This window comes from Rhodobacter flavimaris (genome assembly GCF_021378075.1).
Classification (GTDB): domain Bacteria; phylum Pseudomonadota; class Alphaproteobacteria; order Rhodobacterales; family Rhodobacteraceae; genus Rhodobacter; species Rhodobacter flavimaris.
Genome location: NZ_JAJUOS010000002.1, coordinates 1 through 114,957, shown reverse-complemented (window position 1 = coordinate 114,957; position 114,957 = coordinate 1). Strand labels below are relative to the sequence as shown.

Here is a 114,957-nt window from a genome sequence, read left to right as displayed (position 1 = left end):
GGCGGGGCTGGCATAGATGCAGCCGTCGATATGCACGCGGCTGACATCGGTCAGGCGAGTGGCGCCCTGCGCCGTGGCCATCGTGGCGATGATCTCCATTGCCAGTTGCGCGGCCTCGCCATGCGCGCCGTCAAGGAAGGCGCGGTCGCTTTCGGTCAACTCCAGCGGCACCGATCCGGCGGGGACGAGTGGCCAGACATGGGCGCCAGCCTTCAGGTGATTTTCGGTGATCTCTGCCGAGGTTTCGCGTGCCAGCGCCTCATATTCGGTCGCGTTCAGCCGCAGCACCGCGATTTCGTGCCCAAAGAGCCGCCCGGCGATCAGCGCGCCAAGGGTCAGGATGTCCTCGCCCTCGCGGAAGATCAGTGCGCGTGGGGCTGCGCCCGCGAAGGCGAGACCCAAAAGGACGCCGCTGCCGGTGCACGATCCGCGGCTCGTGGGCATCATCACGATATGCCCCGCAAGGGTGCGGCCGTGCTGCGGGTGGTGCGCGTCAATGATCTGGCTGGTGGACGGGTTCACGCCACCCCAGACGCTCAGCCCCTCTTCGCAGACAAGGAGCGGCCCCTGAACGGATGCGGAAACGATCGTGGTTGCCATGAGTCACCTCGTTGCGGGCAAGAAATCCGGCATTTCGGCCATTTTTCCGGGTTCGGAAGCATAAGGCCGCGTTTTTGGATTCCCTTTGCTTTTGGCTACTTGCTAATCTTGCGCTGACTACAAAAATATGCTTAAACGATCACAACTGGTAAGAAAAGAAAAATATGTCGCAAACGGAAAAATCTTCGCATGGTGATGTGACGCCCGAGGCGGAGGACGCTTGGGAAGCCGAACGCATGCAGCTGCGCTCGGATCTGGGCGCGCGCATGAAGGCGGTTCGTCAGGCTTGCGGCTTCACGCTTGAGGTTGCGGCGCAGAAAACGGGCCTAGCGCTTTCGACGATCCACAAGATCGAGAACGGGCGGGTGTCGCCGAGCTACGAGAACCTGGTTCGAATCGCACGGGCCTATGACATCGGCATGGAGCGGCTGTTCTCGGCCGATCACGAGGCACATCAGACCACGCGCATGACGGTGACCAAGGCAGGGCAGGGGCGCAAGGTGCGCTCGAAGAACTTCGAATACGAAGTGCTCTGCAATGCGCTGGCGGAAAAGAAGATCATCCCGCTGGTGACGCTGGTGGACAAGCGCGCGCCGCTGCGCCCCGAGGATCTGGAGTCCCACGACGGGGAAGAGACGCTCTATGTCCTCTCGGGCCGGATCGAACTGGTGGTCGAGCATTACCAGCCCGTCATCCTGGAACCCGGCGATTGCGCCTATTTCGACAGCACGCTCAAGCACGGGCTGCGCGCGCTGGACGATGAAGAGGCCAAGATCTTCTGGGCCTGCACCTATATCGACGTGGACAAGTAGGGCGCCGCCCGCGCTTGGCCACATTCCAAGTCCGCAAAGGAGACTGCCGAATATGGCTGAGCAGACTACCGTTTCCTTCGATGCGCTTCTGGCGCGTGTCGAGGCCATCTTTGCCCGCGCCGGGGTGCGCCCGGAAAGCGCGCGCGATGTTGCGCGCGTGATCGTCGCGGGCGAGCGCGACAACTGCAAGTCGCACGGGATCTATCGCATCGAGGGCTGCCTGCGTGTGCTGGCCGCTGGCAAGGTCGAGCCCCTCGCCGTTCCCAAAATTCGCGATGCGGGCAAATCGGTGATCGAGGTCGATGCGAAGGGCGGGTTCTCGAACCCGGCGTTCTATGCGGCGAAAGATCTGCTGGTGGCGCGGGCGCGCGAAACCGGCCTTGCCGCGTTGGTAATCCGCGATTGCCTGCATTTCTCGGCGCTCTGGCATGATGTCGAGGCACTGGCCGAAGAGGGGCTGGCCTCGCTGTCGATGTGCCCGAGCTATTCCTTCGTGGCGCCGGCGGGCGGCAAGGAGCCGCTGCTTGGCACAAACCCGATTGCTTTCGGCTGGCCGCGCCGGGGTAAGGTCCCCTATGTTTTCGACTTCGCAACCAGCGTTGCCGCGCGCGGCGAGATCGAGCTGCACCGCCGCGCGGGCACGCCGATCCCCGAAGGCTGGGCGGTTGACCGCGACGGCAACCCCACCACCGACCCGGAAGCGGCGCTGGATGGCGCAATGCTGACCTTCGGATCGCACAAGGGCTCGGCGATCTCGACGATGGTCGAGTTGCTGTCCGGCGCGATGTTGGGCGAGTTCATGAGCAAGGAGGCGCTTGATTTCATGGGCGGCACCGATCTGCTGCCGCGTCACGGTGCGCTGGTGTTGGCGCTCGATCCGCAGGTCTTCGCGGCGCGCAGCGGGCGCGATCCGATTGCCGAGGGCGAGCGGCTGCTGACCGCCATCAGCGGGCAGGGCGCACGCCTGCCCTCGCAGCGCCGCTTTCAGGCGCGCGCAAAGGCGTTGCGCGACGGCATTGCCCTGAGCGACGCCGAGATGGCGCAGCTGGACCGTTTCGAGACGCTTGGATTGGCCGCCGTTACGGGCTGATCAGGTCATACCAAACAGAAAAGGCGCGGGTTGCGATCCGCGCCTTTTCCTTTCCTTTGTGATGTCTCAGCGCACGCTGGCCAAGAACTTCTTGGTTTCCGGGTGCTGCGGGTCGCCGAAGATCTGCTCGGGCGCGCCGATTTCCGCCATGATGCCCTTGTGGAAGTAGGCCACGCGGTTCGACACGTCGCGGGCGAAGGCCATTTCATGCGTCACGCAGATCATGGTCATGCCTTCCTCGGCCAGCATCTTCAGCGTCTCGAGCACCTCGCCTACAAGCTGCGGATCGAGGGCCGAGGTCACCTCGTCGAACAGCATGTAGTCGGGCGACATCGCCAGCGCGCGGGCGATCGCCATACGCTGCTGCTGGCCGCCCGACAGGCGCGAGGGGTAGGTGGACAGCTTGTCGCCAAGCCCAACGTGCTTGAGCTGCTTTTCCGCGATCGCCTCGGCCTCGGCCTTGCCCATGCCAAGCACCTTGCGCGGTGCCAGCGTGACGTTCTCCAGCACGTTCAAGTGCGGGAAGGCATTCCACTGCTGGAACACGATGCCGATCTTCTGACGCAGCTTGTTGAGGTTGGTCGATTTGGCATGCACCTCGACGCCATCGACGAGGATCTTGCCGGAGTCGATCGGCTCAAGCCCGTTGATGCAGGTCAGCAGCGTGGATTTGCCCGACCCCGAGCCACCGATCACGGTGACCACTTCGCCTTTTTCGACGGTCAGGTCGATGCCCTTGAGAACCTCGAGCTGACCAAAGGATTTGTGGACGTTCTGGATCTCAATCATTGGACCACCTTTTTTCGAGATATCCGCCGAAACGGGCAAGCGGGAAGCTGATGAGGAAGTAGAAGGCGCCGCCGATCATGAGCAGGAAAAGCGGCTCTTGCAGGCGCGTGATAAGGATCTGGGTGGATTTCAGCAGTTCGGTGACCTGAACCACATAGACCAGCGCCGAGTCCTTCATGACGCCAAGCGCAAGCCCGATCCAGGACGGCAGGGCCACGCGCGTGGCCAGCGGCAGCACGATGTAGCGCATGTCCTGGCCCCAGCTCACCCCCAGCGAGCGCGCCGCGCGCCGGGTCGTGGCGGGCACCGCGTCGATGCCGCCGCGCACGATCTCGGCGCAATAGGCCGAGGTGTAGAGCGAAAGCACCATGCAGGCGACGAAGAAGCCCGACAGTTGCAGCTTCAGCACCATGCCAAGAAAGGCATTGGCCAGCACCAGCTGGATCAGCAGCGGCACCGAGCGGAAGATGTCGAGCACGAAGGTCAGCGGAGCCGTCAGGGCTGCGCCGAATTGCACACGGATCACCCCGAAGGCGATGCCAAGCGCCGTTCCGATCGCGACCGAGATCGCGGTGACCAGGATCGTCATGCCCGCGCCCTTGGCGAGGAAGATCAGATCGGCGGTCGTGAGGGCGGTATCAAACATGGTCGGTCCTCCCTCAATACCGGAACAGGCGGGCTGCGATCAGCCGCGCGCTCAGGGTGATGGCCTTGGTGATGATGTAGAAAATCACCCCTGCAATCGCGAACAGCTCGAACGTGCGGAAGGTCAGCGCGTTCAGATCCTGCGTCACGCCGTAAAGGTCCGAGTTCATCCCGACGGTGACGCCAAGCGAGGTCATTAGCACGGCCCAGACCATCTGGTTGGTCATCGGCAGGAACGAGATGCGCAGCATCTGCGGCAGGATGATGTAGCGAAACGCCTGCAACTGGGACATGCCCAGTGACCGGCCCGCGCGGGTCTGCGTGTCAGGGATGGCCTTGAGCGCACCGCGGAAGTTCTCGGCCAGGTAGCCAGCGTTGTTGAAGGTGATCCCGATCAGCAGCGATATGAACGGGCTGAAATGGATGCCGAAACTCGCCACCCCGAAATGCGCCATGTAGATCTGGAACAGGGCCGGGGTATTGCGGGCGATCTCGACCCAGCCGGTCGCGATGGCCCGCAGCGGGCGAGAGCCGGAAAGGCGCAGAAGCGTCAGAAGAATGGCGAAGGCGATGCCGATCAGCATCGACAGCACCGCCACTTCCATCGTCACCACTGCACCGTCCAGCATCTTGGGAAGCCGGGCAAGCGCCTGGTTCCATTGGAAGGTGTAACCGAACATTGCTGTTTCCTGCCTTGTCGGATGCGGAAGGAAAAACGGCGCGGGGGCTCCGCGCCGTCATTGGCTCCGGGTTCCGATCAACGGTAGGCGTTGGGAACCGTCAGGTCGGGAAGATCGCCGCCGACCCACTTTTCATACAGCTCGGCATAGCGGCCGGTGCGGATCTGCTGGTTCACGAACAGGTTGAGGTAGTTGATCAGGCCGTATTCGTTGCGGCTGGTGAACAGCGCCACGTAGTCGGTGTCGAAGGGGGCCTTGCCGACCACCGAGATGCCCGGGAAGTTGCCGGTCTTGACGTTGGCCATCGCGACGGTCGAGGTCGAGACGGTCGCGTCAAGCTGACCCTGGCTGAGTGCCAGGAACACGTCGGCCTGGGTCTGGTAGGGGCGGAACTCGCCCTCGCCCCATTCCTGCACCTGCTTTTCAAGCGCGATGGCCTCGTAGGTGCCGGCGACGGCGCCGACGGTGTGGCCCTTCATGCCTTCATACGAGGCGATGCCCGCGCCGTCATTGGCGGTCACGGCCATCTCAAAGGCGAAGTAGGGGATCGTGAAGCCCACGGTCTTGGCGCGCTCAAGCGTGTCCGAGGTCGAGGCGACGCCGACATCGACGCGGCCCGACATCAGCGCGGGGATGCGCTCGGGGAAGGGGGTCTCGACGATCTCGGCGGTCACGCCAAGCGCCGCGGCGAGGTCGTTGCAATAGTCGACGTCGAAGCCGACCGGCTCGTTATTCGCATCGCGCATCCCCATCGGCGGGAAGTCGAGAACGACCGCGCAGCGCAGCGTGCCCGAGGCGATGATGTCGTCCAGCTTGTCGGCCTGAGCAGCACCGGCGAAGCCGGTGGCGGCGATCAGCGCGGTGGCCATGATGGTTTTTTTCATTGGTTAAACCCCTCTGTTGATTCCTGAGCGAACATGAAATGTTTTGTTCTTTGTTGCAAGAAATTTTCATATAAGAAAAATACTGGCGCGTCGAGAAAATTTTGAGTATCGACGCAAGTGAGCGCAATTGCTTGAATTTTCGTTCGAGAAAAAACGGTCGAGTTCGGTGCCAATCGCCGAAACGGCAGGGCTCGCGGGCGCGAAAATGCCCGCGCGGCGGCAAATGAAAGGGAATCCCCCATGACTTTTACTCCCCACGGCAAGCATCTGATCGCCGGAGAATGGCGCGCGACCGAACAGACCTTCCTGTCAGAGCCCGCGCATGGTGCGGCCCATGCGTTCTCGGTCGGGACGCCCGAACTGGTGGATCAGGCGGTGCGCGCCGCCGAGGACGCCTTCTGGAGCTACGGCTATTCGACGCGCGCGGAACGGGCCGCGTTTCTGGAGACCATCGCAGATGAGATCGAGGCCCGCGCCGAGGCCCTCACCGAGATCGGCACGCAGGAAACCGGCCTGCCCGAAGCCCGCCTGAACGGCGAACGTGGCCGCACGACTGGCCAGTTGCGGCTTTTCGCGCGGCATATCCTCAAGGGTGACTACCTCGATCGCCGCCACGATGCGGCCATGCCTGACCGTCAGCCCTTGCCACGCCCTGAACTGCGCATGATGCAACGCCCGATCGGCCCGGTTGCGGTGTTCGGCGCGTCGAACTTCCCGCTGGCCTTCTCGACCGCAGGCGGAGACACCGCCGCCGCGCTGGCCGCCGGTTGCCCTGTTGTGGTCAAGGGGCACGGCGCACATCCCGGCACGGGCGAGATCATCGCCGAGGCGATCCTCGCGGCCATCGCCAAATGCGACATGCCCAAGGGGGTGTTCTCTCTGGTGCAGGGTGGCAAGCGCGATGTCGGGCAGGCGCTGGTCCAGCATCCGCTGATCAAGGCGGTGGGCTTTACCGGCTCGCTCGCCGGGGGGCGCGCCCTGTTCGACCTTTGCGCACAGCGCCCCGAGCCGATCCCGTTCTTCGGCGAGCTGGGCTCGGTCAACCCGATGTTTATGCTGCCCGAGGCGGTCGCGCGGCGCGGTGAGACGCTTGGGCAGGGATGGGCGGCGTCGCTTTCCATGGGGGCGGGCCAGTTCTGCACCAATCCCGGCATCGCCGTGGTCCTGGAAGGCCCGCAGGCCGATGCTTTCGTCGAGGCCGCGCGCGCCGCGCTATCGAAGACGGGCGCGCAAGTCATGCTGACCGACGGGATCGCCAACGCCTATGTCTCGGGTGCCGCGCAGATGGGCGCGCAATCCGGCGTTCAGGAATTGCTCACGTCGATGTGCGACCGGCGCGAGGCTAAACCCTTCCTGTTCCGCGTCTCGGCGCAGGACTGGATGGGTAATCATGCCTTGGCCGAGGAAGTGTTCGGCCCGCTCGGGTTGGTTGTCGTGGCGCGCGACGCGGATGAAATGCTGGACGTGGCAGGCAGCTTTGGCGGGCAACTGACCGCGACGCTGCATATGGATGAGGCCGACGCGGACCTCGCGCGGCGGCTGATGCCGATCCTAGAGCGCAAGGCCGGGCGGGTGCTGGCGAACGGCTTCCCGACGGGTGTCGAGGTGTGCGACAGCATGGTGCATGGCGGGCCCTATCCGGCCTCGACGAACTTCGGGGCGACCTCGGTCGGCACGCTCTCGATCCGCCGCTTCCTGCGCCCGGTCTGCTATCAGAACATCCCGGTCAGCGTGCTGCCCGACGATCTCGCCTGAACTCGCCGCCGCCGGGGCATGCGCTCCGGCGGCTCCGCAAAAGGCTTGCAAATTTAACCTGCCCTCCGCACCCTTTAGTGACAGGGGGGCTGAGCATATGACCGACGGACCCAGAGTTTTATCGCTAACCCCCGAGCATGTCGCGCGGGTGCATCGCGATATCAAAGACGCGGGTCAGCCTGCGGGCCTGTTCCCCCAAACCGATCAGGACTATGCCGAATGGGTGGACCGGATACTGGCAACCCATCCGGCGCCCGATCGCCCGACGCAGCTTTTCGCATATGGCTCGCTGATCTGGCGCCCCGAGATCGACCATCGGGGCGAGCAATGCGCGCGCCTTCCGGGGTGGCGGCGGTCTTTCTGCCTGCGGCAATGGCGGTTTCGCGGCTCGCCCGAATATCCCGGCCTGATGATGTCGCTCGACCGGGGCGGGGAATGTCAGGGCGTTCTGTTCGAACTGCCCGAGGCCGACCTTGCCGCCCAGTTTCACCGGCTGTTCCGCCGCGAATTCACGGTGAAGCCGATTACCAACATTCCCACATGGCTAACGGTTGAGACAGACAGTGGGGCCGTCAATGCATTGGTTTTCGTGATGAACCGTGAGTCACCGCAATATGCTGGCGACCTGACACCGGGCGAGGTAGCCGATGTCCTGTCGCAAAGCTGCGGCCACTTGGGGACAGGGGCCGAATACCTGCTGAACACGGTCACGCAGCTTGAGGCGCGCGGGATGCATGACGAGGGGCTTTGGCTTTTGCAGGAACTGGTGGCGCATCGGATTGACGCGCTCTGAGCCCACCCGCTACGGCGATTTTGCTGTAGGAAAACCCCCGCATGATGGAATGGCCGCAGGCAGTTAGCGCAGACCCGACGATCCAATTTCTGGGGTGCTGCCTTGCGGAGATCCCGCGACCGCGCAACGTCGGGCACTCCCATGTCGCAGTCCTCGCTAACGCTTTGCACGATGCCCGAGCGTGTCGAGGGCGATCGGTGCTTGATGCTCTGCGTCTTGTGCTTGAGCCGGGTGGGGTGTCTGGGGCGCCGTTTGGTGCTGAGAAAGTTGTCCTTTTGCCTTGCCTCATCCATTGCGGGTGCTTCTTGGCGGCTGGTCGCGAAGGCGTTGGCTGAAAAGCTCGGACATGCTCGTGCGCGCGGCGCCGGTAGGCATAAAGGCGTGGCGGGCGGTGCTCCTTCTGCGATGGTCATGGACAGGCGGCGCTAGGTTATGGGTGAAAAGCGCCTTCCGGCCTGTGCTCATTCAATAGCCAGTCCCGGAATATCCGCGCCTTCTCGGATGCCTCGTCGCGCAACGCGAGATAGAAGGCGTCCGGGGCGGTGATCCGAAGATCGAGCGCGCGCACGAGACGGCCCGAATCCAGCTCGCTGCGCAAAAGGGTTTCCCAGCCCAGGAACAGGCCCACCCCGTCCTTGGCGACCTGCGTCGCGATGGCATAGTTGTTGACCTGGTGGCGCGGCCCGAAGCCGCCCGCGTAGCCGGCAAGCTGCCCCCACTGGCGCCAGCCGATCCAGCGCGGGTCCTCGGCATTCATGTGGATGACGGGGAGCCGGGGCAGGCCGTCGAGGCTGACCGGCCCGTGATGGGCGATGAACTCGGGGCTGGCCAGAACCGAGATCGTGTCGTTGAACAGCAGCCGCACCTCGCCGGGTTCGTCATTTGGGCCGCCATAGTAGAGCTTGAGGTCGCAGGCATGGCCCGCCTGCCGCAGATCGGTCACCGTCTGCGCGACCGAGATATCCCCATGCTCGCGCCAGAAGCGCGTCAGGCGGGGCGTCAGCCAGAAGGACGAGACCGCGGTGGTCAGCTGGATGCTGACATCCTCGATCTGTGAGCTTTCGCGCAGGTGCTCGATGGTCTGGGCGATCCCGTCAAAGCCCTTGCGGACCGCGCCGAACAGATGCACCCCGCTTTCGGTCAGCGTCACGCCGCGCGGCTGGCGATGAAACAGCAAGATGCCCAGTTCCTGCTCCAGCGCCTTCACCTGCTGGCTGACGGCGGCGGGGGTCACGTTCAGATCCGCGGCGGCCAGCTTGAAGCTCTCGCGTCGGGCGGCGGCCTCGAAAGCCACGAGCGCGGTCATCGAGGGTAAGCCCATGGCGCGCTGCGGGCGCGTGGGGGCGGGCTGGGATGGCATCGAAAATCACCAATGAATTAGTTGTTCTAATGCTCAAGTTAAACTTTGTGCCGTTGTCGTGCAAAAGTTTTCGGTACTCAATTAGCGCTGCACATCCCACCCGAGGCCCCTCCCACATGAGCAACTCCGCCGATCTTTCCGCCCTACTTGATGCCCGCCGTCCGTGGCATTCGCTGCCCCAGCCGTTCTACAATGACCCGGCCGTTTATCAGGCCGATCTAGACTTGATCTGGTCGCGCGGCTGGATCTTCGTGGCTTCCTCGGCTGAGCTGCCCAAGCCCGAAACGCTGCTTACGGTGCAAATCGGCGCGGCCTCGGTTCTGCTGGCCCGGGCCAAGGACGGTAAGGTCCGCGCCTTCCACAACTCCTGCCGTCACCGTGGCAGCCGGCTGTGCGCCTCGCACAAGGCCAGTGCGCCGAAGATCGTCTGCCCCTATCACCAGTGGACCTACGATCTGGACGGAAAGCTGCTTTGGGCGCGCGAGATGGGCGAGGATTTCTCCGCTCAAGATCATGGTCTGCGTCCGGTCCACTGCTGCGAGATCCAGGGCATGATCTATGTCTGCCTGGCCGAGACGGCCGCCGATATGGCGCCGCTTGAGGCGCAGGCCGCGCGCTATCTTGCGCCGCATGACCCCGCCAATCTCAAGGTTGCGTTCCAGTCGCGCATCGTCGAGAAGGCGAACTGGAAGCTGGTGCTTGAAAACAACCGCGAGTGCTACCACTGCTCGGGCAACCACCCCGCGCTGTGCGTGACCTTCCCCGACGATCCGAACCTTGTGGGCGCGGATGATTCGTCGTCGTCGAACATGGGCCTTGCGCATGTGTCGCGTTGCGAAGACGCGGGGCTGCCGTCGAAATACGTCATCTCGCCGGACGAACGCTGGCGCTTCGTACGCATTCCGTTCATCGGCAAGGGTGTCAGCTACACGCTTGATGGAAAGGCGGCTTCGGCCAAGCGGCTTGGGTCGGTTCCGTTCGACGACGCGGGGTCGTGCCTGTTCTTCCACTATCCCAACAGCTGGAACCACTACCTGTCGGACCAGGTGCTGAACTTCCGCGTCCTGCCTATCGGCCCCGAGGAAACCGAGGTCCAGACCACTTGGCTGGTGCGCAAGGACGCCGTCGAGGGGGTCGATTACGACCTCAAGCGCCTCACCGAGGTCTGGATCGCCACCAATGACGAAGACCGCCAGATCGTCGAGGAGAACCAGCAGGGCATCAACAGCCCCGGCTATGTTCCCGGCCCTTACAGCCAGATCCAGGAGGGTGGGGTGAACCAGTTCATCGACTGGTATTGCCGCACTCTGCGTGAAAACCTTCCGGCGCCCGCGCGCCTTGCGGCGGAGTAAGCGATGATCCCGATGTCCCGCCGCGATGGTCCGGTCTGGTCCGACGATGAGCCCCTGGTTTGCGCCATGGTCATCCCCGAGGCGCCCGAGGTCAGAACCTTCGTCTTCCGGCCCGCGTCGGGGGCATCTTTCGACTACGAGGCGGGGCAGTTCATCACGCTTGAGCTGCCCCTGCCCGAGGGGCCGGTCTGGCGGACCTATACGATCTCGTCCTCGCCGGTCACCGCGTCCTACATCACCGTGACGGTGAAGGCGCAGCCCGACTCGGTCGGGACGCGCTGGATGCTGGACAAGCTGCAACCGGGCATGACGCTGCGGGCGCGCGGGCCGGGCGGGGATTTCCACCTGCCGCGGCAGCCCGACGGGAAATACCTGTTCATCTCGGCCGGGTCGGGCGTGACCCCGATGATGTCGATGACGGCAACCCTGTTCGAACGGGGCGAGCAGCCCGATATCTGCTTTATCCAATGCGCCAGCCGCCCGGCCAACCTGATCTTCCGCAAGCGGCTGGAATACATGGCCAGCCGCGTCGCCGAGTTGCAGTTGCATTTCGTCGTGACGCGGAGCGATCCTTACGAGGTCTGGACGGGCTACCGCGGCAAGCTCAACCAGCTGATGCTGGGCCTGATGTGCGGCGATTACCTTGAACGCGAGGTCTATTGCTGCGGTCCCGAAAGCTTCATGGCCAGTGTCCGCGATATCCTCAATTCGCTGAACTTCGACATGTCGCGCTACCATCAGGAATCCTTCGGAACGGTCCCTGTGTCGCAGCCCGAGGTATTCGAGGATGTCGTCCCTGACGAAGAGGCCCAAGCCAGCATCACCTTCGCGCTCAGCGGTGTCACGCGCGGCTGCGCCGAGACCGATACCGTCTTGCATGTGGCAAAGGGCGCAGCGATCCGGATGCCCTCGGGGTGCAATTTCGGGCTGTGCGGCACCTGTAAGGTCAAGAAGACCTCGGGACAGGTGCATATGGTGCATAACGGCGGGATCAGCGAGGAGGATATCGCCGAGGGCTACATCCTCGCCTGTTGCTCGCACCCGATCGGCGCGGTCACCGTTGAGGCCTGAGACCTGATACGGAACAGCGGGTCGAGTGCTCATTGCTGCTTCGGTGCCGCGCGGCGGAACGACAGGTTTGGCCAGCGTGCCAGCCGCCCATCGTCGCAAGCTGACCTACATCTGGCTCTGTGCTACGACATAGGTCGAGCCTGCGACGGTTTGGTTACACAGGCTGAGGTCGACAGTCTCAGGAAATAGTCGCATGCCTGCTGAATTGACTGGTTCGTAGCCAACCTTGATCTTTCGGGTGCCCAACTGCCTGTGTGCCAGCAAGAAGCACCGCCGCTCCCACTGAGAGCAAACGGTGCGATGCGTCAAGGCGATGTTCTGCGCCCCGGTCGTTTAGTAAATCACGACAGCGCGGATCGATTTGCCTGCGTGCATGAGGTCGAACCCCTCGTTGATCTGGTCGAGCGACAGGGTGTGGGTGATCATCGGATCGATCTCGATCTTGCCGTCCATGTACCAGTCCACGAATTTCGGCACATCGGCGCGCCCCTTGGCGCCGCCGAAGGCCGTGCCTTTCCACACCCGGCCGGTGACCAACTGGAATGGGCGGGTCGAGATCTCGGCCCCGGCCGGCGCCACGCCGATGATGACCGACACGCCCCAGCCACGGTGCGAGCATTCCAGCGCATCGCGCATCACCTTGACGTTTCCGGTCGCGTCGAAGCTGTAATCCACGCCGCCGATCTGGTCGGCACCGCGCTTGGTCAGATTGACGATTTCCTGCACGACCGAGCCGTCGATTTTTGAGGGATTGACGAAATGGGTCATGCCGAATTTGCGCGCCATCTCGGCCTTGTCGTCGTTCAGATCGACGCCGATGATCATGTCGGCCCCGGCCATGCGCAGGCCCTGAATGACGTTGAGGCCGATCCCGCCAAGACCGAAGACCGCCGCGGTCGCGCCGATCTCGACGCCCGCCGTATTGATCACCGCACCGATGCCGGTGGTGACGCCGCAGCCGATGTAGCAGATCTTGTCGAAGGGCGCGTCGTCGCGCACCTTGGCCAGCGCAATCTCGGGCATCACCGTGTGATTGGCGAAGGTCGAGCAGCCCATATAGTGATAGATCGGCGTGCCATCGAGCATGGAAAACCGCGTCGTGCCATCGGGCATCAGGCCCTGACCCTGAGTGTTGCGGATCGCCGTGCACAGGTTCGTCTTGCCCGACAGGCACGAAGGGCACTGGCGGCACTCGGGCGTGTAAAGCGGGATGACGTGATCGCCGGGCTTGAGCGTGGTGACGCCTTCGCCCAACTCGATCACGACGCCCGCGCCCTCATGGCCCAGGATGCAGGGGAAGATGCCCTCGGGGTCGGCGCCCGAGCGGGTGAATTCGTCGGTGTGGCAAAGGCCGGTGGCCTTGATCTCGACGAGAACCTCGCCCTTCTTAGGGCGTTCGAGGTTCACGTCCATGATCTCAAGCGGTTGCCCAGCGGCGAGGGCAACGGCGGCGCGGGTGCGGATGGTGGTCGTCATCGGGAAACCTTTCGATGGGCATAAGTGCGGTCGGCGCCCGGTGCGACCCTTGGGGCACCGGGCGCCGTGACGGCCGTTTGGCCTTACAGATCCTTGACCAGCCGCAGCGCGTCGTAGATCGCCGCATGGGTGTTGCGCGCGGCCACCGCGTCGCCGATGCGGAACAGGCGGAATTGCCCTTCCGGGTTCGGGGCAAGCGATTGCGCGCGGCCGTTGGTCAGCGCCTTGTAGTCCACTTCGCCGAGGTTCGACGAGGCGGGCTTGAGGTCGAAGTACAGCTCATCCAGCGGGCGGGTGCCGTGGTTGACCACGACCTGATCGACCAGCCTTTCGCGGGTCACATCGCCGTAATCGGAGCCAAGCGTCGCGCGCAGCCGGTTGCCCTCGCGCGCGACCGACATCAGTCGCCAGGTGACGGTAAAGGTCGTGTCGCGCTTTTGCAGGTTGCGCATATAGGGCACGAGGTTCATCGCCATGATCTCGGGGGCAAAGCTGCGGTCGGGGGTGACGATCTCGACCTTCGCGCCGGTGGCCGAGATCAGGTCTGCCGCCTGAAGCGCCGCATGATCGCCCGCGTCGTCGAAGATCAGCACGTCGCGGCCGGGCTTCACATCGCCCGACAGGATATCCCAGGCCGAGACCACCAGTTCGTTGCCTTCCGAGAGCACCTCGGTATGCGGCAGGCCGCCGGTGGCGATGATCACCTCGTTGGGGTTGGTGGCCAGCACGTCCTCGGCATCGGCAAAGGTGTTGAAGCGGAACTCGACGCCGTGTTTTTCGCACTGGGCCTGACGCCAGGCGATGATCGATATCATCTCGCGGCGGCGTTCGTCTTGGGCGGTGAGGCGGATCTGGCCGCCGGGCTGGTCGGCGGCCTCAAAGACGGTGACGGCATGGCCGCGCTCAGCTGCGACGCGGGCGGCCTCCATGCCCCCGGGTCCGGCGCCGACGATAGTGATGCGCTTCTTGGTGGGCGCCGCGGGGATGGTCTGCGGCATCGTCTCTTCGCGGCCCGTCGCGGCGTTGTGCAGGCAGAACGCCATGCCGCCCTGATAGATGCGGTCGAGGCAGTAATTCGCGCCGACGCAGGGGCGGATGTCATCCTCGCGCCCCTCGACGATCTTGCGCACGATATGCGGGTCGGCCATGTGGGCGCGGGTCAGACCCACCATGTCCAGCTTGCCCGACGCAATCGCGTAGCGCGCGGTGGCGACATCGGGGATCTTGGCGGCGTGGAAGGTGGGGAAGCCGGTCGCGGCACGGATCTCGCCCGCGAAATCCAGATGCGGGGCGTTGCGCATGCCCTGGATTGGGATCAGGTCGGTCAGGCCGGGGTCGGTATCGATATGGCCCTTCACCACGTTCAGGAAATCGACAAGGCCGCTGTCTTTCAGCTTCTCGCTGACGGTCATGCCCTCGGCCTTGGTCATGCCGCCGGGTAGATCCTGATCGCCGGTGTAGCGCAGGCCGACGATGAAATCCTCGCCGCAGCGCTCGCGGATCGCACCAAGCACGTCGAAGGTGAAGCGCAGGCGGTTATCGAGGCTGCCGCCATAAGGGGCGTCAAGGTCGTTGGTCAGCGGCGACCAGAACTGTTCGAGCAGGTGGCCATAGGCCTCAAGCTCGATCCCGTCCACGCCCGCGGCTTTCATCCGCTCGGCCGCATCGGCGAAATCGCCGATGATGCGCGTCATGTCCCAGTCTTCCATGCGCTTGGGGAAGGCGCGGTGAGAGGCTTCGCGCTCGTGGCTGGGGGCGACGACGGGCAACCAGTCGGCCTTGTCCCAACGGGTGCGACGACCGAGATGGGTCAGCTGGATCATCACCGCAGCGCCGTGATCGTGACACTCGTCCACCAGCTGCTTCATATGGCCCACGACCTCGTCTTTCCAGGCGAGGATGTTGTTGAAGACCGGCGGGCTGTCCTGCGCGACCGAGGCAGACCCCGCCGTCATGGTCAGGGCAACGCCTGCCTTCGCGCGTTCCACATGATAGGCGCGGTAGCGCGCCTTGGGCATCCCGTCCTCGGGATAGGCAGGCTCATGGCTGGTGATCATGATCCGATTCCGAAGCGTCAGGTGCTTCAGTTTGTAAGGCTGCAAAAGGGGATCGTTCGACATTGCGCGCACCTCGCGTGGCAGGGTTTCGCCAAGGCGTAATTTAAAATGTTCATATGCGTCAAGTAGTCGTTCATTAATGATCGCAAAAAGGTACATTTATGAACATTTTTCTTGCCAGGTTGAAATCGGCGGGCTACCGAATTGGCCATGGGAGCAATACTTGGCAAAGAATCGAATGGGCGCGGATCGCGCGACGGGTGGCTCCAGGCCGCCTATGCGGCCTTCGTCGAAGGAGGGCTCGATGCGGTACGCATCCAGCCCATGGCGGAGCGCCTCAAGCTTTCGCGCACCAGTTTCTATTGGCATTTCCGGGACCGCGAAGATGTGGTTCTCGCCCTGACCGAGCTGTGGGAGGCGCACACCACGGTGCCCCTTATCGCCGCCGCGCGCGCCTATGCCGCGAGCGAGGCAGAGGCGATGCTGAACGTGATCGGCTGCTTCCTGCGCGACGCGACATTCGATGTGCGCTTCGAACTTGCCATCCGCAGCGGCGCCTTGCAGGACGCGCTGATCATGGAGCGGCTGCTGAGCGCCGACCGCAGGCGTCTTGCCGCGCTGTCAGAACTGCTCCAGCACTGGGGGCATGAGCCTCAGGATGCGGATGTGCGGGCGCGCACGATCTACCTTGTGCAGATCGGCTATATCTCGATGCAGGTGAAGGAAGATATCGAAACGCGCCTGCTGCGCGTGCCCAATTACGTGCAGATCTACACCGGCGGCACCCCGACCCTGGCCGAGATCGAACGGTTCCACGGTCAGCATGACCTCAATCGCGGAGGGGCGGCATGAGAGTGGGTTTGATCGGCGCGATGGGCTGGATCGGCGCCTCGCTTGGCGCGGGGATGCTGGACAGCGGCGTTGTGGCGGCTGCGGATCTGACCGTGCTGACCCGCCGCGACCCGCCCGGCGCTTATCTGGGGAATGAGGCGGTTCACTGGGCCCGCTCAGTCGAGGAACTGGTCGAGCGTTCCGATGTGGTCATCGTCTCGGTGCGTCCGCAGGACTGGCCCGCGCTGCACTTGCGCGCGCCGGGGAGATTAGTGATCTCGGTCATGGCGATGGTGCCGATGCGGGAACTGGCCGCGAGCGGCGGGCGCGTCGTGCGTGCCATGCCCAATGCGCTGGCCGAGCAACGGCGGTCTTACTCGCCCTGGTTTGCGGCGCCGGATGTGATTGCCACGGATAAGGCGGCGGTCACGCGCATCCTCGACAGCATCGGGCGTAGCGATGAGTTGCAGGACGAAGATCATCTTGACGTCATGACCGTGCTTCCCGGCTCGGGGCCTGCCTATCCGGCGCTGGTCGCAGCGGCGATGCTTGATTTCGCGCGCGCCCGGGGTCTGCCCGAACCCATCGCGCGCCGCGCGGTTGAGGCGGTGATCTGCGATGGCGCCGCGCTATTGCAGGGCCGGATCGAGACCGCACCCGAAGTGATCGCGGCCTTCCGCGATTACGCGGGGGTGACTGCCGCGGGCCTTAACGGCGCCGATGACGCGGGGCTTTCAACGGCCTTGCGCGCAGGCCTCGACGCGGCCCTGAGGGCCTGCCGCCCCACCGACTGACATCAGCCATACTTTGACCGGCGAAGCGACCGCCGGGCGAAGACCCCAACACGTCGCAACAGGGAAACCAGCAATGAAAAAACTTCTCGCCACCGCCGCAACCCTTCCCGCGCTTTGCCTTGCCGGCGCCGCCTACGCGGAATGCGGCTCGCTCACCATCGCCAGCATGAACTGGCAGAGCGCCGAGGTTCTCGCCAATCTCGACAAGATCATCCTGTCCGAAGGCTATGGCTGCCAGGCCGAGATCATCGCGGGCGACACCGTGCCCTCGATCACCTCGATGACCGAGAAGGGCCAGCCGACCATCGTGCCCGAAGGCTGGATCTCGCTGATGCCCGAAGTCATCGCCGAGGGCACCAAGGCTGGCAAGATCGTCGAGCTGGGCAACTCGCTCGTGGACGGCGGTCAGCTCGGCTGGTTCATCCCGAAATATTTGCACGACGCTCACCCCGAGATCACGACCTACGCCGACGTGCTCGCACATCCCGAGCTCTTCCCGGCCCCCGAAGACGCGGGCAAGGGCGCGATCCTCAACGGCCCGGCGGGCTGGGGCGGCACGGTGGTGACCACCAACCTCTTCAAGGCGCTCGATGGCGAGGCGAAGAACTTCGTTCTGGTCGACACCGGCTCGGCCGCGGGTCTCGATGGTTCGATCGCGAATGCCTACGAAAAGCAGGAAGGCTTCGTCGCCTTCTACTGGGCGCCGACTTCGCTGCTGGGCAAGTACGAGATGTTCCAGCTCGACGCGGGCGTGTCGCATGATCCGGTCGAATGGAAACGCTGCACTTCGATCGCGGACTGCGCCGATCCCAAGCTGAACGCCTTCCCGGTCGACGTGGTCTACACCCTCGCCGCGAAGCCCTTCATCGACAGCACCGAACCAGCCGTCGTCGACTACCTGAACAAGCGCAGCTGGAGCAACGCGACCGTCAGTGCGCTGATGGCCTGGATGACGGACAATCAGGCGACGGGCGAAGAGGGCGCCGAGGAATTCCTCAAGAAGCGCGAAGACCTCTGGATGCAGTGGGTCACCCCGGACGCCGCCGAGAAGATCAAGGCCGCGCTCTGATCTGATACTGCGCAGGTGGCCGGACGCCGCGCCGCCTGCGCCTTACATCCATTCCAAGGGGGCTCTGATGGCCTGGTTCGACAGCTTTCCGCAGCTCGCCGATGACAATCTGCGCGCATTGAAGAAAACCATTGATGAAGCGTTCCGCACGTTCTCGCGAAGCTACGGCGCCTCGCTCGAAACGCTGTTCGAGCCGCTCAAGCAGTTCCTGATCTGGTCCGAGAGGGTCCTGGTCGGCACGCCCTGGCCGATCATCTTGCTGCTTGCCGCGGGCCTCGCCTGGGCCGCCAGTCGCAGCTGGAAGATCGTGATCGCCGCAGTCGTGACGCTTTGCCTTGTCGGGTATTTCGGCATGTGGGAAGACACGATGAAGACGATCTCGATGATCTTGACCTCGACGCTGATGTCGATCGCTATCGGCCTGCCGATCGGGATCTTGATGTCGCGCTCGAACCGGGTGCGGGCGGTGATCAATCCGATCCTCGACGTGATGCAGACCATGCCCTCTTTCGTCTATCTGATCCCGGTCGTGATGCTGCTGGGGATCGGCAAGGTGCCGGGGCTGATCGCGGTCGTGGTCTATGCGCTGCCGCCGATGATCCGCCTGACCAACCTTGGCATTCGCGAGGTCGATCCCGATGTGCTCGAGGCTGCCGACGCATTCGGCGCATCGCGCTGGCAAAAGCTGATCAAGACCGAGTTGCCGCTTGCGCTGCCGACAATCATGGCGGGGGTCAACCAAACGATCATGATGGCGCTGGCCATGGTGGTGATCGCGGCGATGATCGGCGTTCAGGGGCTTGGTCAGCCGGTGCTCAAGGCAATCTCCAACCAGTATTTCACGCTTGGGCTGTTCAATGGCCTCGCCATCGTCGGCATCGCCATCCTGCTTGACCGTATCAGCCAGGCTTGGGGTGCCCGCCTACAAAAGCACCGTGGGGTGAAACATGTCTGAGCCGCTTGAGATCGAGATCCGCAACCTTTTCAAGATTTTCGGCGCCAATCCCGCAGCCCATGTCGAGGCGGTCCGCGCCGGGATGACCAAGGCCGAGTTGAACGAGCGACACCGCCATGTCCTTGGCCTGCGCGAAATCAACATCTCGATCCCCGCAGGGGCGATCCAGGTGGTGATGGGGCTTTCGGGGTCGGGCAAATCGACCCTGATCCGCCACATCAATCGGCTGATCGAGCCCACGGCGGGCGAGATCATCATCGACGGGCAGGACGTGGTGAAGATGGCTCCCGAAGCGCTGCGCGAATTCCGGCGCCACCAGACGGCCATGGTGTTCCAGAAATTCGCGCTGCTGCCGCATCGCTCTGTGCTCGACAACGCGGCCTTCGGCCTTGAGGTGCAGGGCATCGACGAGGCCGAGCGCCTCCGCATCGCGCGCCACTGGATCGAGCGCGTGGGCCTTGCCGGGTTCGAGAAAAGCTACCCCAGCCAGCTATCCGGCGGGATGCAGCAGCGCGTGGGACTTGCACGCGCGCTGGCCAACGATGCGCCGATCCTGCTGATGGACGAAGCTTACTCGGCGCTCGATCCGCTGATCCGCTACGACATGCAGACAGTGCTTCTCGATCTGCAAAAAGAGGTGCGCAAGACGATCGTGTTCATCACCCATGATCTCGACGAGGCGCTGCGCATCGGTGACCGCATCGCGCTTTTGCGCGACGGCAGCGTGATCCAGCAGGGCACCGGGCAGGATATCGTGCTGAACCCCGCCGATGACTACGTCGCGAATTTCGTTCAGCACGTGGATCGCGGCAAGATCGTCAAGGTCGGTTCGGTCATGGTGCCGCCGGGCGCGGATGCGCCGGGTGCCGACGGTAGCATCGGCGCGGAGGCGACCCTGCTTGAGGCGCTGCACCGGATGGTTGCGAGCGGCGAGAAATGTCTTGGTGTCACCGGGCCGTCCGGGCAGCCGGTCGGATTGCTGCCGCTGGACAGGGCGATCTCGGCCTATGCGGGTTGAGGCGAGCGGGGCCGCATGACGGCCCCGTTTCCACGCCCGCGTCGCGATGGACGATTGCAGAGCCGCGTTTGTCGGCTATTACTCGTTCCATGAAGGGCGATAGGCATCAGGAAACGGGTTGGCGCGGTTCGCGTGAGGTATGGCTGGGCGCGGCACATGCCCTGCTGATCGAGGGCGGCATCGACGCGGTCAAGATCCAGGCGCTTTCCAAGCGCCTGCGCATCGCGCGCACCAGCTTCTACTGGCACTTCAGCGACCGCGAGACCCTGCTCGCCGCGCTGGCCGAGCGTTGGGTCGCCCGCACCTCAGAGGGGATGATCGCCGCCTGCAATGCCTTTGCCGAATCCGAGGCCGAGGCGATGCTGAACGTGATCGGTTGCTTCCTCGAAGACCGCGATTTCGACAGCCGACTGGAGTTCGCCGTCCGCTCCTGGGCGTTGCAAGATCCGGTTATCATGGCGCAGCTGAACGCCGAGGACGCCCGGCGGCTGGAGGCACTGATCGCCATGTTTCACCGCTGGGGCCATGACGGCATCGACGCCGAAACGCGCGCGCGAACGGTCTACCTGACCCAGATCGGCTATATCTCGATGCAGCAGCGCGAGAGCCTTTCAGTTCGCATGGCACGGATTCCGGCCTATGTGCAGATATTCACCGGCCAGCGCCCGGCAGACCGAGAGATCGCCCGTTTCCACGCGCAACACAGCTTCAAACCTGCCTGAATTGGTGTAGGCGAGCGGAGCGGCACTGCGCTGTGGTCTTATCGCGGCTTTCGGCTTCATCCGACCAGCCGTAACCCAAAAGTAGGCGCGGATCGGCCGTTGCGCGGGCGCTCAACGTATTTAACTGCGTCGACGAAAGAGCAGGGCCGCATCCAGGCGGGTATGCGTTGTTGTCAGCGACAGCTTGGCCGAAAAATGCGAACGGCGGCTTTTGCCGCCTGTTCGTATTCATCTGAGATAATCAGAGATTTTTGGCTCCGGCGGTAGGGATCGAACCTACGACCAATTGATTAACAGTCCTTGACGGACGAGCTTTACGCAGCTTGTTTGTTCTTGAAAGTCATTTATTTTCAAGTGAAAACAGTTGCTTGGCTCCCGGATGGTGCCCTACGCAGCTTGCCAGTGCTTTACCGCATTTGGTTGCTATCTGCTTGCTAGGGAGAATCCACCATGCCAACGACCAAGCTCACCAAGGGTGTCATTGACCGCCTCAAGCCCGGCCCGAAGAACCAGTTCGTCTGGGACAGCCAGGACAAGGGGTTCGGGGCGAAGATCAGCCCCGCGGGCAAGATCACCTTCATCATCCAGAAGCGCATGTCCGCTACCACGCCAACCGTCCGCATCACCATCGGGGACTATGGCGTGTTCACCGTCGATCAGGCCCGTGACGTTGCGCAGGAGCACTTGCGGTCCATCAAGCTGGGCCTCGACCCGCGCGCCGTGAAGAAGCAGTCTGAGGCGGAAGCAGTCACGCTGCAACAGATCTTCGACGACTACGTTGCCCGGCCCGATGCGATCAAGGACAGCACCCGCAAGTGGTATGAGTTCTTCGTCACGAAGGTCTTTGCCGACTGGCGGAAGCTGCCCATCGTCAGCATCACGCCTGACATGGTGCTCGCGCGGCACCGCAAGATGTCTGAGAAGGGCCTCGACGGGAAGCGGGGTGCGCCCAAGAGCGCTGACTCAGCGATGGTCGCGTTGCGCATCCTCATCAACTATGCGAGCCGCCAGCATCGTCGCGCCGACGGTAGCCCGCTGTTCGCCTTCAACCCCGTGGACGTGATGGCCGACCATTGGGCGAAGAAGCGCAAGAGCGAGAAGCTGGCGAAGCAGGAGCGGAAGAAGCGCTACGTCGCCTTCGACAAGGTTGGCGAGGTCTGGAACGCCCTGCACGACGCCCGCCTCACCGCACGCAACCGCGATGCGCTGGCCGGGGTGGACCTCGCCCTGATGTTGCTTCTGACGGGCTGCCGTAACACGGAGATGGCCTCGATCACTTGGGATCGCATCCACCTGTCGGACGACCCCGCCGCGTGCTGGTATCAGCTCATCGACCGAAAGCAGGGGTTCCCCATCCAGCTCCCTCTGTCCACACAGGCAGTGGCCGTGCTGAAAGGGCGGAAGCGCGAGGAAGGGAACCCGCATGTGTTCCCTTCGCGCGGCAGCACCGGGCACATGACCGATCCTCGGGCGACCATGACGAAGGTGAGCGAGGCCGCGGGCAAGCACCTCAGCCCGCACGACCTCCGGCGCACGTTCTCCAACATCGCCATGAGGGAATGCCGGGTTGAGAAGTTCCGCGTTGACCTCCTGATCGGGCACAAGCCAGCGCAGGAGGACATTACCTCGCTTCACTATGCTGATCTGGACGAACTGCAATGGTTGCACCCCGAGGTGCAGGCCATCGGTGACTGGATCGAGCGGAAGGGGCTGATAGCTGCCGGGAAGAACGTGCTCCCGATGGCTGCTCGCGCGTAGCCCCCGGAAAACGCTGGCAGCGCTCGCGGATCGCACTTGGCCCGAGCATGGGTAGCGCGAAAAGCGGCCAGCGGCTGGTGCCCGAGCACAGCGAGCGCAGCTATGCGCCGCGCTTCAGCCTCACGGGGTAGTAGTTACCCCCGGCTCGCCGCTTCTTCATGTATGTCGCCCCCATCATCTTCCCCCACTGCGTCTCGGTGGCGAGCTCTTCCTTTGAGAGCCGCCGGTCGGGCCGATTGTTGCCGTAGTCCTTCGCCCTCTTGAGGTAGTTCTCGTAGAGCACCCGCGATTGCGTCCACTCGTCAGGGCGCTCGGCATCCACCACCCACGCATAGAGCCAGTGCTTGAATGCCTCGTCTTGGACCTTGCCTGCCAGCTTGCGCACCTTGGCTCGGGCATCTTTCAGATTCACCATGGACTTGATCTTCTCTCTCGGGACCGTGATTTGATGACGGACGAGGCGCGGAACGCCATCCCACTTCAGCTTGAGGCGCTCCCGCATCAGGCGCATACGTTCGCCCGGCGGCTCGTCTGACCTCAATACCTCGGCGGCTCGTGACTCAAAGTCAGCAGTCGACTTCTCCGGGTCAGCCCAGGGCGGCGGACCTTTGGGTGGCTCAGGGCGGGGTCGTATTGGGGGCATTTTGCGATGTAAGGTGTGTATGGTTTTGACCAGACTTATCATCCCGAATCCGCCTCGTCAAACCATACACACCATGCATCCACTTTTCAGTGCGAAAATGGCTGTGGCTGTTGATTTGTCGCTAGATACAACCGACTGTAATCCATGTGTAATTAGGGGGTAGCGGACCTATTGCGAAGCGCGGTAAGCAATTAGTGCACCGTCTTTGGACGGCGTCTATCAGCCCTGTCGTAACCCCTAGTCGTCTAGGTCAGTGACAGCAAACCTCGTAGGAAGGATTTGCCATGTCGCAGACCGTCGATCTGGACGAGTTCATCACGAACAAGGAAGCCGCGAAGCTGATGAAGCTTCGCCCCAATACCCTCGAAGTCCGCCGCCACCAAGGCAAGGACGGGCCGCCGTTCTACAAGATCGGCGATGCCCCGAACGCCCCGATCCGCTACCTGCGGTCCGAGGTGATCGCGTGGATCAAGGAGCAGGCTTACCGCAGCACCAGCGCGCACACGGCGGCGGTGCGCACGAAGCGCGAGAACCCCATGCGCATTGCACCCGCTGCGCCCGGCGCGATCCCCGGCCCGTGGCAGAACGGGAAACCTGCGGTCAAGCAGCCGGGCGGTGCATCCGAATGAAAGTGTTCCTGAACTTTTGCGAGGGCGCGCTTCGGCAAGCCTGTAGCAAGCCCACGTCGCGAAACAGCCGGAGGCCTGAGCACCCCCGGCTGCGGATCGTCTACCCCAACGGCCAGCCTGATACGAGGAAAGGCGGGTCGGTATGGACAAGGTAGCAGAACCGGCAATCGGTCCGCAAACGGCCTTGGCGGTCATGCAGAGCGTGCCGCGCTGGCTCGTCTGGCAAGCAGTCCCCGAGCCGGGGAAGAAGCCGCGCAAGGTGCCCTTCTACACGAACGGAACGAGGCGCAGCGGCACGCTGGACACTGACGCCGACCGGGCACAGCTCGCCACCTACGATCAAGCCAAAGGAGTGCTCGCAGGCAGGGGCGACGACTGGGGCCTCGCGTTCGCACTCGGGCCTGATGGCTCGGGTCGGCACTGGCAGGGCGTGGACTTCGATGACGTGCAAGCCAATGGGCTGGGTGGGCTGGCGAACGCTGTTCCCGGCTACGTCGAGTTCAGCCCGAGCCGCGAGGGTGCGCACGCCATTGGCTATGGGCGAGCCTTTGCCACCCTGGGATCCAACACCAGCGGCATCGAGGCCTACGCGGCAGGTCGGTTTTTCACCGTCACCGAACACGTGATCCGGGACGGGGCGCTGGTTGACCTCGCTGAGTATGTTGAGCAGGCGCTCGCACCCCGGCATGGTGCAGCCCGCACCTCGCAGGCCAGTGATTCGGTGGAGACCGTGCCCGTCGATGCCAAGACGGTGACGGAGCTTCGCTCCGCCCTCGCGCACATGCCGTCCGACGACCGTGATTTTTGGGTGCGGATGGGGATGGCGCTTAGGGAGCTCGGCCCGACCGGCGATGGCTTGTGGACCGAGTGGTCTCAGAAGTCCGAGAAATACGACCCCAAGGACGCGGCTCGGGTCTGGCGTAGCCTCAACCCCGCCGACACCGGCTATCAGGCCGTGTTCGCGGCGGCAGCACGGCAGGGATGGGTGAATCCGGCGAGCGGTGCCGCCCAGTTGGGCGCGCCAGCCCCGGCATCCGGCGAGAACGCTGGCGACCTGCTGGCCCGCCTCAGCGTGGACTGGACCGGCGAAGATGACGACGAGGTGCCCGACATTGTGGAGGGGCTGGTTGCGGACGAGGACGTGACGCTGCTTGGCGGGCACGGTGGCGTCGGCAAATCGTTCCTCGCCTTGCAGATGGCCTGCGCCGTCGCACTTGGCGAACCCGTCCTCGACTGCGATACGCGGCAGGCCCGCGTCCTCTACTATTCGGCAGAGGATGGGCGGAAGCGCCTGATGCGCCGACTCCGCCGCGTTACCGAGACCTTCGACTACGACCCCGAGGGCTTGCGCGAACGCCTGCTCGTCCTCGACGCCAGCGAGGTTGACCCCCTCTATGGCGAGGAACTGAGGGACGTGGGCACGGCGGGCAGGGCGCACATGATGAAGCACCTCGGGGAGACCGCGCCATTCCGTAACCTGCAAGCGATGGTTGATGCCTTCGATCCGCAGCTTGTCATCATCGACGGGGCGTCCGACACCTTCGACGGGAACGAGATCGCGCGCCGCGAGGTGCGCGCCTTCATCAAACTCCTGCGGCAGGTTCACACGAAACGCCGCGTCGGGGTCATGCTGCTGGTCCACATCGACCGAGCCAGCGCGCGGGGCTACTCGTCCAACGACGATGGCTATGCGGGCAATGCTCAGTGGCACAACTCCTGCCGCCGCCGGATGTATCTGCAACAGAAGGTCGAGAAGGACGACGATGACGGGTCGGTCATCAGCGAGAGCTTTGTTCTCCGCGTGATGAAGAACACCGATGGCCCGCCTGCCCCTGACCGGGAACTGGCCCGCGACAACAACGGCCTCTGGCGACCGGGTGTCCACATCGGCGGTGAATTGGCGCGCGAAGCAGGGCCAGACCCCCGGCTGACGGTGGCCGCGCTGATCCGTGATGCCTACGACCGGGGGCAGTTCGTCACCACCTCGTTGTCCCCGAATGCGACAACCGGCGTGCATGGGATGCTCAGCGGCCACCCGGAATGGCCGCGACGGCTCAGGAAGGCGAAGCAGACTAAGGATGTGGTGCTTGGCTTGGAGCGCGATGGCATCCTTGGGCGCGAACCCTTTGCGAAGCCCGACAGGCACACGGGCGAACGGTGGTTCGTCCTCCGCGACCCGAACAAGCCGTTTGAGCGACCGGCGGGGAGTGGCGGGGAATGACACTTACCGCCGCTGCACGCACTTACCGCGCCAGCGCCCCTCCCGGGGCGCGCAGTGCGCGGGGGTATATAGGGGGGACTCACCGCCCGCCGCACTTCCCGCCGATCCTGCCCGCGCCGCGTGCGTGCGCCCGACCCCCTGATGTCCAGTCAAAGGCATCCGCCAAAATCAGTCGAAATAAAGCATTGATATTCATTGCAAATTCGCTTGTAGAGACCGACGAGAGCGCCGTAGCGTAAGCCCACAGCAAGCCCCACTGAGACAAACGAGGATCAAATGGCAGACGTTGATACGAGGGTTCCCCTGAGCCTTCACCCCGACAACATCGCGGCGCTCGACGGCGTGGACGACGACACCCGCGTTTTCATCGCCCCGGCGACCGAGGCCCTGACTGCGGCCCACACCTACCTCGGTTCGATCTACGATTACCGGGAAGCCGCGTTCAGCGACCCGACGCTGACCGAGCCCGCCGCGCTGCTCAAGACCGACGACTACGCGATGACGAAGCTGGAAGGGGTCACCCGCCAGTTGGACGGCGCGATTGCCCGGTTCACCAAGACCATCACCGCGCTGGAAAGCGACCTGTCCGCCAGCGTGAAAGAGCAGGCGGGCAAGATGGTGAGCGGTGAGGTGCGCGCCCTGATGCAGAAGTCCCCCGACCGGGTGGGCCTGCTTGAGAAGGCGGTCGGCGACAAGGATCTGGACGTGCTGAGCGCGGTTTGTGGCGCGCCTCCGATGCTGTCGGGCTTGTCAAAGGAGATGCACGCGCACTTCACCCGCCTCTACAACGAGATGACGAAGCCCGAGGCAACGAAGCGGTTGAAGGCGCTGACCGCTGCCCGCAGCTACCTTGAGCGCCATGGGCCGCAGGTCCTGAAAGAGTCGATCAAGGCGGTGGGCGTCATCCAAATCCCCATCCCCGGCCCGGACGGCAAGACCCTCGGGTATCGCGCCGAAGGGCCGGATGCCTACCGCAAGAAGCGCAACGCCAGCAACGCCGTCTACCGGCAGCACGCCTGATCGGAACCAGCAGAGATCACGCATGACCGAAGCATCTGACACCGAACCCAAGCGGGACGAGAATGGACGCTGGCTTGCCGGTGGACCTAGCCCGTTCCCGAAGGGTCGCCCGAAGGGCATCATCGACAAGCGCCAACGGTTGCAGAAGCTGTTCAGCGACAATGGCGAGGCGCTGGTGCAGACGGCGGTGGACGCGGCGCTGGCGGGCGACATGTCGGCAATGGGCATGGCGCTGGCACGGCTCGCGCCCCCGCTCAAGTCTACGGGCGAGCGCGTCGAGTTTGACTTGGACACCGAACTGCCCCTTGCGGGGCAGGCCAACCAAATCCTGATTGCAGTGTCCGAGGGCAAGCTGGACGTGGACGCCGGTCGCGCGCTGATCGCGATGATACAGACCGTCGCGGGCATCCAAGCGGTCGAGTCGCTGCACGAACGAGTGCTGATGCTCGAAGCCAAAGAGGTGAACCGATGAAAGTGTCAATCTCAGAGCACGACCTGTGGGGTCCGGGTGACAACGTGGTGTCGGTGATGCCGCAAAGCCCCGGCGACCTGTTCGTCGTCGTCACCATCATGGGCAAGGTCGCAGTGACATGGTCGATCACCGACCGGGACAAGGCGATCAACGCGGCGCACGTCCTTGCCCGCAGGGCGCGCGGCGACCGTCCGGTCATCGCGAAGGTGTTCTCGCTGACGCTGAAAGAGGCGCAGGCGATGGGCTTTGTGCCGCTCGACCTGTTCTCGGACCTGACGGACGAGCAGCGCGCAGAGTGGGGCAAGCAGGTCCATGACTCCTGCCTCGACTTGCTGCGGACCTCTGCCGACCCACAGGTGCGCGCTGACGCGATGGAACTGTTGCAGGGGATGGGGGCGCTGAAATGAGACGCGATCCGCCGGAACTGCCGTTCACTGGCCGCGCTCAGCGACATGCACAGGAGCCCGATCAGGACCGGCACGTCACCTATGTCAACGGGCGGGCGTATCTGGACGAACGATCCATCCATGTGCCCAGGTATGGCGTGACGCCTGCTGACCTCCGCGCCATGCACCAGCGCGATGCGGAGGAAGCCGCGCGTCGGCAAGCCCATGCCACCGCCAACCTTGCCGTCGCGCTGCGGCTCGGTGAAGCGCTCAAGGTGCTGAAGGGTGAGTAGCGCCCAAACCCTCATGGCGCGGGTCGCGCGGCTGGAATACGCACGGCGGCCCCGGCTCTCGCGCATCGCCAGCGCCTACGGCTCGTTCGAGGAGTTCGCTGAGCGGGTGCGGCAGGAGATGGCGGCGGGTGCGCTGGATCGGGACTTTCCGCTCCCGGAATTGGAGCGATGGGAGCGCGAAAAGCTATGCTGACGAACGACCCCGACTGGCTGTTGCGCTGGCGCCGGGGTGAGCCGCCGCTACAGCCGCCCCCACAGCCGCAGGCCGCGCCGAGCCACGGGGGTAAGGGCGGCACCCGCAAAGCCCGCCCCACGCGCGACCCTAGCGAGCCTCGTCCCAACTCGTTCGGGTTCACCGAGCCGTTGCCCGAGACGTGGGCATGGGATGGCGGGCACAGGAGGGAGGCGGTGCTGGACCACGACTTCCATCCTCCGCTCAAGGTTCGCGAGGTCGGCTGGAACCGTTGCATGTGCTGCGCCAAGCCATTCTGGAGCGAAAACGTGATCGCCGTGCGCTTGTGCAACGGCTGCAAGGAACATCATGACCGCCGTGCCGGAGTGGCGCGCGGCGGTGCGGGCTAGCCACCCGCACGTCCTTTCGGAAACCGACGGACGCTAAACCATCGGGACCAGTCAGGGCGGGGTAACTCCTTTCCCCGTGACCTGTAAGCGCCTCGGGAACATGGCTTCCGGGGCGCTTTTACTTGCCGTCGCGCTTCTCAATCGCTTTGCGTGCTTCTTCCGGGAGCGCCGCGTAGACCTCATCAACGTGCTTGGGTTCGGAGATCATCTTTTCCACGATCAGATTGAGTAGCCGGAAGAGGCTTTCAGCGGTCGCCCTATCGTCTTTGAGGTCGATCTGACCGGGGTGGACAGCGTTGTTCCCAACCACCCGCACCACATCGAGGGCCTTCTGAATGCGAGGGTCGAGGCCGCCTGCAACAAGGGCTTTGATGTCGTCGTTGATGTTCTTGCCCGGCTGACCGAGGTGCTTGCACAATTTCTGGATGCCGAGACGGATGAGAGCCGCCGCCCCTCTAGCCGACAGGTCAAGGATAGTGCTGGCCTCATCGTAGTCCCGGCGAATTTCCTCTGGCATGTCGGGGTTGGCAGGCGGTGCTTCCCCCCGCGTAGGGTAGACTAGACGGTCATAGATCCAGACGCTGATCTGATCGCAATTGTAGCATCGCGAAATACTGACGTTGTTTAGGTCGAAGTCGACGTATTGGCTCTTCTTCCTCTTTTCTAGGTAGGGGAAGCCCTTACCCATCTTGTTCGCCCAGTCGGTCATCTCCTTCTTGAATTCGCGGTCCTCGATGTCGTCGAAGTTGAACAGCTTAGCCCCTTCTTCGCCTACCACCGTGGGCAAGGGGTGGTTTCGGCTCCTGGGCTCGCCGAAGGCCTCGTACCAGAATTGTGTACACAGGGCGCTACAGTGCGGGCAGTTGAAGGCGGTCTCTTTGACCGAGGGGGAAACGTATTTCATGCGCAAGCCACTGAATCGAAACAAGGGTTACTGAAATCTAGCACGTTGGCTGTGGCAACGAAACCGAACGTCGACGTTTGCTTGCTAATTGGTTGCTAGGTAGGTCTGGAACTACAAAGACCGCCAGTGGCGGTCTCGGTAGGTAGCTGTTTTTGTAGGGATTTTTGGCTCCGGCGGTAGGGATCGAACCTACGACCAATTGATTAACAGTCAACTGCTCTACCGCTGAGCTACGCCGGAACACGAGGCGGTGTATAGCGGCGGTGTTTCGGGGGTGCAAGAGGGGCGTGATGGATTTTTTTGGATTTTTTCAGGCTAGCGAGAAGACAGCATCCAGGCGCATCTCCGGCGCTGCAGAAACATGATTTGTGATTGTCATTTCAATGAGATGTGCGAACACGTTGCGGGATGCGGCAGGCATGAGGGCGGTGGGGATTTCCTGGTATATGCGCTCCGTCAGTTGCGTGACGCTTGCTGCCCCGGCTTGCAGGTGTGCCGCTATCTGTGCGGTGCGTTCGCGTCGATGTGCTGCCAGTTCGGCAATCCGGGCTGCCGTTCCCGTTACAGGGGCGCCGTGGCCGGGATAGAAGATCCGGGCGTTCACCATGGCCAATTTCTCAAGTGATCGGAAGTAGTCGCCCAAGTCTCCGTCTGGTGGTGAAATCAGGGTCGATGACCAGCCCATGACGTGATCGCCCGTAAAAACCGCGTTGCGCCAAATAAAGCTCAGGTGGTTGCAGAAGTGGCCCGGCGTGTGCAGGGCACGCACGCTCCAGTCGGCGCCGCTGATCTCTTCGCCATCGGCGATCAGGATGTCGGGCGCGAAAGCCAGATCCACGCCCTCGCCACCGCCGACAAGGCCGGTTGCCGCAAGGCGCTCCATGGTGGGGGATCGACCGGCAGAGGCGGGGCCGAACGCGTGGATCTTAGCGCCGCTGGCCTCTGCCAACAGCCGCGCGCCGGGGGAGTGGTCGAGATGCGCATGAGTGACCAGGATATGGCTGATACGCTCCCGCGGCGCGAGGGCCGCCAGAATCGCCGCGATATGCCCGCGATCGGCGGGGCCGGGGTCGATCACCGCAACCGCTCCGGTGCCCAGAATATAGGTGCAGGTGCCGTTCAGCGTCATCGGAGAGGGGTTTGGCGCCACGATCCGCCGCAGGCCGGGCTCCAGGACTTCAACCATTTGACTCTCCGGCATCTTCCGCTTTTCCTTCGTTCTGCTCACGGCTAGGGTTTTGGCATGAATTTCGATTGGCTTAAACAGATCTTGCCGCGCGGGCTCTACGGGCGTGCCGCGTTGATCCTGATCGTGCCGATCGTGACCATCCAGCTTGTCGTCTCTGTCGTCTTCATCCAGCGCCACTTTGAGCGCGTCACGAAGCAGATGACCGAGACCATGCTGCGCGAGATCGTCCTGCTTTCGGACCGTGTGGGCGAGGCCCCTGATCTTGTCGCGGCGCAGGCTGTTGGCGCGGCGCTGGCCGAGCCGCTGGGGTTGGCGTTCACTTTGCTCGCGCCGCCCGAAGCCGCGGCAGAGCAGGGCGATTTCCGGCGGTTTGGCGATTTCACCGGGATCGTTGTAATCGACACGCTGCGGCAGGGGCTGCCCGATTTGCGCTCGGTCGATCTGCGTCTGGGGGCGCAGGTGCAGCTTACGCTGGACACGCCCAAAGGCGTGCTGGAGCTGAGCTTCGGGCGGGGGCGCGTGTCGGCCTCCAACCCGCATCAGCTTCTGGTGCTGATGGTGGCGGTCAGTCTGCTGATGACGATCATAGCCTATCTCTTCCTGCGCAACCAGTTGCGGCCGATCTGGCGCCTTGCCAAGGCGGCCGAGGCCTTCGGGCGCGGGCAGGTGGTGCTTTACCGGCCCGCGGGCGCGACCGAGGTGCGCTCGGCCGGAGCGGCGTTCCTGGAGATGCGGGCGCGGATTGAGCGGCAGATCGAGCAACGGCGGCTGATGCTGTCGGGGATCAGCCACGACCTGCGCACTCCGCTGACGCGCCTGCGGCTTGGGCTGTCGATGCTGCCCGACGACCCCGAAACCCGCGATGAGGTCGCGGCACTGGAACGCGACGTGGCCGAGATGGCCAAGCTGGTCGATGCCTTCCTTGCTTTCGCGCGTGACGATGCGATGGCGGATGAGCCGCAGTTGATCGACCCCTGCAAGTTGGTCGCGCAGATCGTGGGCGACGCGGAGCGTGGCGAGCAGCCGGTGCGTTTGCACGAGTGCCCCGGTCCGGGACAGGTCGAGATCACCTGCCGCCCCGACGCGATCCGCCGCGCGCTGGAAAACCTGATCGGAAACGCGGTGCGCTATGGCTCGCGCGCCGATGTCTCGGTGCATCTTGGCCCTCGGATGCTGCGCATCATCGTTGAGGATGACGGGCCCGGCATCCCGCCCGAGCGACGGGACGAGGCGATCAAGCCCTTCACGCGCCTTGACCCCGCGCGCAATCAGGACCGGGGGCAGGGCGTCGGGCTGGGCCTGTCGATTGCGGCCGATATCCTGCGTGGCCATGGCGGCAGCCTGCGGCTTGGCGAAAGCGAGCGCCTGGGCGGTCTGCGCGCCGAATTGGTGCTGCCGCGCTAAGCGCCCGGCAAGGAAAACATGCCCATGATGCTGGCCGGGTCGTTCTGGTCTTGCTCCGCTGCGAGGCGCGGGGCAATGTAACCCCGATGTGACGGGCAGAAAGTCTGGTCCTTCGGTGGTCTGGTTGAAGCGACCCGCACGCCCCCCTAAATATGGGGGGAAACGGGAAGGGCCGGGACTGCCGCGAAGCGGGGTCGGTGTCCTTTCGCCAAAGAGGAATGAATATGACCGAGACCCTCTCGACAACTTATCCGGTTTTGCCGCTGCGCGATATCGTGGTGTTCCCCCACATGATCGTGCCGCTCTTTGTCGGGCGCGAGAAATCCGTGCGCGCTCTGGAAGAGGTGATGGCGGACGATCGGCAAATCCTGCTGGCCAGCCAGATCGACCCGTCGGTCGATGAGCCGACGACGGACGGGATCTTCCGCACCGGCGTTCTGGCCAATGTCCTGCAACTGCTCAAGCTGCCCGATGGCACCGTCAAGGTGCTGGTCGAGGGCAAGACCCGCGTGAAGATCACCGATTTCGTCTCGAACGAGATTTTCTTCGAGGCCCATGCCGAGGTCCTCGAAGAGGCCGAGGGCGACCGCGACACGATCCGCGCACTGCTGCGCTCGGTCGCCGAAGAGTTCGAGCGTTACGCCAAGATCAAGAAGAACGTCCCCGAAGAGGCGCTGGCCGCCGTGTCCGAGACGCAGGAAGCCGACAAGCTGGCCGACCTCGTGTCGGGACATCTTGGCCTTGATGTCGCGCAAAAGCAGGAACTACTGGAAACGCTCGACGTCTCGGCGCGCCTTGAGAAGGTCTATGGCCTGATGCAGGGCGAGGTGTCGGTTCTTCAGGTCGAGAAGAAGATCAAGAGCCGCGTCAAGAACCAGATGGAGAAGACGCAGCGCGAGTACTACCTGAATGAGCAGATGAAGGCTATTCAGAAGGAACTCGGCGACGGCGAGGACGGCCAGAACGAGATCAACGAGCTGGAAGAGCGCATCGCTAACACGAAGTTCTCGAAAGAGGCCCGTGACAAGGCCGATGCCGAGCTCAAAAAGCTCAAGTCCATGAGCCCGATGTCGGCCGAGGCGACGGTGGTGCGCAACTACCTCGACTGGCTGCTGTCGCTGCCCTGGGGCGTCAAGAGCCGCGTCAAGAAAGACCTTGGCGGGGCCGAGAAGGTGCTCGACGCCGATCACTACGGGCTTGAGAAGGTCAAGGAGCGGATCGTCGAATATCTCGCCGTGCAGGCGCGTTCGGCCAAGCTGAAAGGCCCGATCCTGTGCCTCGTCGGTCCGCCCGGCGTGGGCAAGACCTCGCTTGGCCGATCGGTCGCGAAGGCGACGGGGCGCGAGTTCATCCGCATCTCGCTTGGCGGCGTGCGCGACGAAAGCGAGATCCGCGGCCACCGCCGGACCTATATCGGCTCGATGCCCGGCAAGATCATCCAGGCGCTGAAGAAGGCGAAAACCACGAACCCGCTCATCCTGCTCGATGAAATCGACAAGATGGGGCAGGATTTCCGTGGCGATCCGGCTTCGGCGATGCTTGAGGTACTTGACCCGGAACAGAACGGCACCTTTGTGGATCACTACCTCGAGGTGGAATACGATCTGTCGAACGTCATGTTCCTGACCACGGCGAACAGCTACAACATGCCCGGCCCGCTGCTGGACCGCATGGAGATCATCAGCCTTGCCGGTTACACCGAGGACGAGAAGCGCGAGATCGCGCGCCAGCACCTGATCCCCAAACAGATCAAGTCGCATGGGCTGCGCAAGGGCGAGTTCTCGATCACCGACGGCGCGCTGAACGACGTGATCCGCTACTATACCCGCGAGGCCGGCGTGCGCAGCCTTGAGCGCGAGATCGCCAAGCTCGCCCGCAAGGCGGTGACCGAGATCATCAAGGGCAAGGGCGCGGTCAAGTCCGTCATCGTGGATGAGGCGAAGGTGAGCGATTACCTCGGCGTGCGCCGCTTCCGCTACGGACTGGCCGAGAAAGAGGACCAGGTCGGCGTGGTGACCGGCCTTGCCTGGACGTCTGTCGGCGGCGATCTGCTGCAGATCGAGGCGCTGAAACTGCCCGGCAAGGGGCGGATGAAAACCACCGGCAAGCTTGGCGATGTGATGAAGGAATCGATCGAGGCGGCGTCGAGCTATGTGCGCTCGGTCTCACCCGAGCTTGGCGTGAAGCCGCCCAAGTTCGAGAAAGTCGATATCCACGTTCACGTTCCTGAAGGCGCCACGCCCAAGGATGGCCCCTCTGCGGGGATCGCGATGGTCACCTCGATCGTCTCGGTGCTGACCGGGATCGCGGTGCGCAAGGATATCGCCATGACCGGCGAGGTCACGCTGCGCGGCAACGTGCTGGCGATCGGCGGCCTCAAGGAAAAGCTGCTGGCGGCCCTGCGCGGCGGGATCAAGACCGTTCTGATCCCCGCCGAGAACGAGAAGGACCTGGCCGACATTCCTGCCAATGTGAAGGAGGGGCTGGAGATCATCCCCGTAAGCCATGTGCGCGAGGTTCTGCCCCGCGCCCTGGTGCGGATGCCCGAGCCCGTCGAATGGGACGAGGCGGCCGAGGAGGCCGCCGCTGCGGCCGCCGCGGCCTCGGCCCGCGAAGGGCAGGGCGCCACGGCCCACTGAACAATCTGAAACGCGCCCTTCGGGGCGCGTTTTCGTTCCGAATATGCCCGTGGTGGTGGCCGCCGTTCCTGCGTAACCTGCGCGCGATTCGGACACCCAGGGGGATGACATGGCGAAGGCCACCGCAAAGACCGCCAAGCAAACGAAAGCCGCACCCGAAGCGCCCGCACAGGCCGCCGAGGCCCCGGTGCTGCGCAAGAAGGACTTTGTCGAGCGCGTTGCCAAAGCCTCGGGCGCCAAGAAGGCCGTGGTGCGCGACGTCGCGCAGGCGGTGCTTGAGGTGCTGTCAGAGTCCCTCGAAGAGGGCGAAAAGATTGCCCTGCCGCCTCTGGGCAAAATGCGCGTCACCCGGACGGCCATGAACAACGGCGCCTCGGTGCTGCATATCAAGCTTAAGCGCGGTTCGGCGGATGCGACGGCGGTCGCGGCGCAAAAGGATGAAAAAAGCGCGGCGGACCCTCTTGCGGAGGGGGCGGAGTGAGGCTAAAAGCCCCTCCACCGGGCGATTAGCTCAGCGGTAGAGCGCTTCGTTCACATCGAAGATGTCAGCGGTTCAAATCCGTTATCGCCCACCAGAATTCCGAAAGACGCGTCCATATTGTGGCGCGTTTTTCTGTTTTTGAGCGCTGCCTTCAGGGCTTGCACTGCAAGCCTAGCGCAGGCTAGAAGTGCCGCGTCGGGTGATTAGCTCAGTTGGTAGAGCGCCTCGTTTACACCGAGGATGTCGGGAGTTCGAGTCTCTCATCACCCACCACCTCCCCTAGGCGCGTTCAGTGCATCCACGCGCCGCCGCTGTTCGCAGCCGTGGGTTTGGCCCACAGGTATTCCGCGCTATCTTGATTGGGGTCAGGAGGCGCAGATGAGCTGGAACCCGTTACTCGACCCAAAGATCCCGATCGGCGACTCGGTCGATGCGATCGAGACCGTCATTGTTCCGCGCGCTCGCGATCTGGGCGGGTTCGAGGTGCGCCGTGCACTGCCCTCGGCCAAGCGCCAGATGGTCGGCCCGTTCATCTTCTTCGATCAGATCGGACCGGTCGAGTTTCTCAGCGGGCAAGGCATCGACGTGCGCCCGCATCCCCATATCGGCCTCGCAACGGTGACCTACCTCTTTGCCGGGCGATTGCATCATCGCGATAGCCTCGGCTCGGATCAGTGGATCACGCCCGGCGCCGTCAACTGGATGAGCGCGGGGCATGGCATCACCCACTCGGAACGGACCGACGGTCCTGTGCGTGAGAGTGGGCAGACTCTTTCGGGCGTGCAAATCTGGGCGGCGCTGCCGCAGGCGGTTGAGGATGGCATGCCGACCTTCAACCACGTCCCGAACGCGGCGCAGCCGCTTCTGGAGGCCGAAGGGAAGCAGGTGCGCCTGGTTTTGGGCGATGCGTGGGGTGCGCGGGCGCCGCTTGCGCTGCCTTCGGAGATGTTCATGGCGGATGCTGTGATGGAGCCGCGTGCAGCTCTGCCCTTGCCCGACAATCACGAGGACCGGGCGGTCTATGTGCTTTCGGGCGAGGTCGAGGTGGCTGGGCAGCGATTCGAGGCCGGGCGACTGCTGATTTTCCGCCCCGGCGATCAGGTCGCACTCCGGGCAGGGGAGGCGGGGGCGCGAATCCTGTTGCTTGGCGGTGCGACGCCGGAAGGCCCGCGTTACATCTGGTGGAACTTCGTGGCTTCGTCGAAAGAGCGGATCGAGGCTGCCAAGGAAGCCTGGCGCGCGGGCGATTGGATGCACGGGCGGTTTCAGTTGCCGCCGGGGGACGATGCCGAATTCATTCCGGCGCCTCCAAGATAACTGCAAGTGGCTGAAAAGGCGTGTCTTTGTGCTGCATTCCGCAGGCCTGATCGGGCGCCTGCGGGGGTGAGTTTCGAATTTGCGAAACTTTTCTCACAGTGCCGCTTGACGGCGCGCGCGGGGCTGCGTAATACACCCCCCACGCCCGGATGGCGATCCGGGAGATGGTGCTGCGGTTGTAGCTCAGTTGGTTAGAGTACCGGCCTGTCACGCCGGGGGTCGCGGGTTCGAGCCCCGTCAACCGCGCCATCTCCTGATCGCCCCGGCCGTGAAATGCGCGGTTGTAGCTCAGTTGGTTAGAGTACCGGCCTGTCACGCCGGGGGTCGCGGGTTCGAGCCCCGTCAACCGCGCCACTTCTTCCCCAGAATGAAGGTGGCCATGTTCGCAGCGTTTCTTGATAGAATTTCGCTGGGTCATGCACTGATTTTCGCGCTTCTGCTGGGCCTCGCGCCTTTTACGCCTGAGCCGCATGTCTGGGAAAAGCTCAAGATGCTTGCCGCCGGCACACTGGTGCGTCCGCTCGACTGGTTCGACCTGTTGCTGCATGGCATGCCCTGGCTTGTTCTGGCCGCGAAATTGATACGCCAGACCCGCACAAGCTGAACGCTTGCCGCCAAGGGGCCCGAGGGCCTATACGGAGGGCGAACGAAAGGAGCCTTCCATGACGGACCAGATTGATGCCAAAGCCCTGATCGACCAACTGGGTGGTGCCGCGCGCGCCGCTGCGGCCGAGCTGGCTTTCGCGCCATCGGCCGCGAAGGAGGCCGCACTCATGGCCGCCGCCGATGCCGTCTGGGCGCGTCGGGTCGAGATCATGGCCGCCAATGGCGAGGACATGGCCTATGGCGCGAACAAGGGGCTGAGCCCGGCGATGATGGATCGCCTCGCACTCGACGAGGGGCGTATCAAGTCGATCGTGGACGGGCTGCGGGCGGTGGCTGCTCAGGCCGACCCGGTGGGGCAGATCCTGTCGGAATGGGATCGCCCGACGGGGCTGCATATCCAGCGCGTGCGCACGCCGCTTGGCGTGATCGGCGTGATTTATGAATCGCGTCCCAACGTGACGGCTGATGCCGGGGCATTGTGCCTCAAGGCGGGCAATGCGGTGATCCTGCGGGGCGGCTCGGAGAGCTTCCATTCCTCGCGTGCGATTCACGCCTGTATGGTCGAGGGGCTTCGCGCTGCGGGTCTGCCCGAGGCGGCGATCCAGCTGGTGCCGACGCGCGACCGCGCGGCGGTGGCCGAGATGCTGAAAGCAGTAACCCATATCGACGTGATCGTGCCGCGCGGGGGCAAGGGGCTGGTGGGTCTGGTTCAGGCCGAGGCGCGCGTGCCGGTCTTTGCTCATCTCGAAGGCATCTGCCACGTCTATGCCGATGGCGCTGCGGATCTTGAGAAAGCGCGCGCGGTCGTGCTGAACGCCAAGACCCGCCGCACCGGGATCTGCGGCGCGATGGAGTGCCTGCTGATCGACCGCGCCTTCTATGATAAGCACGGCGCGGTTTTGGTCGAGGATCTGGTCAAGGCCGGGGTCGAGGTGCGCACCGAGGGCGATCTGCTGAACGTCGTCGGCACCGTGGCCGCCGCCCCGGACGATTTCGGACGCGAGTTCCTCGATATGATCTGCGCGGCGAAGATCGTTGACGGGGTGGATGGGGCCATTGCGCATATCCGCCGCTATGGCTCGCAGCATACCGAGTCGATCCTGACCGAGGACGATGCCACCGCAGCGCGCTTTTTCCAGCGGCTCGATTCCGCGATCCTGATGCGCAATGCCTCCACCCAGTTCGCCGATGGTGGCGAGTTCGGCATGGGTGCCGAGATCGGGATTGCGACCGGCAAGCTGCATGCGCGCGGGCCGGTGGGGGCGGAGCAGCTGACCTCGTTTAAATATCTGGTGACCGGCGACGGCACCTGCCGCAAGTGATCCAAAGCCCCGCCTCGGCGGGGCTTTTTACTTCTAAAAGCCAAGCACGACGCGGTTGTCAGTCACCTCATGAAGTAAGTTGCGGCCTGCCAGCCGCGCTTCACGCGGCAAGAGCGCGAACTGCACCTGCGCGGGGGGGAGCGTTCCCGTGTCTGCCGAAAGTTGCGCCCAGAAATCTGGCTCGGTTCGGATCTGGGCGCCCTGCGCGTCAATGCGCCAGCCGTCCGCAGTCTGACTGACGATGATGTCTCCGCCGCGCGGCAGGGCGCTTTCGAGGCAGAGGATTGCGAGGAAGGTCAGCTTGACCTCTTGCCGAGACAGATCGCCCTCAACCTCCCATCGGATGCGCGTCCGGCCCGTGCGCGCCATGTCATCCAGGATCGCCCGGATCTCGCGCTGACTGACGCGCTGTTCGGGCACGGCTTGGCCGAAGGCGATGCGAAAGAACCGAATTCGCGTGTTCGCGGCGCGCACGCTTTCGGCAATCAGCTCCATTTCCGGGCTAGCCGGGACGCCGGACATTGCGAGTAACTCCACCCCGTTGCCGATTGCGCCCAAAGGGCTGATAAGGTCATGGCAGAGTCGCGATCCAACCAGGGCCACAAGATCGGTCTGCGGGTCTGCCATGGGGGCGGATGTCTCAGTCGGCATGGCTCTTTCCGAAAGTGAGGTCAGATTGAACGAATTTCTCGAACCGGGCATGTTGGTGCGCAACCCGCTCGCGGCGGATTGGGGCGTCGGGCAGGTTCAGTCGCGCATCGGCGACCGGATCACGGTCAATTTCGAACATGCTGGCAAACAGGTTATCGACGGGCGTCGGGTGCAGCTGATGCTCGTTTTGCCCGATCAGGGTTGATAAACGGTTAACGCCGCAGCGACCAAAAAACAACCTTCGCGTGCATCCGCCGCGACGCGACGTATGGTTTGCTCTGTGTGGCGTTGCATTTGGCCGCGGCTCTGCCGTAAAACTTCGCAGACGCTTTGGGGCAGGGACGCATGGCCGCGGAATCCGCACATTATCAGATCCGCCTTGCGACGGAGCCTTCGGACCTGATGGCCGCGCAAAGGCTACGCTATTCGGTCTTCGTCGAGGAACTGGGCGGCGACGGACCGCTGGTTGATCATGAAAACCGGTTTGAACGGGATGAGTTCGACGAGGTCTATGATCACCTGATCCTTGTGGACCCGAGCCGGGATGCTGCCGCGCTTGAACATGTCGTCGGTGTCTATCGGCTTCTGCCCTCGGATCGCGCGGCGCAATTCGGGCGCTTCTATTGCGATTCCGAATATGACCTGAGCAAGCTGCGCGCCTCGGGCCGCAAGCTGCTGGAGCTTGGCCGCTCTTGCGTGGACCCGGACTATCGCGGCGGGGCCTCGATGCTGCTGCTGTGGAATGCGCTGGCCGACTACGTTCTGGCCAATGAGATCGAGATCCTGTTCGGCGTGGCCTCGTTCCACGGCATCGACCCGGAGCCCCTGCGGATGCCGCTGGCCTGGCTGCACTATCACCACCTTGCCCCCGAGGCGCTACGCCCCCGCGCGTTGCCCGAACATTTTCAGCCCATGGACCTCGTTCCCGAGGATCAGCTGGACCGCAAGGCCGCGATGGCCGCGATGCCGACGCTGATCCGTGCCTACCTGCGCCTTGGCGGTTTCGTGGGCGAGGGTGCATTCATTGACGCGCCGTTCAACACCACCGATGTGCTCCTTCTGATGGACACCAAGGCCATGAGCGAAAAGCACCTGGATTTCTACACTCGACGCCACGAGGGCCGCGCGTGAGCACCTGGGACGACGCGACCGAGCCCGAGGTCCGGGCAATCGGCCCATTGGGCTGGTTGCGGGTGCTGCTACGCGGCAGCGTTCTGGGCTTGGTGACCTATGGCGGACTGGTCCTGCTGCTGCTCATGCGGCTGATCGAGCGCCCGCTGTTCCGTGAGGCCCGGCCCTGGACCCCCGCGATCACCATGGCCGTTTGCCGCAGCGCCTTTCCGATCATGGGCATTCGCTACCGCGTGCGCGGCGCACCGATGGAGCATATCGGGGCCGTGGTGGCCAATCATGGATCGTGGCTTGATATCTTTGCGCTCAATGCCTGCCAGAGGGTCTATTTCGTCGCGAAGTCCGAGGTGGCAAGCTGGCCCGGTATCGGCTGGCTCGCCCGTGCGACGGGCACCGTCTTTATTCGCCGCGACCCGCGGGAGGCCAAGGCGCAGCAGCAGCTGTTCGAGGATCGCATTCGCGCGGGCCATCATCTGCTGTTTTTCCCCGAGGGCACCTCGACCGACGCGCGTCGCGTGCTGCCGTTCAAGCCCACGCTGTTTGCGGCCTTCTACAGCCACGGGCTCGACAAGGTCATGCAGATCCAGCCCGTCACCGTGATCTACCGCGCGCCGGAAGGCGAAGACCCGCGGTTTTACGGCTGGTGGGGCAAGATGGATTTCGGCTCGCACCTGCTCAAGATTCTCGCGGTGCCCCGGCAGGGCGAGGTCGAGGTCGTGTTCCATGAACCCGTCGATGTGGCGGATTTCCCGTCCCGCAAGGAGCTGTCCGCGCATTGCGAGGCCGCGGTGCGCTCGGCTATGCCCGAGGAAGCCTAGCCCGCATTGCACGCAGCACATAAAGCCGGATCGCCGTGGCCAGCCCGGTATCCACCCCGCGCGCGGCGTCGATCTCGGTCGCCAACTCGTTCAGGCCTTTGCCCTCGGCCTCGGCAATCTCGCGAAAGGCCGCCCAGAACTCGTCCTCAAGCGAGACCGAGGTGCGGTGCCCCTCGAGCGTCAGCGAGCGTTTGCGCGGACGGCTCATTCCTCTTCCCGCTTGTGCTGGTCAAGCTTGTTGCGCGCCATGTCGGCCTCGGTCTCTTCGAGCTTGCGCTGCGCCTTGGTGCGCCCGAACTTAGCGGCATTGGCATCGGCCTGTGTGCGCTTCTTGGTGCGATCGGCCTGTTTGCGGGCGGTGTTGAGGTTGACGATTTTTCCGGTCACGGGTTGGCCTCGGTTGGTTCGGGCGAAGACTAGCGAGAATTCCGCTGCGGGTGTAGCCTTGAGATGGGGCGGGAGTATCCACACCGACAAGAACGCCAGCCGGGCATGAGGTCAAGTCAATCCAGGGAGGGACTTCTCATGATGATAGCGCGTTGGCATATCAAGGCGAAGTTTGGCTATAAACAGACCGTCATCGACCTGATGAAAGAGTGGCAGGCGCAAGTCGGACCACAGACCGGGCTCGATGTGTCGCAGGAACGGATCCTGACGGGGTCCGTCGGGGCCTGCGAATCCGAGATCGAAAGCGAGATCCACGTGAAGGATCTGACCGAGCTGGACGGCATGTTTGCCAAGCTCGGCTCGATCAAGATGCATGCAGACTGGGGCCGTAAGATGAGCGAGCACGTCGTCTCGGGTTCGAACTACTGGGAGGTGCTACGCGTCGTCGAGTGACGCGGGCGCAACGAAAAAGGGCGGCCCGGGGGCCGCCCTTTCGAAACAGGTCAGGCGTAATCAGCCTTTCGGGCCGATCATGTCTTCGGGGCGCACGATGCGGTCGAAGGTTTCCGCGTCGACATAGCCAAGCGCGATGGCCTCTTCCTTCAGCGTGGTGCCGTTCTTGTGCGCGGTCTTGGCGACCTTGGTGGCGGCATCGTAGCCGATGGTCGGCGCAAGCGCGGTGACCAGCATCAGCGACTCTTTCATCAGCTTGTCGATGCGGGCGGTGTTCGCCTGGGTGCCCACGACCATGTTGTCGGTGAATGCGCTGGCCGAGTCGCCCAGCAGTTGCATCGACTGGAGGACGTTGTAGGACATCATCGGGTTGTAGACGTTCAGCTCGAAATGGCCCTGCGAGCCGGCGAAACCGACAGCAGCATCGTTGCCCATGACATGGGCGCAGACCATGGTCAGCGCCTCGGCCTGGGTCGGGTTGACCTTGCCCGGCATGATCGACGAACCGGGTTCGTTTTCCGGCAGGATCAGTTCGCCCAGACCCGAGCGCGGGCCCGAACCCAAGAGGCGCAGGTCGTTGGCGATCTTGAAGAGCGAGGCGGCCACGGTCTTCAGCGCGCCCGAGAACATGACCATCGCGTCATGGGCGGCCAGCGCCTCGAACTTGTTCGGCGCGGTGACGAAGGGGAGGCCGGTGATCTCGGCGATCTGGGCGGCAACGCGGGTATCCCAACCCACGCGGGTGTTCAGGCCGGTGCCGACGGCGGTGCCGCCCTGCGCCAGTTCGTAGATGTGCGGAAGGCACATCTTGACGCGCTCGATCCCGCGCTCGACCTGTTTCGCGTAGCCCGAGAACTCCTGACCGAGCGTCAGCGGCGTCGCATCCTGCGTGTGGGTGCGGCCGATCTTGATGATGTCCTTGAATTCCTCGGCTTTCGCGGCAAGGGCCGCGTGCAGCTTTTCAAGGCCCGGCAGCAGCACGTCACGCGCCTGCATGCCGATGGCGACGTGCATCGCGGTCGGGAAAGTGTCGTTCGACGACTGGCCCATGTTGCAGTGATCATTCGGGTGAACCGGCTTTTTCGAAGCCATGACGCCGCCGAGCATCTCGATGGCGCGGTTCGAGATCACCTCGTTGGCGTTCATGTTCGACTGGGTGCCCGAACCGGTCTGCCAGACCACCAGCGGGAAGTTGTCGTCGAACTTACCCTCGATCACCTCGGTCGCGGCGGCGGCGATCGCATCGGCGATTTCGGCGGTCATGTCGCCCTGGGCCTTGTTGACCAGCGCGCAGGCCTTCTTGATCACGCCAAGCGCGCGGATGATCGGAACGGGCTGACGCTCCCAGCCGATCGGGAAGTTCATGATCGAGCGTTGGGTCTGGGCGCCCCAGTACTTGTCGGCGGGGACTTCGAGCGGGCCGAAGCTGTCGGTCTCGGTGCGGGTCGCGGTCATGGCTGGGCCTCCGTTCCAATGCTGCGATGAATTTCACCCTGCGTCATAAGGTGCCTGACGCCGTTTTGCAATCAGTATGCGGCGGTATACCGACCTAACGGCGCGTGTAGGAATAGACCCGCGCGGGCGGCATGTTCAGCAAGACCTGCGGGCCGCGATGAACGGCCAGCCCCAGATCGTGCTGGACCTGCGGGTCAAGCGGCGGGCGCGGGCCGTAGGTGAACTGGATGATCTGCCCTTGCGGGGCCAGCGCAGCCAGGCAGGCCCGCAAGATCGCGTGTTGCAGCCCCGCGGGCATCGACAGCAGCGGCAGGCTGGAAACGATGGCGCCGAGATTCTCGACCCCGATGGCGGCCATGTCCTGAGCCGGGCGGTTTTCAATCCGGACACCGGGGAATTGCGCGGCGAGGCGGTGGCAGAAGACCGGGTTCAGCTCGAACAGCGTCAGGTCGGCGGGGGCAACGCCCTGCGCCAGGATCTCGCGCGTAATGTTCCCGGTTCCCGCGCCGAGTTCCGCGACCGGGCCAGTATCGGGGCCCAGTGACCCCGCCATTGCGCGGGCAAGACGCCGGGACGAGGGAACGACTGCAGAGATCTGCGACGGGCGGCGAATGGCCTGCCCAAGGAAAAGCGCAATATTGTTCATACTCGCACCGCACCTTTGATGGATGACGCAGGGTCACCCTTGGGCGGATTACTACGCTATTTTCGCCACTTGTCGAGGCTTACCACCTCGGCATCGCCACGTTCGCGCGGCGGCTCGGGCTCTTCGTCTTCTTCGTCCTCGTCGTCATATTCCTGCGTCTCAAAGCGCAGGCCGAATTCGACAGAGGGGTCCACGAAAGTGGTGATCGCGTCGTAGGGAATGTAGAGCGGCTCGGGCGCATTGCCGAAATTCAGCGTGATGCCAAAGCCTTCGTCATCGACCTCGAGGTTGTCGAACCAGTGCTGGATGACGATGGTCATTTCTTCGGGGTAGCGATCGTGCAGCCAGTCCGCCAACTCGGCATCGGGGTGGCGCGTGTTGAAGGTGATGAAGAAGTGATGCGCGCCGGGCAGCCCGTTTTCGGCGATATCCGTCAGGACATCCTGAATCAGACCGCGCATCGCGCGATGCATGAGGTTGCCGTAATCAATGCTGCGCGTCATCCGGGCCTTCCTTGGTGTTTGGCTCAGCATAGGAGATTCGCCGCGCAAGGGAAGGGGGGCCGAGCTATTCCCATCGGAAGGCCGGAAATGTTAGGTCAGCGACTCCCCCGACAGGAAGAGCGCCATCGCTTCGGGCGGCAGGACGCCAAGCTGCTCGAAGAAGCTGAGCAGGTCGAAATGGTTGAACGCCTCGGCGATGCGACCATCGTCAAAGCGCATGGCGACCTGCGCGGTAAATTCGATCGGCGCGAGCGTATCGGCCGTTTTCGCGTGCACCACCAGCAGCGCCCAAAGCCAGTCCTCGGTCTCCAGATGGCGCAGAATCGTGACCGTGGGCGACGACATCATCCGCATCAGGGCGGGGATCAGCTCTTCGAAATCCTCGGGGCGCAGGTCAAGGCCCTGCATCACGCCGGCCGCCTGCGAGTTGGGCGTGAAGAATTCGCCGATGGCATCCAGATCGCCGTCAATCCAGACGCGCTGAAACCAGTCTTGCAAGAAAGCGAGTTTGTCCATCGAAACCCTCCAGGTCTGTTTCGACCGATCCTGCGGCAGGAAGGTTGAGGACGGGTTAACCCGCGCCAGCACTGAAGGGGGAAGGTGCAGGATTCTGTTGCCAGGCTCCTGCGGGCCCCGCCTTAGGCGGCTAAGCGTAAGGACTTAAGTTTCGGTAACCCGAACTGCTTACGCAGCAAGAGCGACCGGAGCACGGTTGTCGTTGGCAACTGTACAATTTGCACCGATAACGGTGGTAGCTCACCGAGACAAAGCAAACATCTTTAGACGTTCGTCGATCCTATTTCGGCCCCATTCGCCCCCAACGAGGGAAGTTTGGTGGAGCCGCCGGGTACCGCCCCCGGGTCCGATCCGCTTATTCCATGCGCGTTTATGTCCATAGCCCGGGCAAGCCCGAACAAGGGCAATATAGGGAGGGCTCAGCCCGCCTGCAAGACGTAGCGATCCGATGCGGCGGCTGGAAAAGGCTTGGGCTCGGGATATGTTGCGGGGGCAGGAGGCGTCATGGAAAAAGCACCGCTCATCATCTGGTTTCGGCGCGATCTGCGCCTTCACGACCACCCCGCCTTGCAGGCCGCCGTTGCCGCGGGTCGGCCGATTGTACCGCTGTTCATCCTCGACCCGCTGGCAGAGGACCTTGGCGCCGCGCCGAAATGGCGCCTGGGGGAGGGGCTGGCGGCGTTTGCCCGCTCGCTGGAAGGCCTCGGGTCACGGCTGATCCTGCGGCGCGGTCAGGCACTGGAGGTGCTGCGCAGCGTGATTGCCGAAACCGGCGCCGAGGGGGTCCATTGGTCCCGCCTTTATGACCCCGAAGCGCGTGCGCGCGACAGTGCGATCAAGGCAGCCCTGCGCGCCGAGGGGCATGTGGCGCGCAGCTTTCCCGGCCATCTGCTGTTCGAGCCATGGGAGGTGGCCACCAAGGATGGCGGCCCCTATCGCGTGTATTCGCCGTTCTGGCGCGCGGTGCAGGGGCGTGCCCTGGCGCCCTCCCTTCCGGCGGTCGAGAGGCTGGACACGCCCTCCAACTGGCCGCGCAGCGAGTCGTTGGCTGATTGGCAGCTGGGGGCCGCGATGAACCGTGGCGCGCAGATCGTCGGCAAATACGCACAGGTCGGTGAGGCCCGCGCCTTGGAGCGGCTGGCGCAGTTTCTGGATGAGCGCCTCGATGACTATGCGCAGGATCGCGATTTTCCGGCGAAGCCCGGCACCTCGGGCCTGTCCGAGAACCTGAGCCTGGGCGAGATCAGCCCCCGCACGATCTGGCATGCCGCCTGGCGCCGCCTGCACGAGGGCGCGCCCGGCGCCGAGACCTTCCTCAAGGAACTGGTTTGGCGCGAATTCGCCTGGCATCTCTATTACCACTTCCCCGAGATGGCGCGCGCGAACTGGCGCGCTGACTGGGATGCGTTTGCGTGGCGCGGCGACAACGCGGATGCCGAGGCCTGGCGCCGGGGTATGACCGGAGAGCCCTTCGTCGATGCCGCCATGCGCGAGATGTTCACCACCGGCACCATGCATAACCGCGCGCGGATGATCGCGGCCTCCTACCTGACCAAGCACCTGCTGACCGACTGGCGCGTTGGTTTGCGCTGGTTCGAGGACTGCCTGATCGACTGGGATCCGGCCGCAAATGCGATGGGTTGGCAATGGGTCGCGGGCTCGGGGCCGGACGCTGCGCCCTATTTTCGTATCTTCAACCCGGCGGGGCAGGCAGAAAAATACGACCCTAGCGGCGCCTATCGGAGCCGCTTTCTGGCCGAGGGGCAGCGCAGCCCGCCCGAACCCGCGCGCGACTTTTTCGCAGCCGTTCCGCGGAGTTGGCAGATAACCCACGATGCGGCCTATCCCGAACGGCTGGTGGCCTTGGATCAAGGGCGCGCCCGTGCCCTTGCCGCCTATCAGGGATTACGGGGGTAAGCTCCAAATTTGTGCCACATTCCCCTGCGATAACCCAGATTGTCTTTATCTTGCGACAAATTCGGATTCGCGTAGATGCAACGAGTAGTAGTGCGTAACACGACAATGCAGTTACCGACGGCGGCAAAGCTGGTCGGTGTGCTGGGAATGAGCGCCTTGGCGTTCCTGTTTGTGTCTGCCGTCCTTAACTGGCTACCTGCGGGGGTGCGGACCGTTGGTCTGCTGCCCTTCGCGATTTCGGGCGGGGTGATCATCGGCTGGCGAGTGCTGGGAATGCACAGCGGCAAGGGCTGGCCTCAGGTCTTCGGGTTGGGCGGTCGCGCGGCCTTCTACCTTGGACTTTACGTGCTGTTTTTCCTTGGAACGCAGCAAATGATGACCAAGGCGCTGCGAATGCGCTACGACGGCCCCATCGACGCGATTGTTGGGGTCATCGCCGAGGGGATCTCGATCGGGATCTCGTTACTGCGGCTTGACGTGATGCTGCTGCTCTTTATCGGCGGGATGGTCAGCGCTATGATGTCCGAATACGCGGCGCGTCGCTGGCCCTGATTGCCGGCAGCGCCCCAATGGCGGCGCAGGCCGGGGCAAGATCATCGGGCAGTAAATTGGAAATCCAGTATTTTTTCTACGGCACGCTCTGTCACGTGCCGCTTTTGCGTGCGGTTCTGGGGCGAGAGCCCGGGATGCATCCCGCGACTCTTTCAGGGTTTCGCGTTCACATGGCCAGCGACGGCGCGCATGATCTGGGCTTTCCGATCCTTGTTGCAGGCGAAGGCCGCGCGCGCGGCGTTCTGGTAAGCGTCACTGCCGCCGAGGCCGAGCGCCTCGATTACTACGAGGCGGGCTTTGCCCCGGTCATTCGCGCGGTGAGAGACGAGACGGGCGCCGAATGTGATGCGCTGGTCTATCTTTCAGATGGCCGCTGGCAGCTGGGTGCTGCGTGGGATCAGGCGGCATGGGCCTCGACCTGGGGTGACATCGCGACCGAGGCCGCGCAGGATTTCATGGCGGGCATGGGCCATATCGTGCCCGAACGCGCCTTGGCGCGCTATCCGATGATGCTGGTGCGCGCGGCGTCCCGCCTGCGGGCGCGACAGACGAAACCGGCCGCGCTGCGGCGATCCGTGACCGCAGATGATCTGGTCATCAGCAGGCACATCCCCGCCTACGCTCGGTTTTTCGCAATTGAGGAATATGACCTCCAGCACAGCCTTTTCGCAGGCGGCATGAGCCGGACGCTCGACCGCGCGGCCTTCGTCTCGGGCGATGCATCGGTGGTCTTGCCCTACGACCCTGTGCGCGACCGCGTTTTGCTGATCGAGCAGTTCCGCGTGGGCCCGATGGCGCGGGGCGACACGAACCCATGGCTGATCGAACCCATCGCAGGTCGGGTCGATCCGACCGAAACCCCGGAGCAGGCCGCGCTGCGCGAAGCGGGGGAGGAGGCGGGGATAACGCTCAGCCGCCTGATCGCCGCGCCAAGCTTTTACCCCTCGCCGGGGGCCAAGAGCGAGTATCTCTACTGCTATCTCGGGCTGGCCGATCTGCCTGACGGGGCAGGGCGCCCCGGCGGGGTCGAGGCCGAAGGCGAGGATATCCGCCCGCACCTGATTTCGTTCGACGACTTGATGCATCTGGTCGAGACCGGCGAGGCCGATAACGGCCCGCTGCTTGTGCTTGCGCTCTGGCTGGCGCGGCAGCGTCCGGCCCTGCGCGCAGAGGCCGGGATCAAGGGCTAAGCCGCCCCAACCCCAAGCGACTTCCCGCTTGGGGGCTTGAGGCGGGCGCGGATGCGGCCTAAGTCTGGGCGACAGACGTCAGAGCACGAGGGGAGACATCATGCGGATTTGCAAGGATCTGGCCGGGGCCGTTGGCAATACGCCTCTGATCCGGCTCAAGAAAGCCTCGGAACTGACGGGCTGCGAGATTCTGGGCAAGGCCGAGTTCATGAACCCTGGCCAGTCGGTCAAGGACCGCGCCGCGCTGTTCATCATCCGCGATGCGATCGCGCGCGGGCAGCTCAAGCCCGGCGGCACGATTGTCGAGGGCACTGCGGGCAACACCGGGATCGGCCTTGCGCTGGTCGGCGCGTCGATGGGCTTTCGCACGGTGATCGTGATCCCCGAAACGCAGAGCCAGGAAAAGAAGGACATGCTGCGTCTGGCTGGCGCCGAGCTGGTGCAGGTTCCAGCCGCGCCCTATTCGAACCCGAACAATTACGTGCGCTACTCGGGCCGCCTGGCCGAGGAGCTCGCGAAGACCGACCCGAATGGCGTGATCTGGGCCAACCAGTTCGACAACGTGGCCAACCGGCAGGCGCATATCGAAACGACCGGCCCCGAAATCTGGGATCAGACCGGCGGCGACGTGGATGGTTTCGTCTGCTCGGTCGGCTCGGGCGGCACTTTCGCGGGCGTCGGCATGGCGCTTCAGCCCAAGGGCGTGAAGATCGCACTGGCCGACCCCGATGGCGCGGCGCTGCACAGCTATTACACCAGTGGCGAATTGAAGGCCGAGGGTTCGTCGATCACCGAGGGGATCGGGCAGGGGCGCATCACCGCGAACCTCGAAGGCTTCACCCCGGACATGAGCTTCAACGTTCCCGATGCCGAGGCGCTGCCGATCGTGTTCGACCTGCTCTCGGATGAGGGGCTCTGCCTTGGCGGCTCGTCGGGGATCAACGTTGCGGGCGCGATCCGCATGGCGCGCGAAATGGGGCCGGGGAACACCATTGTGACCGTGCTGTGCGATTACGGCACGCGCTACCAGTCCAAGCTGTTCAACCCCGACTTCCTCAAGGCCAAGAGCCTGCCGGTTCCGAGCTGGCTCGACGGAGCCGGGCGTGAGGTGCCGGAGGTGTTTGAGGGATGATCCTTCGCTTCCTGCGCATATGGCTTGTGGCAATGTTCGTCGCGCTGCCGCTGGCCGCGCAGGACGTAAAGGCGCCCGATTACAAGATCTGGGACAAGGCGTCCGAGGAGGCGCAGCAGATCGTCGCAGAGGCGACGGTCACCGATGAGCGCCTGACCGCATTGCGTGTTGCGATGGTTGACTGGCGCAAGCAGTTCCTGGCGGTGCAGGGGGCGAATGCCTCTGAAATCAAGACCGTACGCGATCAGATTGCGGCGCTTGGGCCTGCCCCTGCTGAAGGGGAAAGTGAAGATCCTGCGATTTCAAAGCGTCGCGCGGAACTGAACGATACGCTGACCAAGTTGCAGGCACCGGGACTTGCGGCGGTTGAGGCCGCGACCCATGCGGATGGCATCATTCGCGCGATCGACGATGAATTGCGCGAGCGCGCGACCGACAAGCTGCTCAGGCTCTCGCCCTCGCCTTTGAATCCGGTGAACTGGGCGGCGGGCCTCAAGATCGTCACTGCGCTCAGCGGGCAGCTTTATGACGAGGCGGTCAAGACCTTTACGGACAAAGGATCGTTCTCGACCCTCACGGAAAGCGCGCCGCTTCTTGCGCTCCTTCTGCTGGTCGCAATCGTGCTGCTGGCACGGGGCCGGCGCTGGATGGGCAATCTGTCCGCATGGCTGCTGGGCAAGTCGTCGATCCGTGCGCGTTACGTCATCGAAGAATTCGTTTCGGTCGGACAGATTCTGGTCCCCATGGTGGGCTTTACCCTGCTGATCGCGGCCGCTTCTCTATCTGGACTGGCCGGCAATCTCTGGGACGAGTTGTTGGGCGTGATCGGGTCGATCGTGCTGATGGGCCTGTTCGCCGCTTGGCTGGCTGGTCGGGTATTCCCCGCCGGTGACCAGTTTGAGGCGCCACTGCGCGTTGTTCACGAGCGGCGCGCCGAGGTGCGGCTAATCGTGCTGAGCCTTGGGCTTGTGCTGGCGATTTGGGCTCCTCTCGGAGACTGGGTCGTTGCCAAGGCAGAGAATGCCATGCGTTCGGCCCAAGGGGATTCCGATACGGTCAACGCCCTTGCATCGCAGATCGACGCGGGCCTTTCCGTTCTTGCCTTTCCGCTCCTGCTCATCGCGGGCGCGCTGCTGTTCCGTTTGGGGCAGCTGTTGCGCGCGCATGTAAGGAACGAGGCCGCGACCCTTCCGGAGAGCAGCTTTCGCGACTCGGTCATCGGGGCCGTCGGAAACCTACTGCTCGCGGTTGGCGTGGTCGGGCCCCTGCTGGGAGCGATCGGCTATGTCAATGCGGCCAATGCGCTGATCTGGCCCATGGTCGAGACGCTTCTGTTGATCGGCTTGATCCTGGTGCTTCAGAAGTTCCTGGCCGAGTTCTATGTCGTGCTCACCGACAGCGGAAGCGACGGGCGCAACAGTCTTGTTCCCGTCCTCATGGGGTTCATGCTCGTAGTGCTGTCCCTGCCGGTGTTGGCCCTTTTCTGGGGGGCACGCGTTGAGGATCTGGTCGAACTCTGGGTCGCGTTCCGTAGCGGGATCGATCTGGGTGGCGTTCGAATTTCGCCATCGGTCTTCATCACCTTCGCGCTCGTCTTCTCAATCGGTTTTGCCGTCACCCGGATTGTGCAGCGCGCGCTGCGCACCAGCATCCTGCCCAGGACCAGCATCGACAAGGGCGGCCAGAACGCCATCGTCTCGGGGCTGGGTTATGTCGGGATATTCCTTGCCGCGATGGCCGCCGTCGCCACGGCCGGGATCGACCTCAGCTCGCTGGCCATTGTTGCCGGTGCGCTTTCGGTCGGTATCGGTTTTGGTCTGCAGAATATCGTGTCGAACTTCGTCTCCGGCATCATCCTGCTGATCGAGCGCCCGGTCTCCGAAGGGGACTGGATCGAGGTTGGCGGGCAGCAGGGTGTCGTAAAGGCGATCTCGGTGCGCTCGACGATCATCGAGACCTTCGACCGCACCGACGTGATCATTCCCAACGCCGATCTCGTCTCGGGGCAGGTGACAAACTGGACGCGCGGGAACAAGACTGGCCGTTTGATCGTGCCGGTGGGCGTGGCCTATGGGGCCGATACCCGTCGCGTCTCCGAGATATTGCTCGAGATCGCGCAGGCGCAGCCGCTGGTGATGATGTCGCCAGAGCCCTACGTGATCTTCAGCGGCTTCGGAGCCGACAGCCTGAATTTCGAGATTCGCACGATCCTGTCGGACGTGAACTTCAAGATCCGCGTGCTCTCCGAGATCAATCACCAGATTTCGGAACGGTTTGCCGCAGAGGGGATCGAGATCCCCTTCGCGCAGCGTGATATCTGGCTGCGCAACCCAGAGGTGTTGCTTGGTCGTGGGGCGCAGGGTGCCACGCCAACCAAACCCGCGGCGCCGCTCGCGCCCACCAAGCCTGTAAATCCCGCACCAATGGAAGGCATGCAGGAGGTCACAACCCTGTCCGACAACGACGGGGCCGAAGACGGGGATGGCCGCTGACCCGCTTGGTTCTTCGGTTAGTCCTCGGATTCAGGCAGGCCCTCGCGTGAGAGCATGACGGCGAGCGGCCGCAGCGTCGGCGACTGGGTGCAGATGATCATCAGCGCCACCATGATCGGGACCGCCAGGAACATGCCCGGGAGGCCCCAGATTGCGCCCCAAAAGGCAAGAGAGATGATGATCCCGAAAGAGGACAGTCGCAGCGCGCGCCCCATGAGCATCGGGTCGATGACATTGCCGATAATGAACTGCGCGACACCGCATATGACGAAAACGCTCAGGGCTTCGGCGGCGTCCTGTGTCAGCACGTAAACCGCAAGGCCCGCCATCCCGGTGGCGATGATCGACCCGATCGAGGGGATGAAGTTGAGCGCGAAGGTCAGCACCGCGACGGGAAGCGCAAGATCGAAGCCGCCGACTTTGAAGATCCCGTAGACGATGGCGCTGGTCACGACCGAGACCATCGCCTTGACGAGCAGGTAGTGGTTCACGCGACGCATGATCCGGCCGACCATGTCTGACACGTGATGCGCGCGCGCCTGATCGCCAAGCAGGCTTTCCAGCTTGGCCTGGAACCAGACCCGCTCGGCAAAGAGGAAACCCACGAAAAGCGTGATCAGGATAGCCGCCGAAAGCAGGTTCGAGGCCTGGCTGGCCAATGTGCTCAGGTAGCCCGCAACTTCGATCTTCTGGATCGAGTCCAGTACCGCCGCCTCGACATCGGCGCCCATCCAGCCAAACATCCCGGCAATGGCGCGCTGCGCGGGGCCGGCATAGGCCAACACCATCGTGACGACCTCGTTTGCCTGAGCCAGCAAGACCGCCGAGGCCGTCATAAGCCCCGATGCAATCAGCACCAGCGCCACCAGCGAGGCCAGCCAGTTCGGAATCCGGACCGGCCCGATATGCAGCCGCGCGATCGCGTTGATCGCCTCGGATGTCAATGAAAACAGGATGATGGCGATGGCCAAGGAGATCAGGATGAAGCGCGCCTGCACCAGCAGAAACAGCACAAGCGCAAAGGCGATGATCCCGAGCAGCACATTGGTCAATTGCCGCGGCTCGCGTCTACGGGATACCGGCGCGGGTGGGGTTTCGAGCCGTGGTGCATCCTTCATCGACATCTGTCCTTTGCGAGACTCTCGTGCTTGGGGTGGGTTGAGTCCACGTTAGGCAAGCTGCCCGATAGAGGCAAGCACTGCCCGCCGGAATGCCCCTTGCATCCCGCCCCGCTTTACGGATAAACCCGCCGGCGGACGGGTGGCCGAGTGGTCGAAGGCGCACGCCTGGAAAGTGTGTAGGCGGGGAACCGTCTCGAGGGTTCGAATCCCTTCCCGTCCGCCATAATCCACACACTTGAAGACGCATAACATGCTGTTTAGTCAGTATTGTTTTTATGCTGCTGGGCTATATGGTCTGAGATGTCCTTGTTTTGCTGCACATTTTGCTGCACATTTTGCTGCACATTTCCTTGATAGACTTGCGATTCCATAGGCTCAAAGGTGTTCCATGAAGTTGATCAGGCGCTCAGGTACTTACTACATAAGGAAGCGGGTTCCGAAGAGGTATGGTCCGATCGAGTATCGAGATCATGTTTGGATTTCTTTGAAGACCGACTCTGAAAGCTTGGCGCGCCAAAAAGCCGTTACCGTATGGGCAGACATGATTGGAGCCTGGGAGGCGAAGCTCGCTGGCAACGTCGACGATTACGAGGAGCGTCTGGCGGCGGCTAGGGAACTCTCCGCGCGCCGTGGGTTCGAGTATATGCCCGCGCCTACGGTCGCAAAGCTTCCGATTCATCAGATTCTCGATCGCGTCGAGAGCGTTCTGAACTCAAGGGGGCAGATCGACGCACTTGAAGCGGAAGCGCTCCTTGGTGGTGTGGAGCCGCCGAAGATTACCGTCTCGCGTGCTCTTGAGCACTACTGGAAGATTGCTGCTCCTAAAGCGGCGGGGAAGAGTGAAGATCAGGTGCGGCGCTGGAAGAACCCTAAGATGAAGGCCGTCAAGAATTTCATCCGTGTAAATGGTGATGTGGATATTGCTGAGATCACCACGCCCGATCTTTACGATTTTCGTGCTTGGTGGTGGGACAGGATCATGGAGGAAGGGCTATCCGCAAACTCTGCCAATAAGGATCTCGTCCACCTGAGTTCGATCGTTAAGACTGTTGCGCGTGCAAAAGCGATCACGCTTAAGTTCAGCACAGAAGGGCTCACGATAGACGAAGGGAAGAAGAATACGCGCCCCCCGTTCTCTGTGGAGTGGATCAAAGAGAAGATACTCGCAGCAGGCGCACTCGATGGGCTCAACTTGGAGGCTCGGTGCATCGTGCTCGCGATGGTCAATACCGGCGCCCGACCGAGCGAGATCGCAGGCCTTAAGGCCCATCACATCCATCTAGATGGGGAAGTTCCATATATAGAGATCCGCCCCGAGGGGCGTAAGCTTAAGTCAGTCTATTCAGAGAGAGTGATCCCCCTTGCCGGCGTGAGCTTGGAGGCGATGCGTCTCTGTACAAATGGGTTTCCGAGGTACTTCGATAGTCCTTCGTTGTCTGCGACAGTAAACAAATACCTACGTGAGCATGATTTGCTCGAAACTGTAGAGCATTCGCTCTACGGGTTGAGGCATAGCTTTGAAGATAGAATGCTTGCGGCTGGGGTTGATGAGAGGATCAGGCGTGATTTGTTCGGGCACCGACTAAACCGCGAGCGATATGGTAGAGGTGCAGATCTCTCGCAGCTACTGGCTCTCGTAAATCGCATCGCAATTTGATCAAGCTGACGCGTGGGGATTACCTGCTTTGCCTATACGCTGCCATAGTACACTTGACCTGCTCTGACCTGCCCCCCTTGGGTCCCTCGTTCATAACGAGAGTCTGCAGGTTTGAGATTGGTAGTGGCGTCGCTCTTTTTGGGCAAGTGCACCGGGCGCGGTGCTGACGGCATTCCAGGCTCCTGCTCCTAGATCATGCCTTCTGTCTGCGCCTCGTTGAAATGGCTTTTCTTCATTCTTCTGCTCCTTCGCGGATGAGCCGACTCTACATCAGACTGATGGATCTCGCGGGGGGCAGGTCACGTGAAACGAGATCAAGCAAAGATTGAGATGTACGAATTGCGTAAGTCTCGCAGTGAGTATAGCTTGCGATGTGGGCCCAAAAAATGGATGTGCATACTTTTTGTGCGTATCTGTAACGGCAGGGGACGAGTAGTGGATCGCGGCGGGACGGAACTTAGATGGGGAGTCGAGCAGAGACTCGAGTTCATAGAGTTTCGCCTATTCTGGGATGGGCATGTGAACCGAAGCGATGTGATGGAGCAGTTTGGGCTTTCGGTGAATCAGGCGTCATCCGATTTGAGCCGTTACATTGCCTTGGCTCCAGGAAACATATTTTACGACAAAAGTGCGCGAACTTATGTTCGCGGCTTGGATTTCAGGCCGGTTTTCGAGAAGCTAGATGCTGGTCGCTATCTCTCTCAGCTTCGGTCGCTAGTCGATGGTGTCCTTGACCGCGACGATTGTTGGATCACGAATCTGCCCGCCTACAGCTCCACACCATCGCCCACGCGCGGCGTCGATCCCGTGATCCTCCGCTCGGTGGTCGGAGCTATTAGCCGATCTGAAGCGATCGAGGTGAAATATCAGTCCCTGTCTAGCCCTGAGCCGCGCTGGCGCTGGATTGCTCCTCACGCCATCGCGTTCGACGGGTTCCGGTGGCATAGTCGCGCGTTCTGCCTAACCGAAGCATGCTTCAAGGACTTCGTCCTCTCACGAATGCTCGAGCTGCGTGGGGTGCAAGATAGCGAAGTTTCAGGAGTTGCAGACAGTGATTGGTGTTCCAATGTCTCCTTGGAAATTGGACCTCACCCCGATCTTTCAGAGGCACAGGCGAATGCTATCGCTCTCGACTACGGCATGAGGAACGGCAAGGTGACTATCGAGGTCCGGCGAGCATTGCTCTACTACACGCTTCGGCGTCTTGGGCTCGACACTGACCCTGACGCTAGAAACCCGCAGGACCAACAGATTGTTCTTCTCAACCGCGACAAAATTTATCCTAGTGGTGGAAGTGCGGCTCAATGACGCTTTCGGATAATCAACCCTACAAGATGTCGTTTGCTACTGGCGGCCTGTTTTTGAACGAAAGCGTGGAAGTGGCCCGGATTCATGTCCCGACAGAGGAATGGGACGTTACCTTGCACCGCGCGCTGGAGGAAGGCGTTACCTCATTGCCCAAGGCCGCCTCGCGTCGTCGCACCCTTCGTGAGATCGTCAACCGGATTTCAACGCTAGACGAGGCAGAACTCGAGTTTCTGGTTGAAGATGCCGACCGCCAGGACCAGCAGGCCATGCTTTGGCTTGCGACTTGTCGAGCGTACCGTTTTGTCCGGGAGTTCGCGACCGAAGTCATCCATGAGCGTTTCCTGTCGTTCCAGTTCGACCTGCCGCTCGATAGCTTCGATGTACTGTTTTCCGCGAAGGCTGAATGGGACGAAGGACTTGCAGGGATCAGCCCGACGACACGTGCGAAGCTGCGCCAAGTACTCTTCCGAATGATGCGCGAAGCAAATGTCATCTCGAACGATAATCGGATACTGTCCGCCTATATCTCTCCTCGTCTCAAGTCGATACTGGCTGAGAAACACCCGCAAGACCTAGTCCTGCTGCCTGGATTGACCCGCGACGGAGGTACATCGTGATCCGACCGAGCAGCCGCAAAGAGCGGTCCGAACACCTCTTCAAAGTCGTCACGAGCCAGCGGTTCCTGACCAAGCAAGGGCTCGGCAACGAGGTGCCGTTCTTCATATGTCCGTTCCCGGCAGAAGAAGGGCTGTCGATGGGCGAGGACCGACAGGATTTGGTGACCCGGATCGCGCATGCCGGAATCGCGGTTCTCGACCTGAGCCTTTACGACCTGTCACTCGGCATTCTCAAAGAGCGTGGCATCCTTGAGCAAATCCTCGAGATCGAACGTAACACCGACAAGAACGAGCTGCGCGAACTTCTCCAGTCCGTACTGGATCCCAAGGCAAACCTGATCCCCACGATCGGCGATGCTATCGAATCAACACCGCATGACGTCATCTTCTTATCAGGGGTCGGCGAGGTCTATCCCTTTATCCGGTCGCACAACGTGCTGAACAACCTGCAGAGCACGGCCAAAGACAAGCCGACCGTCCTGTTCTTTCCCGGCAGCTATACCCACGCGCTCGCGACGGGGGCTTCGCTCGATCTGTTCGGGCGCCTGCACGACGACAAGTATTACCGGGCGTTCAATATTCTGAATTATGAGGTTTGATCCAATGACTGTTGCGATGCGCGATATTTTTGAGAAGCCCGTCGACCGCGCCATCGATGGCGTGATCAAAGCTGATGACGAGGCGAGCCTGCGGATCGAACTCGACGAGTATGTGATCACCGGGGAAATTGGGCAAAGGCTTGAACAGTTCCTCGACGCCTACAACAATTACGAGACGGCCAATGGTGTCTGGATTTCCGGCTTCTTCGGCTCGGGTAAATCGCACCTGCTGAAAATGTTGGCACTCTTGCTGGAAAATCGCGAGGTCGACGGCGTCAAGGCGCTCGACATCTTCTCTGACAAGCTGAAGGACGAGCCAATGCTTGCCGGCGCGCTGAGGAAGGCCGCATCGATTCCATCGAAGTCGATCCTGTTCAACATCGACCAGAAAGCAGACGTCATTTCAAAGAATAACGTCGATGCGCTGCTTTCAGTGTTTCAGAAAGTCTTCGACGAGATGTGTGGTTATTACGGCAAGCAGCCGCACATCGCGCAATTCGAAAGGCAGCTGGATGGGCGGGGCCAGTTCGAGGCATTTAAGGCGGCATTCCTCGAACTCTCCGGGAAGCATTGGGAGACACGGGGACGCGAAGAGGCCTTGCTCGAAGGACGCAACATCGCCGCGGCCTTCGCTCAGGCAACCGGCACGGATCCGGCCGATGCCAAGGACATTCTCTCTCTGTACCGAAAGGATACACGTGTCTCGATCGAAGACTTCGCCAACACGGTAAAAGCATGGATCGACCAGCAGGCACCGAATTTCAGGCTGAATTTCTTCGTCGACGAGGTTGGCCAGTACATCGCCGACAATGTCAAGCTGATGACGAACCTCCAAACCGTCGCCGAGAGCCTGAACACGAAATGCAAGGGTCAGGCCTGGATCATTGTGACGGCGCAGCAGGCCATCACCGAAGTCGTGGGGGACATGACTGCACGGCAGGAGAATGACTTCTCCAAGATTCAGGCGCGCTTTGCCAACCGCATGCCGTTGAACTCGGCAGATGTTGCCGAGGTCATCCAACGCCGGCTGCTGTCAAAGACCGACGCGGCGCAGATCAGGCTGGGAAATCTGCATGACAAGGAAGAAAACAATCTCAAGACGTTGTTCGATTTCGCGGATGGTTCAATCCGGCTGAAGAACTATCGCGACCGCGGACACTTTATCGCCAGCTACCCTTTTCCACCCTACCAGTACACGCTGTTCCAGTTGGCGATCACCTCGCTTTCCCAGCACAATGCGTTCGAGGGCAAGCACAGTTCGGTTGGCGAGCGTTCGATGCTGGGCGTGTTCCAGGAGGTGGCCAAGACCCTTGCCGATAGCCCTGTAGGAGGGCTTGCGACATTCGATCTGATGTTCGAGGGGATCCGCACCGCCTTGAAGTCCTCAGTTCAGCAGTCGATCCAGATCGCCGAGCGGAACCTCGACGATCACTTCGCGGTTCGCGTGCTCAAGGCGCTGTTCCTTGTCAAATACGTCAAGGAGTTCAAGCCTACCGTACGCAACATCAGCATTCTGCTGCTTTCGGAGTTCGAGGTGGATCAGGCGGGGCAACGCCGCAAGATCGAGGACGCCTTGGCCCTGTTGGAACGTGAGACATACATCCAGCGCAACGGCGAGGTCTATGAGTTCCTGACCAACGAAGAGAAGGACGTCGAGGCGGAAATCAAGGCGCTGGATGTCGATCCGACCGAAATCAGCAAGGAGTTCGAGACCCTTGCCTTCGACACCATTCTAAAACACCGCAAGATCAAGCATCTGACGACTGGTTATGAAAATCCCTTCAGCCGGAAGCTCGATGACCATCTGCTGGGGCGGGAATACGAACTTTCGATCAACATCATCAGTCCCTTCAATGATGACGCCGCATCGCCCGATGCCGTCCGCATGCGCAACCTTGGTCGCGAGGAACTGGCAATTGTGCTTCAGCCGGATGTCCGCTTCATCCGGGATTTAACGTTATTCCGGCAGTCCGACAAGTTTATCCGGCAGTCGCGCAGCGGCTCGCCCCAGCCGGGCCGTGACCGGATCATTCTCGAAAAGGGAGAGCAAAACGGCCGCCGCGCGAAGGAGCTGGAACTTCGCCTGCGGAAACTTATGGCTGCGGCGCGGCTCTTCGTGCGTGGTGATGAACTGGATATCGGCGGTGACGACCCCCAGGAGCGCGTTGTCAAGGCGTTCCAGGCGCTTGTCGACAAGGTCTACGTCAATCTGCCGATGCTGCGGGGCGTGAACTACGTCGAAGCAGACATCGCCAAGGCCGCCAGTCCGACGTCCACCTTGTTTGGCGAAGCCGGCACGGGCCTGACGGAAGCTGAACAAGATGTGCTGAACCACATACAGAGCCAGGCCCGAAACGGTGTGAAGGTCTCGGCCAAGTATCTGACCGAACGCTTCGGGGCGAAGCCCTACGGTTGGCCGACGGTCGCCACCCTGTGCCTCACCGCCAGCCTCTCAGGCAAAGGCAAGTGCGAGGCCCGTTCGGACGGCACACCGCTGGAAGGCGCCGAACTGGCCCGGGCGCTCAACAACAGCCACATGCTCGGCAACATCCTCCTGACCCCGCAATTGGAGTTCACCTCGTCCCAGATCCGCGCGGCGAAGGATCTCTACAAGGAGCTGTTCGGCCTGCCTGCCGACGGCTCCGATGCACGGGTTCTCGGCGGCGAATGGGCGGAGAGCATCCGCAAGCTGGCGGACGAACTGAACCGGCTCGTCACCGAAAACTACAAGTACCCGTTCGTCGCGGCGCTGGAGCCCTTACGGGATCAAGTGGTCGCCATGGTCGGCAAACCCGCAGCCTGGTACATCACCGAGCCGGTCAAGCAGGAAGACGCGCTGCTGAACGCCAAGGAGGACATCCTCGACAAGATACGCAGCTTCATGGGCGGGGCTCAGCGCGAGATCTACGACGACGTCCGCGACTTCCTTCAGGCGCAAGAGGCCAACATCGGCTATGTCGATGTCGCCGCCGGGGAAAAGCTGCGTGCCGCCCTGCGGGATCCCGACTGTTACAAGGGCACGGCGATCCAGGCGCTGAAGTCCGACCTCTACGCCCTGAAGGACAAGGTCGAACTCGATGTCCTGAAGGAGCGCAAGGCGGTCATCGCCGCCGTCGACGAATGTGCCGACAAGGTTGCCCAGACGGCCGAGTTCCAGGCCCTCACCCCCGAGCAGCAGGACAAGATCCGCCGCAGCGTTGCCTCGCACAAGGCCGGGCTCGACGCGGTGACCATGATCCCCATCTTGCGTGACCGGGCGAATGGCGCGCGGTCCGGCCTGATGCAGCAGATGCTGGCGGACATCGCGCGGATGACGCAGCCCCCGGCGCCAGCCCCGGCCGATCCCGGCATGAAGGAACGGCCCGCCCCGGCGCCACGGCCGCCGTCCTACGTCAACGCCTCGGACATCAAGGTGGCCTATCCGCGCCCCTACCTCGCCGAGGAGGCGGACGTCGACCAATACGTGAACGAACTGCGCAAGACCCTGATGGCCGAGATCGCCGCGGGCAAGAAGGTGATCGTCTGATGGATACCAACGCCCTCAAGAAATTCGCGCAAGCCGCGCGCAACCTTCTGATCGATCAGGTCACCTCGAAACTCGCCGTCGTCATCGACCCGGCCTCCTCCGCCCGGCGCGAGAATCCCGCGGCGATGAAGAAGCTCGACGCCGCCATCGCGCAGATCGGCAAGAGCCAGGTCATCGAACAGGTCGCCTACACCTGGTTCAACCGCTTCACCGCGCTCCGCTTCATGGACGTGAACGGCTACACCAATCCGCGCGTCGTCTCGCCAGAGGGCGACGCGACCCGTCCCGAGATCCTGGCCGAGGCGATGGCGGGCAACCTGCCCGAGGGCGCGCCCGCCACCATCAGCGCCTTGCTAGATGGCCGCAGCCCCAGCCGCGATCCGCAGGGCGAGGCCTACCGCCTGCTGCTCGTCCATGCCTGCAACGCCTGGCACAAGCCCATGCCCTTCATGTTCGAGAAGGTGGGCGACTACACCGAACTCCTGATGCCCGAGGACCTGCTCTCGCCGACCTCGATCCTCGCTCGCCTGCGCGACGCCATGCCCGAGGACGATTGCAAGGATGTCGAGATCATCGGCTGGCTCTACCAGTTCTACATCTCGGAGAAGAAGGACCAGGTCTTCGCAGCGCTGAAGAAGAACAAGAAGATCGAGGCCGAGAACATTCCGGCCGCCACCCAGCTGTTCACCCCGCACTGGATCGTCCGCTACCTGGTGGAGAACTCGCTGGGACGGTTGTGGCTGCTCAACCGGCCGGGGTCCAAGCTGGCCGAGCGGATGGACTACTACATCGCGCCGGAAGAGCCCGAGACGGATTTTCTGAAGATCGGCAAGCCCGAGGAGATCAAGGTTTGCGATCCGGCCTGCGGGTCGGGGCACATGCTGACCTATGCCTTTGACCTGCTCTACGCGATCTATGAGGAGGAAGGGTATGAGGCGGACAAGATCCCCGCGCTGATCCTGCAGCACAACCTGACGGCGGTGGAGATCGACGACCGCGCGGGCGCGCTGGCGGCCTTTGCGCTTGCGATGAAGGCGGCGGCGCGGCTGGGGAGGCGGCGGTTCCTGCGGATGGAAGTGAAGCCCGACATCGTCGTGCTGCAGAACGTGACCTTCACGCCGGCCGAGATGCAGGACGTCGCCGCCGTGGTGGGGCGCGACCTGTTCACCGACGAGCTGCGCGAGACGCTGTTGCAGTTCGAGCAGGCGAAGAACTTCGGCTCGCTGATCGTGCCGAAGCTGCGCGACCCGGCCGAGACACTGCGGGTGGTCGAGGCGCGGGATTTCGGCGGTGACCTGCTATTGAAGGAGGTGCAGGAGCGCATCGTCGCCGTGCTGCGCATGGCCGAGGCGCTGTCGCCAAAATACCATGTGGTGGTGGCCAATCCGCCGTACATGGGCGGCAAAGGAATGAATGGCGAACTCGGGAAATGGGCAAAGACGCACTACCCGGATAGCAAATCAGACCTGATGACTTGTTTCATGGAGCGTGCTGCATCCCTGCTGGTACGGAATGCTTACTGGGGCATGATAAATATTCCAGCTTGGATGTTCCTCTCATCATACGAAAAGCTGCGCACTAGGCTCGTTGCCGACGCGGAGGTATCTTCCCTCTTGCATCTTGGCCGTGGTATTTTTGGTGCTGATTTTGGGACTGTTGCCTTTATCATTCGTAATTCAAAGCCAACGGACGCCACCATCGGAGTTTATCGCCGACTTTTCGAGCGTCACGTCGAAGTCCGAAAGCCGGAGGCTATCCAATCCCTGTTCTTCGACAGAGAATACGGTCGACATGTTCTACCGCAGAAGGCGATCCAGAAGTTACCGGGCATGCCGCTGGCATATTGGTTGGGACCGGCGACACTGCAGCTCTTCTCGGAATGCAACAGGATGGGCGAGTATGTCGACTCGAAGCAAGGCCTGGCGACTGCGGACAACAACCGCTTCATGCGTTTCTGGCAAGAGACGTCGTTGAATGCTATTGGCTTCAATCTTAAATCAAGCAAGGAGGCCGCTGAAACAGGCCTAAAGTGGTTCCCGTTGAACAAAGGCGGCCAATTCCGGCGCTGGTATGGAAACCATGAGTATGTGGTGAATTGGCAAGACGACGGCCGCGAAATTCGTGAGTATGTCGACTCTCGATATCCATATCTTAACGGGAATATTGACTATGTGATTAAGGACCGCGGGAAGTTCTTCGTCGAAAGTGTAAGTTGGTCGGATGTCACCTCCGGTGGAACCGCGTTTCGACATTATCCCAAAGGATTCCTTTACGACGCAACGGGTCACTCTGCGTTCTATAAAACTATTGAGGATCGAGACCTCACCCTGACATTTTGCAACACAAGGCTTTGCACAGAGCTGGTCTCGGCGCTCAATCCCACGATTCACTTCCACATCGGATATTTTGATCAGCTTCCTTGGCCGGAAAAGGTTGATCGCAAACGGCAATCAGAAATCGCTACCAGCGCGATCACTGCCGCCAAATCCGACTGGGATGCCTACGAAACCTCGTGGGATTTCACCACGCTGCCGCTGCTGCAACCCGATCATCGCGCCGAGACACTGGAGGACAGCTATGCCCGCCTGCGCGCCCATTGGCAGTCCATGACGGACGAGATGCGAGCGTTGGAGGAAGAGAACAACCGCATCTTCATCGGCGCCTATGGCCTGCAGGACGAACTCACCCCCGAGGTGCCGATCGAGGAGATCACCCTCTCCTGCAACCCCGCCTATTCCATCGGTACGGGCAAGACCGATGCAGACCGGGAACAGGCGCTGCTGGAACGGACGATGGCCGAGTTCCTCAGCTATGCCGTGGGCTGCATGTTCGGGCGCTACAGCCTAAATGCGCCGGGCCTCATCCTCGCCAACCAGGGCGAGACGCTGGCCGATTACCTCGCCCGAGTGCCGGATCCCACCTTCCTGCCCGACGAGGACAACGTCATCCCCGTGCTGTCAGAGGAGTTCGAAAACTGGTTCCCCGATGACATTGCGGACCGGTTCCGCAAGTTCCTGCGCGTGACCTTTGGCGAGGCGCATTTCCGCGAAAACCTCGCCTTCGTCGAGGCGCAGATCGGCGACGTCCGCAAGTATTTTGCCAAGGGGTTCTATGAGGACCACGTAAAGCGCTACAAGAAGCGCCCGATCTACTGGATGTTCTCCAGTCCCAAGGGCACGTTCCAGGCGCTGATCTACATGCACCGCTATCGGCCCGACACCGTCTCGGTCCTGCTCAACGACTACCTGCGCGAGTTCATCCGCAAGTTGGAGGCCGAGCGCGCGCGACTGGCAAAGCAGGCCGACGACCCTTCGGCCACGCAGGCACAGCGCACCAAGGCCGAGAAGGCTGCGGGCACCATCGTCAAGCAGATCGCCGAGCTGGAGGAATGGGAGCGCGATGTCATCTTCCCGCTGGCGCAGGCCAAGATCGAGATCGACCTGGATGACGGGGTGAAGCGGAACTATCCGCTGTTCGGCGCGGCCCTGAAGCCGATCAAGGGGCTGGAGGCCGCGGATGAGTGACCGTATCGCCGCCAGCCTGCGGCAGTTGTTCGAGGAGAACCGGATCGTCTTCTGGTACGACGCCGACCACACCGCCGATGTCGACCAATACTTGAATGAACTGCGCACGACCCTGATGGCCGAGATCGCCGCGGGCAAGAAGGTGATCGTCTGATGGATACCAATGCCCTCAAGAAATTCGCGCAAGCCGCGCGCAATCTTCTGATCGACCAGGTCACCGCAAAGCTCGCCGTCGTCATCGACCCGGCCTCATCCGCCCGCCGCGAGAACCCGGCGGCGATGAAGAAGCTCGATGCAGCCATCCGCGAGATGGGCAAGCAACAGGTCATGGAACAGGTGGCCTACACCTGGTTCAACCGCTTCACCGCTCTCCGCTTCATGGATGTGAACGGCTACACCAATCCGCGCGTCGTCTCGCCCGAGGGCAACGCCACGCGCCCCGAGATCCTGGCCGAGGCGATGGCGGGCAACCTGCCCGAGGGGGCGTCCGCGACCATCGCCGCGCTTCTCGATGGTCGCAGCCCCAGCCGCGACCCGCAGGGCGAGGCGTACCGGATGCTGCTCGTCCACGCCTGCAACGCCTGGCACAAGCCCATGCCCTTCATGTTCGAGAAGGTGGGCGACTACACCGAACTCCTGATGCCCGAGGATCTGCTCTCGCCCACCTCGATCCTCGCCCGCCTGCGCGACGCCATGCCCGAGGACGCCTGTCAGGATGTCGAGATCATCGGCTGGCTCTACCAGTTCTACATCTCGGAGAAGAAGGACCAGGTCTTCGCCGCGCTGAAGAAGAACAAGAAGATCGAGGCCGAGAACATTCCGGCCGCGACGCAGCTCTTCACCCCGCACTGGATCGTCCGCTACCTGGTCGAGAACTCGCTGGGGCGGCTGTGGCTGCTGAACCGGCCGGGGTCGAAGCTGGCCGAGCGGATGGACTACTACATCGCGCCGGAAGAGCCCGAGACGGATTTCCTAAAGATCGGCAAGCCCGAGGAGATCAAGGTCTGCGATCCAGCCTGCGGGTCGGGGCACATGCTGACCTATGCCTTCGACCTGCTTTACGCGATCTATGAGGAGGAAGGGTACGAGGCCGACAAGATCCCGGCGCTGATCCTGGCGAACAACCTGACCGGGGTGGAGATTGACGACCGCGCGGGGGCGCTGGCGGCCTTTGCGCTGGCGATGAAGGCTGCGGCCAAGCTGGGACGGCGGCGGTTCCTGCGGATGGAGGCCAAGCCCGACATCTGCGTGCTGCAGGACGTGAAGTTCACCGAAGCAGAAATGCGGGACGTGGCCGCCGTGGTGGGCAAGGATCTGTTCACGGACGAGCTGCGCGAGACGCTGTGGCAGTTCGAGCAGGCCAAGAACTTCGGCTCGTTGATCGTGCCGAAACTGCGCGATCCGGCCGAGACGCTGCGGGTGGTGGTAGCGCGGGATTTTGACGCCGACCTGCTGCTGCGCCCGGTTCTGGAGCGCCTCGCGATGGTGCTTCGCACGGCCGAGGCGCTGTCGCCGAAGTATCACGTGGTGGTGGCCAACCCGCCTTATATGGGCGGGAAAGGGATGAACGGAAAGCTTGGGGATTTCCTCAAAGACCAATATTCGGACGTGAAGTCGGATCTGTTTTCAGCTTTCGTTATTAGGAATACTAAGCTCGCGCTGCGCAGGGGCGAGCTCGGCTTCATGACGCCCTTTGTATGGATGTTCATCTCTTCTTACGAAAAACTCAGACTATATCTGTTAGAGCGCGCCCAAATCACGTCTCTTATTCAGCTGGAATATTCCGGGTTCGACGGTGCAACTGTTCCCATCTGCACCTTCACGGTGAAGAACTTACCGAACCCTGAGGCACGCGGCGCATATATCAGGCTGGCAAACTTTCGCGGTGCAGCCAATCAAGCCCCCCGCGCCCTTGAAGCCATTCGGAATCCTGATTGTGGTTGGTTCTATCGAACACCTGCAAGCTCCATGATGTCAATTCCCGGATCACCGATTGCCTATTGGGTCAGCCCTTCTCTCATACCCGCCTTCCAATCGATGCCTCAGATTTCGGAATACGGCGATGCTCGCCAAGGCATGGCAACTATGGATAACGATAGGTTCCTCAGGTTCTGGCCTGAGGTATCTAATTCCCGAACTGAGCTTTACGCCACCTCTCGCGAGGAATCGAAAGCAACGGGATGTCGATGGTTTCCCTACAACAAAGGCGGCGGGTTCCGGAAATGGTATGGGATGAACGAAAATCTGGTCAATTGGGAGAACGACGGGGCAGAGCTGATCGCTCTGGCAAGCGCACGCTATGGCAGTCCAACAAAGCGGATCGTTAATGCATCCTACTTCTTCAAGGACAGCATAACTTGGGGGGCAATCACAAGCTCGAAGATCTCGCTTCGCAGATGCGACAGTGGATTTATTTTTGACACTAAGGGCCAATGCATATTTAGCGAAGACAAAACGTCACTTGAGGAAATGCTTGGCTTTCTAAATTCAAAGGTGACCAACGACATCCTTCAGTTTTTAGCGCCAACTCTCGACTTTAACTGCGGCGTCATTGCAAAGCTGCCATTTGAGAAGCGCTGCGACGCCAATGTGCAGCGAGTCGCCAAGGCGGCCGTGTCATTGGCTCGCTCCGACTGGGACGCATACGAAACCTCCTGGGATTTCACCACGCTCCCGCTGCTCTCTCCCGATCACCGGGCAGGGACGCTGGAAGCCACCTATACCCGCCTCCGCGCCCATTGGCAGTCCATGACGGACGAGATGCAGCGTCTGGAGGAAGAGAACAACCGCATCTTCATAGACGCCTATGGTCTGCAGGACGAGCTGACCCCCGAGGTACCGGTCGAGGAGATCACCCTCACCTGCAATCCCGCCTATCGCTATGGCATGAAAAACGACGTTGACGCGAACGAGACCCGCCTACGCGCCGACACCATGGCCGAGTTCCTCAGCTACGCCGTGGGCTGCATGTTCGGCCGCTACAGCCTCGATGCGCCGGGCCTGATCCTCGCCAAACAGGGCGAGACGCTGGCGGATTACCTCGCCCGCGTGCCGAACCCCAGCTTCCTGCCAGACGAGGACAACGTCATCCCCGTGCTGGATGCCGACTGGTTTCCCGACGACATCGTGGACCGCTTCCGCAAGTTCCTGCGCGTGACCTTCGGCGAGGCGCATTTCCGCGAGAACCTCGCCTTCATCGAGGCGCAGATCGGCGACATCCGCAAGTACTTCGCCAAGGGGTTCTACGACGACCACGTGAAGCGCTACAAGAAACGCCCGATCTACTGGATGTTCTCCAGCCCCAAGGGCACGTTCCAGGCGCTGATCTACATGCACCGCTACAGGCCCGACACCGTCTCGGTCCTGCTGAACGACTATCTGCGCGAGTTCATCCGCAAGCTCGAGGCCGAGCGCGGGCGGCTGGAGAAGCTCTCCGACGACCCCGCCGCCACTCAGACCCAGCGGACAAAGGCGCTGAAGGACGTGGGCGTGATCGCCAAGCAGCTCGCCGAGCTGGAGGAATGGGAGCGAGAGGTGATCTTCCCGCTGGCGCAGGCCAAGATCGAGATCGACCTCGATGACGGGGTGAAGCGGAACTATCCGCTATTCGGCGCGGCGCTGAAGCCGATCAAGGGGCTGGAGGCCGCGGATGAGTGACCGCATCGCCGCCAGCCTGCGGCAACTGTTCGAGGAGAACCGGATCGTCTTCTGGTACGACGCCGACCGCGACATGCGGGCGGAGTTCGACGCGGTCGATCTGCCCGGCGTGATCAAGCTGGAGATCGCGAACAACGAGTTCGGGTTGAAATACCGGATTCTGCGGCAGGAGCCCAAGGGCAAGTTCCTGCTGTTCAAGGACGGGCCCGAGCCCGAGATGACCGACAATTGGCTGCTGGACGTGCAGCTGGGCTCCGTCGTGTTCAAGGCTGACCAGGCGGCGATCTGGCTGGCCGAGCTGGGCCTGCCCTTGCAGTTCGAGAATGTGGTGCGCGGTCACATCGAGTTCTTCCGCGCCAAGGTCCGCGTCGAGGCATTGAAGCGGCTGATGCAGGCTTCCGACACCCAGACCCAGATGCGCCTGCGAATGCTGGCTGTCTGCGCGGGCGCCGAGGGTGGGCTGGACACCGTGATCGAGGCGCTGTTAGGTGAGTTGGCCGTGGGCAAGGACGACGCGCTGCGGCTGATCGAGCGCTCGGGGCTGACCGATTTCTTCTGGAAGCAGGTCGGCCAGGCCTATGGCTACAGGCCTGATGAGCCCGATTTTGAGGACTTCGCCATCGCGCTGTTCCAGTCAGCCTATGCCCGAGCACTCGCAGAAGAGAGCACCCTGAACGCAGAGGCCCTGCTGGTGTTCCGCCGTTGGAAGAACAACCGCCATTGGGCGGAAGCCTTCGAGGCCCTGTCCGAGCAATATCAGGATCTGCTCAAGATCGCGGGCGATCTCGCAGTGCGTGATTTCCGCACGGTCGTCGCCATCGACCATTTCGAAGTGATTGACCGCCACATCATCCGCAAGATCGTGCAAGCGATGTCGAGCCAGACGGTAAGTGCCCCAGAGGTCCTGGGTTGGGTCCGCGAGCGGCGGCAGAGCCATTGGTATCCGACCTACGCGGACATCTATCAGGCGATCGGCTTCGCCACCGAATTTCAGCAGGCCCTGGCAGAGGCGAACCTGGGCATGACAAGCGCGGCCGAAGGCGTGCGGCGCTACGTGACCGGTTGGTTCCGGCTGGATCAGCTCTATCGCAAGTTCGTCTACCACATGCAAAAAAGCGGTCAGGCATCCCTTTTGGGTGATCTCTACGCCTCGATCGAGAACCGCTACACGAACAGCTTCGTGCTGGCGTTGAATGATGCATGGCAGGACCAGATTACGTGCCTGACCGATTGGAAGGTTCCCGGCTACCCATCGCAGGCCGATTTCTATCGGGAACAGGCCGCGGAATATCGGCGCAAGGACCAGAAGGTCGCTGTGATCATATCGGACGCTCTGCGTTTCGAGGTTGCAGAGGAGTGCCTGCGCCGCATCCGAGCTCTGGACCGTTTCGATGCCGAGTTGAAACCAATGATCAGCTCCTTGCCCAGCTACACCCAGCTGGGCATGGCAGCGCTCTTGCCGCACAGCACGCTGGCCATGAGCGAGGATGGCAGCGGCGATATTCTCTCGGACGGAGAAAACACCAAGGGTCTCGCCGCACGGGCGAAACTCCTCGCAGCTGGGCGTAAGGGCGACAGTGCAAAGGCGCTGAAATCCGAAGATGTGATGAACATGCGCACCGAGGACGGCAAGGCGCTCTTCCGCGATAACCACATCGTCTATGTTTACCACAACCGCATCGACGCCATTGGCGACAAGCTTCAAACGGAAGACAAGCTGCCCGAGGCGGTCGAGGATGCGATCGAGGATCTCACCAAGCTTGTCCGCAAGCTGACTTCGGCCAATTTCTCGAACATCTTGATCACAGCCGACCACGGGTTCCTGTATCAGCACCGAGCCCTTGAAGAGAGCGACTTCGCAATCGCCGACCCTCAGGGTGCCGAGATCCTGTTCCGCAATCGCCGGTTCGTAATTGGGCGTGGTCTCGCGCCGACGCCGGGCATGAAGCATTTTAGTGCAGCGAGTCTTGGCCTTGCAGGAGATCTGGATGTCTTGATCCCTAACTCGATCAACCGAATGCGTGTGAAGGGCGCTGGCAGCCGCTTTGTGCATGGCGGGGCATCGTTACAGGAAGTCGTCATCCCGGTCATCCGCGTCGGCAAGCAGCGCGAGACGGACGTGGGCCAAGTCGACGTGCAGATATTCGTCACAGGCCGGAGCTTGATTTCTTCAGGTCAGACGGCGGTGACGTTCTATCAATCCCAGCCCGTCTCTGAGAAAATGCGGCCGCGAGAACTCTTGGCGGGGATCTACGCGACCGATGGCACTCTGGTCTCCGATGAATACACCTTGATGTTTGATTTCCGATCCGACAATGCCCGCGAGCGGGAAATGCCGCGCAAGTTCCTACTTTCGCGCGAGGCCGATCGCTTCAACAACCAGGACGTCATTCTGAAACTGCGTGAACGGGTCGGTAAGACCAGCCATTACCAAGATTATGCGACGCACCGCTTCCAACTGCGGCGCGGTATGATGACTGACTTTGATTTTTGAGGAGCCTGCCTATGAGCAACCTAGACGCCAAGATCAATGAGCATTTTGCGGGTTTTGTGGTTCGGAAGGACTTGGTGAAGGCGGTCAAGGGCAATGCGATTGTTCCCACTTATGTGCTTGAGTACCTTCTGGGCCAATATTGTGCGACTGACGATGAGGCTTCCATTGAAAGTGGGATTGAGACCGTCAAGGAGATCTTACGCAAGCACTACGTGCACCGCAGCGAGGCGGGGCTCATCCAATCCTCAATCAAGGAAAAAGGTCGCTACAGGGTCATCGATCAGGTCAGCGTCGCTCTGAACGAAAAGACGGATAGCTACGAGGCAACTTTCGACAACCTTGGGATCAAGAAGGTTGCCGTCGACAGCGGTACGGTCAAGGCACATCCCAAGCTTCTAGTGACCGGAGTGTGGTGTATCGCAGATGTCCAATATGAGTTCTCAGAAGACAATCGCCTATCGCCTTGGATCCTCGAGACGATCAAACCCATCCAAATCGCGCGCGTCGACTATGAGGGATATAAAGAAGCGCGCTCGAAATTCACAACGGACGAATGGATTGATCTGCTCATGCAGTCGATCGGTTTTGATCCGGCGGCTTTCGGGCGGCGCAGCAAGCTACTGCAGCTCATGCGACTTATCCCATTTGTCGAGCGCAACTATAACATTATCGAGCTTGGTCCCAAGGGGACCGGTAAGTCCCATATCTATTCAGAGTTTTCGCCGCATGGTCAGCTGATTTCAGGCGGAGAGGTCACCATCCCCAAGCTGTTCGTCAACAATTCCAACGGCCGAATTGGCTTGGTGGGGTATTGGGATGTCGTCGCCTTCGATGAATTTGCCGGGCGCGAGAAAACGGCGAACAAGGCCCTCGTCGACATCATGAAAAACTACATGGCGAACAAGAGCTTCTCACGTGGCGTGAACCCAATGGGTGCAGAGGCCAGCTTTGCATTCGTTGGTAATACCGATCACAACGTTCCATTCATGCTCAAGAATAGTGACCTGTTCGAGGCGCTACCTACCCAGTTTCATGACTCAGCCTTCATTGATCGTCTACATGCATACCTGCCTGGCTGGGAAGTGGATGTCATCCGCGGCGAGATGTTCACCTCGGGTTACGGCTTCATTGTAGATTATCTGGCAGAAATATTGCGCCATCTGCGGCAGGAGGACTTTTCCAATCGTCCCGAACGCTTCTTCCGGATTAGCGAGAAAATTTCGACGCGAGATCGTGACGCAATTTACAAGACTATGTCGGGATTGCTGAAAGTGATCTTTCCGGATGGCAGCGAAACCGAGACCGAAATGGAAGAGCTTTTGCGTCTTGCCCTTGAGAGCCGAAAACGGGTCAAGGATCAGCTCTTCCGCATCGACAGCACCTATCCCGATGTTGACTTTTACTATGTAGGCTCAAGCGGCGAGAAGCGACGGATTACGACCGTCGAAGAGGAAGAGTTCCCACAGTATTACCACAAAAAGCGCCGCGTTGAGAATCTGGCGGAAAGCAGCGCGGACATGACAGACGATGAGCCGCTGATTGAGATAGATGAGGATACTGCTGACGGGACGGCGAAAGGCAAGGCGCCAGAACCGTCGCGCGCGTTGGAGGGCCACCATGACTATGCAGAGAACCGCAGGGGGCTGACATATGATGGGCTTTTCGGTCCGTATATCGAAGGAGCCACTCGTATTGACGTGACGGATCCCTACATCCGCTATTTCTATCAGATTCGGAATATGATGGAATTTGTGGAGATGGTCATTCGGCGTAAGGCACCAGAGGATCAGGTCGCCATTCATCTTACGACCGGGCCGGATGATGGGAACATCACGAAGCAGCGCGAATTACTCGACAGTATTGTCGAAGCTTGCACCGGAAGCGGTGTAGAGTTTTCTTGGAAGTTTGATGGCACCGGCACAGGTCATGCACGCACAATTGTTGCGGATACGGGCTGGAAAATTGTACTCGATCGCGGGCTCGATATTTATCAGGCACCCATTCGTCGGGATGGGTTTTCATTGGGGGATCGTCTGCAAGAGTACAGAATGATCAAAGGCTTCTATGTGACGTACGTGCGTGCTTGAGAGGTTTTTTAGGGCGCGTTAGGGATTAGGGTTCGGTCGGCTATTTATCTAGATCTTCCTGTTGCGCATAATTCTCGAGAGGGTATTTCAATTATCAATCAAGGGCGGTGCATGGCCGAGTTTGCAGTTGGTGATTACGTTAGATCGCGAAATAACCCGGCAGAGTCCGGGATCGTGACCCTGGTTGCGGAGCACGCGCCGGGCAAGCCTCTGGTTTCTGTGCGGCTGTCAACTGGGGTGCGTCGCTACCCCGCTTCGCAACTCGAGTTTGTCCCTGTTGTCCCAGAGACACCTGCTGAATTGGTGCGAGGCGGGCATTTGCCGGCGCCAGATGATTTGCGACGGCAGTTCTCTCATGTGCGGCTATCCGGAAGTTTGGCTGATGTTCTCTACTCGATGGAAAGCTCTGATACAGATTTCTACGCGCACCAGTTCAAGCCGGTGGTCAAGATATTAGACTCTCCCACGGGCAACCTCTTGATTGCAGACGAGGTCGGCCTCGGTAAGACGATTGAAGCGGGGCTGGTCTGGGGGGAACTCGCGGCAAGGTACAAATACAATCGCTTTGTCGTGGTTTGCCCAAAGGTTCTTTGCGAAAAGTGGCGCGAAGAGTTGAAGTCAAAGTTTGGCGTTGAAGCACGAATATGTAATGCAGAGGGGTTGCTCGAAGTCCTGAGCAGTACGCACTCACAGCGGGCAGGCTTCGCCGTTATTTGCGGCATGCAGTCAATCCGGCCGCGCCAGAAAACTTCTCGCAACGGGCGGCCGGTTGATGTTCTTGCAAAGCTCCTTGAGGACTCAGAAGGCCTGGAGCGCTTAATCGATCTTCTCGTGATTGATGAAGCGCATCACATGCGCAATCCCGGCACGGCGACCAATAAATTGGGGCAACTTCTTTGTGGCGTGTCCGAGCACGTGGCAATGCTTTCAGCGACCCCAATCAATCTCCATAATCGCGACCTGCTCAGCCTACTTCGCTTGCTCGACGAGCTTACCTTCAGGGATGAGTATGCGCTCGAGCAGATCATTCACGCGAACCAACCTCTCGTTGCCGCACGCGAAGCCGTTCTGTCGGGGCAACCCGTTGAAGACGTTTTCCAGTTGGTTCTGGCTGCTTCACGCTCTCCGATTCTGAGAAATGCAAAGGCGCTTAGGCTGTTAGTGGGAGATCTGAAGGTAAGATCTGTACTTGATCCCACCGAGCGGGCTGAGATTGCAAAGCGACTTGAACGCGTAAATCTCCTTTCAAATGTTATCAGCCGCACTCGACGACGCGATGTTCAGGAGCTTCGGGTGCAACGTGATGTTGTCGCCTATAAAGCGCGAATGACGCCGGACGAGCGATCGGCCTACGATACAATCACGAGCGCTATTCTTCGCTATGCATTGGAGAGAGGGCTTCCAACTGGATTTCTGACCGTCATGCCGCAGCGGATGCTGGCTTCTTCGATGCCGGCAGCACTGATGCACTGGCACATGCGTGTTCTCTCTGATCTCGATGAAGACGAAGATCAGGAGATAGATGAAACTGGTGTCAGTAGTGCCGAGAATGAGGCAAAGCCGTTGATGGCAGTGCTTTATGAGGTGCTACGGAAACTGCCCAGTTCCGATGAAATGGCGCGGCAGGACACGAAATTTGCTGAGTTCATCCGGGTCGTGCAGGATCGCCGGGCAGATGAGCCGCTTGAGAAGTTTGTCGTCTTCTCCACATTCCGGGGAACGCTCTCGTACCTGAGGCAAAGGCTCGATGCGCTCGGGATCGTCTCACTCACGCTGCGTGGAGAAACGATAGACAGATCGGCCGTGGTCAACCAGTTTCGCGATGATCCAAAGATTTCTGTGCTTCTGACCTCGGAAGTTGGATCGGAAGGTATCGATCTCCAGTTCGCGCGCACCGTCGTCAACTACGATCTGCCCTGGAACCCCATGCGAGTGGAGCAACGGATCGGTCGTATTGATCGATTGGGTCAGGAAGCCCCGAGCATTTCCGTCCTAAACCTAATGCATTCGGATACGGTCGATGAACGGATTTACCACCGACTGCATGAGCGACTTGGCCTGTGCAAGCGTGCTCTGGGTGGCTTTGAGGAGATCCTGGGGCAGGAAATTTCCGAGCTCACGAAAGAGCTGCTCTCTGGGAAGCTGTCGCCTGAGGATGAAGAGAGAAGGCTAGCACAGACCGAGCAAGCGATCGCAAATCGCCGCTCGGAAGAGGAAGCGCTTGAATTGGAAGCCGCGGCGCTCTTTGCGCATGGCGATTATATTGTTCGGTCGATCAATGAATCCCGCAGTGAAGGCAACTGGGTCACCGAGAAAGACATCGTTGATTACCTAGAGGGCGCCTTACGTTTTCTTTTCCCAAGTTCAGACGTTCATTGGCAAGTCGCAGATGGGCTCGTTTCAGTTCGCCTCTCAGATGACTGTCGATTTGAGTTCGAGAACTGGTGCGCAGATAACAGGCTTAATAGTGGACCTGTCGGCCGAAGAGGTGGAGCTACGACATTCAAAGTCGGCAAGGCGGCTTCGCGTTTAAAGCATCCAAGGCTAGGTCCAACGCATCCATTGATCCGTTTCTTGTCACGTCTATTGACCGAACGCGATGCATTGAAGCCTATGGCGACCGCCATTCGTATTGCAAACGCTCAGGCGCGTGGTCTTGAGCCTGGCATGTATGTTGGGGCGATCGAAGAATGGGAGTTTGGAAAGGGCGCGACATCCACCGTCATAGGCTGTGCCGTTGCCAATTTGCGTTCGGGGGAACTCCTGCCGGAGACCTTGGCGGATCAAGTCGTCACAGCATGTCTGGCCCATGCCGGGCACTGGCCTACGGCGTTGGAAGAGGCAGACCTAGGCTTGGCTGCCGATCGCATCGAGATGGTCCTTGAACCGTCGTTGGCGCAGCGCTTCGCAGGGGCCAGTGAACGTCGCGAGGTCGAGCTCGGCGACCGGGTTGCCATTCAACTTGCATCTCTCGAAGCGCATGCAGAGCGCCAGCGAGCGAATCTGGAAAGGGTAATTAGCTCCAGCGTTAAGCAGTTGGAGGCGGCAAACCGTGCACGTCTCAGTCGCTTCGAAGAGGGAGTCGAGATGCGCAGAAGAAAGATTGAGGCCCAATCCGTTACACATCCCTCAAGTCGGCAAATGGCTGCCTTTCTCTTGAAGGTGGAGGCAGAATGAAAGACGGTCCTGAAAAGACTGGAAAAGATCCCGGGACGCGCGGCGGACCTCTGAGCACACTCCTTCGAAAGTTGGGCTCGGTGTTTGGTGGTTTCACAGGTGGGGGTCCCAAGTCGGACGCGCCTGATCAACCCAATCGGGCTGCGCGCTATGCAGACTTGGCACGGCACGCGCAGGAGAAACCATCTGCCTCGTCCGAGCCGCTGCCCCAGCCAAGCAAGGGTAAGCAACGTTCGAAGGGTGCGCCACGACCAAGCGGCGCCAAGTCAAATTCCAAGGGGGCTTCAAAGGCGAAATCATCGCCGAAGATGTCCGAGAGGGCTGCCCAATCTCATAAATTATCAAGTGCGAGGGCGTTTGAGGCCGGGACGGTCGCGGCTTCTGTGTCTCGTCCTCATATTCCTGTTGCGCGAACAACGCGTGACCTCCTTGAGCGCATAGCATCAACCCATGATTTTTCGAGCAAGAGCCAGAAATCCGGTCCTTGGGCTGCGGCATCCAAAGAGATGGAACGAAGAGAAGCGAGCGCCGTAGAGTGGATTACTCGCACGGTTCCCCTCGGCAGTAGTGAGGAAATTATCTCTATCGGCTTTGACCTTGGGTCCACGTCGTCGAAGGTTGTGGTTCGCTTTCCATATAATCCGTCACTCGCGGCATTTGCCGTTCCAGCACCGACCGCGCTCCGCGCCGATAAACATCCATATTATTGGAAGACCGAGCTCTGGCAGCGGGCAGACAAGTCGTACGCCCTGATAGGTTCGGACGGAGGTTCGTGTCTTGACGCGTTGAAGGTCTCATTCTTGAGAACTCACGCCGATGATCCGCAATCTAAGGCCGCGTCCGAGGCAGAGATTCATGTCACGGCTTATATGGCCTTGATGCTTCGACAGACGATGGGTTGGTTGATCCGAAGGCTTCCCAAGACCCTAAAGAACAGCGCGCTTGAAGTGTCTGCGAATTTTGGGTTTCCAGCTGAGCGGGTAGACGACAATTCGGCGGGACACAGGTTCAGGATTTGTTGTCAGGCCGCGATCGATCTGGCTCTGTCTGACACAGGAATCTCCGACAAGAATGTCCTGCAGGCTCTTAGCGTCGCCGCCAAAGGGAAGCGAACTCATGAAACACGAGTTGTTCCTGAGTTTATCGGTGCTGTCGTTGGCTTCTTCAATTCCAGTAGGCGCAAGAATGGAAAGTATATTCTTTGCGATTTTGGCGGCCTGACATGCGACTGTGTTTGCTTTGGTTTCTACGCACGAGATGACGGGAGTTCTGTCATCAGTATCTATGGTGCGCGGGTCCAGAGTTTTGGCTCCGAGGTGGTGGATGTCGCTCTCGGGCAGGGCGTGGATCCGGATTGGATTACCAAAGCGATGGGGAGTTTTGTGGCGGAGCCAATTAAGGACGCGCGCCATCGCACAGGCCCAAATTCCGAGGTTTGGGGCGGTGAGATGCCCTTGTTCCGCATTGGGGGTGGGCGCCATAACGGAGCATACAAAGATATGTTCTCATGGACCGAGAAGAGCCTAGAAAACTCGATCTTCCGAACGAAGTTTCATGAAGAGCCGCTCGACTTGGAGCAACATGGAAGCATCGATGTTTCCGTGTCTCAAGGGCGCAACAATGGTCGATTGCTAGTCGCTTTAGGTCTGTCCTGGTCCATCTATGACATGCCTGATTGGCTCACACCTGGTCAGATCAGGTCCTACGAAGATCCATCCAGGAGCCTTGACATTGAGGCACGTTTCATTGGTCCGGAGCAGATGTGATCGTTGTGAGCAAGGCGGTGCTCTCCTCATTATTGGCTGCTAACGCCGACGTTTTTTGAAGTGTTTTCTGGGAGTGCTGAAGCTGCATGATTAAGGCTCTCAGAGACCTGTTCGATCGAAGAGCGCTGCGCGTACCATTTGAGGATGCGGCGGCTTGGCTCGACAGGAATTGGGGCCGCGTGAGCGCCTTGTTCGAGAGCAAGAAGCTTGCGCGTTATGTATTTGAGCCCGTCGCTCGGCTCTGGGATGAGAGCTATCCCGGTGATGACCGGCAGATTTCGCGCCTGATCTGTCAGGTTGCCGTGGCTAATGCTGTGATTGCGGGGCTTCCGGGTAGGTTGGGCGTCGGGGTTCTCGTGGCAATTGCGCTCGAAATCTACATGGCTATTCAAATCGGCCGTCGTGTTGGCCTCAAGATTGATGGCACCTCTGACGTCGCGAAGTATTTCGGGCTTGGGGCCGCCATTGCCCTCACAATACTTGAAGGATTTCGGCATGTGTTGGGCTTTTTCTTTTCTTTGTTTGCGCTCGTCGGATTTTTGCCTGCCACAGCGCTTGCTGAGTTGTTTGCCACTAGCTTGATCGGTGTGATCTTTTGGATCGGGTTCGAGGAAGCTCATGAGCACGGGTCATTTCTGATCCCAAGACGTCTTTACAAGCGTGTGATCGAACGCACCAAGGAACTCGTGAAGTACCAGTACGATATTGTTCGTCACGGGTTCACCCTTGCGAATTACAAAGAGACTGTGAAACGGCTATGGGGATGGCTCTCAGGGGAAGGTGTCTATGCTCCGCGGCAGATGCGTGGCGACATCTTTGTCCCTGTCGCCTTTGCTTACATGCTGTATGGCCGCATTGAGCAACTGAGCGGTCCATTAGGGCAAACCTTCATGCAGGCAATCCGAGACACCAACCAGGCGATGCAGGGGCTGAACGATCAGGCGATCGCGGATGCGTTTCGCGAGAAGTTCACGGATGCTCTGGGTGGCATCGACGCAGCGGCATTGCAGGGCATGGAAAACCTGGTGCGGGGGCGGATGTTCGAACTTATGGTCGAGAAAAGCGTGCCTTGGGAGGGCATGGGCTGGGATCAGGAGCGCCAGACCGCAAGCCTTCATGATGATTTCAACCATCCTGGAACCGACATTGTGTTCACCAACCACGATACCGGTGATTTGCTCGAAGTTCAGATCAAGGCGGCATCTGACATTGGTTACATCGAAGAGACATTGAGGCGCTATCCAGACTACCCGATCATCGTCACCTCTGAAGTCGGCCAGGAATTTGACGGTTTGGAATTTGTGCAGGCTGCTAACATATCCAACGCGGACCTCCGCGAGGTGACGCAGGAAAACTTTGACTCCTTGTTGGAGGATCTGCCCAGTATTTCGTTTTCCGAAATGGCCGGAGCAGTTGGGCAGGGGGTGGCCATGAGCTTGCTTGCGCAAATCTGGCCATTCTTCGCGGCCTACATGCGGCGGCGTATTACGTCAGATCAGTTCACTTCAGCCATACAGCGGTTGCTTCCAGAGCAGGGGGCTCGCCTCGCAAAATATGCGGTTCTCGCCGCTGCCATGGGGCCGGTCTACGCTTGGTGGGTCCTGGCCCGGACCGTCATGGGCCTCGTCCCGGACCCGCCTCGACAGCCTCATAAACGCTACATTTGGAAGCCAGTTGGTGGTGTCGGAAATCGCGACCTTGGTGTGGAAGTTTGATTCCGATGCTACAGGGTCTAGATGGCTGTCGCTTCAGTTGGGCCTCCCAAGTGGCGCGCCCAGTCGTGCCAAATGTCTGGGCGCGCCGCCGTTTCAACGACATTCACCTACCGTGCAGTCGGGACTGCCAGTATTTGAACGCCGTTCGGGCTTCATCGTTAACGAGCTTTGCGATTACGCGCCGGTAGAAGCGGGTTGCATGGGGTGAGCTTTTGAGACTGACAGCGATAATCGCCAAGGCGATGATCCGTGGATCGATGTGGCTCGCATCAGCGATTTCGATCACAGCATCATGCACTTCGAGTTCCTGCACTCTCATCTCGAGCATAGCACGAAGGGCGGGCGGGGGCGTACCCGCCTCGAAGGCAACAAGTATAGCCTCCCACATGGTCTCGTTCTCATCACAGGGGGTGCTGACCGCCGAAGCTTTCCTGAACAGTGCGTCGTTACCACTACCCGATGGTTTGCGTGAGCGTACCGGCATTAGAAAATCGCGGGTTTCTTGGAGGCACGGGACCTCTGCAGAAGAGGCACTCAGGCTCGCAGACATGCTCGCGGATACCTCGAGAGGCACCTTTCGCATCTGCGGAAGCTCGTCCTGCGACACGCTTTCTTCATCGACGAGCACCAGACTCGTCAGATGCGTGCAAAGGTGATGGCGGATCGCAAATTGAGTTGCGGACGCTTCATCAAGTTGCGTGAGCGCCAAGGAGGCCGCGAAACGGCCCACGGGATCGGAGCCTTCAAGGGACATCGGCTCCCCCCATTCGACGTCGATCTGGAGGCCCCCACGGGCGCTTGAGAGGCGTGCGGGAAGCCTCTCGTCGTCAAGCGTAATCGTGCGAGCAGAAATCGCCCTGAGGTTCGGGGATCGAAGGGCCGTAAGCGCGGCCCCTATGCTGTCCGAGACCTCCGCGCCAAGGGTGAAGAACACTTGACCGCCGGTTTCAGCACAAAGGCGCCCGATCGTTACATCCAGGCTCCCGGAACCGATCAGGACGGCACTGACGCGCGCGGGTGAATCTGAGAACTTCTGGACAAGATCGGACCATGTCTGGCCATCGGTGAGCACCAGAATATCACGTGCCCCGTTCGCGATTGCGAAGCTAATGGCTGCCCCCAGCTCTGTTCCGCCACGGGGGCCTTCGAGCAGCTCTAGCATGCTGGATGCGCTGCTTGCTGGCTGGTAGCCTAGAAACTCAACGGAACTGTCAAACTGGTAAAGCGAGATCCGATCGGACGCGAGCAAGCTGCTGAAGGCCTGTGAGAGGCCGCTACGCATGCACTCCCAGATCGAGAGCCCGTTCCTGCCAACGCGAGCCCCCGTTGAGCCAGAGCGATCGACGAGGACTGCAAGATCGAGAGCCGCATCTTCTTGGGTCGGCGCGGTAGTGCAGACACGAACCTGGCGGCCGTGGGCGTCTCTTCCGAACACGACCCCAAAGCGCCCGCCGGAGATCGAGAGCTCAATGGCGGCGTTCAACGAGATCTCGACGCTCTGATCGTTGACTAGAACTTCTGTCCCGTTCAGCACGGCTTGGCCGTCTTCGCAGGTGACCGAGAGCCTCGCAGCGTGACGAACATTTGCATCGGTTACGAGGTCATCAGCGGGGAGCAGCGGGGAGTTGCCATAGAGCTGACCGCAGGTAACGGGGATGCGCAGAAACGGATTTCCACCAACCATCGCAAGCGGTAGCACCATCGTCGCGATCAACTTGACCATTGCACCGGGAGCCAGGTTCGCGATCGATACCGCATGAAGGCCCCGAAGGAGTTCTTCGTGAAGGACGGCGAGTTTGCCGCGGTCAATGGCCTCCTCATATGTTTCTCGAGCGGCCGAGCGGGATTTTGCGACGGCGGTGATGACGCGCTCATCGACGTGCAGCTCAAGATTCGTGACGGTCGCTTCAAAGCCGACCGGGAACGTCATGACCGCTTCAATCGGCATGTCCTCGTCGTTCTGGAACGTCCGCGTGAGCGTGACGATCGCAAGGCCACGGCGGCATTCGACGCGGTATTCGGTCGCTTTGAGCGGCATCGGGGTGGGCTTGCTGCCGCGGATTGCGGAAACCCCATCGTAAAGCGTTCCAAGTTCATAATCGAAGGGAGTGGATGCCGCAGACGGTCGGAAATTCTTGAACATCACTTGGGTTCCTTGGCTGAATAGACGCGCAAAGCGTCGGCGAGGTGTTGAATGACTTTTTCGATGTCGATGGCATCGGGTTGAACATCCGGGTGAATGCGCAGCTCGACGCCATCGATCTGGGCGATCGGCACCGCATCTTCGAAACTCATCAGGACCTTGATAGAGGCAGGCTTCATTCCAAGCCTGTGCAACGCGAGATAGCGCCTGGCTTTCTCAAGGTGGGTCTCGTCATAGGCATCCGCACTCCGGCCGGTCTTGTTGGCGGGAGGCAGGATGCCTTCTCCGATCAGGAAGCGAACCTGCCGGGGAGCGATTTCCAGTTGTTCGGCCAGTTCGGACAGGGTCATGTCGCCTCCTAACGGAACAAGATATTTGTCACGTTTTCATGATTTCAAGATCGTGACAAGAAGTTTGTTCTGTTTTTTTGGATCGTGATCTTATCGTTCTGATAGATATAGATTTTATAGGCGGGCAGCTGGGTATCGAGCGCAAGCCGCGAACTTATTTGGCGGGTGAGTCTAAGATGCCTGGCTCACAGCTAACGCTCGAACGATAGGGGCATTCTGCTAAGGCGGCATAAATTTCCGTTGCGCGAAGAATCTGACGCACCTAGTAAGGAATCAATTCCAACGATTTTGGACTGATTCAGAGCTGGCGTGCCTATGTCATTGCTCTTGGCGGTCACCACTTTCTAATTGATTTTGTCTGCCATGTAAGTGCTGCGGTGTGAGCCGCAGTCGGCGGATGAGTCTTTTTTCCAATCTTTTTTGAACACGCATACGTCGCTTGAGTTGCCGCATGGCTGCCTAGAGCTCGAGCGCAAATTGGTCCCGGCGTTCCTCGCCAGCTTCTGGCGGGAGGCCCGAAAGAGAGGGAAAGATGGTTGAAACCGCCGAGCGCATCACGCGCGCACTCAATGGGAGCTGGTATGGCCGCTACGGCGTCGCCAGATGCCCCGCTCATGGTGATGATAAACCTAGCCTGTCGTTGGCCCATGGAGCTGACGGGCGGTTGCTGCTCCGGTGTCACGCCGGATGCGAATTTGTGAGCATTCTTGATGCCTTGCGTGCTTTGGGCATCTTGGAGGGCCGCGGAGCTGTTCCAAAGCTGGATCAAGAAAACATTACGCGTCGCATGATGGAAGAGCGTCTGGCAGCTCGTAAGAAGGCTTGCCAAGCGCGGCAGTGCTGGGTGGAATCGCTTCCGATCAATGGGACGGTTGCGGAAGCCTATTTGCGCGAAGTGCGCGGAATATCTTGCATGCTGCCCGAAACACTTCGCTACCACCCAAGTGCTTGGCACGGCGCGACGGGACAGCGGCTGCCTGCCCTGGTTGCGAGAATAGATCACGCCGCGAATTTTGCGGTTCATCGCACCTATCTCCGTGCGGATGGATCCGGAAAGGCGTTGGTCCAGCCGGAAAAAGCGATGCTTGGCCCAAGCTCGGGTGGGGGAGTGCGTCTTGCCAATGGGCATGAAGCAGTTGCGGTTGCCGAGGGCATTGAAACTGGTCTGAGCCTCCTTTGCGGCCCCTTGCAAGGTTCAGTGGCGGTCTGGGCGGCGCTCTCGGCATCCGGTATGAAAGCTCTGTTGCTGCCCACGCGTCCAGGTTCGCTGATTATTGCGACCGATAGCGATGACTGTGGCGTGGGGCGCCAAGCGGGGCTCGCACTCGCCGACAGGGCTCATGCCTTGGGCTGGGCAATACGCATGTTGCCTGCCCCGGAGGGGGCAGACTGGAATGACGTAATCCGGGACATGAAGGGGCCGACCAAGTGAACGCGCGCATACCAAATATCGCGGCTAACTACGCAGGTAAGGTCGAACCCATCACTTTCGAAGGCCCGCAGCCGCTCAAGTATGAGGCTCCCCCGGGCGAGGCCTATCCAGTCGATGCCCTGGGAGGCCTTCGTGAAGTTGTAGAAGCCGTCCAAGGCGCAACCCTTGCGCCGGTCGCAATTCCGGCAGCCTCAGCGTTAACGATCGCGTCTTTGGCCGTCCAAGGCCTTGTTGATGTGGAAACTCTGGGTGGTGTGCGGCCAGTGTCGCTTTTCGCTATGACGATCGCTCAATCGGGGGAGCGGAAATCTTCTTGTGACGCTCGCTTGATGGAAGGCTTGCGCGCGTTCGCAATCGGAGAGGACAAGATATATCGTGACAGCATGGCATCTTGGGCGAACGTGCAAGAGGTTCATGCCGCAAGACGCAGCAAGATAATTAGTGATTATCGCAGGGAGAAGACCGGGGCGAATAAAGCTGCGCTCGAGGCGGATTTGAATGCGCTTGGCAAAGAACCTATCGCGCCCCCCGACCCCAACCGACTGGTAGGTGGGCAGTCCATCCAGGGCATCACGCGCCAGTTCCGCGAAGGTATGCCGACTCTCGGTCTTTTTTCTGATGAGGGCGGGCGTTTTCTTGGTGGCTACGCAATGTCTTCCGAGAACCGCTTGGCGACTATGGCTGCGCTTAATGACCTGTGGCAGGGCAGTGAGGTTCGTATTTCATTGGCAGGAACTGGCTCATATGTCCTCTACGGGCGCCGCTTGGCCGCACATCTCATGGTGCAGCCTGGGGTTGCCCGAGAGTTTATGAATGATCCGATGGGCGCTGATACCGGGCTTCTGGCACGCTTCCTGATTTGTGAGCCGAAGAGCACGATTGGCACGCGCCTGCAGGCGCGCGTGAGACGCGACGAAGGGGCTTTGATGAGATTTTCGGAGCGTCTTGCTGAAATTCTTGCAAGCCCGCTCCCGATGGATCCTGAGACGCGCGCGCTGAACCCGCGTGTCTTGCGTCTCTCTACGGATGCTTATGAAATGCTCGCGCATTTCGCGGATCACGTGGAGGCAGAGCAGGCGCCAGGAGGTGTCTACGTCGGCGTCAAAGGAGCGGCTTCGAAGGCCGCGGAGCAGGCTGCGCGGATCTCTGGGGTGTTAACCGTTTGGACCGACATCTGTGCTGCTGAGGTCGATGCTGCAACGATGGCTGATGCGATCAGGATTGCCCAATTCTATCTGGATGAGGGGCGGCGTCTTTCTGAGGCGGCTATCGCCTCTGCTGAGATCGAGCGGGCGGAAGCTCTGCGCAAGTGGTTGGTAACAAATTGGCCGCATCCCGAAATCACCCCTTCCGAAGTCGTGCAACGTGCCCCGATATCGTCTCTGCGGACAAGCCCTGCCGCCAGATCCGCGATCGCAATTCTTGTGAATCATGGCTGGTTGGTGGCTTTGCCTGAGGGGACTGTGGTACGTGAGCAATCGCGTAAGGAGGCATATCAAATCTGTCGAGTATGGCATGAAGTTTGATCCCAATGTCCTCGTCTAACTCTAGTATTTTAGACGACGTCAGAGTGCTAATCGTGCTATTTGTGCTAATCTGGACCAACTGGCTAGCATGAGTAGCACGATTAGCACGTCTATTGGTTCTGTTGTTAAAATCGGCTGATGGCCGCGAGTCCGAGCGGTGTGGAGCCAAGCAATGAGAGAAAAGTCAGTTCGTTCTGCGGTTCCGGACGGCAGCTATCGCTTCGTTGCCCTCGATGTGGAGACAGCTTGCAGCGATACGTCGAGTATCTGTCAGATTGGGATTGCCTGCGTTCGGTCCGATGACGTGATCGAGAGCTGGGTGACCTATGTCAATCCGCGGTCGCATTTCTCAACTTTCAATACCCGGCTCCACGGGATCGGACCCGATCATGTACGTGAAGCCCCTGACTTTTCGCAGGCAATCGCGCTCCTTGAGCCGCTACTCGCGCGTCATCTGGTCATACAACACAGCGGTTTCGACCGACGCGCAATTCAGGGTGCCTATGAAGAGCTCGGTCGCTCTGCGCCCAACTGGCGCTGGGGGGATAGCGTTCGGATCGCCCGACGCGCTTGGCCCGAGTTTATCGGAAATGGTGGTCATGGCCTGTCGCATTTAAAAGAACGCCTTCAGCTCGATTTCGAGCACCACGACGCCGGTGAAGATGCACGAGCAGCGGCTTTGGTTGTGCTGCATGCGGAACGTCGCACGGGGCTAAGTATTGATGCCCTTCTTGGGCGTTAGCGCGAGAAATTCCACAACGTGATCGACGCGAGGGCGAGACCACTTCCTTTCCGCCCTGAATCTCACAAGAATGCTTCTGATCCTACGGCCCAGCCAATGGTAAGCGGCATTCCTGACGGCAGGTAATGGATCAGTGCTTTGCCAGGTTTCGCGTGAAGCCCTAAGAGCGCCGCCAAGGCCTGGAAGTCCTCAAACCATCGATGTTCTGGAGAAAAAGACTGCACAATCATTGCAGCTCGATCGGTCTTGAACCGTGCCGCTTCAAGAATTGCTGCGGCTGTTCGGTGGAACAACTGGTAACGCAACTCGGGAGGCGGCGGATTGTTCAGCCCGAGAAGATCGCAGATGAAACGCAATCTCTCAATCTTCCCATCACTTGCGTTCTCGAGCCATTCGCCGACGGTGGGACCAAACGGTTCGTTGACCTTTGCCTCAACTGCGATTGCGATGGTCTCGTTGGAAGCCTTAGCTAATGCAAACACGTCACATTGGCTTTCTCGGCTGCCTCCAGGTAGGGGAACCTTGTGTTCAGGTATGGCCAGCAAGAGTTCGACAGATTCCCCTAGAAGGTTCGAAACCTCTGGTGGTAGACCCCCTGCGGCCTCCCAAGAAAGCGCTGCAGCCATCGCCGAGTATCCACGTTTCCATTGCTTATCGGGATCAGCAAGAAATCGGCGCCAATCGTCAGCCCCTTGGGACGGAATGAATATCTTTGCGATCGCAGGATACTCCTGAAGGCTTCATGAAAATCATGCTTGAAGCTGGAGCTTCGTGATTTCAAATGCAAACGAAAATCATCGAGGCAGAATGCCACCTGTCTCAAGTCTCTGCCTGGTGCAGAAGGTGGCGCACCATGTCTTCGGTCCAAAGTTTTCCGGTCGCGCTTCGAATATTCGCTTCGTTCAGTCGAAATGCGATGTCCCTGTAAGTCTCGCCTGTCTCGCGGAGCTTCAGCGCTTCCTCTTTAGCCAAAGAGACGCGTTCTTGCTTTTTTGCGCTCCATTCATACTGTCTCTTGCGCCAAATTCCAAAATGGGCATGTGGATCGAACTTTGCTCCGTCAACCTCGATTTCGTCAGGGTATAGCTCATCGACGTCAATTCCTGCTCGTCCCACCCAAGCTTCAAGCGGACCGTGACCACGCCACCCGTGAACTTCGGAAAAACCAACGTAGAGCAGTTGGGCGTTCTTTTCTCGACAGATCTTTTCCGCTGACCGTAGAGCATCGAGCACGTACTCGGATCCTCGGTCCGGCTTGATTTCAAGGAAAGCCTCCTCTGCGACAAGCCGCAAGTTATGCTCCTTGGCGTAGCGGCGTATCAGTTCGCGCTGATAGCGGATCGTGCGGCTGGCCTTTGCTGCCTCATCGATGTCCTTGGGCAGCTCTGTGAATCCAGCCCACGGGACGGGAAGGGTCCAATAGAAACCGACGGCGTTACGCATGGGTGAGGCTCCCCCAACCGGAAAATCCCGAGGGATCCGCACGAGCCCTGGGCAAGGAGTATTCCTGCTTCATCGAAGCAAAGGAGATCCAAATGTTCCAGTCAAATCTTCAACCCACAGCGTCCGAGCTGCTTTCCCTAGTCGTAAAGAGCGTCAGGTCTGCCGGTGATATGCTCCGGGCAGAGTTTCATAGGGCGGGCGGTCCGCGGCGCCATGGCTCGGAAGCCCTCATCGACAGTGAGATCGAAGCCTTCCTGAAAGAACGTCTTCTCACCCTTTACCCATGTGGATTCATTGGCGAGGAGACGGCTCCGCGCACCGCCACCCAAGGGGATTTCTGGGTAGTAGATCCGCAAGATGGCACGGCAGATTTTCTCGCCGGCCGGCGAGGGTCTGCGATTTCGGTCGCCTTGGTCCGCGACGGTCGCCCCATTCTCGGCGTCGTGCTTGCGCCTCTCGCACCTGATGACGACGGCGATCTCGTATCTTGGGCGGACGGCGGAGAACTCGCTCGCAATGGGAAACCCGTTGGGTCCCGCGAATTGGCCAAACCTATGATTGTCGCGATGAACGCGAACGCCGCAGATCACGCTCGTCACAATCAGCAGACGCTGCCCAATGTGCGCATACTGGCATTGCCAAGTCCGGCATATCGCCTCGCCTTGGCTGCGGTGGGCGACGTGGATGCCGCAGTGAGCCTCGTCGATGGGCTCGATCCTTGGGATCTCGCGGGAGGGCATGCACTTCTGATTGGCTCCGGCGGCAAGCTTTGCGAGCTGTCCGGACGGCCGATTGCCTATGATCGTCGTGGCTATCACGGCTGCATCGGCGGCCATCCGGAAGCTGTCTCAATGCTTCTCGCGTTGAGCCCCAGCCGCGGGCCGAAGGAGCCCGCACTCCGTACCCTTTCGCCTCGGAGAACCGCCGATCCGCAGCTGCTCGCAAGGGCACAGGGATGTCTTCTTGGTCAGCTCGCTGGTGATGCGCTTGGGTCAGCCGTCGAGTTTTGCTCGGCGGAAACCATTGCGCGAAAATATCCTGACGGAGTTCTTACCCTGAAAGACGGGGGAACCTGGGATCTCATCGCCGGGCAGCCAACAGACGACGGTGAGATGGCCCTGGCACTCGGACGTTCGCTTGTCGCCGCGCGTGGCTACGATGTCGGTGCAGTTTCCCAGGCCTATGTTCGGTGGGGGCGTTCGCATCCGTTCGATATGGGGCTCACAACACGAGAAGCGCTCAAAGCTCTCGCTGCTGGTCACCGAGCGCAATCAGACAGCCAGGCGAACGGAGCACTCATGAGGGTGAGCCCGATCGGCATAGCTGCGGCAGGCGCCCCGGCACTTGCAGCAATGCTGGCTTCCTCAGACGCGCGGTTGACCCATTCTCATCCGATTTGTCAGGCAGCGAGCGCCGCCTACGCAGCAGCCATTGCGATGGGTGTCGAAGGTGGTGATGCCGAGGCGATGTTCGATGTGGCAGATAAATACGCAGGTACTGGCCGCGGTGCCTTGGTCATTCGAGAGCGGCTCGCACAGGCTCGCCGACAAGAGTGTCCGGATGACTATTTTCGGCAAACGGGGTGGGTACTAACGGCCTTTCAAAATGCCTTCTACCATTTGGCGCGAGGCACTCCTCTCGCGGAAGCCCTCATGACAACGGTGGCGCGAGGTGGAGACACCGATACCAATGCGGCGATCTGCGGAGCGCTCCTCGGGGCCGTGCAGGGACGGGACGCGGTTCCTCTGCAATGGCGCAATGCCCTCTTGACCTGTCGGCCGATGGATGTGGCGGGCGTGACCCATCCTCGTCCGCAAGAATACTGGCCTGACGATGCAATGGAGTTGGCCGAAGCGCTTCTGACAATCAACTCAACGGAGAACATGTGATGCAGAACTCAAATTCGAAATACGTCGTCAGGTTCCAGGGTGATGAGATCTGCGCCGAGACTCTGGCCGACATTCTGGTCCAAGTTTTACAGCATCTTGAAGCATTCAAGCCCGGGACATTGGAGCGGTTGTCACACATGTCCCGAGGAAAACGATGGATCGTGGCAAGATCTCAGGTTCATCTCTATCCGGATCGGCCCGACCTCGCGCACATGGCTCGGCGCGTGAATAAAGAATGGCATGTAGGGACGAACTACTCGGCTCGTGACGTAAACGCGATCCTCTCCTATGCCAGTGTTGCCGCGGGTCTGGGACGCGAGCGGCTCTACCTGCAGCCACCGCTGGCTTCAAAACCGACTTCCTTGGAGGATCTCTTGCGAGATTTGTCATGATAGTGGCTCAGGCGGGTCGCCGATCGTGAGCGGCCCGCAAGAACCGGAATGCTCGATAACGCTGTGATTGGCGTGAAGCTCCGTTGGTGAGTTGATCTCGATGCGATCTAGAGGCGGGCGCTGGGAATCCTATGGAGCTTCGAGATCGTGCATGTTCATGATTTAGGCTGGAGCGGGGATTGGCCAGTCGGCGTAAAGTCCGCCGGATTGGGGCCGCGTTCTAACGCCCACCCTCTCCGACATGCCTGTCGAAGAGGGCTTGTCATCGCTCGTAACTCTGCTTTCCTGGCGCCATGGTTAAACTGGTTCTTTTGCACAAAGCAGAGTCGATCTACGAAGATGAGCTCGACGTCGCCTATGATTTCCCGCGGGCATATTTGAAGGCCGTGACCGAAGCAGTTGGCGATTGGATCATTTATTATGAGCCGGTCAAAGCGGGCCCGCGCGGCTATTTCGCAACCGCTAAGATCGAGAGAATCATCGCAAAACCCGGGGTGGAGGGCAGGTATCTGGCGCTCATTGAACGAGGAAGCTATCTGGCATTCGATCGAGAGGTCCCGCGTCTCCGAAACGGGTGTCCGCTCGAGACAGCCCTTGCTGATCAGGCCGGAAATCCATTGAAAGGCGGTGCAGTCCAACTGGCGGTGCGGCGAATTTCTGAAGGTGATTTCGCTCGGATCATTGATCTTGGCCTGCCGGAGGATCTCGAGCGAATAGAGGCAACTCGCTACGATCCGCAGCCGAGTGAGATGCAGGGTGAAGCAATGGTCTTCCAGCGTCCTGTGCTCGAGCGGCTGACGCGGCGCAAGTATCGGGATGTCGCATTTAGCCGTAAGGTCCGTGATGCATATGGCTATCGCTGCGCGATGTCAGGTTTGCAGTTGCGAAATGGCGGCGGGCGGCCAGAAGTTCAGGCGGCACATATTCGCCCAGTCGAGAGGGATGGAAGCGATTCCGTCCGCAATGGCTTGGCGCTTTCTGGAACACTGCATTGGATGTTCGATCGTGGATTGATTTCGGTCGCCGATGACAATGAAACGATCCTTATTTCAAAGAACAAGGTTCCAGGCGACGTCGTTGGCCGGCTTATCCGGCCAGATGGAAAGCTGCTGAGACCCGAGGATCCTCGCCACCAACCTCATCCGGAAAACCTGCGATGGCATCGTGAGAATGTTTTCGGGCAAGTTTTGTCAGGAGAGAGCTCGCCCTGGGGCGTTACCTAAATCAGCGCCAATGGCTTCTGAGGTGGTGGCGTACTGCCACGGGTGCCATTGAGCGAACTTGTCCCGTAGGAAGATGGGGTGCTCCGTCCCATTAGATGTAGTTCTCGGCTGCGTGAGATGGCTCAATTCGAGCAGAGGAACTTAATGGCGACGAGCGATGTGTGCTAATCCCGAAAAGCGTCCGTTAAATATGGATGCTGGTAGATCGGCACATGACGAGCGCGAATGTCATCGGATAATCTCAATCTACGCAGGGATGTTTCATAACCTAACCAACCTATAAGGTGAGCATGATGGGCGGATACCCGAGTAGCTCGTGGCATGAACGACTGGTCGACTATCTCGGAGGCGAACGCTTGGCGCGCTTGGAGCGCGCCCTGGGGCGCGACCCAGATAGGTATGTTCTGGATACGCGCAACATCGCGAAAATTCCGGAGGTAGACATTCGCTGGTTCTTCCGCGTGCTCGAGCTAGGGATCCTGGACGAGCTGCCGAATGGTGATTTCAGATCTCCAAGGCCTGGGGCAGCGGAGCGCCTTTACTCACACGGCAGCAGCACAGCTTCGCCCGTGCGTGTAGGCATCTCGATTGAACCCGTTATCTCGCTGGGTGCTATGGCGAGGTTAATCGACACGTTTGGCTGGCCAGCAGATTGCCTTGGGGCTCAGACAGGACAATGGGGTTTTGATCTGACCGGCTTTGCTCCCGGCTCGGAGCGTGTGGTTCTGCAATGCGAAGTTAAGACCCGCGAGAGTGAAGTCGATGGAATGTGTGCGTATTTCGAGGCGCGTTGTAACGGAGGTAGGGAAGTTAGAGGGGTGACATCCGCGCAGCGTAAGAATTGGGATGCCAAACTCTTTGAGCTCGCATCGACCGGTGCGCCGTTGCTTTGGGCCTTGGGTCCAGGCGGTCACGAGCGGGTGTATCGGGTAGATCTTTCGCATTCGAATGGAGCGCACACTTTTGAAGCAGCACCCGTGGAAGCCCTACACTTCTTAGCGTAACGATGCCCGGTCAGCGACGAAAGCGGTCAAGCCAGATCGTGCTGTTGATCATTACGAAATGGATAGATCGGCCCATTTTTTATTCATGCGGTCATGACTACGCTGCCTCCCGCCGGACTGGGCGTTCGCTGTCAGCGCAAGGTTCGAGAGCATATTCGAGATGCCAGCTGGGCGAGGGGAGCAGGTGGGCGCTATCAGTCCCGTGGAATGCGTAAATCGGATGACCAATCAGGCCTGAAGGTGTCGTGGGCCAAAGTTACGCTACGCGGGCACATCTACCCGGGTAGGCTCGGATGAATTTCAGGGCGGTAGCCCGCATGCAGCAATGCGATCAGTGGCTTGGGAGTCAATACTCTGACAGGGCCGCTGATCGGGACGGGGATTAGTCCATAGCCCTCAAAGCTCCAGAGATGTCCAACTCCGTTCCATTTAAGGATGGCGTGATCTTCCTTCGAGATCATAACGCCATTGGGAAGTTCTTCGAAAACGGCCGGCGAGGTCACTTTTTGATTGCGCTCTATTCGCGCGACGTGGAGTGCTCGATCGATTGCCTTCGGCAGCGGTGTTCCTTCGGGAGGCGCGCCGTGAACCTGGAGCCAGAGCTGCGTGAACGCCCGGTAACGGTCGCGACGACAAGTGGCGCAGGGACGATGCCCGGCAGCTAGCGCGGTTGCTTCATCGAGGAAGAATAGCTCGGTGTAGCTGTGTGGCGCCATTAAGGTTCGTTTATTGCCGTTGAAAGCCAACGCGCAGGCTACCCAATTCTGATGCGCATGTGTTTTGTGAATGTTCCCGTGCTCATCATGAAGAATGCCGCGGTTTCCCATCAGCGAGCCCCGCGCAGCCGAAGCAACGATATGACCGAACGGATTGACGCGGTTTTTCAGTGGCATTGTTCCCTCTCTTTAAGAGCTTCTAAGGAGGGAAGCGTGGCGAGTCCACGCTGCTTACGGCCCTAAGCCGACCTTCAGGCTCGGACCAGGATGCTGCTGCGCGGCCCGTCGAAGCAGCCGTTCGCCGCGCCCGCAAACCCCGGTGACAGTCGGAGGTCAGCTCTGCGGGACAAACCGGACATGGAATCCATGCAAGTCAGCCGTTTCTTTTTCGCTGTTTCCCAGCTGGAGGGCCGCTCAATCTTTTGCAGCGTCAGAAGGCGACAGAGGCGCAACTGAAAGGGCTTCGACCACCGCGGTGTTTTTCGCATGCCACTCCACATAGCGCCTGTAGCCGACCATATCGACGGCGGCCTTCTCATGTGCTGACAGCCCTTCGAAATCATCCAGGCCAACGCCCGGCACGAAGAAAAGTTTGATCCTCATGAATGCACCCGAGCAGTCTTTGGCTTCGTCGAAGCTCAGAAGCTGCGTATTGGCCAACTCGGAGCACTTGAGGAAGTATCTGAGGTCGGATTCGTCCGGTCCGGCGTCTCTGAGGCGCGTGTCTTCGGCTGTTGCAGAGGTTGAGGTCAGGTTGGCGATTAGTACAGACATTGCGATTAGGCTCGCCGCGGTTGGGTTCCTCGCCATATGGGTCTGAAGCTCAGTTGCAGACACCCGGCGACGCTTTGGAAGCTCCGATGCCGATGCGGGCATCGTCTCAACTGCGGTCGTCGGATCTGAAATCGAACTCGAAGCCTCGCGATGGGCTGACAAAGCGTACATGAGAACCCCCATTGCCATGATCGCCCAAGCATTGCGGTAATTTTTCCAGAGGTCTTGGTCGTAGGCGAACCATCACTATGCGTCGGGCGAACCGCGGCGATGCTGGTCGGGGCTAGTCGAACCATCGGAGTTTGCCTGTAGCGGACTAAGGTCTCTCCGTGATATTTTTAGCCTGTGGCGGCTGGCCCGGGGGCACAGATGTCAAGCGAGATCCGAGCGGGATCATCATTCGAACTGACAACGAACGGCGTCGCGCCATCGCTGGGGTTGTCGCAACTGCGCGAACTGTTTGAAAGCAAGGTGCAGTTGCGTTTCGAAGCTGAAGCGGATCAACAGATCGACGCACGAATGACCGTCTACGGCCTGCCGGGTCTCAGGTATGCCAGCATGGTCTCGAGCATGAACGTGTCGCTGGAACGGCCGCGACAGATGCTTTCTGACCGAGAGGACGACGTTTGCCTCATCCTCAGCACGGGCGGTCCGATCGACATCGCACAACGAAATCAGCAGTCGCAGGCGAACGACGGTGAGGCCGTCCTGCTGGTATATCGGGAGCCTGCGGTTCTGCGCTTCCACGCCATGAACTATGTCGCCGTCCGAGTTCCCTACAGCGCCCTCGCTCCGCTCACGAAGAACATTGCCGCGGACGCCGGGCGTCGCATCAGACGCGATACGGTGGCGCTGACACTTTTAGAAACCTATCTCAAGTCCTTGCCAACAAATATAGCCGACCCGCAACTGAAAGGTCTGATTACCACTCATGTTTATGACCTGATGGCACTCGCGATCGGCGCTTCACGAGAGGGTGCAGAGATAGCGGTTCAACGAAGCCTCAAGGCCGCCCGCCTGCAGGCGATCAAGGCAGAACTTCTGAAAGACCGCGAACTCTCGATCCATGAGATCGCCCGCAATCAAGCCGTGTCCCCACGATATATACAGAAACTTTTCGACGAGGCCGGAACCACGTTTACCGAGTTCGTGCTTGCGTTGCGGCTCGAAGCGGCCCGCGCAATGCTCTTAAGCCCGCGCTACTCGCATTGGACAGTCGCAGCAATATCGCAGGAAGCGGGGTTCGGAGACCTGTCCCACTTCAACCGACGTTTTAAGGCGCGCTACGAGAAGACCCCTTCAGAACTCCGCGCGCAGTCTGGTTTACTTTCGTGATTGCGTCGCGGGACCCTGCAGGCTCGAACTCAAGCGCTTCAATTGGAGCTGCCCGACGACCTTTCGGGAAAATTGGAATAGACGTTGGCTTACCCTGTGGCGGCTGAGATGTCCGGTTCGGGCTCCAAGCGGACATGCGGCAACGCGGCAGGCGGCATGACCACGTCAGAGGAGCAACATGACGCGTGCGGCCCATGGCGGACCTTGACGCACACTGCGCCCAATGGCAGCGCTCAGCTCAACATGGTGGCAGCCGGATGATCGACGTTTGCCCTACCGGAGTAAGTGAGGGTGTAGCTGGACGACCGCAGGCTACGTTTCAACACCGCGCATTTTGAATGTCATAGTGCGGATTATTGCGAGTAGGCTGAAGCCTGTCAGCAATCTGTGGTAGATCGTTCGGGACATGCTGACTTTATCGCGCTAAGTCTAAGGTCGGCTGCGCAAACCGTAGAAATGCTACTTAAATGAGATTTTGATACCGTGATACTTAGCTTCGAAGAATTGATTGTTCAGTGTGTGAATGACCAAGCCAAAGTTCACATCCGTGAAGCAGTGAGCAGCTACGAAGCCGGCGCCTATCGCGCCGCTATCGTTTCAGCGTATGTGGCTGTTTGTTTCGACCTTATTGCAAAGCTTGGGAGTTTGGCATCCGGCGGTGATCAGGACGCTGTCGCCCTTGTGGACAAACTGGAAAAGCTTCAAGAGCAGCAACGCCAGGGAAATCCTCAAGCAATTAAGGGGTTACTTGAAATTGAGCGCAACCTTCTCGAAGATTTTCGCGACAAATTTGACTTCTTCGGTCATCAGGAGTTCGAGGAGCTGAGCAGGTTGCGTGCCGACCGCAACCGCTGCGCACACCCGACCTTCTCGCATGACGCTCTGCCCTACTCGCCCGCTGCCGAACTCGCACGACTTCACATTCGCTCGGCATTGACCTATGTGCTTTCGCAGCCGGCGCGCCAGGGCAAGGCGGCACTCGCCGGCCTACGGGCTGTGATTATGTCGCCGTATTTTCCGTCAGTTCTGAATGACGCAGTTGTCCGCTTGCGTGGGACCGAAATCGGAAGCGCGCGTGAACCGCTCGTGCGTGCATTCGTAGATGATCTTGTTTTCGGCTGGCCAGACCCGAATAGCCCCTACCATGCCCATGATAACGTGCTTGTCGCGATCGAAGCTGCGGTTGAATTAAATCGGCCAGTTGTGGTGCCGAGGCTGAAGACCGCAATTGAAAAGTTGGCGAAAAGCGGTGTTCCTGATGCGGTGCGCTTTTCCGCAGCAGTGGCGCTATGTGTATTAGAGGCAGGTGAGCAGGTCGATGAGGCTACTAAGGTAGTGCTCAGGACTTGGCTCAAGCATGAAACCTTCGAAGACAAAGGGCTCGCGGTCAAGTCAGCGCTAAGGTTGGACTGGTGGCACGCAAGCGCGCTGGACGCGATGGCCACTCTAAACGCCAACCAGTTAGCGGGTGTTGTCGATCCTCCCCCCGAGATGATTACGCGCGCGGCCCAAGTCTACGCAACAGCTACTAATTGGGACCAAGCCAATACGCTCGCGGCCAGCATTGCTAATCCGCTTGCCGACCGGCTCTCGCCAGATGATATCGCCCTTGTGCTGAATGCCTCGCATAACGGCGCGGATCTTCGGGGTAGCCATGGATTTCGCGAGTTTATCAACTTACTCTACGACAAGAACCCGATTGACAACGTGGCCCTTGAGGCACTTTTTGATGAGCATCATCTTGAAGCCTACAAGCGGGCTGCACAGGTTTTGGAAGACTGAAGATCGGGGAGCAATCGCCGCGTTCGTCGAGCTGAAACCTTGCCAATTCCGTATTTGAGCAAGTCCGCTTGCCGAGCATCGCTGCCGTTCGCCCAAGACGCAGCGAAGGTCAGCTTCCCGCCCTTAGTGAGCGTCACTAAGATTACGGTTGTTGGCGCTAATAATTGCAGACGTAGGTGAACTTTTCCCACGGAAAAACCCGTGAAAACCACCCCCATACATTCAATAGACAAGACCCGGCCGCCCACCGCCGCAGGAGGGGCACTTACGCTGGTGGATGTCTGATCCATTGGCTCCGTAGTTCAATCCGCAATGCTCGCAGGCGAGCTGATAGACCTGCTGATTGTGATCGGTGCCTGGGAGCCCGGTGGCACGGATTACGATTTGACCGTTTGGATTCCGATAGCCTGGCACAGTCGTCAATCCGGCTCTTTTCGTTGACGTGGTCGCGGATCGCACTGACGTCTTCGGTGCTGCTGCTGTGCTCACGCCCAAGATCCAGCCTTCGTAGTGAGCCATTTCCCTCACGTCGGCGGGGAGTTCTGGAGACAGTGCTTTGGTGAGACGCCCGTCTGTTCCTGCATCTCGCAACCAGGAGGCTGTGGAGAACGCGTCTTGTTGGTCTGGGGTCCGGCTCTCAACAGGATACGCGTCCTTGTAGAGTTTAGGGTATGCCTCCACGAGGCAGGAACCGCCCACTGGGACATCCCAACCATCGAATGGCCACACGTGTAGCTGCGGCAGCGCTCGGCGCAAGGAGCGTAGAAAAGGCAGCCCAGCATGCGTGGATTTCGCAACTTGGCCTTGGACATCGAAGTGGAACACCGATTTTCCCTTACAGGAGATTTCAGTGTGGCGTTTCCAGCTACGTTCGCCAAGGCGGGCCAGGCCCGTGGCGTTTCGCCCGGAGCGTAAGAACTCCACATAGGTGTTGGCTTCATCTGTCGGCCAGAAGGCATGGAAATCATCAAGGAAAAAGTCCCAGTCACGCGCAAGGCCGTGGCGTGCGAAATAGGCGTCTGGGAAAGAGAAGCCATGGTCAATTCCCGCGATGGTCGGCACCGGCTCGGATAGTCTCGCAGTCAGCCACTCGGCCAGTGCACGCCTCGTCCAATATTTCTTTGGGCCGGGTGGAGGGCCGACTTCCATGGCGGGACCGCCACATTCGGTCATATAAACGCGAAGCCCGGGAAGGCTTGAGTCTGCAGTTTCGGCGCCGGAGTAGTCGATGCCGATTGTTCGGTGGAATCTCATGTTGGCCTCCGCTGCGAAACAGTGTCCATATCCCTAACGCTTTTGTCTAGTTTCGCCGGGGGAGCACGATTTTCCTGATGCGTCCGCTTTCATCGCGTGCAGCGCCTAAAGGAGCCGCTGGTGGTGCTCAATCTGGTAACGAGAGGTGTTCACAGGACATCGCTCGGAGGGACTTGCGAGCGTGTCTGGACCAACATAATGAAATAGTGCGACTTTCTGTCGCTTTCTGCGCTGAAATACACCAATCTAGTCATGCCTTCATCACACTTGTCCATGAACGGCAGTTCGGGGAGTGCGGAGAGTTTCAAAGGGAGGGATTCTTGGATATCGGCGCCTATATAACCGACTACATCGATCACTATCGCGAACCGGCACGGCAAGAGATGAAGTTCTATGCGCAGCAGTCTTCCCTCTCGGCTGCGATTAGCGTTGCTGCATCTTGTCGGTGCGCAAATGGCAAGCGTCACCCGCATCAGCGACGCATTCCCCGGGCTGTTCTAGCGAGGGTCGAGCAACGTCTGCTGTCCCGTTCGGAGGCCATCTCGGAGGTCAAAGATTTCGAAAGTCTACTAACGCTTGTCGATGACTTCACGGTGGACATCCGTGGCATTGGTGAACTGGCAGTCTACGATATTGCGCATCGTATAGGTGCGTACCTGAGGCTCGCACCGGAAAAAGTATATCTTCATGCTGGAACTCGTGTCGGGGCCAGGGCGCTTGGATTCTCCGGTAGCGTAGTTGAGAGAGCTAAATTCGGACCCGCCTTTGCAGACTTGTCTGCGGCCGAGATTGAAGACTTCCTTTGTATCTTCAAAGGCGCGCTGCGTGGAGGGGACCCCATCGCTGGCGCATGCAAGGGTGCGTTCTCTGTTGGTGGGTGTTTTGACGACGACCAGAATTATGGCCGCGGCTGTGAAGGCGCTTAGTTCTTCGCTCTCGGTCTAGTCGTCATGAAGCCGCCTTTGGAGGTGGATCATGCGCCGACGAGGGGGCATGGTAATGACGCGAGCATTGTTCACAAGCCTCCACTAGGGCGTATGTTAAGTCTTAGTTTCATGGGGCCACGCAATGAGGACGTGAACTTCTGAGCCGCAATTTATTTGGCCGTGAGCCGAGGTGTTTCCTACAGAAGGTGAACGCTACTTTCGTCCTTCCGCCGCATAGGCAACCTTTGCTACGATTTTAGAGGCATCTCCCCTGGTGCGATATCGCCCGATAGGCTCTCCGGGCTCGCCATCGTCGACGCCTTCCACCCGGTGCATGGTAAAAGTCTTGTCCGCATTGGGGGACAGTCGGAAAAGCCTTCCGTTCTTACGCATGTAGACACACTTGGAGCCTCGTATCTGGGTCCATGGGCAGTCGGAATGCGAGAGGAGCTTTTGCTCCTGCTTAAGCCGCTCCTCTTCAATGCGGCGTATTTCAGCATCTCGGCGTTCAAGCCTAAGGCGCTCAAACTGCGATGCCACGTATTCCGAAATCCGCCCGATGATGGCGGGAAGTTCAGTCCCAGCCGTCTTTTCCTCTTCGTATATCGCTCGACACTCGTCGCGCAGGGCTTCCTCAGGCTGGGCGATGGATTCGACTTCAATCAGATGTCGCATATGTTGCGCGAGATCCGTGGGCGTCAGTTTCGGGCCGGGTAATGAATTGAGGAACTCAAGCATATCGTCCGCCGGGATCCAGCAATCGAGAGCCTCGACGATGACGTCCTTCCGTGGCCCGTCCCACTTGCGCCAAACGGCGCTGTCGTTGTCGAGCTCTGCGACGATCTCCGCCGACAGCTTACCTAGGGAATGTGGGTCACGCATGTGGCGCAAGGATGGGCTGCGCACATAGTCCCTAAGATGCCGAAAGACGATTTCAGCGCGATGGTTCAGGTACATTGGAAGCCCCCTAAGTCTTTTCCATTTGGGGGCATCATAGACCATTGCCGGTCGTGAAGTGCCGCTCGCAGGCTCTTTGTGACGTGTTCGTGGTCTCTAGGATGCTTGCAGCGCTTCCGTGCGAGGAGAGCGGTGGGCTTCGTCTTGAGGAGCACGCTTGCGTGTAGAGCTTCAATTCGGAACAGCTTGTGGCGGACTCACACGCAAACCTGGTATTGGCCTTTTTCGGCTGCCGCCCCGATTATGCCCTCTCCCAATTCATACGAGCAAGCCGCGGATCTTCAGTGAAACTATCCGGCCGAAACTCGAGCCCGAGACGCGGGTGCTCGCGCACCGCCTGCGCACCGGAGCGTCCGATACGGATGCGCCAGGTGTGGCGCTCGACTGGGGCAGGGCTGCGAAACGCGCGGCAGGACAGCACGGCCAGGTTCGCGCCAAGGTTGGGATCTCGTACGGAGAGGTAACGTATGATCTCGACGCCGATCTCGCGAGCGCTCTCAGCAAGGCTCTGGCAAGGGGCGTACTCACTTAGATGCGTCCATAGCGCGGTATCACCGCTCAATTTACCCAAGGCCAAGTCGAGCGCCACCGGCGTGGCCAAATCGACGGAGAACGCCGTGTATTCGGCAGCATCATCGGGGAAGGGGATTTCTGGACTCTCGGCAAAGAAGAGGAAGCGGTAGAAGACCATTTCCGCCACGGCCGTCTCTGGGTGCTCAGCGCCATACCAGACCCCGGGGGTGATCCCGGCCTTTCGAAATCGCGAGCCCTGCGGATAGGGGCGATAGCGGAAGGGGGTTGAGAGCAGATAGTCGAGATGGCGACAACCCTTGGGCACGGGCGGCTTGGTCGCCTCAAGGATCTCCTCAAGCGCTTCCTGCTCGCTCAGGCTGTCGACGAGTTTTAGAGTTGAGACCCGATGCTGGGCTTCGACGAGCCGCCATGCGACCCCTTCGAACGGCTTGGCCTCAGAGCGCAGCGCGTCGGGCGTCCAGGTAGGTGACGACATCTGCCAATCCTTGAACCGTGGCGATCCGTTCCGCCGGGATCGCTCCGAGAGCCGCATTGGGAGCAATAAGCCAGGCACGAGCAACTTTCTCATCTCCGCCGGTGATCGCGTCGAGCGAGCGGAATGTTCTTACGAGAAGTGCCGCAAGCTCGAATGGCTTGCTGTGCTCTGCAAGTGCCGCCTCACCCGTTCTGAAGCGCGAGACCTGAGCCTCCGAGACACCCAGCACTTGGGCCAGTTGCCGTCCGGTGATGTTGAGCCTCTCGGCGGCGCGCACAGCGGCCTTTGTCAGGATTGCACCGCGATCTTGGGCTGCGGCCTGGTGGTTGGGGTTTATCATGGCAAAAACCTTTCTTGAGAAAATATAGGCCTTCACTATTCCCATGGGAAGAAGTTTTCGGATGTATGCGGCCAGTGGCGTTGCCTTGTTTTATGAAGACGCGCCTTTCGGTAGGTTGGGAGGGGGCTCACCGAGTCTCATGGCCAATTCCGAGTTGGATGGGCGCCGCATTGCTTGGTTGCTTGTTCACGCTTGGAGACGATGCCCACGCAGCGGTGCGGTGTCGCTTGAGGCAGAGCCACTGGGGCACCCCAATCGATCCCTCGCGACAACCCCTTGACCTTCAAGCGGAATGCCATCGAATATCCAATTAGATAATAAAACAAATGGGCAGTTCGAACTTGGCGCTGGCACGGCCTGATCATTCACAGTTACTGCTGCGACGATGCGTGTCGGTTGACTTGGAAGTCGATCCGAAAACCGCGACGATTTTTGCGCTGGCGGCGGTTCGATTTGGGGGTGCTCCGGCCATCGTATCCCGCAAAGGTCAACTTGAGAGCGCCCTCGACCGTCTCGAAGAAACCGTGGTCGACACGGACCACCTGATTGGCCACAACATCCTGCGCCACGACCTGCCGCATCTCGCCGCCGCTCGTCCGCGCCTCGCCCATTTAAGCCATTCCATTATCGATACGCTTTGGCTGAACCCGCTGGCGTTTCCCCGAAACCCCTATCACCACCTGGTCAAACATTATCACGACGGCCGATTGCAGGCTGGGCATGTCAATGATCCTGAACTCGACGCGCGCCTCGTTTTCCAGGTGCTCGAGAATCAACTCGACGCATTTGACCGCCTGCATGAAGAGGCGCCCGATGCGCTGATCGCCTATCACTATCTTACTACGCGCGCGCCGCCATCGGCTGGCTTCGACGCGGTCTTCCGCCAAATCCGCTCGGCCTCTCCCCCCTCAGAAAGCGCTGCCCATGAGGCGATCCGTCGCTTGCTGGCAGGGCGTGCCTGTAACAGGCGTATTGAGCAGGTTTTGGGCCGGCTCACCCATGGGCAGCTTGGTTGGCCTATGGCCTATGCTTTGTCCTGGATTTCCGTCGCGGGTGGGGACTCGGTCATGCCTCCCTGGGTGCGGATGCAGTTCCGTGAAGCCTCGCTGATCGTGCGCCATCTACGTGACACCCGCTGTGAGAGCCCGGATTGCACATGGTGCCGCGAGGAAAATGATCCCAAACGTGCACTCGCGCGCTGGTTCGGTTTTGATGCCTTTCGCCCGGCGCCAGTCGATGAGACGGGCCGGCCATTGCAGGAGCGGATCGTCGATGAAGCGATGCGAGGGCAAAGCATCCTGGGCATTTTGCCGACTGGCACGGGCAAATCCGTCTGCTACCAAATCCCGGCCCTCTCGAAATTCGACAAGACCGGAGCACTGACCGTCGTCATCTCGCCGCTTGTTGCCCTGATGGCTGACCAGGTGCAGGGCATGGAGCGGGCAGGGATCTCCTCCGCTGTAACCATCAATGGCATGCTCTCACTCCCCGAGCGCCAGAATGCGCTTGATCAGGTGCGCATGGGCGAGGCGGCCATCTTGTTGATCTCCCCCGAACAGCTGCGCAGTGTCTCGGTTCGGTCGATCCTGGCGCAACGAGAGGTCGGGCTCTGGGTTCTCGACGAGGCGCATTGTGTTTCGAAGTGGGGACATGATTTTCGGCCGGACTACCGATATATCGGCCGCTTCATCAAGGAATACTCGGGGGACGAGCCGCCGGCGCCTGTGCTGTGCCTGACGGCGACGGCAAAGCCCGAAGTCGTTCAGGACATTCGCGAGCATTTTCAGTCCCGATTGGATCTCGATCTGATGCTGCTCGATGGTGGGGCCGTGCGAACGAACCTGACCTTCGAGGTGCTCCCCACGCAGCAAGAGACCAAGCTCACGGATATTCTTGACGTGATCGAGGCGAAACTCCCACAGGACGGAGCCTCGGGCGCCGTCGTTTATTGCGCAACGCGGAGCGCGACCGAACGGGTGGCGGCCTTCCTGCGCCAACAAGGACTATCAGCCGAGCGTTTTCATGCGGGGTTGCAGCCTGAGGAAAAGCGCGAGATCCAGGAGAATTTCCGGATCGGGAAGCTGCGTGTGATCGCGGCAACCAATGCGTTCGGAATGGGGATCGACAAGCCCGACATTCGCCTGGTCGTTCATGGCGATATTCCAGGCTCGCTCGAGAACTATTTGCAGGAAGCGGGGCGCGCTGGGCGCGACAGGGCCCATGCCAACTGCGTTCTTCTCTTCGCCTCAGCAGATGTTGAGAGACAGTTCTCGCTCTCTGCCCGATCCCGTCTTGCCCGTCATGAGATCGGTGCCATTTTGCGCGCGGTACGGCGGATTGGTGAGCGCGTCGATAAATCCGGCAGTAAGGCGAAGAACGGCACGGAAGTCATTGCGACGGCGGGAGAAATCGTGCGCGCCGAGCGTGATATGGAGTTCGAGCGTGATAGTGCGACCGATGACACGCGCGTCAAGACTGCGGTTTCCTGGCTGGAGGATGCGAAGCTTCTGACCCGCGAAGAGAACCGGGTGCAGGTCTTTCCGTCCTCCTTGCGCATTCGCACGATCGGCGAGGCCGAAGCGATGATTGCCGCGTCGACGGAGGCCATCACCGAAACGCGGCGTGAGCAGCTTCTGGACATCGTACGGCATCTGATGAACGCGGCGCCGGATCAAGGGATATCGACAGACGAGTTGACAGGTGTCAGCGGTCTGAGCGGTGGCGGTCTGACGAAGGCGATGAATGATCTGGAGACGCTCGGGATTGCCCGAAACGATGTAGCCGTGACGGTCTTCGTGCATGTCGGCGTGAAGGGCCAATCGCTTCAGAGAATGGCGCAGGCCTCGCAGCTTGAGGCGGATCTGATTTCCAAGATGCGTGAAGCCGCGCCTGACGCGGACCGGAACCAAGGAATACCTCTGCATCTCGCGGAAACGTGCCAGTCCTTGCGGGATATGGGCCATATGAGCGTGCGTCCTGACATCGTCGACCGGCTTTTGCGCGGCATGGCGCGTGACGGGCGCGATCAGGACGGCGGCATGGGGAACCTTCGCCTGCGCACCGCCTCCCGAAACACGATCGAGGTCACATTGAACCGCTCATGGGGGATCCTCGAGCAAACCGCGGCCATTCGAAGACAGGCGGCCGAGCTTCTGCTGGCACATCTCATCGGCAAGGTGCACCGGGGCATTCAAGGCAAAGACATCCAGGTCGAAACCACGATGGGTGATCTGCTTGCCTCGCTCAATGGTGACGCGCTCCTGAAGGGCGCGGTGCAGGACATGAGCAAGCTTATGAGCCGCGCGCTCCTGTGGATGCATGAGCTGGAAGTGGTGACCCTGGGTAAAGGGCTGACCGTGTTTCGCCCTGCGATGACCATTCACCTGCGCCCCGGTGGCGGCGGGTTCACGCAGAAGGATTTCATTCCCCTCGAGGAGCACTACAGCGAGCAGACCATTCAGACCCATGTGATGGCCGCCTATGCGGAAAAAGGGCTGGCCTCGATGGATGAGGCGCTGCGCCTGTCTGAGGATTATTTCGTGCTCGAGCACGAGACGTTCCTGAAGCGCTGGCTGCCTGATCGCGGCACGGAAATTCGACGCCAGACCACGGGCGCCTCCTGGAAGGCGATCGTCGAGGTTCTCAATAACTCGGTCCAGCAAAAGATCGTTCAGGACGACCGTGAGCAGACCAACGTTTTGGTTCTGACGGGCCCCGGATCCGGAAAGACCAGGGTGCTGGTCCACCGGATCGCCTACCTGATCCGGGTAAAGCGTGAAGATCCGCGTGGCATCTTGGTGCTGAGCTACAACCGCCATGCCGCGACCGAGATCCGGGCTCGGCTGCGCTACCTCATCGGGGACGACGCCAATGGGGTAACCGTCTCGACCTGCCATGCGCTCGCCATGCGGCTCGTGGGCGCAAGTTTTGCGGGAGATAACGCGGAGAGCCGGGACTTCGACGGGATTGTCATGGAAGCGGTGCGACAGCTCAACGGTGAGGGGCTGTCAAAATCTGAGGCCGAGGCACAGCGCGAGACGCTCATCCAAGGCTATCGATGGATCCTGGTGGATGAGTATCAAGATATTGGGCCGGAGGAATACGCCCTGATTGCCGCTGTGGCTGGGCGTTCGCTCGATGATCCGGACCTTCGGCTGAGCCTTTTTGCTGTCGGAGATGATGACCAAAACATCTATGCGTTCGGGGGCGCTTCCATTCGGTATATCCGGCAGTTCGAGGCATATTACCGGGCAAAGCCTGAGTTTTTGACCCAGAACTACCGCTCGAGCGGGAATATCATCGATGCGGCCAATGCTGTCATTGCTCCTGCCACAGAGCGGATGAAGCTGGGTCATGACATCACCATTAATCGTGCTCGACGAAACGAGCCACCTGGCGGCGCGATTGCCAAGCTTGATCCGGTGGGGATGGGGCGTGTGCAGCTATTGGACTGCCCGCCCGGTGAGGATGCACAGGCTCTCGCAGCGATCGAGGAGTTGCACCGTCTATCCTGTCTCGATCCCGATTGGAGTTGGTCGCGTGCAGCCATCATTTCCAGAGATTGGCGGCGTTTGGGAGCGGTTCGCAGTTTCGCCGAAGCTCTGGGTATCCCGGTAGAGATGGCGAATGAAAGCCTGCCGAGCATCTGGCGGCTGCGCGAGACGCAAAAGTTCGTGACGGAGATACGCCGGGATCCGGCGCGTCTTCTGGGTGTTGCTGATCTTCTAACGATGCTGAACGCACAACCTCGTAACCGCTGGATCGACCTGATTGCAGAAGGCATTGCAGCGCTGGCGCGAGAGCTTGGTGACAAGAAAATGCCAGTTCCCGATGTCGTTGAGTGGCTTGCGGAGTGGTCTCGCGATGTCCGCTCGGAGCAGCGTGGTCTTCTCTTACTCACCGCACATCGCGCGAAGGGGCTGGAGTTCGATGATGTCGTGATCTTGAACGGAAGTTGGGATCGGCCATCCAAGGGCGAAGATGCGGATGCCCCCCGGCGCCTCTTCTATGTCGCAATGACCCGCGCCCGCCGTAGTCTCTCGGTCATTACGAGTGGCCGCCATCCCTATGTGCACGCAGGTGAAGACAATGTCTTGGTTCGAAAGGTTTCGCCTGTCAGCAAGGATCTACCCGTTGAGGCGCATCAATACATGATGCCGGATCTAAAGCTCGTGGACTTGTCTTGGGCTGGGCGCCTGCGTGATGGGCATCTGTCACTAGAGGCAATTAACTCCGCCAAGGTCGGGGATCCTATCAGCCTTGTGGCGGATGAGGACAGGTGGCTGATCAAGGACGCAAAGGGGCGCACACTGAGCCGTATGTCCCAAGCGTTTAAGCCTCCATCCCCCCAAAGTTTCCTACGAGGCGAAATCGGAGCGATCGTGCGCTGGCGCAAGACCGATAACAAGGAGGAGTTTCGCAGCACGATCCGCCGAGACGAATGGGAATCGATCTTGCCCGAACTAGTATTTAGCTGACATGCCGTTGGCTTGCTTGATGTGGTGCGGCACTATGCGTTGGTTCTTTTAATGCATTGATTAAGAATGATTTAATGCCGTTAGCGGCGCTCCTGGGTTGGTGGGGGTGCCGGAAATGTTTTTCGAATGATGTTAACATTTATCAACATTCTGGAGGGTTTCATCGAAAGACTTGCGCAACGAATGCCGCAGACGCATTCTGAGCAAATACAATGTCCACTTTCTTGTTTGCGGGGAATTTGAATGTCGGCAGCGCTAGAGGCACTGATACGCGACGTGAATACGTCTTTGCCTGAACGTAAGCTTGTAGAGCTCATTGAAAGAACGAGTTTGTCGGCGGATCTCAAAGCCATTTTGCGCGATTTGGCGCGCATCACGGTACGCGTTGGATCGAAGGTTGTTGCGGTCGGCCGCAAGATCCTGGCGTTCGTTTTTGACCTGATAGAAGCATTCCCAACGGTAACGCTTGGGGTCATCGCTGCGCTCGTTTTGACAAGCTTGATTGCGTCGATCCCTCTCTTGGGTGGGATACTCGCTGGATTGCTCAGCTCCCTTATACTCGCCCTTGGAGTTGCCGCTGGCGCACTCAATGATCTCCTGAGCGACAAGCTCAAAGAGCGTATTGATGGGCTGGTTAATTCCTTCATTGCTCTTGTGGGTGCCTAAATGAGCGCGACCGAAGCGGAACTGGTGCAAGAGCTCAGCGAAACTGACCTCGTCGTCGCGGACACCAACAAGTTCAAGATCAAGCTGGGAATTGGTGAAGACGCCTACGGCTCCCTGAAGTTGAAGAATACGCTTCAGACACTCTGGGACGTGAAAGGTGCTGGAGCGGTTGGTGCCGCTGCAGCCGCATCCCCTGCCGTGGCTACCACGTTTTTTGGTGGGGGAGGATTTCTATCGGCTCTTGGGCTCGGCGCCGCTGCCGCGACCCCAGTTGGTTGGGTGGTGGCTGCAGCTGTTGCGTCAGGTGGCGCCTACTATGGTGTCATGAAGGTCATGTCTGGCTACACGTCTTCACGCGTGGAAACCATTCCCAAGTTCATTAACACGCCCATAGACCTCCTCGGAGCTACTCTCTTCGATATGATGGCCGGGCTCGCCCTGAAAGTCGCGGATTTCTCAGGGGAAACTGAGGACGTCGAACGCGAGGCAATTGTCGCCTACTTCGCTGAGGAGTGGGGAGTCTCCGAGGACTACGCCAGACGAGCGCTTCCGCTCCTCGAGATGCAAATCAAAGGCCGGACGTTGAAAGAGATGGCAAAGGCTCTCGCCGACTACCAGATCGACAATGATGACTGTAACCCGACCGCGATGAAAAAGGACATTCGCAAATTCCTTGAGGAGATCGCATACGCGGATGGCGAATGTGATGAACGCGAGGAGCTCGCGATCGAGAGCATTGTCCGGGAACTCGATGACCACCTCTCTATGCAAAGCCAGCTCGCGAAATCAGCAACCCACTACTCGAAAGCTGTCGGGGACTTAATTCAGGACTCTGGCGCCGCGGCAGTGAAAACGGCGCACGCAACTCTTGAGAAGGCTAAGGGCTTCTTTGGTGGTTTGGTTAAAAAGTGAAGGAATAATCACTTTGTGTGGGAATTGCGGTCTAGGCTCCAGACCCATTGATATCAGGCTCCTGGCATGATTCAGGCTCCGCAAGGAGACCTGTTCATTGAGCAACCTATACTGGCTGTCGGAGCCGCAGATGGAGCGTCTGAAGCCGTTCCTGCCCAAGAGCCATGGCAAGCCCCGCGTCGATGATCGGCGTGTGTTGGGCCGCATAATCTTTATCAATCGCACGGCTTGCGGTGGTGCGATGCCCCCAGGGAGTGCGGCCCGGCAAAGACGCTCTACAATCGGTGGAAGCGCTGGAGCGACAACGGGGTCTTCGCCCGGATCATGATGGGCCTGACCGCAGAAAGCGTCGAACACAAGACGATCATGATCGATGCAACCTATTTGACAGCGCACCGCACTGCCTCAAGCCTGTGAGTGAAAAAGGGGGGCGCGAGCGCCAGATAGGCCGAACGAAGGACGGAATGAACACCAAGCTGCATGCCGTCAGCGTGCGAAGGGGCGACCGATCGGGGTCTTCATGTCCGCCTGGCAGATCAGCGACTACACCGGCGCAGAAGCTCTGATGTGCAGCTTGCCGAAGGCGGGGTGATTGCTGTCCGATAGGGGCTTTGACGCCGATTGGTTTAGAGAAGAGTTGAAAGACAAGGAACAAAGGTCTGCATTCCCGGCCGGAAGTCCCGCAAGAAGGCCGTCAAGTACGACAAGCGCCGCTATAAGCGGCGCAACCGGATCGAGATCATGTTCGGCAGGCTCAAGGATTGGAGACGCGTCGCGACCCGATACGACCGCTGCCCCAAGGTGTTCCTCTCGGCCATCGCCCTCGCCGCAATCGTCATCTACTGGTTATGAATCCTGACCCTAGGGCTCAGAGCATCCCGCATTGATCATTTCGTCCATCATAGCCACCCATTTACTCTTTGTTATAGCAATATTTGTCACGCAGGTTTTGTTCTCCCGCTCTTTGAACCGCAGATGAATGATGGGTGGGGCTGGTGGTTCTTGATCAATTGTGGCCTCTTCAAATAGTAAATCAGCTTTTCCAAGGTGATTGTGCTCGCTGTTTATATTGCGATAGGATGGCATTTCAGATTGTTGGAGTAAATGACGGTGAATTTCAAAGAAACTTTTGATGTTTATATAGAAGCTTTGACTGCCTGATGATCCGGAGTTGTGATGGTATCCCTTGGATTTGCAACGAAAAGAAACGTAACCATCCAGATCTTTTTCGTTTTGGTAGCAATGAACGGCTACGCACTCAACATCAGCATGTAGAAAGTTGGGTCCGTCGCAAAAACGGAATGTCCGAAGCTTCAGTATCTTCTCCCCGTCATTAGACAAGACCTGTTCTGTGAGATCGACCAAGATATCCACGGTTTGGCCTCCATGGCTTTAAATATCCGATTTCAAATGGAACGCGATGTTCAAAATTATTGCAAGAAGTAAACATGAAGGTAAAGCGAAGACCGTATCGACGCAGCGGAATCTGTTCAGGTTTGTAGCTTAACATCGACGGATTCGTCTGGGTTGATGCAAGGCTACATCAACAACTCCCGAAGTGCTCCGGATAGTCTTCCTGAGCTTCCTTGCCTCTTCGCAAAATATTGATCAGCGCGCTAAATTCGTTGTCGGCTTGGGTACCTTTCCAGCGATTGGCGAACCAGCAAGTTAGTTGGATGTTGTCTGGTGAGTAGTGTCCCGCACTGTGTTTCCTGTCAATCGAGGCCACAAGCTCCGTGATGCGTCGACCTTTTTGTGGCAACAACATTGGCAGCCCCGTCAACTGGCAAAGCCCGTCCTGCTCTTCCCAAATCTTGCAAAGAAAGTTGTAAAAGGCTTCGTTCGATGAGAAGCCCATGAGCTTCTTGTTCTTCACAATCCGCTCGACTGACTGCCCGTTGCGTTATCGACGCGATTTATCACACCCTGGGCTAGGGTGATCATGGCCGCCTTGAGATCACCTGGTCGCTGTAAGCCCTGCTGCTGCATCTGTTCAACCTTCTGCGGCAAGCGCACCAGCAGCCAGAGATATGAGTGTGCGTCGATCAGGTGGACATTCTTTATACCGATCCAGTCCTTTAGCCCCGCTCGGACAAGTTGCACAGATTCGACGAATTTCTGATAGTTTTCCCACGAGCAGCGCCCAGCAGTGCGCAGTTCAATCCCAAGCTCATCGAACGCTCTGTCGAAGGTGGTGGTGCCAATCGGCAAGAATCGGTTGTCATCGAAAAGGTAGAAAATGTAAGCGATCAGGCTGTACCGACGGCCAATGAGATCGACGAGGTCTTCGAGGATTTCGGCGGGCTCTCGGCGCTCATGAAATAGGTCGAAGAGATCACTCTCGAACCGCAGCCGCGCGGGACCGATTCCAAGATCACTACGAAGCTGCCTGGTTTCGCTGGGCTGATTGTGTCGAGGCTCCCAAGGAACGAGATTGTTCCTCAGATGCTGATTTTCCTTGATCTCGATCGCATTAATTACAGCGGTAAGGATCAACCCGCTGCCGATATCGTTGGGGCTCCAAGACTCTGCTTGAAGGCGTTCAAGCGCGATCTGTCTGATGATCGGTTTGTAACCTTCCTACTTCGCGGGAACACCCGTCGCAAACGACTCGAACTGGCTACCATTGAACGTGCGCAGGTCGTCGTTGAACTTCTTAAAAACACTTATGAATCGGTCCCTGTTGATCATCTTAGTTCCCGGTTCTCGGGCAGCTCGCTGCCACAGACTTGCTTTATGTAAGTCGCGAATGCTGAAGCGCATAGCTCTTTATCGTCAGGCTCATAAATAGCTTTTGGGTCCGCTTCGCGCATCCAAGAAAAAACGATGTTTGGGTCAATTCCGATTGCAGTAAAGTAATATGCTAGATGGCCGTACGTCGTGCTGCTGAGCGGAATGGGGCCGGTGTCATCATAGATTACATGAAAACCAAGGCGAGTCCGTTGTGGATCAATTATTTTTCGTTCGACGCCGCCAGCAAACACGATCGGGCATCCGGATATACATGGTCCATGAAGTTCTGTATTCAGACGTCTCAACCTTATTTCACTTCCTGCAAGAATGGCGGCAATCACGCTGCCTCCATCACTTCCCAATGAAACCGTAGTTACCTGAGGCGCAGAATTTAGTGCCTCGATTAGGCGTTTGTCGAAATCTGAACCGATACTTCCTGAAACAAACAAAACTTGGTCACGAACCAAGAATCTCGCATCTAACCCCCAAATTTCCGTCTGCACTGGATCTGGAATGCCTTCTGGTCCTTCCCACCGTATCTCCCATTTGGACTCTAGTAGTCGGCTTTGCAGGTTTGGGGCGGGCCGAAGTTGTAACTGGGTAGGCTGTTGCGCGCGGTGACGTTTATCACTGGGGATGTTGGCAGTCAGGAGTGCTGTATAGGGCGTCCCTTTAAGAGCTAAAGCTGCTGAGCTGTCGGGCGTGAAGCTGTCCCAGTCGCGCGATGAACGCTCTTGAGAGCAATGGATTGCCGCGGAGCTGATTTCGAGCGTTGGGCTGTTCGTCCCTGCCGGGCCCTCCGCCTGCCAAGCGGGGAACAACACTAATGCGGCCATGAAAAGCAGGAGTCTCATTGGCGCCTTTTCAAATGCGAATGGTGGGCTGCGTTTCTGTGCGACAGATTGCAGATGGAAGATGTCGAGTGCTGTCCAGAGAGCAGCCAGTAGCGCTTCGTTGGACACTTAAACAAAGTTTCCGCAGCTGGAGCTATGGGCGCTCGAACGACGGAAACACCAGTATTCCCGCTAAGCTCATGTCGGCTGCGATTGTCCATCGGCTCTCAGCAAATGCTTGTCTCGGGTGTTCCTCACAGCCCGATCATCGGTGTGCATGGGTAAGCCGGAACGCTGAGAACTACTTGGTAAGGCTTCGGGTCCGGCTAGGAGTGATGACACTCGTTCATTTCCAATGCATGCGCGGCGTTGGTTTTCAGCCCCTTTACTAGTTGCCGATTACGTCGGTTCACCACCGAGCACCTCCCAAAAATCAGCCCTCAGATTATGGTGCGGGAACGGTTCATCAGGCACATCGACGCCGAGGAACGCGCAAAGTGGACCCCATCCCTCCGCTACATCGAAGACAAGCAATCGATCGGCCGGCAACGCTTCGCGTACCTCTTGGGTCCTTCTGCGATAGGCTGCCAGTCCATTCTCCTTGTCGCCAAGGACGCCACCAAACGTGCTCTTGCCGGCCAGCTCGTTCCATGCCGCGAGAATGTCGTGAATGTGAGGTGGAAGCGGAAGGTCCCTGTATCGGGACATCAGTTTGCCGATCGTTTTGTCAAAGCTGGCCCACCACTTGTCGTCGGGCCGGACCGTATGGACGACCTTTGCGTTCGGAAACGCGTGAGCCAACTCGCGCCAGACATGCGCGCCTGGCCAGTCAACTTGGGATTTGTACCCGGCGAAGACCGCCGCCCAGTCGACAGATTCTCCGGCAGCCAGCCTCTGCCAATGCGTCACCTGTTCAGGATTTTCGACGATTTCGTGCATATGGTGGCAAGGGCCGTAGCCCAGCCGTTCCAAAGCGGCTTTAAGAGATTTCGTTCCGGTTCGGCCAAAACCGGAGCCAATTACTTCTAGCGCCATGACATCCCCCCTGAAACGATAGGATAAGCTTCCGCCTCAATTGAGCACTTGTCTACGACATTCAGCCCCTAGCCTCTCGGGTCAGATGTGGCGTGGACCAGGCATTCAAAGGTGTGTGCGAGCTCTGTGCTCAAAAAAGTGACAGCCTCATGGCGGTCAATCCATGCAGGTGAATCGCGCATTTCTCCACAGAATGATCCACAAAAAATGTGGATTGATCGGACCGACCGAATGCAGATTCTTAAGTTACTTAGGGTCAGCTCTATCCGTAGAGCTTGCCATCAAGATCCACAGCGATGGTCACGGGCTGGTAGGCGTCTGAGCGGCTTATCTGAGTGAACCGCGTCCTTGAGGTGATTATTCTATAGGCATGTCGTTTTATATTGATGCAGGCAGATACTGCCTCTCTTCATGTAAATTGGCCCATTCTCGCGTCGCAAGTAGGATAGGGGCGTTGACCCCGGCGCACGACAGGCCGAAGCTTGTAAGTCTGCTGAGCGCATAGAGCTGGGGGGCGGTGGAATGTCAAAATCCAATGAAATCAAGAAAATTCAGACGCAAGGCGTTCACCACATCACGATCATCGGGGCCGATCGCCAGACCTCTATCGATTTCTGGGAAGGTGTTCTGGGTATGCCGCTGATCTTCGATCAGCCGAACCTCGACAACCCAAATGAGGGGCATCTGTATTTCGATCCTGGTGATGGCCGGCTGATCACGATCTTCACCAACGAAGAACGTCAGCCAGACGATACCCCCGTGCCAGAGGCAACCGGCTCGTTGCACCACCTCGCACTGAACGTCAGTCAGGCCACTTTCTGGCAGGTGGCCGAGCGTCTCGATGCACGCGGTGTAAAGCATTCGGGTCCGGTCGACCGCGGTTTCATGGATTCAATCTATTTCCGCGATCCTCTGGGGCTGCGGCTTGAGCTTGCAAGTTACAGGTTCGTGCCACCCGAAGGCTGCCGCCACGCTGACGTGATGATCGAGGCCCACAAGATCCGCGTGGCGCGCGGCGATCACCATATAGATCGCGAGCATCTGGCAGATGCCATCGAGTTGCTTGTTGCCCGTCGGCAGAGCTCGTTGTCTGAAGACAGATCCCCGCGCCGGTCGTATTGAGTGCGTGGATGCAGCTGCGTCGTACAGTAAGTCGTTCGATAATTTGCTGCACATTTTGCTGCACATTTTGCTGCACGACGTCTAGTTAACACATTGAAAATAAATAGATTAGTTGTTGGTTTGGCGCTCTTCCCGTCCGCCACTTGCCCTCGCGAAAGCATTCTCCCGATCCGGCTGCGGCCGGATTTTCTCGTTGTTTTCGAGGGTTATGCGGGTGGGGCTGAGCACCGGGGCCAGCGCCAAGGGGGCGGGAAGCGGTCTCTGAGGGCCGATATTCTCCGGACCTGATGACTGCGCCGGTTTGGTGAGTTCCTCGCAACGCATTGGGGCGTAATGGAAATTTCCAGAGCCAAAAATTTGACTTCGATGCCAGGAGCGCTCGGTGAGATGGAACCGGGGTCCAACATCGGCGGCTCCAAGAAAGCTGCGCTCTGAGACTCTTAAGGTGTTGGTAGGACTAATCTTCCTGTTCGATTAGTGCTGATAGCCGAGCAACGAAATAGGCGTTCACGAACTCAATCGCCTCACGAACAGGAAATTGAAAATGCTCATCAAGATCGTCACCCGAGATAGCCAGTGGTGGTGGCAGCGATAGAAGGCCGTAATAGAAAATGATGTGAGTTTGGTTGGTCTCCGGCACCAACCCGAGCCCACGGCCATAGTCGGAAAGCAGCATCTGGGTGCGCACAAGCTCTTCGTGGATAATCCGACGCTTGCCGCCATCGTATGAACCGTTGCCGCGTTTCACATTGTACGCGTTGAGGGAGCAGCGTGCCTCGTCGAAGACCAAGATGTCGACGCGCACAGAACGCTCGCGATCTCCGTACGGAAGCTGAGTTTGCAACAAATAGTCGAGCCTCTCGGCGATGCGGACCTGGCGCAGGGAGTCATGCGACAGCTTGAAGTCATCCTCTGTCCATACCCGCAGGCGAGCGCAGTCTTTCAGTCGTTCGAGTAGTGCCCGTTGAAGAATCGCGCCATGTCGCTTGTAGGCCGAGCTGATGATCGACGTCGCTCGCGAGTACTTCCTACCTGCGATTGGATCTTCCCGGAAACGGGCAGCACCCAACCTGTCGATTGTGTCGTCCACTGTCGGTCGCATGCGTGTCCGTCGTCAGAACATTTGGCGCAACTCGTGGCGTAGATTAGCGGAGAGCGGGCCTCGTCTGTGGGATGATGTTATGCGGCGAGCTTGTGGTGCTGCAAGCGCCGATATTCGAGGGTCTGTCGTT

General features: G+C 60.2%; 98 protein-coding genes, 6 tRNA genes, 1 other RNA gene and 1 pseudogene (1 of these 106 only partly in view). 68 read left to right on the top strand and 38 right to left on the bottom strand.

The window, feature by feature from the left end; translation table 11 throughout:
- On the bottom strand, positions 1-600 hold the 5' portion of the coding sequence (gene lhpI / locus LZA78_RS03295) for a cis-3-hydroxy-L-proline dehydratase (RefSeq protein WP_233675525.1). 1,089 nt of this gene lie to the left of the window's left edge; only the first 600 of its 1,689 coding nucleotides appear in the window; the start codon lies at positions 598-600; the stop codon falls past the left edge of the window.
- Positions 601-764: 164 nt separating this feature from the next.
- On the opposite strand from lhpI, the gene LZA78_RS03290 reads away from it, so the two are divergent.
- The gene (locus tag LZA78_RS03290) at positions 765-1,412 is read left to right on the top strand and encodes a helix-turn-helix domain-containing protein (protein ID WP_233675524.1); all 648 of its coding nucleotides are present in this window, start codon (positions 765-767) and stop codon (positions 1,410-1,412) included.
- Between the two features lie 52 nt (positions 1,413-1,464).
- The gene (locus tag LZA78_RS03285) at positions 1,465-2,502 is read left to right on the top strand and encodes an Ldh family oxidoreductase (protein WP_233675523.1); all 1,038 of its coding nucleotides are present in this window, start codon (positions 1,465-1,467) and stop codon (positions 2,500-2,502) included.
- Positions 2,503-2,568: 66 nt separating this feature from the next.
- Here LZA78_RS03285 and LZA78_RS03280 read toward each other — a convergent pair whose 3' ends face one another.
- From LZA78_RS03280 to LZA78_RS03260, 5 genes are all read right to left on the bottom strand, one after another.
- Positions 2,569-3,291: an amino acid ABC transporter ATP-binding protein gene (locus LZA78_RS03280; RefSeq protein WP_233675522.1), complete on the bottom strand. Its 723-nt coding sequence runs from the start codon at positions 3,289-3,291 to the stop codon at positions 2,569-2,571.
- A complete protein-coding gene (locus LZA78_RS03275; RefSeq protein ID WP_233675521.1) occupies positions 3,284-3,937 on the bottom strand; it encodes an amino acid ABC transporter permease in 654 nt (217 codons plus the stop codon). The genes LZA78_RS03280 and LZA78_RS03275 overlap by 8 nt, the downstream gene beginning before the upstream one ends.
- 13 nt (positions 3,938-3,950) lie before the next feature.
- On the bottom strand, positions 3,951-4,616 hold the full coding sequence (locus LZA78_RS03270; RefSeq protein WP_233675520.1) for an amino acid ABC transporter permease: 666 nt from the start codon (positions 4,614-4,616) through the stop codon (positions 3,951-3,953).
- Between the two features lie 77 nt (positions 4,617-4,693).
- Positions 4,694-5,500, bottom strand: a complete 807-nt coding sequence (locus LZA78_RS03265) for an ABC transporter substrate-binding protein (RefSeq protein ID WP_233675519.1) — start codon at positions 5,498-5,500, stop codon at positions 4,694-4,696.
- Positions 5,497-5,742, bottom strand: coding sequence for a hypothetical protein (locus LZA78_RS03260; RefSeq protein WP_233675518.1), 246 nt, complete (start codon positions 5,740-5,742; stop codon positions 5,497-5,499). The genes LZA78_RS03265 and LZA78_RS03260 overlap by 4 nt, the downstream gene beginning before the upstream one ends.
- Between LZA78_RS03260 and LZA78_RS03255 the strand changes: the two genes are divergently transcribed.
- Both LZA78_RS03255 and LZA78_RS03250 read left to right on the top strand, forming a co-directional pair.
- Complete coding sequence (locus LZA78_RS03255; RefSeq protein WP_233675517.1) at positions 5,741-7,255, top strand: aldehyde dehydrogenase (NADP(+)); 1,515 nt, start codon at positions 5,741-5,743, stop codon at positions 7,253-7,255. The genes LZA78_RS03260 and LZA78_RS03255 overlap by 2 nt on opposite strands.
- A 97-nt stretch (positions 7,256-7,352) precedes the next feature.
- Positions 7,353-8,048, top strand: a complete 696-nt coding sequence (locus LZA78_RS03250) for a gamma-glutamylcyclotransferase (RefSeq protein WP_233675516.1) — start codon at positions 7,353-7,355, stop codon at positions 8,046-8,048.
- A 430-nt stretch (positions 8,049-8,478) separates the two neighbouring features.
- Here the strand turns inward: LZA78_RS03250 and LZA78_RS03245 are convergent, their stop codons facing one another.
- On the bottom strand, positions 8,479-9,408 hold the full coding sequence (locus LZA78_RS03245) for a LysR substrate-binding domain-containing protein (RefSeq protein WP_233675515.1): 930 nt from the start codon (positions 9,406-9,408) through the stop codon (positions 8,479-8,481).
- A 116-nt stretch (positions 9,409-9,524) separates the two neighbouring features.
- On the opposite strand from LZA78_RS03245, the gene LZA78_RS03240 reads away from it, so the two are divergent.
- Positions 9,525-10,760: an aromatic ring-hydroxylating oxygenase subunit alpha gene (locus LZA78_RS03240; protein ID WP_233675514.1), complete on the top strand. Its 1,236-nt coding sequence runs from the start codon at positions 9,525-9,527 to the stop codon at positions 10,758-10,760.
- Between the two features lie 3 nt (positions 10,761-10,763).
- The gene (locus LZA78_RS03235) at positions 10,764-11,831 is read left to right on the top strand and encodes an FAD-binding oxidoreductase (RefSeq protein WP_438811050.1); all 1,068 of its coding nucleotides are present in this window, start codon (positions 10,764-10,766) and stop codon (positions 11,829-11,831) included.
- A 333-nt stretch (positions 11,832-12,164) separates the two neighbouring features.
- Here LZA78_RS03235 and LZA78_RS03230 read toward each other — a convergent pair whose 3' ends face one another.
- Complete coding sequence (locus tag LZA78_RS03230) at positions 12,165-13,295, bottom strand: S-(hydroxymethyl)glutathione dehydrogenase/class III alcohol dehydrogenase (RefSeq protein WP_233675777.1); 1,131 nt, start codon at positions 13,293-13,295, stop codon at positions 12,165-12,167.
- A 95-nt stretch (positions 13,296-13,390) separates the two neighbouring features.
- Complete coding sequence (gene hpbA / locus LZA78_RS03225) at positions 13,391-15,427, bottom strand: N-methyl-L-proline N-demethylase HpbA (RefSeq protein WP_233675513.1); 2,037 nt, start codon at positions 15,425-15,427, stop codon at positions 13,391-13,393.
- A 147-nt stretch (positions 15,428-15,574) separates the two neighbouring features.
- Between hpbA and LZA78_RS03220 the strand changes: the two genes are divergently transcribed.
- The 7 genes from LZA78_RS03220 (at position 15,575) to LZA78_RS03190 (ending at position 22,511) form a co-directional block, all read left to right on the top strand.
- Positions 15,575-16,216: a TetR/AcrR family transcriptional regulator gene (locus LZA78_RS03220; RefSeq protein ID WP_233675512.1), complete on the top strand. Its 642-nt coding sequence runs from the start codon at positions 15,575-15,577 to the stop codon at positions 16,214-16,216.
- Positions 16,213-16,989, top strand: coding sequence for a pyrroline-5-carboxylate reductase family protein (locus tag LZA78_RS03215; protein WP_233675511.1), 777 nt, complete (start codon positions 16,213-16,215; stop codon positions 16,987-16,989). The genes LZA78_RS03220 and LZA78_RS03215 overlap by 4 nt, the downstream gene beginning before the upstream one ends.
- A 73-nt stretch (positions 16,990-17,062) precedes the next feature.
- Entirely contained in the window at positions 17,063-18,058 is a 996-nt protein-coding gene (locus LZA78_RS03210; RefSeq protein WP_233675510.1) for a glycine betaine ABC transporter substrate-binding protein, read from the top strand.
- A gap of 67 nt (positions 18,059-18,125) precedes the next feature.
- On the top strand, positions 18,126-19,013 hold the full coding sequence (locus LZA78_RS03205) for an ABC transporter permease (protein WP_233675509.1): 888 nt from the start codon (positions 18,126-18,128) through the stop codon (positions 19,011-19,013).
- Positions 19,006-20,031: a quaternary amine ABC transporter ATP-binding protein gene (locus LZA78_RS03200; protein WP_233675508.1), complete on the top strand. Its 1,026-nt coding sequence runs from the start codon at positions 19,006-19,008 to the stop codon at positions 20,029-20,031. Before LZA78_RS03205 ends, LZA78_RS03200 begins: the two co-directional genes overlap by 8 nt.
- 89 nt (positions 20,032-20,120) lie before the next feature.
- Entirely contained in the window at positions 20,121-20,753 is a 633-nt protein-coding gene (locus LZA78_RS03195; RefSeq protein ID WP_233675507.1) for a TetR/AcrR family transcriptional regulator, read from the top strand.
- A 450-nt stretch (positions 20,754-21,203) separates the two neighbouring features.
- Positions 21,204-22,511: a tyrosine-type recombinase/integrase gene (locus LZA78_RS03190; RefSeq protein ID WP_233675506.1), complete on the top strand. Its 1,308-nt coding sequence runs from the start codon at positions 21,204-21,206 to the stop codon at positions 22,509-22,511.
- A 100-nt stretch (positions 22,512-22,611) separates the two neighbouring features.
- On the opposite strand, the gene LZA78_RS03185 is transcribed toward LZA78_RS03190, so the two are convergent.
- A complete protein-coding gene (locus LZA78_RS03185; RefSeq protein ID WP_233675505.1) occupies positions 22,612-23,022 on the bottom strand; it encodes a hypothetical protein in 411 nt (136 codons plus the stop codon).
- A 416-nt stretch (positions 23,023-23,438) separates the two neighbouring features.
- On the opposite strand from LZA78_RS03185, the gene LZA78_RS03180 reads away from it, so the two are divergent.
- The 8 genes from LZA78_RS03180 (at position 23,439) to LZA78_RS03145 (ending at position 28,757) form a co-directional block, all read left to right on the top strand.
- Complete coding sequence (locus LZA78_RS03180) at positions 23,439-23,783, top strand: helix-turn-helix transcriptional regulator (protein WP_233675504.1); 345 nt, start codon at positions 23,439-23,441, stop codon at positions 23,781-23,783.
- Positions 23,784-23,925: 142 nt separating this feature from the next.
- On the top strand, positions 23,926-26,004 hold the full coding sequence (locus LZA78_RS03175; protein WP_233675503.1) for an AAA family ATPase: 2,079 nt from the start codon (positions 23,926-23,928) through the stop codon (positions 26,002-26,004).
- A 276-nt stretch (positions 26,005-26,280) separates the two neighbouring features.
- Entirely contained in the window at positions 26,281-27,024 is a 744-nt protein-coding gene (locus LZA78_RS03170) for a hypothetical protein (protein WP_233675502.1), read from the top strand.
- A gap of 22 nt (positions 27,025-27,046) precedes the next feature.
- Complete coding sequence (locus tag LZA78_RS03165) at positions 27,047-27,496, top strand: hypothetical protein (RefSeq protein WP_233675501.1); 450 nt, start codon at positions 27,047-27,049, stop codon at positions 27,494-27,496.
- Positions 27,493-27,903, top strand: coding sequence for a hypothetical protein (locus tag LZA78_RS03160; protein WP_233675500.1), 411 nt, complete (start codon positions 27,493-27,495; stop codon positions 27,901-27,903). The genes LZA78_RS03165 and LZA78_RS03160 overlap by 4 nt, the downstream gene beginning before the upstream one ends.
- Positions 27,900-28,175 carry a hypothetical protein gene (locus LZA78_RS03155; RefSeq protein WP_233675499.1) on the top strand — a complete coding sequence of 92 codons (276 nt, stop codon included), beginning with the start codon at positions 27,900-27,902 and terminating at the stop codon, positions 28,173-28,175. Before LZA78_RS03160 ends, LZA78_RS03155 begins: the two co-directional genes overlap by 4 nt.
- Positions 28,168-28,368, top strand: coding sequence for a hypothetical protein (locus LZA78_RS03150; RefSeq protein ID WP_233675498.1), 201 nt, complete (start codon positions 28,168-28,170; stop codon positions 28,366-28,368). Before LZA78_RS03155 ends, LZA78_RS03150 begins: the two co-directional genes overlap by 8 nt.
- 215 nt (positions 28,369-28,583) lie before the next feature.
- Positions 28,584-28,757, top strand: coding sequence for a hypothetical protein (locus LZA78_RS03145; RefSeq protein ID WP_233675497.1), 174 nt, complete (start codon positions 28,584-28,586; stop codon positions 28,755-28,757).
- A 118-nt stretch (positions 28,758-28,875) separates the two neighbouring features.
- Here the strand turns inward: LZA78_RS03145 and LZA78_RS03140 are convergent, their stop codons facing one another.
- The 3 genes from LZA78_RS03140 to LZA78_RS03130 all read right to left on the bottom strand — a co-directional run bounded on the left by LZA78_RS03140 (position 28,876) and on the right by LZA78_RS03130 (position 30,847).
- Positions 28,876-29,661 (bottom strand): DUF4145 domain-containing protein, encoded by a 786-nt coding sequence (locus LZA78_RS03140; RefSeq protein WP_233675496.1) that lies wholly within the window; start codon positions 29,659-29,661, stop codon positions 28,876-28,878.
- Between the two features lie 165 nt (positions 29,662-29,826).
- Positions 29,827-29,901 (bottom strand) — tRNA-Asn (locus LZA78_RS03135).
- A gap of 70 nt (positions 29,902-29,971) precedes the next feature.
- Positions 29,972-30,847: an MBL fold metallo-hydrolase gene (locus tag LZA78_RS03130; RefSeq protein WP_233675495.1), complete on the bottom strand. Its 876-nt coding sequence runs from the start codon at positions 30,845-30,847 to the stop codon at positions 29,972-29,974.
- Positions 30,848-30,904: 57 nt separating this feature from the next.
- Here LZA78_RS03130 and LZA78_RS03125 point away from each other — a divergent pair, with 57 nt between their 5' ends.
- The 10 genes from LZA78_RS03125 to LZA78_RS03080 all read left to right on the top strand — a co-directional run bounded on the left by LZA78_RS03125 (position 30,905) and on the right by LZA78_RS03080 (position 38,619).
- Positions 30,905-32,254, top strand: a complete 1,350-nt coding sequence (locus tag LZA78_RS03125; RefSeq protein WP_233675494.1) for an ATP-binding protein — start codon at positions 30,905-30,907, stop codon at positions 32,252-32,254.
- Between the two features lie 224 nt (positions 32,255-32,478).
- Complete coding sequence (lon, locus tag LZA78_RS03120; protein ID WP_233675493.1) at positions 32,479-34,893, top strand: endopeptidase La; 2,415 nt, start codon at positions 32,479-32,481, stop codon at positions 34,891-34,893.
- Positions 34,894-35,002: 109 nt separating this feature from the next.
- Positions 35,003-35,374 (top strand): HU family DNA-binding protein, encoded by a 372-nt coding sequence (locus LZA78_RS03115; RefSeq protein WP_233675492.1) that lies wholly within the window; start codon positions 35,003-35,005, stop codon positions 35,372-35,374.
- A gap of 19 nt (positions 35,375-35,393) precedes the next feature.
- Positions 35,394-35,468: transfer RNA gene (locus tag LZA78_RS03110), tRNA-Val, on the top strand.
- Positions 35,469-35,571: 103 nt separating this feature from the next.
- Positions 35,572-35,647, top strand: a tRNA-Val gene (locus LZA78_RS03105).
- A gap of 105 nt (positions 35,648-35,752) precedes the next feature.
- Positions 35,753-36,691 (top strand): pirin family protein, encoded by a 939-nt coding sequence (locus tag LZA78_RS03100; RefSeq protein ID WP_233675491.1) that lies wholly within the window; start codon positions 35,753-35,755, stop codon positions 36,689-36,691.
- A 172-nt stretch (positions 36,692-36,863) separates the two neighbouring features.
- Positions 36,864-36,940, top strand: a tRNA-Asp gene (locus LZA78_RS03095).
- A 28-nt stretch (positions 36,941-36,968) separates the two neighbouring features.
- A tRNA-Asp gene (locus LZA78_RS03090) sits at positions 36,969-37,045 on the top strand.
- Positions 37,046-37,070: 25 nt separating this feature from the next.
- Complete coding sequence (locus LZA78_RS03085; RefSeq protein WP_233675490.1) at positions 37,071-37,295, top strand: RND transporter; 225 nt, start codon at positions 37,071-37,073, stop codon at positions 37,293-37,295.
- 58 nt (positions 37,296-37,353) lie between these two features.
- Complete coding sequence (locus tag LZA78_RS03080) at positions 37,354-38,619, top strand: glutamate-5-semialdehyde dehydrogenase (RefSeq protein WP_233675489.1); 1,266 nt, start codon at positions 37,354-37,356, stop codon at positions 38,617-38,619.
- A 33-nt stretch (positions 38,620-38,652) separates the two neighbouring features.
- Here LZA78_RS03080 and LZA78_RS03075 read toward each other — a convergent pair whose 3' ends face one another.
- Positions 38,653-39,141 carry a histidine phosphotransferase family protein gene (locus LZA78_RS03075; RefSeq protein ID WP_306798955.1) on the bottom strand — a complete coding sequence of 163 codons (489 nt, stop codon included), beginning with the start codon at positions 39,139-39,141 and terminating at the stop codon, positions 38,653-38,655.
- Positions 39,142-39,295: 154 nt separating this feature from the next.
- Here LZA78_RS03075 and LZA78_RS03070 point away from each other — a divergent pair, with 154 nt between their 5' ends.
- From LZA78_RS03070 to olsA, 3 genes are all read left to right on the top strand, one after another.
- Positions 39,296-39,475, top strand: coding sequence for a DUF3553 domain-containing protein (locus tag LZA78_RS03070; RefSeq protein ID WP_233675488.1), 180 nt, complete (start codon positions 39,296-39,298; stop codon positions 39,473-39,475).
- A 140-nt stretch (positions 39,476-39,615) separates the two neighbouring features.
- Complete coding sequence (gene olsB / locus LZA78_RS03065) at positions 39,616-40,401, top strand: L-ornithine N(alpha)-acyltransferase (RefSeq protein ID WP_233675487.1); 786 nt, start codon at positions 39,616-39,618, stop codon at positions 40,399-40,401.
- Positions 40,398-41,219 carry a lyso-ornithine lipid O-acyltransferase gene (gene olsA, locus LZA78_RS03060; protein WP_233675486.1) on the top strand — a complete coding sequence of 274 codons (822 nt, stop codon included), beginning with the start codon at positions 40,398-40,400 and terminating at the stop codon, positions 41,217-41,219. The genes olsB and olsA overlap by 4 nt, the downstream gene beginning before the upstream one ends.
- Here the strand turns inward: olsA and LZA78_RS03055 are convergent.
- Positions 41,200-41,427, bottom strand: coding sequence for a ribbon-helix-helix domain-containing protein (locus tag LZA78_RS03055; protein WP_233675485.1), 228 nt, complete (start codon positions 41,425-41,427; stop codon positions 41,200-41,202). The two genes, olsA and LZA78_RS03055, sit on opposite strands and share 20 nt — an antisense overlap.
- Positions 41,424-41,606: a DUF4169 family protein gene (locus LZA78_RS03050; RefSeq protein ID WP_233675484.1), complete on the bottom strand. Its 183-nt coding sequence runs from the start codon at positions 41,604-41,606 to the stop codon at positions 41,424-41,426. The genes LZA78_RS03055 and LZA78_RS03050 overlap by 4 nt, the downstream gene beginning before the upstream one ends.
- Positions 41,607-41,744: 138 nt before the next feature.
- On the opposite strand from LZA78_RS03050, the gene LZA78_RS03045 reads away from it, so the two are divergent.
- The gene (locus LZA78_RS03045) at positions 41,745-42,059 is read left to right on the top strand and encodes a hypothetical protein (protein WP_233675483.1); all 315 of its coding nucleotides are present in this window, start codon (positions 41,745-41,747) and stop codon (positions 42,057-42,059) included.
- Positions 42,060-42,119: 60 nt separating this feature from the next.
- Here LZA78_RS03045 and fumC read toward each other — a convergent pair whose 3' ends face one another.
- The 5 genes from fumC to ssrA form a co-directional block, all read right to left on the bottom strand.
- A complete protein-coding gene (gene fumC / locus LZA78_RS03040; RefSeq protein WP_218631304.1) occupies positions 42,120-43,514 on the bottom strand; it encodes a class II fumarate hydratase in 1,395 nt (464 codons plus the stop codon).
- A gap of 94 nt (positions 43,515-43,608) precedes the next feature.
- Complete coding sequence (locus tag LZA78_RS03035) at positions 43,609-44,160, bottom strand: class I SAM-dependent methyltransferase (protein WP_233675482.1); 552 nt, start codon at positions 44,158-44,160, stop codon at positions 43,609-43,611.
- 56 nt (positions 44,161-44,216) lie between these two features.
- The gene (locus tag LZA78_RS03030) at positions 44,217-44,663 is read right to left on the bottom strand and encodes an SspB family protein (RefSeq protein WP_233675481.1); all 447 of its coding nucleotides are present in this window, start codon (positions 44,661-44,663) and stop codon (positions 44,217-44,219) included.
- A gap of 90 nt (positions 44,664-44,753) precedes the next feature.
- Complete coding sequence (locus LZA78_RS03025) at positions 44,754-45,179, bottom strand: ester cyclase (RefSeq protein WP_233675480.1); 426 nt, start codon at positions 45,177-45,179, stop codon at positions 44,754-44,756.
- Positions 45,180-45,262: 83 nt separating this feature from the next.
- Positions 45,263-45,617, bottom strand: a transfer-messenger RNA (tmRNA) gene (ssrA, locus tag LZA78_RS03020).
- Positions 45,618-45,683: 66 nt separating this feature from the next.
- Between ssrA and LZA78_RS03015 the strand changes: the two genes are divergently transcribed.
- The 5 genes from LZA78_RS03015 (at position 45,684) to LZA78_RS02990 (ending at position 52,462) form a co-directional block, all read left to right on the top strand.
- A complete protein-coding gene (locus LZA78_RS03015) occupies positions 45,684-47,096 on the top strand; it encodes a cryptochrome/photolyase family protein (protein WP_233675479.1) in 1,413 nt (470 codons plus the stop codon).
- A gap of 75 nt (positions 47,097-47,171) precedes the next feature.
- Positions 47,172-47,648, top strand: a complete 477-nt coding sequence (locus tag LZA78_RS03010) for a TrgA family protein (protein ID WP_233675478.1) — start codon at positions 47,172-47,174, stop codon at positions 47,646-47,648.
- A gap of 17 nt (positions 47,649-47,665) precedes the next feature.
- On the top strand, positions 47,666-48,838 hold the full coding sequence (locus tag LZA78_RS17820; RefSeq protein WP_306798954.1) for an NUDIX domain-containing protein: 1,173 nt from the start codon (positions 47,666-47,668) through the stop codon (positions 48,836-48,838).
- Positions 48,839-48,938: 100 nt separating this feature from the next.
- A complete protein-coding gene (locus LZA78_RS02995) occupies positions 48,939-49,970 on the top strand; it encodes a cysteine synthase A (protein WP_233675477.1) in 1,032 nt (343 codons plus the stop codon).
- A complete protein-coding gene (locus LZA78_RS02990; RefSeq protein WP_233675476.1) occupies positions 49,967-52,462 on the top strand; it encodes a DUF3772 domain-containing protein in 2,496 nt (831 codons plus the stop codon). The genes LZA78_RS02995 and LZA78_RS02990 overlap by 4 nt, the downstream gene beginning before the upstream one ends.
- 17 nt (positions 52,463-52,479) lie before the next feature.
- Here the strand turns inward: LZA78_RS02990 and LZA78_RS02985 are convergent, their stop codons facing one another.
- Positions 52,480-53,580 (bottom strand): AI-2E family transporter, encoded by a 1,101-nt coding sequence (locus LZA78_RS02985; RefSeq protein ID WP_233675475.1) that lies wholly within the window; start codon positions 53,578-53,580, stop codon positions 52,480-52,482.
- A 136-nt stretch (positions 53,581-53,716) separates the two neighbouring features.
- Here LZA78_RS02985 and LZA78_RS02980 point away from each other — a divergent pair.
- The 14 genes from LZA78_RS02980 to LZA78_RS02915 all read left to right on the top strand — a co-directional run bounded on the left by LZA78_RS02980 (position 53,717) and on the right by LZA78_RS02915 (position 79,710).
- A tRNA-Ser gene (locus LZA78_RS02980) sits at positions 53,717-53,806 on the top strand.
- A gap of 165 nt (positions 53,807-53,971) precedes the next feature.
- Positions 53,972-55,240 (top strand): site-specific integrase, encoded by a 1,269-nt coding sequence (locus LZA78_RS02975; protein ID WP_233675474.1) that lies wholly within the window; start codon positions 53,972-53,974, stop codon positions 55,238-55,240.
- Positions 55,241-55,630: 390 nt separating this feature from the next.
- Positions 55,631-56,548: a BrxR family transcriptional regulator gene (locus tag LZA78_RS02970; protein ID WP_255697137.1), complete on the top strand. Its 918-nt coding sequence runs from the start codon at positions 55,631-55,633 to the stop codon at positions 56,546-56,548.
- A complete protein-coding gene (locus LZA78_RS02965) occupies positions 56,545-57,165 on the top strand; it encodes a DUF1819 family protein (RefSeq protein WP_233675472.1) in 621 nt (206 codons plus the stop codon). Before LZA78_RS02970 ends, LZA78_RS02965 begins: the two co-directional genes overlap by 4 nt.
- Positions 57,162-57,764, top strand: a complete 603-nt coding sequence (locus LZA78_RS02960) for a DUF1788 domain-containing protein (RefSeq protein ID WP_233675471.1) — start codon at positions 57,162-57,164, stop codon at positions 57,762-57,764. The genes LZA78_RS02965 and LZA78_RS02960 overlap by 4 nt, the downstream gene beginning before the upstream one ends.
- A gap of 4 nt (positions 57,765-57,768) precedes the next feature.
- On the top strand, positions 57,769-61,290 hold the full coding sequence (brxC, locus tag LZA78_RS02955; RefSeq protein WP_233675470.1) for a BREX system P-loop protein BrxC: 3,522 nt from the start codon (positions 57,769-57,771) through the stop codon (positions 61,288-61,290).
- Positions 61,290-64,814: a BREX-1 system adenine-specific DNA-methyltransferase PglX gene (pglX, locus tag LZA78_RS02950; RefSeq protein ID WP_233675469.1), complete on the top strand. Its 3,525-nt coding sequence runs from the start codon at positions 61,290-61,292 to the stop codon at positions 64,812-64,814. The genes brxC and pglX (LZA78_RS02950) overlap by 1 nt, the downstream gene beginning before the upstream one ends.
- The gene (locus LZA78_RS02945; RefSeq protein ID WP_233675468.1) at positions 64,807-64,968 is read left to right on the top strand and encodes a hypothetical protein; all 162 of its coding nucleotides are present in this window, start codon (positions 64,807-64,809) and stop codon (positions 64,966-64,968) included. Before pglX (LZA78_RS02950) ends, LZA78_RS02945 begins: the two co-directional genes overlap by 8 nt.
- Complete coding sequence (gene pglX, locus LZA78_RS02940; RefSeq protein WP_233675467.1) at positions 64,968-68,471, top strand: BREX-1 system adenine-specific DNA-methyltransferase PglX; 3,504 nt, start codon at positions 64,968-64,970, stop codon at positions 68,469-68,471. Before LZA78_RS02945 ends, pglX (LZA78_RS02940) begins: the two co-directional genes overlap by 1 nt.
- Positions 68,464-70,965, top strand: coding sequence for a BREX-1 system phosphatase PglZ type A (gene pglZ / locus LZA78_RS02935; protein WP_233675466.1), 2,502 nt, complete (start codon positions 68,464-68,466; stop codon positions 70,963-70,965). The genes pglX (LZA78_RS02940) and pglZ overlap by 8 nt, the downstream gene beginning before the upstream one ends.
- 11 nt (positions 70,966-70,976) lie before the next feature.
- Positions 70,977-73,052, top strand: coding sequence for a BREX system Lon protease-like protein BrxL (gene brxL, locus LZA78_RS02930; RefSeq protein WP_233675465.1), 2,076 nt, complete (start codon positions 70,977-70,979; stop codon positions 73,050-73,052).
- Positions 73,053-73,163: 111 nt separating this feature from the next.
- The gene (locus LZA78_RS02925) at positions 73,164-76,229 is read left to right on the top strand and encodes a helicase-related protein (protein ID WP_233675464.1); all 3,066 of its coding nucleotides are present in this window, start codon (positions 73,164-73,166) and stop codon (positions 76,227-76,229) included.
- The gene (locus LZA78_RS02920) at positions 76,226-77,995 is read left to right on the top strand and encodes a hypothetical protein (protein WP_233675463.1); all 1,770 of its coding nucleotides are present in this window, start codon (positions 76,226-76,228) and stop codon (positions 77,993-77,995) included. The genes LZA78_RS02925 and LZA78_RS02920 overlap by 4 nt, the downstream gene beginning before the upstream one ends.
- An 86-nt stretch (positions 77,996-78,081) precedes the next feature.
- The gene (locus LZA78_RS02915; RefSeq protein WP_233675462.1) at positions 78,082-79,710 is read left to right on the top strand and encodes a hypothetical protein; all 1,629 of its coding nucleotides are present in this window, start codon (positions 78,082-78,084) and stop codon (positions 79,708-79,710) included.
- A 103-nt stretch (positions 79,711-79,813) separates the two neighbouring features.
- Here the strand turns inward: LZA78_RS02915 and LZA78_RS02910 are convergent, their stop codons facing one another.
- Positions 79,814-81,853, bottom strand: a complete 2,040-nt coding sequence (locus tag LZA78_RS02910; protein WP_233675461.1) for a VIT domain-containing protein — start codon at positions 81,851-81,853, stop codon at positions 79,814-79,816.
- Positions 81,853-82,203 carry a MerR family transcriptional regulator gene (locus LZA78_RS02905; protein WP_233675460.1) on the bottom strand — a complete coding sequence of 117 codons (351 nt, stop codon included), beginning with the start codon at positions 82,201-82,203 and terminating at the stop codon, positions 81,853-81,855. The genes LZA78_RS02910 and LZA78_RS02905 overlap by 1 nt, the downstream gene beginning before the upstream one ends.
- Before the next feature lie 532 nt (positions 82,204-82,735).
- Between LZA78_RS02905 and LZA78_RS02900 the strand changes: the two genes are divergently transcribed.
- The 3 genes from LZA78_RS02900 (at position 82,736) to LZA78_RS02890 (ending at position 85,903) form a co-directional block, all read left to right on the top strand.
- Positions 82,736-83,635 (top strand): DUF7146 domain-containing protein, encoded by a 900-nt coding sequence (locus LZA78_RS02900; protein ID WP_233675459.1) that lies wholly within the window; start codon positions 82,736-82,738, stop codon positions 83,633-83,635.
- Positions 83,632-85,161, top strand: coding sequence for a YfjI family protein (locus LZA78_RS02895; RefSeq protein ID WP_233675458.1), 1,530 nt, complete (start codon positions 83,632-83,634; stop codon positions 85,159-85,161). The genes LZA78_RS02900 and LZA78_RS02895 overlap by 4 nt, the downstream gene beginning before the upstream one ends.
- A gap of 172 nt (positions 85,162-85,333) precedes the next feature.
- Positions 85,334-85,903 (top strand): 3'-5' exonuclease, encoded by a 570-nt coding sequence (locus LZA78_RS02890; RefSeq protein ID WP_233675457.1) that lies wholly within the window; start codon positions 85,334-85,336, stop codon positions 85,901-85,903.
- 62 nt (positions 85,904-85,965) lie between these two features.
- On the opposite strand, the gene LZA78_RS02885 is transcribed toward LZA78_RS02890, so the two are convergent.
- Together LZA78_RS02885 and LZA78_RS02880 are read right to left on the bottom strand one after the other, a co-directional pair.
- Entirely contained in the window at positions 85,966-86,607 is a 642-nt protein-coding gene (locus LZA78_RS02885; RefSeq protein WP_438811054.1) for a DUF6946 family protein, read from the bottom strand.
- Positions 86,608-86,722: 115 nt separating this feature from the next.
- Entirely contained in the window at positions 86,723-87,346 is a 624-nt protein-coding gene (locus LZA78_RS02880) for a recombinase family protein (protein ID WP_233675455.1), read from the bottom strand.
- 92 nt (positions 87,347-87,438) lie between these two features.
- Between LZA78_RS02880 and LZA78_RS02875 the strand changes: the two genes are divergently transcribed.
- From LZA78_RS02875 to LZA78_RS02865, 3 genes are all read left to right on the top strand, one after another.
- Positions 87,439-89,235, top strand: coding sequence for an inositol monophosphatase family protein (locus LZA78_RS02875; RefSeq protein ID WP_233675454.1), 1,797 nt, complete (start codon positions 87,439-87,441; stop codon positions 89,233-89,235).
- Positions 89,235-89,627 (top strand): hypothetical protein, encoded by a 393-nt coding sequence (locus tag LZA78_RS02870; protein ID WP_233675453.1) that lies wholly within the window; start codon positions 89,235-89,237, stop codon positions 89,625-89,627. Before LZA78_RS02875 ends, LZA78_RS02870 begins: the two co-directional genes overlap by 1 nt.
- Positions 89,628-89,920: 293 nt before the next feature.
- A complete protein-coding gene (locus LZA78_RS02865; protein WP_233675452.1) occupies positions 89,921-90,850 on the top strand; it encodes an HNH endonuclease in 930 nt (309 codons plus the stop codon).
- 1,279 nt (positions 90,851-92,129) lie between these two features.
- Here the strand turns inward: LZA78_RS02865 and LZA78_RS02860 are convergent.
- Positions 92,130-92,747: a hypothetical protein gene (locus LZA78_RS02860; RefSeq protein ID WP_233675451.1), complete on the bottom strand. Its 618-nt coding sequence runs from the start codon at positions 92,745-92,747 to the stop codon at positions 92,130-92,132.
- A 237-nt stretch (positions 92,748-92,984) separates the two neighbouring features.
- Complete coding sequence (locus LZA78_RS02855; RefSeq protein ID WP_233675450.1) at positions 92,985-93,344, bottom strand: hypothetical protein; 360 nt, start codon at positions 93,342-93,344, stop codon at positions 92,985-92,987.
- A gap of 369 nt (positions 93,345-93,713) precedes the next feature.
- On the opposite strand from LZA78_RS02855, the gene LZA78_RS02850 reads away from it, so the two are divergent.
- Both LZA78_RS02850 and LZA78_RS02845 read left to right on the top strand, forming a co-directional pair.
- The gene (locus tag LZA78_RS02850) at positions 93,714-94,679 is read left to right on the top strand and encodes an AraC family transcriptional regulator (protein WP_233675449.1); all 966 of its coding nucleotides are present in this window, start codon (positions 93,714-93,716) and stop codon (positions 94,677-94,679) included.
- Between the two features lie 483 nt (positions 94,680-95,162).
- Positions 95,163-96,461, top strand: a complete 1,299-nt coding sequence (locus LZA78_RS02845) for a hypothetical protein (protein ID WP_233675448.1) — start codon at positions 95,163-95,165, stop codon at positions 96,459-96,461.
- Positions 96,462-96,683: 222 nt separating this feature from the next.
- On the opposite strand, the gene LZA78_RS02840 is transcribed toward LZA78_RS02845, so the two are convergent.
- Entirely contained in the window at positions 96,684-97,715 is a 1,032-nt protein-coding gene (locus LZA78_RS02840) for a hypothetical protein (RefSeq protein ID WP_233675447.1), read from the bottom strand.
- Between the two features lie 320 nt (positions 97,716-98,035).
- Here LZA78_RS02840 and LZA78_RS02835 point away from each other — a divergent pair, with 320 nt between their 5' ends.
- Positions 98,036-98,641: a hypothetical protein gene (locus tag LZA78_RS02835; protein ID WP_233675446.1), complete on the top strand. Its 606-nt coding sequence runs from the start codon at positions 98,036-98,038 to the stop codon at positions 98,639-98,641.
- A 213-nt stretch (positions 98,642-98,854) separates the two neighbouring features.
- Here LZA78_RS02835 and LZA78_RS02830 read toward each other — a convergent pair whose 3' ends face one another.
- The 3 genes from LZA78_RS02830 to LZA78_RS02820 form a co-directional block, all read right to left on the bottom strand.
- Complete coding sequence (locus LZA78_RS02830; RefSeq protein ID WP_233675445.1) at positions 98,855-99,598, bottom strand: hypothetical protein; 744 nt, start codon at positions 99,596-99,598, stop codon at positions 98,855-98,857.
- A gap of 241 nt (positions 99,599-99,839) precedes the next feature.
- The gene (locus LZA78_RS02825) at positions 99,840-100,607 is read right to left on the bottom strand and encodes an RES family NAD+ phosphorylase (RefSeq protein WP_233675444.1); all 768 of its coding nucleotides are present in this window, start codon (positions 100,605-100,607) and stop codon (positions 99,840-99,842) included.
- The gene (locus tag LZA78_RS02820) at positions 100,567-100,992 is read right to left on the bottom strand and encodes an antitoxin Xre/MbcA/ParS toxin-binding domain-containing protein (protein WP_233675443.1); all 426 of its coding nucleotides are present in this window, start codon (positions 100,990-100,992) and stop codon (positions 100,567-100,569) included. The genes LZA78_RS02825 and LZA78_RS02820 overlap by 41 nt, the downstream gene beginning before the upstream one ends.
- A gap of 281 nt (positions 100,993-101,273) precedes the next feature.
- On the opposite strand from LZA78_RS02820, the gene LZA78_RS02815 reads away from it, so the two are divergent.
- From LZA78_RS02815 to LZA78_RS02800, 4 genes and pseudogenes are all read left to right on the top strand, one after another.
- Complete coding sequence (locus tag LZA78_RS02815) at positions 101,274-106,424, top strand: RecQ family ATP-dependent DNA helicase (RefSeq protein WP_233675442.1); 5,151 nt, start codon at positions 101,274-101,276, stop codon at positions 106,422-106,424.
- A 243-nt stretch (positions 106,425-106,667) separates the two neighbouring features.
- Entirely contained in the window at positions 106,668-107,090 is a 423-nt protein-coding gene (locus tag LZA78_RS02810) for a hypothetical protein (protein ID WP_233675441.1), read from the top strand.
- Positions 107,091-108,002 (top strand): TerB family tellurite resistance protein, encoded by a 912-nt coding sequence (locus LZA78_RS02805; RefSeq protein ID WP_233675440.1) that lies wholly within the window; start codon positions 107,091-107,093, stop codon positions 108,000-108,002.
- 97 nt (positions 108,003-108,099) lie between these two features.
- Positions 108,100-108,854: pseudogene (locus LZA78_RS02800) on the top strand (IS5 family transposase).
- A 9-nt stretch (positions 108,855-108,863) separates the two neighbouring features.
- On the opposite strand, the gene LZA78_RS02795 reads toward LZA78_RS02800, so the two are convergent.
- From LZA78_RS02795 to LZA78_RS02775, 5 genes are all read right to left on the bottom strand, one after another.
- Complete coding sequence (locus LZA78_RS02795) at positions 108,864-109,376, bottom strand: hypothetical protein (RefSeq protein ID WP_233675439.1); 513 nt, start codon at positions 109,374-109,376, stop codon at positions 108,864-108,866.
- 169 nt (positions 109,377-109,545) lie between these two features.
- Positions 109,546-109,878: a hypothetical protein gene (locus tag LZA78_RS02790; RefSeq protein ID WP_233675438.1), complete on the bottom strand. Its 333-nt coding sequence runs from the start codon at positions 109,876-109,878 to the stop codon at positions 109,546-109,548.
- On the bottom strand, positions 109,875-110,498 hold the full coding sequence (locus tag LZA78_RS02785) for a hypothetical protein (protein WP_233675437.1): 624 nt from the start codon (positions 110,496-110,498) through the stop codon (positions 109,875-109,877). Before LZA78_RS02785 ends, LZA78_RS02790 begins: the two co-directional genes overlap by 4 nt.
- Positions 110,499-110,689: 191 nt before the next feature.
- Positions 110,690-111,697, bottom strand: coding sequence for a hypothetical protein (locus LZA78_RS02780; protein WP_233675436.1), 1,008 nt, complete (start codon positions 111,695-111,697; stop codon positions 110,690-110,692).
- Positions 111,698-111,967: 270 nt separating this feature from the next.
- Positions 111,968-112,603: a sulfotransferase family protein gene (locus tag LZA78_RS02775; protein WP_233675435.1), complete on the bottom strand. Its 636-nt coding sequence runs from the start codon at positions 112,601-112,603 to the stop codon at positions 111,968-111,970.
- Between the two features lie 540 nt (positions 112,604-113,143).
- Here LZA78_RS02775 and LZA78_RS02770 point away from each other — a divergent pair.
- Positions 113,144-113,725: a VOC family protein gene (locus LZA78_RS02770; protein ID WP_233675775.1), complete on the top strand. Its 582-nt coding sequence runs from the start codon at positions 113,144-113,146 to the stop codon at positions 113,723-113,725.
- Between the two features lie 457 nt (positions 113,726-114,182).
- Here LZA78_RS02770 and LZA78_RS02765 read toward each other — a convergent pair whose 3' ends face one another.
- Complete coding sequence (locus tag LZA78_RS02765) at positions 114,183-114,815, bottom strand: hypothetical protein (protein ID WP_233675434.1); 633 nt, start codon at positions 114,813-114,815, stop codon at positions 114,183-114,185.
- Positions 114,816-114,957: the final 142 nt, after the last annotated feature.

Excerpts from the sequence above, each read along its gene's own strand:
- LZA78_RS03290 (WP_233675524.1), top strand. The coding sequence starts at position 765 with ATGTCGCAAACGGAAAAATCTTCGCATGGTGATGTGACGCCCGAGGCG.
- LZA78_RS03285 (WP_233675523.1), top strand. The coding sequence starts at position 1,465 with ATGGCTGAGCAGACTACCGTTTCCTTCGATGCGCTTCTGGCGCGTGTC.
- LZA78_RS03280 (WP_233675522.1), bottom strand. The coding sequence starts at position 3,291 with ATGATTGAGATCCAGAACGTCCACAAATCCTTTGGTCAGCTCGAGGTT.
- LZA78_RS03275 (WP_233675521.1), bottom strand. The coding sequence starts at position 3,937 with ATGTTTGATACCGCCCTCACGACCGCCGATCTGATCTTCCTCGCCAAG.
- LZA78_RS03270 (WP_233675520.1), bottom strand. The coding sequence starts at position 4,616 with ATGTTCGGTTACACCTTCCAATGGAACCAGGCGCTTGCCCGGCTTCCC.
- LZA78_RS03265 (WP_233675519.1), bottom strand. The coding sequence starts at position 5,500 with ATGAAAAAAACCATCATGGCCACCGCGCTGATCGCCGCCACCGGCTTC.
- LZA78_RS03255 (WP_233675517.1), top strand. The coding sequence starts at position 5,741 with ATGACTTTTACTCCCCACGGCAAGCATCTGATCGCCGGAGAATGGCGC.
- LZA78_RS03260 (WP_233675518.1), bottom strand. The coding sequence starts at position 5,742 with ATGGGGGATTCCCTTTCATTTGCCGCCGCGCGGGCATTTTCGCGCCCG.
- LZA78_RS03250 (WP_233675516.1), top strand. The coding sequence starts at position 7,353 with ATGACCGACGGACCCAGAGTTTTATCGCTAACCCCCGAGCATGTCGCG.
- LZA78_RS03245 (WP_233675515.1), bottom strand. The coding sequence starts at position 9,408 with ATGCCATCCCAGCCCGCCCCCACGCGCCCGCAGCGCGCCATGGGCTTA.
- LZA78_RS03240 (WP_233675514.1), top strand. The coding sequence starts at position 9,525 with ATGAGCAACTCCGCCGATCTTTCCGCCCTACTTGATGCCCGCCGTCCG.
- LZA78_RS03235 (WP_438811050.1), top strand. The coding sequence starts at position 10,764 with ATGATCCCGATGTCCCGCCGCGATGGTCCGGTCTGGTCCGACGATGAG.
- hpbA (WP_233675513.1), bottom strand. The coding sequence starts at position 15,427 with ATGTCGAACGATCCCCTTTTGCAGCCTTACAAACTGAAGCACCTGACG.
- LZA78_RS03220 (WP_233675512.1), top strand. The coding sequence starts at position 15,575 with ATGGGAGCAATACTTGGCAAAGAATCGAATGGGCGCGGATCGCGCGAC.
- LZA78_RS03215 (WP_233675511.1), top strand. The coding sequence starts at position 16,213 with ATGAGAGTGGGTTTGATCGGCGCGATGGGCTGGATCGGCGCCTCGCTT.
- LZA78_RS03210 (WP_233675510.1), top strand. The coding sequence starts at position 17,063 with ATGAAAAAACTTCTCGCCACCGCCGCAACCCTTCCCGCGCTTTGCCTT.
- LZA78_RS03205 (WP_233675509.1), top strand. The coding sequence starts at position 18,126 with ATGGCCTGGTTCGACAGCTTTCCGCAGCTCGCCGATGACAATCTGCGC.
- LZA78_RS03200 (WP_233675508.1), top strand. The coding sequence starts at position 19,006 with ATGTCTGAGCCGCTTGAGATCGAGATCCGCAACCTTTTCAAGATTTTC.
- LZA78_RS03195 (WP_233675507.1), top strand. The coding sequence starts at position 20,121 with ATGAAGGGCGATAGGCATCAGGAAACGGGTTGGCGCGGTTCGCGTGAG.
- LZA78_RS03190 (WP_233675506.1), top strand. The coding sequence starts at position 21,204 with ATGCCAACGACCAAGCTCACCAAGGGTGTCATTGACCGCCTCAAGCCC.
- LZA78_RS03185 (WP_233675505.1), bottom strand. The coding sequence starts at position 23,022 with ATGCGCCTGATGCGGGAGCGCCTCAAGCTGAAGTGGGATGGCGTTCCG.
- LZA78_RS03180 (WP_233675504.1), top strand. The coding sequence starts at position 23,439 with ATGTCGCAGACCGTCGATCTGGACGAGTTCATCACGAACAAGGAAGCC.
- LZA78_RS03175 (WP_233675503.1), top strand. The coding sequence starts at position 23,926 with ATGGACAAGGTAGCAGAACCGGCAATCGGTCCGCAAACGGCCTTGGCG.
- LZA78_RS03170 (WP_233675502.1), top strand. The coding sequence starts at position 26,281 with ATGGCAGACGTTGATACGAGGGTTCCCCTGAGCCTTCACCCCGACAAC.
- LZA78_RS03165 (WP_233675501.1), top strand. The coding sequence starts at position 27,047 with ATGACCGAAGCATCTGACACCGAACCCAAGCGGGACGAGAATGGACGC.
- LZA78_RS03160 (WP_233675500.1), top strand. The coding sequence starts at position 27,493 with ATGAAAGTGTCAATCTCAGAGCACGACCTGTGGGGTCCGGGTGACAAC.
- LZA78_RS03155 (WP_233675499.1), top strand. The coding sequence starts at position 27,900 with ATGAGACGCGATCCGCCGGAACTGCCGTTCACTGGCCGCGCTCAGCGA.
- LZA78_RS03140 (WP_233675496.1), bottom strand. The coding sequence starts at position 29,661 with ATGAAATACGTTTCCCCCTCGGTCAAAGAGACCGCCTTCAACTGCCCG.
- LZA78_RS03130 (WP_233675495.1), bottom strand. The coding sequence starts at position 30,847 with ATGGTTGAAGTCCTGGAGCCCGGCCTGCGGCGGATCGTGGCGCCAAAC.
- LZA78_RS03125 (WP_233675494.1), top strand. The coding sequence starts at position 30,905 with ATGAATTTCGATTGGCTTAAACAGATCTTGCCGCGCGGGCTCTACGGG.
- lon (WP_233675493.1), top strand. The coding sequence starts at position 32,479 with ATGACCGAGACCCTCTCGACAACTTATCCGGTTTTGCCGCTGCGCGAT.
- LZA78_RS03115 (WP_233675492.1), top strand. The coding sequence starts at position 35,003 with ATGGCGAAGGCCACCGCAAAGACCGCCAAGCAAACGAAAGCCGCACCC.
- LZA78_RS03100 (WP_233675491.1), top strand. The coding sequence starts at position 35,753 with ATGAGCTGGAACCCGTTACTCGACCCAAAGATCCCGATCGGCGACTCG.
- LZA78_RS03085 (WP_233675490.1), top strand. The coding sequence starts at position 37,071 with ATGTTCGCAGCGTTTCTTGATAGAATTTCGCTGGGTCATGCACTGATT.
- LZA78_RS03080 (WP_233675489.1), top strand. The coding sequence starts at position 37,354 with ATGACGGACCAGATTGATGCCAAAGCCCTGATCGACCAACTGGGTGGT.
- LZA78_RS03075 (WP_306798955.1), bottom strand. The coding sequence starts at position 39,141 with ATGTCCGGCGTCCCGGCTAGCCCGGAAATGGAGCTGATTGCCGAAAGC.
- olsB (WP_233675487.1), top strand. The coding sequence starts at position 39,616 with ATGGCCGCGGAATCCGCACATTATCAGATCCGCCTTGCGACGGAGCCT.
- LZA78_RS03055 (WP_233675485.1), bottom strand. The coding sequence starts at position 41,427 with ATGAGCCGTCCGCGCAAACGCTCGCTGACGCTCGAGGGGCACCGCACC.
- LZA78_RS03045 (WP_233675483.1), top strand. The coding sequence starts at position 41,745 with ATGATGATAGCGCGTTGGCATATCAAGGCGAAGTTTGGCTATAAACAG.
- fumC (WP_218631304.1), bottom strand. The coding sequence starts at position 43,514 with ATGACCGCGACCCGCACCGAGACCGACAGCTTCGGCCCGCTCGAAGTC.
- LZA78_RS03035 (WP_233675482.1), bottom strand. The coding sequence starts at position 44,160 with ATGAACAATATTGCGCTTTTCCTTGGGCAGGCCATTCGCCGCCCGTCG.
- LZA78_RS03030 (WP_233675481.1), bottom strand. The coding sequence starts at position 44,663 with ATGACGCGCAGCATTGATTACGGCAACCTCATGCATCGCGCGATGCGC.
- LZA78_RS03025 (WP_233675480.1), bottom strand. The coding sequence starts at position 45,179 with ATGGACAAACTCGCTTTCTTGCAAGACTGGTTTCAGCGCGTCTGGATT.
- LZA78_RS03015 (WP_233675479.1), top strand. The coding sequence starts at position 45,684 with ATGGAAAAAGCACCGCTCATCATCTGGTTTCGGCGCGATCTGCGCCTT.
- LZA78_RS03010 (WP_233675478.1), top strand. The coding sequence starts at position 47,172 with ATGCAACGAGTAGTAGTGCGTAACACGACAATGCAGTTACCGACGGCG.
- LZA78_RS17820 (WP_306798954.1), top strand. The coding sequence starts at position 47,666 with ATGGCGGCGCAGGCCGGGGCAAGATCATCGGGCAGTAAATTGGAAATC.
- LZA78_RS02995 (WP_233675477.1), top strand. The coding sequence starts at position 48,939 with ATGCGGATTTGCAAGGATCTGGCCGGGGCCGTTGGCAATACGCCTCTG.
- LZA78_RS02990 (WP_233675476.1), top strand. The coding sequence starts at position 49,967 with ATGATCCTTCGCTTCCTGCGCATATGGCTTGTGGCAATGTTCGTCGCG.
- LZA78_RS02985 (WP_233675475.1), bottom strand. The coding sequence starts at position 53,580 with ATGAAGGATGCACCACGGCTCGAAACCCCACCCGCGCCGGTATCCCGT.
- LZA78_RS02975 (WP_233675474.1), top strand. The coding sequence starts at position 53,972 with ATGAAGTTGATCAGGCGCTCAGGTACTTACTACATAAGGAAGCGGGTT.
- LZA78_RS02970 (WP_255697137.1), top strand. The coding sequence starts at position 55,631 with ATGTGCATACTTTTTGTGCGTATCTGTAACGGCAGGGGACGAGTAGTG.
- LZA78_RS02965 (WP_233675472.1), top strand. The coding sequence starts at position 56,545 with ATGACGCTTTCGGATAATCAACCCTACAAGATGTCGTTTGCTACTGGC.
- brxC (WP_233675470.1), top strand. The coding sequence starts at position 57,769 with ATGACTGTTGCGATGCGCGATATTTTTGAGAAGCCCGTCGACCGCGCC.
- pglX (WP_233675469.1), top strand. The coding sequence starts at position 61,290 with ATGGATACCAACGCCCTCAAGAAATTCGCGCAAGCCGCGCGCAACCTT.
- LZA78_RS02945 (WP_233675468.1), top strand. The coding sequence starts at position 64,807 with ATGAGTGACCGTATCGCCGCCAGCCTGCGGCAGTTGTTCGAGGAGAAC.
- pglX (WP_233675467.1), top strand. The coding sequence starts at position 64,968 with ATGGATACCAATGCCCTCAAGAAATTCGCGCAAGCCGCGCGCAATCTT.
- pglZ (WP_233675466.1), top strand. The coding sequence starts at position 68,464 with ATGAGTGACCGCATCGCCGCCAGCCTGCGGCAACTGTTCGAGGAGAAC.
- brxL (WP_233675465.1), top strand. The coding sequence starts at position 70,977 with ATGAGCAACCTAGACGCCAAGATCAATGAGCATTTTGCGGGTTTTGTG.
- LZA78_RS02925 (WP_233675464.1), top strand. The coding sequence starts at position 73,164 with ATGGCCGAGTTTGCAGTTGGTGATTACGTTAGATCGCGAAATAACCCG.
- LZA78_RS02920 (WP_233675463.1), top strand. The coding sequence starts at position 76,226 with ATGAAAGACGGTCCTGAAAAGACTGGAAAAGATCCCGGGACGCGCGGC.
- LZA78_RS02915 (WP_233675462.1), top strand. The coding sequence starts at position 78,082 with ATGATTAAGGCTCTCAGAGACCTGTTCGATCGAAGAGCGCTGCGCGTA.
- LZA78_RS02910 (WP_233675461.1), bottom strand. The coding sequence starts at position 81,853 with ATGTTCAAGAATTTCCGACCGTCTGCGGCATCCACTCCCTTCGATTAT.
- LZA78_RS02905 (WP_233675460.1), bottom strand. The coding sequence starts at position 82,203 with ATGACCCTGTCCGAACTGGCCGAACAACTGGAAATCGCTCCCCGGCAG.
- LZA78_RS02900 (WP_233675459.1), top strand. The coding sequence starts at position 82,736 with ATGGTTGAAACCGCCGAGCGCATCACGCGCGCACTCAATGGGAGCTGG.
- LZA78_RS02890 (WP_233675457.1), top strand. The coding sequence starts at position 85,334 with ATGAGAGAAAAGTCAGTTCGTTCTGCGGTTCCGGACGGCAGCTATCGC.
- LZA78_RS02880 (WP_233675455.1), bottom strand. The coding sequence starts at position 87,346 with ATGCGTAACGCCGTCGGTTTCTATTGGACCCTTCCCGTCCCGTGGGCT.
- LZA78_RS02875 (WP_233675454.1), top strand. The coding sequence starts at position 87,439 with ATGTTCCAGTCAAATCTTCAACCCACAGCGTCCGAGCTGCTTTCCCTA.
- LZA78_RS02870 (WP_233675453.1), top strand. The coding sequence starts at position 89,235 with ATGCAGAACTCAAATTCGAAATACGTCGTCAGGTTCCAGGGTGATGAG.
- LZA78_RS02865 (WP_233675452.1), top strand. The coding sequence starts at position 89,921 with ATGGTTAAACTGGTTCTTTTGCACAAAGCAGAGTCGATCTACGAAGAT.
- LZA78_RS02860 (WP_233675451.1), bottom strand. The coding sequence starts at position 92,747 with ATGCCACTGAAAAACCGCGTCAATCCGTTCGGTCATATCGTTGCTTCG.
- LZA78_RS02855 (WP_233675450.1), bottom strand. The coding sequence starts at position 93,344 with ATGTCTGTACTAATCGCCAACCTGACCTCAACCTCTGCAACAGCCGAA.
- LZA78_RS02850 (WP_233675449.1), top strand. The coding sequence starts at position 93,714 with ATGTCAAGCGAGATCCGAGCGGGATCATCATTCGAACTGACAACGAAC.
- LZA78_RS02840 (WP_233675447.1), bottom strand. The coding sequence starts at position 97,715 with ATGAGATTCCACCGAACAATCGGCATCGACTACTCCGGCGCCGAAACT.
- LZA78_RS02830 (WP_233675445.1), bottom strand. The coding sequence starts at position 99,598 with ATGTACCTGAACCATCGCGCTGAAATCGTCTTTCGGCATCTTAGGGAC.
- LZA78_RS02825 (WP_233675444.1), bottom strand. The coding sequence starts at position 100,607 with ATGTCGTCACCTACCTGGACGCCCGACGCGCTGCGCTCTGAGGCCAAG.
- LZA78_RS02820 (WP_233675443.1), bottom strand. The coding sequence starts at position 100,992 with ATGGGAATAGTGAAGGCCTATATTTTCTCAAGAAAGGTTTTTGCCATG.
- LZA78_RS02815 (WP_233675442.1), top strand. The coding sequence starts at position 101,274 with ATGGGCAGTTCGAACTTGGCGCTGGCACGGCCTGATCATTCACAGTTA.
- LZA78_RS02810 (WP_233675441.1), top strand. The coding sequence starts at position 106,668 with ATGTCGGCAGCGCTAGAGGCACTGATACGCGACGTGAATACGTCTTTG.
- LZA78_RS02805 (WP_233675440.1), top strand. The coding sequence starts at position 107,091 with ATGAGCGCGACCGAAGCGGAACTGGTGCAAGAGCTCAGCGAAACTGAC.
- LZA78_RS02775 (WP_233675435.1), bottom strand. The coding sequence starts at position 112,603 with ATGGCGCTAGAAGTAATTGGCTCCGGTTTTGGCCGAACCGGAACGAAA.